Annotated in this window: 103 protein-coding genes and 1 tRNA gene (2 of these 104 running past the window's edge); 52 read left to right on the forward strand and 52 right to left on the reverse strand. The window is 59.2% G+C overall.

Annotation, left to right across the window (positions count from 1 at the left end; all coding sequences use genetic code 11):
- Positions 1 to 1,180 carry the 3' end of a PAS domain-containing protein gene (locus tag CRP02_RS08655; protein WP_097170828.1) on the forward strand. It extends 1,796 nt beyond the left edge of the window, so the window shows 1,180 of its 2,976 coding nt (coding positions 1,797-2,976); its start codon lies off the left edge, out of view; the stop codon is at positions 1,178 to 1,180.
- Positions 1,181 to 1,198: 18 nt separating this feature from the next.
- Here the strand turns inward: CRP02_RS08655 and CRP02_RS08660 are convergent, their stop codons facing one another.
- From CRP02_RS08660 to CRP02_RS08705, 10 genes are all read right to left on the reverse strand, one after another.
- Positions 1,199 to 2,143, reverse strand: coding sequence for a 2-hydroxyacid dehydrogenase (locus CRP02_RS08660; RefSeq protein WP_097171301.1), 945 nt, complete (start codon positions 2,141 to 2,143; stop codon positions 1,199 to 1,201).
- A 133-nt stretch (positions 2,144 to 2,276) separates the two neighbouring features.
- The gene (locus CRP02_RS08665; RefSeq protein WP_179783968.1) at positions 2,277 to 4,625 is read right to left on the reverse strand and encodes a polysaccharide biosynthesis tyrosine autokinase; all 2,349 of its coding nucleotides are present in this window, start codon (positions 4,623 to 4,625) and stop codon (positions 2,277 to 2,279) included.
- 107 nt (positions 4,626 to 4,732) lie between these two features.
- Positions 4,733 to 5,638 (reverse strand): UTP--glucose-1-phosphate uridylyltransferase, encoded by a 906-nt coding sequence (locus CRP02_RS08670; RefSeq protein ID WP_097170829.1) that lies wholly within the window; start codon positions 5,636 to 5,638, stop codon positions 4,733 to 4,735.
- 81 nt (positions 5,639 to 5,719) lie between these two features.
- Complete coding sequence (locus CRP02_RS08675; RefSeq protein ID WP_065658720.1) at positions 5,720 to 6,715, reverse strand: glycosyltransferase family 2 protein; 996 nt, start codon at positions 6,713 to 6,715, stop codon at positions 5,720 to 5,722.
- Positions 6,715 to 7,659: a glycosyltransferase family 2 protein gene (locus CRP02_RS08680; RefSeq protein ID WP_013762054.1), complete on the reverse strand. Its 945-nt coding sequence runs from the start codon at positions 7,657 to 7,659 to the stop codon at positions 6,715 to 6,717. The genes CRP02_RS08675 and CRP02_RS08680 overlap by 1 nt, the downstream gene beginning before the upstream one ends.
- Complete coding sequence (locus tag CRP02_RS08685) at positions 7,656 to 8,654, reverse strand: glycosyltransferase family 2 protein (protein WP_097099733.1); 999 nt, start codon at positions 8,652 to 8,654, stop codon at positions 7,656 to 7,658. The genes CRP02_RS08680 and CRP02_RS08685 overlap by 4 nt, the downstream gene beginning before the upstream one ends.
- A 17-nt stretch (positions 8,655 to 8,671) precedes the next feature.
- Positions 8,672 to 9,853, reverse strand: coding sequence for a glycosyl transferase family 1 (locus CRP02_RS08690; protein WP_097170830.1), 1,182 nt, complete (start codon positions 9,851 to 9,853; stop codon positions 8,672 to 8,674).
- A gap of 60 nt (positions 9,854 to 9,913) precedes the next feature.
- Entirely contained in the window at positions 9,914 to 10,705 is a 792-nt protein-coding gene (locus CRP02_RS08695; protein WP_097170831.1) for a glycoside hydrolase family 16 protein, read from the reverse strand.
- Between the two features lie 4 nt (positions 10,706 to 10,709).
- Positions 10,710 to 11,858, reverse strand: a complete 1,149-nt coding sequence (locus tag CRP02_RS08700; protein ID WP_097171302.1) for an acyltransferase family protein — start codon at positions 11,856 to 11,858, stop codon at positions 10,710 to 10,712.
- A gap of 371 nt (positions 11,859 to 12,229) precedes the next feature.
- On the reverse strand, positions 12,230 to 13,708 hold the full coding sequence (locus CRP02_RS08705) for a lipopolysaccharide biosynthesis protein (protein WP_097170832.1): 1,479 nt from the start codon (positions 13,706 to 13,708) through the stop codon (positions 12,230 to 12,232).
- Positions 13,709 to 13,827: 119 nt separating this feature from the next.
- Here CRP02_RS08705 and CRP02_RS08710 point away from each other — a divergent pair, with 119 nt between their 5' ends.
- Together CRP02_RS08710 and CRP02_RS08715 are read left to right on the forward strand one after the other, a co-directional pair.
- Positions 13,828 to 14,793, forward strand: a complete 966-nt coding sequence (locus tag CRP02_RS08710) for a glycosyltransferase family 2 protein (protein WP_097170833.1) — start codon at positions 13,828 to 13,830, stop codon at positions 14,791 to 14,793.
- 51 nt (positions 14,794 to 14,844) lie between these two features.
- Positions 14,845 to 15,798 carry a polysaccharide pyruvyl transferase family protein gene (locus CRP02_RS08715; RefSeq protein WP_097170834.1) on the forward strand — a complete coding sequence of 318 codons (954 nt, stop codon included), beginning with the start codon at positions 14,845 to 14,847 and terminating at the stop codon, positions 15,796 to 15,798.
- Between the two features lie 196 nt (positions 15,799 to 15,994).
- Here the strand turns inward: CRP02_RS08715 and CRP02_RS08720 are convergent, their stop codons facing one another.
- Both CRP02_RS08720 and CRP02_RS08725 read right to left on the reverse strand, forming a co-directional pair.
- Positions 15,995 to 16,984 carry a glycosyltransferase family 2 protein gene (locus tag CRP02_RS08720; RefSeq protein WP_097170835.1) on the reverse strand — a complete coding sequence of 330 codons (990 nt, stop codon included), beginning with the start codon at positions 16,982 to 16,984 and terminating at the stop codon, positions 15,995 to 15,997.
- A gap of 110 nt (positions 16,985 to 17,094) precedes the next feature.
- A complete protein-coding gene (locus CRP02_RS08725; RefSeq protein ID WP_097099725.1) occupies positions 17,095 to 17,373 on the reverse strand; it encodes an exopolysaccharide production repressor protein in 279 nt (92 codons plus the stop codon).
- A 338-nt stretch (positions 17,374 to 17,711) separates the two neighbouring features.
- Here CRP02_RS08725 and CRP02_RS08730 point away from each other — a divergent pair, with 338 nt between their 5' ends.
- Positions 17,712 to 17,978, forward strand: a complete 267-nt coding sequence (locus CRP02_RS08730) for a DUF6074 family protein (protein WP_004431768.1) — start codon at positions 17,712 to 17,714, stop codon at positions 17,976 to 17,978.
- A gap of 73 nt (positions 17,979 to 18,051) precedes the next feature.
- Here CRP02_RS08730 and CRP02_RS08735 read toward each other — a convergent pair whose 3' ends face one another.
- Both CRP02_RS08735 and rpsU read right to left on the reverse strand, forming a co-directional pair.
- Complete coding sequence (locus CRP02_RS08735; RefSeq protein WP_004431770.1) at positions 18,052 to 18,948, reverse strand: tetratricopeptide repeat protein; 897 nt, start codon at positions 18,946 to 18,948, stop codon at positions 18,052 to 18,054.
- 121 nt (positions 18,949 to 19,069) lie between these two features.
- A complete protein-coding gene (gene rpsU, locus CRP02_RS08740) occupies positions 19,070 to 19,297 on the reverse strand; it encodes a 30S ribosomal protein S21 (protein WP_003498359.1) in 228 nt (75 codons plus the stop codon).
- A 315-nt stretch (positions 19,298 to 19,612) separates the two neighbouring features.
- Here rpsU and CRP02_RS08750 point away from each other — a divergent pair, with 315 nt between their 5' ends.
- From CRP02_RS08750 to CRP02_RS08770, 5 genes are read left to right on the forward strand one after another with little or no spacing between them, the layout of a single operon-like run.
- Positions 19,613 to 20,866, forward strand: coding sequence for a sarcosine oxidase subunit beta family protein (locus tag CRP02_RS08750; RefSeq protein ID WP_004431781.1), 1,254 nt, complete (start codon positions 19,613 to 19,615; stop codon positions 20,864 to 20,866).
- Positions 20,866 to 21,276: a hypothetical protein gene (locus CRP02_RS08755; RefSeq protein WP_179783969.1), complete on the forward strand. Its 411-nt coding sequence runs from the start codon at positions 20,866 to 20,868 to the stop codon at positions 21,274 to 21,276. Before CRP02_RS08750 ends, CRP02_RS08755 begins: the two co-directional genes overlap by 1 nt.
- 13 nt (positions 21,277 to 21,289) lie before the next feature.
- The gene (locus CRP02_RS08760; RefSeq protein WP_004431787.1) at positions 21,290 to 21,604 is read left to right on the forward strand and encodes a sarcosine oxidase subunit delta; all 315 of its coding nucleotides are present in this window, start codon (positions 21,290 to 21,292) and stop codon (positions 21,602 to 21,604) included.
- Entirely contained in the window at positions 21,601 to 24,561 is a 2,961-nt protein-coding gene (locus CRP02_RS08765; protein ID WP_097170836.1) for a sarcosine oxidase subunit alpha, read from the forward strand. Before CRP02_RS08760 ends, CRP02_RS08765 begins: the two co-directional genes overlap by 4 nt.
- Positions 24,554 to 25,108: a sarcosine oxidase subunit gamma gene (locus tag CRP02_RS08770; RefSeq protein ID WP_097170837.1), complete on the forward strand. Its 555-nt coding sequence runs from the start codon at positions 24,554 to 24,556 to the stop codon at positions 25,106 to 25,108. Before CRP02_RS08765 ends, CRP02_RS08770 begins: the two co-directional genes overlap by 8 nt.
- Here CRP02_RS08770 and CRP02_RS08775 read toward each other — a convergent pair.
- The 11 genes from CRP02_RS08775 to CRP02_RS08830 form a co-directional block, all read right to left on the reverse strand.
- A complete protein-coding gene (locus CRP02_RS08775; RefSeq protein ID WP_097170838.1) occupies positions 25,105 to 26,145 on the reverse strand; it encodes a DUF2332 domain-containing protein in 1,041 nt (346 codons plus the stop codon). The genes CRP02_RS08770 and CRP02_RS08775 overlap by 4 nt on opposite strands.
- Before the next feature lie 28 nt (positions 26,146 to 26,173).
- A complete protein-coding gene (locus CRP02_RS08780; RefSeq protein ID WP_323455340.1) occupies positions 26,174 to 26,902 on the reverse strand; it encodes a transporter substrate-binding domain-containing protein in 729 nt (242 codons plus the stop codon).
- Positions 26,903 to 26,932: 30 nt separating this feature from the next.
- The gene (locus CRP02_RS08785; protein WP_004431798.1) at positions 26,933 to 27,421 is read right to left on the reverse strand and encodes a MaoC family dehydratase; all 489 of its coding nucleotides are present in this window, start codon (positions 27,419 to 27,421) and stop codon (positions 26,933 to 26,935) included.
- Between the two features lie 54 nt (positions 27,422 to 27,475).
- Positions 27,476 to 29,431 (reverse strand): glycogen debranching protein GlgX, encoded by a 1,956-nt coding sequence (glgX, locus tag CRP02_RS08790; RefSeq protein ID WP_097170840.1) that lies wholly within the window; start codon positions 29,429 to 29,431, stop codon positions 27,476 to 27,478.
- A 136-nt stretch (positions 29,432 to 29,567) separates the two neighbouring features.
- Positions 29,568 to 31,196: an alpha-D-glucose phosphate-specific phosphoglucomutase gene (locus CRP02_RS08795; protein ID WP_097170841.1), complete on the reverse strand. Its 1,629-nt coding sequence runs from the start codon at positions 31,194 to 31,196 to the stop codon at positions 29,568 to 29,570.
- 4 nt (positions 31,197 to 31,200) lie between these two features.
- Positions 31,201 to 32,643 carry a glycogen synthase GlgA gene (gene glgA / locus CRP02_RS08800; RefSeq protein ID WP_097170842.1) on the reverse strand — a complete coding sequence of 481 codons (1,443 nt, stop codon included), beginning with the start codon at positions 32,641 to 32,643 and terminating at the stop codon, positions 31,201 to 31,203.
- A gap of 5 nt (positions 32,644 to 32,648) precedes the next feature.
- Positions 32,649 to 33,911 carry a glucose-1-phosphate adenylyltransferase gene (gene glgC / locus CRP02_RS08805; protein ID WP_004431809.1) on the reverse strand — a complete coding sequence of 421 codons (1,263 nt, stop codon included), beginning with the start codon at positions 33,909 to 33,911 and terminating at the stop codon, positions 32,649 to 32,651.
- 21 nt (positions 33,912 to 33,932) lie between these two features.
- Positions 33,933 to 36,140, reverse strand: a complete 2,208-nt coding sequence (gene glgB / locus CRP02_RS08810) for a 1,4-alpha-glucan branching protein GlgB (protein WP_019566535.1) — start codon at positions 36,138 to 36,140, stop codon at positions 33,933 to 33,935.
- Entirely contained in the window at positions 36,140 to 38,602 is a 2,463-nt protein-coding gene (locus CRP02_RS08815; RefSeq protein ID WP_097170843.1) for a glycogen/starch/alpha-glucan phosphorylase, read from the reverse strand. Before CRP02_RS08815 ends, glgB begins: the two co-directional genes overlap by 1 nt.
- Positions 38,603 to 39,044: 442 nt before the next feature.
- The gene (locus CRP02_RS08825; RefSeq protein ID WP_097099717.1) at positions 39,045 to 39,815 is read right to left on the reverse strand and encodes a class II glutamine amidotransferase; all 771 of its coding nucleotides are present in this window, start codon (positions 39,813 to 39,815) and stop codon (positions 39,045 to 39,047) included.
- A complete protein-coding gene (locus tag CRP02_RS08830; RefSeq protein ID WP_013762076.1) occupies positions 39,816 to 40,529 on the reverse strand; it encodes an aspartate/glutamate racemase family protein in 714 nt (237 codons plus the stop codon). It lies immediately after the preceding gene.
- Positions 40,530 to 40,697: 168 nt separating this feature from the next.
- On the opposite strand from CRP02_RS08830, the gene CRP02_RS08835 reads away from it, so the two are divergent.
- Positions 40,698 to 41,159 (forward strand): Lrp/AsnC family transcriptional regulator, encoded by a 462-nt coding sequence (locus CRP02_RS08835; RefSeq protein WP_003498392.1) that lies wholly within the window; start codon positions 40,698 to 40,700, stop codon positions 41,157 to 41,159.
- A 20-nt stretch (positions 41,160 to 41,179) separates the two neighbouring features.
- On the opposite strand, the gene CRP02_RS08840 is transcribed toward CRP02_RS08835, so the two are convergent.
- The 3 genes from CRP02_RS08840 to CRP02_RS08850 all read right to left on the reverse strand — a co-directional run bounded on the left by CRP02_RS08840 (position 41,180) and on the right by CRP02_RS08850 (position 44,028).
- On the reverse strand, positions 41,180 to 42,163 hold the full coding sequence (locus tag CRP02_RS08840; protein WP_097171305.1) for an aldose 1-epimerase: 984 nt from the start codon (positions 42,161 to 42,163) through the stop codon (positions 41,180 to 41,182).
- A gap of 172 nt (positions 42,164 to 42,335) precedes the next feature.
- Positions 42,336 to 43,229, reverse strand: a complete 894-nt coding sequence (locus CRP02_RS08845; RefSeq protein WP_097170844.1) for an NAD(P)-dependent oxidoreductase — start codon at positions 43,227 to 43,229, stop codon at positions 42,336 to 42,338.
- Between the two features lie 43 nt (positions 43,230 to 43,272).
- Positions 43,273 to 44,028: an SDR family oxidoreductase gene (locus CRP02_RS08850; protein ID WP_025595224.1), complete on the reverse strand. Its 756-nt coding sequence runs from the start codon at positions 44,026 to 44,028 to the stop codon at positions 43,273 to 43,275.
- A 220-nt stretch (positions 44,029 to 44,248) separates the two neighbouring features.
- Here CRP02_RS08850 and CRP02_RS08855 point away from each other — a divergent pair, with 220 nt between their 5' ends.
- From CRP02_RS08855 to cydX, 7 genes are all read left to right on the forward strand, one after another.
- Positions 44,249 to 45,280 carry an L-idonate 5-dehydrogenase gene (locus CRP02_RS08855; RefSeq protein ID WP_004431840.1) on the forward strand — a complete coding sequence of 344 codons (1,032 nt, stop codon included), beginning with the start codon at positions 44,249 to 44,251 and terminating at the stop codon, positions 45,278 to 45,280.
- Positions 45,281 to 45,571: 291 nt separating this feature from the next.
- Positions 45,572 to 46,147, forward strand: coding sequence for a GbsR/MarR family transcriptional regulator (locus CRP02_RS08860; protein WP_097100414.1), 576 nt, complete (start codon positions 45,572 to 45,574; stop codon positions 46,145 to 46,147).
- Positions 46,148 to 46,164: 17 nt separating this feature from the next.
- The gene (gene cydD, locus CRP02_RS08865; protein ID WP_097170845.1) at positions 46,165 to 47,949 is read left to right on the forward strand and encodes a thiol reductant ABC exporter subunit CydD; all 1,785 of its coding nucleotides are present in this window, start codon (positions 46,165 to 46,167) and stop codon (positions 47,947 to 47,949) included.
- The gene (gene cydC / locus CRP02_RS08870; RefSeq protein ID WP_097170846.1) at positions 47,946 to 49,637 is read left to right on the forward strand and encodes a thiol reductant ABC exporter subunit CydC; all 1,692 of its coding nucleotides are present in this window, start codon (positions 47,946 to 47,948) and stop codon (positions 49,635 to 49,637) included. The genes cydD and cydC overlap by 4 nt, the downstream gene beginning before the upstream one ends.
- A 69-nt stretch (positions 49,638 to 49,706) precedes the next feature.
- Positions 49,707 to 51,284, forward strand: coding sequence for a cytochrome ubiquinol oxidase subunit I (locus CRP02_RS08875; protein WP_013762083.1), 1,578 nt, complete (start codon positions 49,707 to 49,709; stop codon positions 51,282 to 51,284).
- A 6-nt stretch (positions 51,285 to 51,290) separates the two neighbouring features.
- Entirely contained in the window at positions 51,291 to 52,448 is a 1,158-nt protein-coding gene (gene cydB, locus CRP02_RS08880) for a cytochrome d ubiquinol oxidase subunit II (protein WP_097170847.1), read from the forward strand.
- Between the two features lie 27 nt (positions 52,449 to 52,475).
- Positions 52,476 to 52,598, forward strand: coding sequence for a cytochrome bd-I oxidase subunit CydX (gene cydX, locus CRP02_RS08885; protein WP_097099710.1), 123 nt, complete (start codon positions 52,476 to 52,478; stop codon positions 52,596 to 52,598).
- A gap of 86 nt (positions 52,599 to 52,684) precedes the next feature.
- On the opposite strand, the gene CRP02_RS08890 is transcribed toward cydX, so the two are convergent.
- From CRP02_RS08890 to CRP02_RS08920, 7 genes are all read right to left on the reverse strand, one after another.
- A complete protein-coding gene (locus CRP02_RS08890; RefSeq protein WP_004431853.1) occupies positions 52,685 to 52,873 on the reverse strand; it encodes a hypothetical protein in 189 nt (62 codons plus the stop codon).
- Positions 52,874 to 52,895: 22 nt separating this feature from the next.
- A complete protein-coding gene (locus CRP02_RS08895; protein WP_004431862.1) occupies positions 52,896 to 53,315 on the reverse strand; it encodes a DUF3597 domain-containing protein in 420 nt (139 codons plus the stop codon).
- A 12-nt stretch (positions 53,316 to 53,327) separates the two neighbouring features.
- Positions 53,328 to 53,579 carry a GlsB/YeaQ/YmgE family stress response membrane protein gene (locus tag CRP02_RS08900; protein ID WP_004431872.1) on the reverse strand — a complete coding sequence of 84 codons (252 nt, stop codon included), beginning with the start codon at positions 53,577 to 53,579 and terminating at the stop codon, positions 53,328 to 53,330.
- 136 nt (positions 53,580 to 53,715) lie between these two features.
- Positions 53,716 to 54,573, reverse strand: a complete 858-nt coding sequence (nadC, locus tag CRP02_RS08905; protein ID WP_097170848.1) for a carboxylating nicotinate-nucleotide diphosphorylase — start codon at positions 54,571 to 54,573, stop codon at positions 53,716 to 53,718.
- A gap of 1 nt (position 54,574) precedes the next feature.
- A complete protein-coding gene (locus CRP02_RS08910) occupies positions 54,575 to 56,140 on the reverse strand; it encodes an L-aspartate oxidase (protein WP_097170849.1) in 1,566 nt (521 codons plus the stop codon).
- Positions 56,137 to 57,108, reverse strand: a complete 972-nt coding sequence (gene nadA / locus CRP02_RS08915) for a quinolinate synthase NadA (RefSeq protein WP_013762087.1) — start codon at positions 57,106 to 57,108, stop codon at positions 56,137 to 56,139. Before nadA ends, CRP02_RS08910 begins: the two co-directional genes overlap by 4 nt.
- A gap of 69 nt (positions 57,109 to 57,177) precedes the next feature.
- On the reverse strand, positions 57,178 to 58,080 hold the full coding sequence (locus tag CRP02_RS08920) for an NUDIX hydrolase (RefSeq protein WP_097170851.1): 903 nt from the start codon (positions 58,078 to 58,080) through the stop codon (positions 57,178 to 57,180).
- A 207-nt stretch (positions 58,081 to 58,287) separates the two neighbouring features.
- On the opposite strand from CRP02_RS08920, the gene CRP02_RS08925 reads away from it, so the two are divergent.
- Positions 58,288 to 58,662 (forward strand): PAS domain-containing protein, encoded by a 375-nt coding sequence (locus CRP02_RS08925; RefSeq protein ID WP_097099704.1) that lies wholly within the window; start codon positions 58,288 to 58,290, stop codon positions 58,660 to 58,662.
- A gap of 73 nt (positions 58,663 to 58,735) precedes the next feature.
- Positions 58,736 to 59,236, forward strand: coding sequence for a hypothetical protein (locus tag CRP02_RS08930; RefSeq protein WP_097170852.1), 501 nt, complete (start codon positions 58,736 to 58,738; stop codon positions 59,234 to 59,236).
- A gap of 70 nt (positions 59,237 to 59,306) precedes the next feature.
- Here CRP02_RS08930 and CRP02_RS08935 read toward each other — a convergent pair.
- Together CRP02_RS08935 and CRP02_RS08945 are read right to left on the reverse strand one after the other, a co-directional pair.
- Positions 59,307 to 59,382 (reverse strand) — tRNA-Ala (locus CRP02_RS08935).
- Between the two features lie 152 nt (positions 59,383 to 59,534).
- Positions 59,535 to 59,924, reverse strand: coding sequence for a TIGR02300 family protein (locus tag CRP02_RS08945; RefSeq protein WP_004431900.1), 390 nt, complete (start codon positions 59,922 to 59,924; stop codon positions 59,535 to 59,537).
- Positions 59,925 to 60,122: 198 nt separating this feature from the next.
- Here CRP02_RS08945 and cmk point away from each other — a divergent pair, with 198 nt between their 5' ends.
- Positions 60,123 to 60,803: a (d)CMP kinase gene (gene cmk / locus CRP02_RS08950; protein WP_038494660.1), complete on the forward strand. Its 681-nt coding sequence runs from the start codon at positions 60,123 to 60,125 to the stop codon at positions 60,801 to 60,803.
- Positions 60,804 to 60,952: 149 nt separating this feature from the next.
- Entirely contained in the window at positions 60,953 to 62,653 is a 1,701-nt protein-coding gene (gene rpsA / locus CRP02_RS08955) for a 30S ribosomal protein S1 (protein WP_004431908.1), read from the forward strand.
- A gap of 100 nt (positions 62,654 to 62,753) precedes the next feature.
- Here the strand turns inward: rpsA and CRP02_RS08960 are convergent, their stop codons facing one another.
- The 4 genes from CRP02_RS08960 to CRP02_RS08975 all read right to left on the reverse strand — a co-directional run bounded on the left by CRP02_RS08960 (position 62,754) and on the right by CRP02_RS08975 (position 66,873).
- Positions 62,754 to 64,316: a hypothetical protein gene (locus CRP02_RS08960; protein ID WP_097170853.1), complete on the reverse strand. Its 1,563-nt coding sequence runs from the start codon at positions 64,314 to 64,316 to the stop codon at positions 62,754 to 62,756.
- Positions 64,317 to 64,575: 259 nt separating this feature from the next.
- Positions 64,576 to 64,884: a hypothetical protein gene (locus CRP02_RS08965; protein WP_097170854.1), complete on the reverse strand. Its 309-nt coding sequence runs from the start codon at positions 64,882 to 64,884 to the stop codon at positions 64,576 to 64,578.
- Between the two features lie 50 nt (positions 64,885 to 64,934).
- A complete protein-coding gene (locus CRP02_RS08970; RefSeq protein WP_097170855.1) occupies positions 64,935 to 66,167 on the reverse strand; it encodes a hypothetical protein in 1,233 nt (410 codons plus the stop codon).
- A gap of 79 nt (positions 66,168 to 66,246) precedes the next feature.
- A complete protein-coding gene (locus tag CRP02_RS08975) occupies positions 66,247 to 66,873 on the reverse strand; it encodes a ribonuclease D (RefSeq protein WP_004431923.1) in 627 nt (208 codons plus the stop codon).
- A gap of 182 nt (positions 66,874 to 67,055) precedes the next feature.
- Here CRP02_RS08975 and CRP02_RS08980 point away from each other — a divergent pair, with 182 nt between their 5' ends.
- The 8 genes from CRP02_RS08980 to CRP02_RS09020 all read left to right on the forward strand — a co-directional run bounded on the left by CRP02_RS08980 (position 67,056) and on the right by CRP02_RS09020 (position 75,551).
- Positions 67,056 to 67,670, forward strand: a complete 615-nt coding sequence (locus CRP02_RS08980; protein ID WP_097170856.1) for a nucleoside 2-deoxyribosyltransferase — start codon at positions 67,056 to 67,058, stop codon at positions 67,668 to 67,670.
- Positions 67,667 to 68,416 (forward strand): SDR family oxidoreductase, encoded by a 750-nt coding sequence (locus tag CRP02_RS08985; RefSeq protein WP_004431929.1) that lies wholly within the window; start codon positions 67,667 to 67,669, stop codon positions 68,414 to 68,416. Before CRP02_RS08980 ends, CRP02_RS08985 begins: the two co-directional genes overlap by 4 nt.
- 555 nt (positions 68,417 to 68,971) lie before the next feature.
- Positions 68,972 to 70,159, forward strand: a complete 1,188-nt coding sequence (locus CRP02_RS08995) for a M24 family metallopeptidase (RefSeq protein ID WP_097099697.1) — start codon at positions 68,972 to 68,974, stop codon at positions 70,157 to 70,159.
- A 120-nt stretch (positions 70,160 to 70,279) separates the two neighbouring features.
- Positions 70,280 to 71,884: an ABC transporter substrate-binding protein gene (locus tag CRP02_RS09000; protein ID WP_004431933.1), complete on the forward strand. Its 1,605-nt coding sequence runs from the start codon at positions 70,280 to 70,282 to the stop codon at positions 71,882 to 71,884.
- A gap of 63 nt (positions 71,885 to 71,947) precedes the next feature.
- Complete coding sequence (locus CRP02_RS09005) at positions 71,948 to 72,955, forward strand: ABC transporter permease subunit (RefSeq protein ID WP_004431937.1); 1,008 nt, start codon at positions 71,948 to 71,950, stop codon at positions 72,953 to 72,955.
- Positions 72,952 to 73,866 carry an ABC transporter permease subunit gene (locus tag CRP02_RS09010; protein ID WP_097099696.1) on the forward strand — a complete coding sequence of 305 codons (915 nt, stop codon included), beginning with the start codon at positions 72,952 to 72,954 and terminating at the stop codon, positions 73,864 to 73,866. Before CRP02_RS09005 ends, CRP02_RS09010 begins: the two co-directional genes overlap by 4 nt.
- A 3-nt stretch (positions 73,867 to 73,869) precedes the next feature.
- The gene (locus CRP02_RS09015) at positions 73,870 to 74,709 is read left to right on the forward strand and encodes an ABC transporter ATP-binding protein (RefSeq protein ID WP_051489722.1); all 840 of its coding nucleotides are present in this window, start codon (positions 73,870 to 73,872) and stop codon (positions 74,707 to 74,709) included.
- The gene (locus CRP02_RS09020; protein WP_004431943.1) at positions 74,706 to 75,551 is read left to right on the forward strand and encodes an ATP-binding cassette domain-containing protein; all 846 of its coding nucleotides are present in this window, start codon (positions 74,706 to 74,708) and stop codon (positions 75,549 to 75,551) included. Before CRP02_RS09015 ends, CRP02_RS09020 begins: the two co-directional genes overlap by 4 nt.
- Positions 75,552 to 75,639: 88 nt before the next feature.
- Here CRP02_RS09020 and CRP02_RS09025 read toward each other — a convergent pair whose 3' ends face one another.
- The gene (locus CRP02_RS09025; RefSeq protein ID WP_097170857.1) at positions 75,640 to 76,314 is read right to left on the reverse strand and encodes a GntR family transcriptional regulator; all 675 of its coding nucleotides are present in this window, start codon (positions 76,312 to 76,314) and stop codon (positions 75,640 to 75,642) included.
- Between the two features lie 283 nt (positions 76,315 to 76,597).
- Here CRP02_RS09025 and CRP02_RS09030 point away from each other — a divergent pair, with 283 nt between their 5' ends.
- Complete coding sequence (locus CRP02_RS09030; RefSeq protein WP_097170858.1) at positions 76,598 to 77,716, forward strand: mandelate racemase/muconate lactonizing enzyme family protein; 1,119 nt, start codon at positions 76,598 to 76,600, stop codon at positions 77,714 to 77,716.
- Positions 77,717 to 77,862: 146 nt separating this feature from the next.
- On the opposite strand, the gene CRP02_RS09035 is transcribed toward CRP02_RS09030, so the two are convergent.
- Together CRP02_RS09035 and CRP02_RS09040 are read right to left on the reverse strand one after the other, a co-directional pair.
- Positions 77,863 to 78,885, reverse strand: a complete 1,023-nt coding sequence (locus CRP02_RS09035; protein WP_013762100.1) for an LLM class flavin-dependent oxidoreductase — start codon at positions 78,883 to 78,885, stop codon at positions 77,863 to 77,865.
- 135 nt (positions 78,886 to 79,020) lie between these two features.
- Positions 79,021 to 79,938, reverse strand: coding sequence for a LysR family transcriptional regulator (locus CRP02_RS09040; RefSeq protein WP_097171306.1), 918 nt, complete (start codon positions 79,936 to 79,938; stop codon positions 79,021 to 79,023).
- Between the two features lie 232 nt (positions 79,939 to 80,170).
- On the opposite strand from CRP02_RS09040, the gene CRP02_RS09045 reads away from it, so the two are divergent.
- From CRP02_RS09045 to CRP02_RS09105, 12 genes are all read left to right on the forward strand, one after another.
- Positions 80,171 to 81,379 carry an ABC transporter substrate-binding protein gene (locus tag CRP02_RS09045; RefSeq protein ID WP_013762102.1) on the forward strand — a complete coding sequence of 403 codons (1,209 nt, stop codon included), beginning with the start codon at positions 80,171 to 80,173 and terminating at the stop codon, positions 81,377 to 81,379.
- A 14-nt stretch (positions 81,380 to 81,393) separates the two neighbouring features.
- A complete protein-coding gene (locus CRP02_RS09050) occupies positions 81,394 to 82,179 on the forward strand; it encodes an ABC transporter ATP-binding protein (protein ID WP_097170859.1) in 786 nt (261 codons plus the stop codon).
- Position 82,180: 1 nt separating this feature from the next.
- Positions 82,181 to 82,882: an ABC transporter ATP-binding protein gene (locus CRP02_RS09055; protein ID WP_004431956.1), complete on the forward strand. Its 702-nt coding sequence runs from the start codon at positions 82,181 to 82,183 to the stop codon at positions 82,880 to 82,882.
- A 2-nt stretch (positions 82,883 to 82,884) separates the two neighbouring features.
- A complete protein-coding gene (locus CRP02_RS09060) occupies positions 82,885 to 83,772 on the forward strand; it encodes a branched-chain amino acid ABC transporter permease (RefSeq protein ID WP_097099693.1) in 888 nt (295 codons plus the stop codon).
- 1 nt (position 83,773) lies between these two features.
- On the forward strand, positions 83,774 to 84,781 hold the full coding sequence (locus CRP02_RS09065) for a branched-chain amino acid ABC transporter permease (protein WP_019566513.1): 1,008 nt from the start codon (positions 83,774 to 83,776) through the stop codon (positions 84,779 to 84,781).
- A gap of 73 nt (positions 84,782 to 84,854) precedes the next feature.
- Complete coding sequence (locus CRP02_RS09070; protein ID WP_097170860.1) at positions 84,855 to 86,450, forward strand: GMC family oxidoreductase; 1,596 nt, start codon at positions 84,855 to 84,857, stop codon at positions 86,448 to 86,450.
- 13 nt (positions 86,451 to 86,463) lie between these two features.
- A complete protein-coding gene (mmsB, locus tag CRP02_RS09075; protein ID WP_097170861.1) occupies positions 86,464 to 87,348 on the forward strand; it encodes a 3-hydroxyisobutyrate dehydrogenase in 885 nt (294 codons plus the stop codon).
- Positions 87,345 to 89,300, forward strand: coding sequence for an acetoacetate--CoA ligase (locus CRP02_RS09080; RefSeq protein ID WP_097170862.1), 1,956 nt, complete (start codon positions 87,345 to 87,347; stop codon positions 89,298 to 89,300). Before mmsB ends, CRP02_RS09080 begins: the two co-directional genes overlap by 4 nt.
- A gap of 4 nt (positions 89,301 to 89,304) precedes the next feature.
- Positions 89,305 to 90,090, forward strand: coding sequence for a 3-hydroxybutyrate dehydrogenase (locus CRP02_RS09085; RefSeq protein WP_025595201.1), 786 nt, complete (start codon positions 89,305 to 89,307; stop codon positions 90,088 to 90,090).
- Between the two features lie 118 nt (positions 90,091 to 90,208).
- Positions 90,209 to 91,252 carry a helix-turn-helix domain-containing protein gene (locus tag CRP02_RS09090; RefSeq protein WP_097171307.1) on the forward strand — a complete coding sequence of 348 codons (1,044 nt, stop codon included), beginning with the start codon at positions 90,209 to 90,211 and terminating at the stop codon, positions 91,250 to 91,252.
- Positions 91,253 to 91,769: 517 nt separating this feature from the next.
- A complete protein-coding gene (locus tag CRP02_RS09100) occupies positions 91,770 to 92,000 on the forward strand; it encodes a hypothetical protein (RefSeq protein WP_097099688.1) in 231 nt (76 codons plus the stop codon).
- 104 nt (positions 92,001 to 92,104) lie between these two features.
- Entirely contained in the window at positions 92,105 to 94,441 is a 2,337-nt protein-coding gene (locus CRP02_RS09105; protein ID WP_097099687.1) for a glucose/quinate/shikimate family membrane-bound PQQ-dependent dehydrogenase, read from the forward strand.
- Positions 94,442 to 94,520: 79 nt separating this feature from the next.
- Here the strand turns inward: CRP02_RS09105 and CRP02_RS09110 are convergent, their stop codons facing one another.
- From CRP02_RS09110 to CRP02_RS09125, 4 genes are all read right to left on the reverse strand, one after another.
- A complete protein-coding gene (locus CRP02_RS09110; RefSeq protein WP_004431986.1) occupies positions 94,521 to 95,021 on the reverse strand; it encodes a ferritin-like domain-containing protein in 501 nt (166 codons plus the stop codon).
- A gap of 150 nt (positions 95,022 to 95,171) precedes the next feature.
- A complete protein-coding gene (locus CRP02_RS09115) occupies positions 95,172 to 96,398 on the reverse strand; it encodes an NAD(P)/FAD-dependent oxidoreductase (RefSeq protein ID WP_097170863.1) in 1,227 nt (408 codons plus the stop codon).
- Between the two features lie 146 nt (positions 96,399 to 96,544).
- Entirely contained in the window at positions 96,545 to 97,105 is a 561-nt protein-coding gene (locus tag CRP02_RS09120) for a type 1 glutamine amidotransferase domain-containing protein (protein ID WP_025595199.1), read from the reverse strand.
- 17 nt (positions 97,106 to 97,122) lie between these two features.
- Positions 97,123 to 97,350 (reverse strand): hypothetical protein, encoded by a 228-nt coding sequence (locus CRP02_RS09125; protein WP_004431991.1) that lies wholly within the window; start codon positions 97,348 to 97,350, stop codon positions 97,123 to 97,125.
- A 44-nt stretch (positions 97,351 to 97,394) separates the two neighbouring features.
- Between CRP02_RS09125 and CRP02_RS09130 the strand changes: the two genes are divergently transcribed.
- Genes CRP02_RS09130 through CRP02_RS09145 form a run of 4 tightly spaced genes read left to right on the forward strand, consistent with a single transcriptional unit; the run spans position 97,395 to position 101,407 of the window.
- The gene (locus CRP02_RS09130; protein ID WP_097099684.1) at positions 97,395 to 97,658 is read left to right on the forward strand and encodes a hypothetical protein; all 264 of its coding nucleotides are present in this window, start codon (positions 97,395 to 97,397) and stop codon (positions 97,656 to 97,658) included.
- Positions 97,639 to 98,469 carry an N-formylglutamate amidohydrolase gene (locus CRP02_RS09135; protein WP_097170864.1) on the forward strand — a complete coding sequence of 277 codons (831 nt, stop codon included), beginning with the start codon at positions 97,639 to 97,641 and terminating at the stop codon, positions 98,467 to 98,469. The genes CRP02_RS09130 and CRP02_RS09135 overlap by 20 nt, the downstream gene beginning before the upstream one ends.
- Positions 98,466 to 100,343: a flavohemoglobin expression-modulating QEGLA motif protein gene (locus tag CRP02_RS09140; protein ID WP_097170865.1), complete on the forward strand. Its 1,878-nt coding sequence runs from the start codon at positions 98,466 to 98,468 to the stop codon at positions 100,341 to 100,343. Before CRP02_RS09135 ends, CRP02_RS09140 begins: the two co-directional genes overlap by 4 nt.
- 17 nt (positions 100,344 to 100,360) lie before the next feature.
- Positions 100,361 to 101,407: a glutathione synthase gene (locus CRP02_RS09145; protein ID WP_004432010.1), complete on the forward strand. Its 1,047-nt coding sequence runs from the start codon at positions 100,361 to 100,363 to the stop codon at positions 101,405 to 101,407.
- Between the two features lies 1 nt (position 101,408).
- Here the strand turns inward: CRP02_RS09145 and CRP02_RS09150 are convergent, their stop codons facing one another.
- Entirely contained in the window at positions 101,409 to 102,431 is a 1,023-nt protein-coding gene (locus CRP02_RS09150) for an NAD-dependent epimerase (RefSeq protein WP_097170866.1), read from the reverse strand.
- A gap of 86 nt (positions 102,432 to 102,517) precedes the next feature.
- Positions 102,518 to 103,849, reverse strand: a complete 1,332-nt coding sequence (locus tag CRP02_RS09155) for a UDP-glucose dehydrogenase family protein (protein ID WP_097170867.1) — start codon at positions 103,847 to 103,849, stop codon at positions 102,518 to 102,520.
- A gap of 376 nt (positions 103,850 to 104,225) precedes the next feature.
- Here CRP02_RS09155 and CRP02_RS09160 point away from each other — a divergent pair, with 376 nt between their 5' ends.
- Together CRP02_RS09160 and CRP02_RS09165 are read left to right on the forward strand one after the other, a co-directional pair.
- Positions 104,226 to 105,113, forward strand: coding sequence for a DMT family transporter (locus tag CRP02_RS09160; RefSeq protein WP_004432025.1), 888 nt, complete (start codon positions 104,226 to 104,228; stop codon positions 105,111 to 105,113).
- A gap of 105 nt (positions 105,114 to 105,218) precedes the next feature.
- Positions 105,219 to 106,199 (forward strand): glutathione S-transferase family protein, encoded by a 981-nt coding sequence (locus tag CRP02_RS09165; RefSeq protein ID WP_097170868.1) that lies wholly within the window; start codon positions 105,219 to 105,221, stop codon positions 106,197 to 106,199.
- A gap of 4 nt (positions 106,200 to 106,203) precedes the next feature.
- On the opposite strand, the gene CRP02_RS09170 is transcribed toward CRP02_RS09165, so the two are convergent.
- Positions 106,204 to 107,106: a LysR family transcriptional regulator gene (locus CRP02_RS09170; RefSeq protein WP_097170869.1), complete on the reverse strand. Its 903-nt coding sequence runs from the start codon at positions 107,104 to 107,106 to the stop codon at positions 106,204 to 106,206.
- A 214-nt stretch (positions 107,107 to 107,320) separates the two neighbouring features.
- On the opposite strand from CRP02_RS09170, the gene CRP02_RS09180 reads away from it, so the two are divergent.
- The 4 genes from CRP02_RS09180 to CRP02_RS09195 all read left to right on the forward strand — a co-directional run bounded on the left by CRP02_RS09180 (position 107,321) and on the right by CRP02_RS09195 (position 111,700).
- On the forward strand, positions 107,321 to 108,850 hold the full coding sequence (locus tag CRP02_RS09180; RefSeq protein WP_097099678.1) for an aldehyde dehydrogenase family protein: 1,530 nt from the start codon (positions 107,321 to 107,323) through the stop codon (positions 108,848 to 108,850).
- A gap of 257 nt (positions 108,851 to 109,107) precedes the next feature.
- A complete protein-coding gene (locus CRP02_RS09185) occupies positions 109,108 to 110,061 on the forward strand; it encodes an aliphatic sulfonate ABC transporter substrate-binding protein (RefSeq protein ID WP_097170870.1) in 954 nt (317 codons plus the stop codon).
- Positions 110,062 to 110,084: 23 nt separating this feature from the next.
- Entirely contained in the window at positions 110,085 to 110,864 is a 780-nt protein-coding gene (locus CRP02_RS09190) for an ABC transporter permease subunit (protein WP_097170871.1), read from the forward strand.
- 8 nt (positions 110,865 to 110,872) lie between these two features.
- Entirely contained in the window at positions 110,873 to 111,700 is an 828-nt protein-coding gene (locus CRP02_RS09195) for an ABC transporter ATP-binding protein (protein ID WP_097170872.1), read from the forward strand.
- Positions 111,701 to 111,743: 43 nt separating this feature from the next.
- On the opposite strand, the gene putA is transcribed toward CRP02_RS09195, so the two are convergent.
- Positions 111,744 to 114,683 carry the 3' portion of a trifunctional transcriptional regulator/proline dehydrogenase/L-glutamate gamma-semialdehyde dehydrogenase gene (gene putA / locus CRP02_RS09200; protein ID WP_097170873.1) on the reverse strand. It continues 747 nt past the right edge of the window, so only the last 2,940 of its 3,687 coding nucleotides appear in the window; its start codon lies off the right edge, out of view; its stop codon occupies positions 111,744 to 111,746.

Here is a 114,683-nt window from a genome sequence, read left to right on the forward strand (position 1 = left end):
GCACGGCAAGCTGACGATCGAGGTCGGCAATGCGGTTCTCGATCGCGATTACGCCCGCAAGCATTCGGAAGTTTCGCCGGGGCAATATGTCATGCTGGCTGTTACCGATACCGGATCGGGCATGTCGCCGGACATTCTGGAAAAGGTGTTCGAGCCGTTCTTTTCGACGAAACCGGAAGGCAAGGGCACCGGTCTCGGCCTTTCGATGGTCTACGGTTTCGCAAAACAGTCCAGCGGCCATGTCAACATCTATAGCGAGGTGGGACAGGGCACGACGGTGAAGATGTATCTGCCGCGTTCCGCCGCTGACGAGGACAGGGAAGTGGTGATACCGACCGGCCCCGTAGAGGGTGGCACGGAAACGATCCTTGTGGTGGAGGATGACGAGGAGGTGCGCAGCACCGTCGTCGAGACACTGAGCGATCTCGGTTACCGCGTACTCACTGCCCGCGATGCGCAGGCCGGTTTGACGGTGGTCGAAAGCGGCATTCCGATTGACGTCATCTTCACCGATGTGGTGATGCCGGGACCTTTGAAAAGCCGGGAAATGGCGCGCCGTGCGCAGGAACGGTTGCCCAATCTCGCCGTTCTCTTCACATCCGGTTATACGGAAAATTCCATCGTGCATGGCGGCAAGCTGGATGCCGGGGTGGAATTGCTCTCCAAGCCTTACACGCGCGAAGCGCTGGCGCGGCGCATCCGCCATGTCATCGCCAATCGCAAGCAGGTTTCTCTCGCCAAGTCGAGGCCGGGATCATCACCGCGTCATTCCAAAACGCCCGAACCGGCGCAGGCTGTCGAAGACGAGACCAGATCGGTCTGCGTGCTTCTGGTCGAGGATGACGAGTTGATCCGGATGAATTCGACCGAGATGCTGGCCGATAACGGCTTTGCCGTCGTCGAGGCCGGAAATGCGGTGCAGGCGCTGAAGGCGATCGAGACGGAAGAGATCGATGTTCTCGTTACCGACATAGGCCTGCCGGACATGAAGGGCGGCGAGCTGGCGGTTGAGGCCTTGCGCCGGAAACCGGGACTTGCCATCGTGTTTGCCACGGGAGACAGCCAACTGCCGAACGGGGCGCCGGAAACCGCCGTGCTTTTGACCAAGCCCTATGACGAACAGCAGATCGTCTCGGCTGTCGAACTGGCCCATACGGCAAAGACGATGGCGGGCGAATAAACCGCCCGCCATCCTGTCTCAATAACCGCGCGTCATATCGACTGTTTCCGGCAGCGTGCCTGTTTCACGCCATGTCCTGACATTGCCTGCCACGATTTTCGCTGAACTTTCCCGGCTTGTCGGCGCGGAAATATGTGGCAGGACGGTCACTTTCGGGTGCTGCCAGAACGCGGAAGCGACAGGCAGCGGCTCCTGTTCGAAGACATCGAGAACCGCATGCGAAAGCTGGCCGGAATCAAGCGCCGCGATCAGGTCATCGGCGACGACGACGGCTCCGCGGGCGAAATTGATGAGTGCGGCTCCCTTTTTCATGGTGCCGAGACGGTCGGCATTCAGAAGGCCGCGCGTCGCATCGGTCAGTGGCACCAGACAGACGAGAATGTCGCTTTTTTCCAGCAAGCCCTCCAGCCCGTCATCGCCCGTCAGCGTTGCCACTCCCTCGATTGCCTTGGCCGAGCGGCTCCAGCCGGAAACGTTGAAGCCTGCATGAAGCAGGCGTTGCGCCGCAGCCGTGCCGAGTGCGCCGAGGCCGAGGAGGCCGATGGTCATCTCGCCCGGATGCCGATAATCGAGTTCCTGCCAGAGGGCTTTTTGCTGGTTTTCGCGATAGGCCGGCATGTCGCGTTGCAGATAATAGGTCCATGCCAGCACGGCTTCCGCCATCACGCGTGAAAGCTCCGGGTCCTTCAGCCGCACGATCGGTGGCGCCTTGTCTCCCAGTTCCAGCACGAGCCGTTCAACACCCGCCCACAGGCTGTGAATCCACGAAAGACCCGGCAAGGCTGCAATGTCGGCTGGATCGGGATTGGCGACGATGGCGAGGTCCACCGCGCGTTTCTGCTCTCCGCTCAATTCGGAAAAGGAGAGGATTTCCTCTTCCGGCATGGCTTCGCGAAGCGCTTGCTTCCAGATGGCCTCCGCTTGCGCATTCATCCGCGAAACAAGGGCAATGGGTGATGGCATGAAACTGGTCCTGCTTGCTGGCGATTGGTTGGTCGCCATCAATGCGTAATTTTGCGGGCAACGCCATAGGCAGGGTAGCAAAATTTGAGCTGCAAAAAACAACGGCCCGGTTTGCACCGGGCCGCTACACCATTCAGGCATTTTCCTTCACCGGCGGTTTGGCGTCGCCGTAGTAAGCCGCGAATGTCTCGTGATAGTGCTCAGAACCACCGGGGCCTGCATAACGCTGCAATTCCGTCATATCGGTCTTGTTGAGCACGATACCCAACGTCTTGTTGGCAATCTGCGGTTCGTTGGCCATCAGGTTCTGCACCATCTGGATCGGCGTCTTGCCCCATTCCGTCACGAAGACGAAACCATCGACCTGCGGTGCGAAGGCTTTCGCGTCGATGACGGGAACGACGGGTGCAAGGTCGACAATGATGTAGTCGCAGGCTTCACGCGCCGATTCGATGAATTTGCGCATGCCGGAGGAGGCGAGAAGCTCGCTTGAATGGGCAAACTGGTTGCTGGTGGAAACCGGCAGGATGCCCATTTTCGTGCGGGTATCGACCTTCACCGCCTGCGTCCACGGTATCTCGTCAAGCACGACCTCCACCAGACCGGCGGATTGCCGCGTTGTCAGCATGCGGCTGAGGCCGGGGTTGCGGATGTCGGCATCCACCACAAGCGTCCGCTTGCCGGTGGAGGCGATCAGACCGGCGAGATTGAGCGCCACGACCGATTTACCCTCGTTCGGCAGGCACGAGATGACGCCGATTACCCGGCACTGGCGTTCCTGGATAACGACATCAGCCGTCAGCTTCACGTTGCGAAGCGTCTCGGCAAAGCTTGAGCGCGGGCTGTCGACGGCAAGGCGCAGCATTTTCTGGAACGAGACCTGACCGTTTTCGTCGAGGGTCGTGCTCTCGCTGCCAGGGGTAGCGGCAGCGGTGCCCGACTTTGCCGTTTCTGCACCCCTTTCCCCGATAAAGGGCAGGTAGCCCAGAAAACGCATGCGCAGATTGTCGCGCACATCGTTGCCGGTGTGGAAAAAGCGATCCCGGAACTCAAGAAGCGCTGCGATGCCGCCGCCCAGCATAAGGCCGAGAATGACGGAAAGCGCCATGGTCATGGTCTTTTTCGGGCTGGACGGAGCTGTCGGCAGACCCGCTTCGGAGATGATGCGGGCCTTGGCGATCGGCAGCGACTGCTTCTGGGATGCTTCTTCGAAGCGGCCGAGGTAGGACTGGTAGAGTGTGCGCAGCGCCGTTGCCCGCTGCTCCAGTTCACGCAATTGCACCATGGTGATATTGGCCTGCGAATTGCGGCCCGCCACGCGGTCGATATTGTCGCGAAGCGATTGCACACGGGAATTGGAGACGTCGTATTCGTTCTTCAGGCTGCCCGTAACCTGCTGCAGTTCCTGGAAGATCTGCCTTGCAATCTCTTTCTTCTCGCTCTCCAGCGCTACCGCCTGAGGGTGGTCGCCGCCGAATTGCTGGACGACGCCCTGCAATCGGTCAGAGATTGTAATGTAGCGCTTGCGAAGGTCCTGAATGACCGAGTTATCGGCATCCCGTGCGGAAACGACTGCATTGTCAACAGCTGCATCCGGTCCCCGGTCGATGATGGACTTGTATTGGCCATAACGTGCAGCAGCCGTCGCGACATCCGCTTGCGCGGCAATCAGCTGGCCATTGAGATCGGCCAACTGGCCTTCCGACATCAGCTCGCCGCGCGAAGAAACGATATTATTGTCCGTCTTGAATTTTTCGACGGCAAGCTGGGCGGCCTGCGCACGCTGGTTCAGGTCGCTCATGCGCTCCTGCAGCCACACGGAAGCACGCTCGCTGGCGTCGAAATTGGCGTTCAGCTGTTCGGTCAGATAGGCCTGCGCATAGGTCTTGGCGATGAGCGCGGCAAGCTGCCGATCCGTCGAACGGGTGGAAATAGCGATGACCGAACTCCGGCCGACACGCTCCACTATCAGCGATTGTTGCAGCACGGCGGCTGCCTTTTCGCGACGTCCGGCGCGGATTGCCGCTTCGGAGGCCGGCGGATCTCCGGGCAGGATGAGATCGACGATACCGCGCACGGAGGATTTCACGAGATCGACCGGCGACAGCGACGGATTGACGATGGTGTCGTTCTCGTCGAGCTTGGCCTTGTCGACCACGGTCAGCGCCATTTCCTTGGATTTCAGAATTTCCACGGCACTGGCGATACGGTTGTCGACGATCTGGGCGGCAGGCACCGGCGATTCCTCTTCCGCGTAACGGGAAAGGCTTTCATCCAGAAGCACCTGAGTCATCGCGGTGTAAACGGGAGTCGCAAGCACCAGATAAAGGCCGGCCAGAACCACAGCGGCGATGACCGAGGCGGCAATGACATTGGCGCGGCGCACCACGGCTGCCCAGAGGCGATCGAGGTCAATAAATGTGTCGGCATCCTTGCCGGGATCCGGAAAACCGATGCTGGATTTAAAGGTCTTGTGGTGCATGGACCTACCTTGTGAATTAAAAATGGTACGCGGGAAGCCGAGCAACGCTCGGCTTCCCGCCCCCCGTTATTGATGTGCCGACCGCCTCCCCGGCAGCACGATTAAAGTCAGGCCGCCTGAACGCGGCTTTCATGGTTTGCGACGAGTTCCTTGACGGAAGCGAGAACCTGCGCCTCCATGTCGGCACGCATCAGCGAGAAAGCGACATTGGCGGCGATGAAGCCCTGCTTGCTGCCGCAGTCGAATGTGCGACCGCTATACTTCTGCGCATGGAAGGCCTGCTTTTCAGCGAGCCGCTTCATGCCGTCAGTCAGCTGGATTTCGTTGCCCGCGCCACGCTCCTGTTTGGCGAGAATGTCGAAGATTTCCGGCTGCAGAATATAACGGCCGTTCAGGTAATAATTCGAGGGCGCCTTGGATGGTTCCGGCTTCTCGACCATTTCGGTGACCGCAAAGCCGTGATTGACCTTCTGGCCGACACCGACGACGCCATAGGATGACACTTCTTCCGGCAGGCATTCTTCAACACCGAGAATATTGCCGCCCACTTCGTCGTAGAGTTCCATCAACCCGGCAATGCAGCCGCGTGCGCCATAGGAAACCATATCAGGCAAAAGCAGCGCGAAAGGCTCCTTGCCCACCAGTTCGCGCGCGCACCAGACCGCGTGGCCGAGGCCGAGCGGCACCTGCTGGCGCGTGTAGCTGACTGTGCCCGCGACCGGCAGCATCTTTTCGAGCTGCAGCACCTGCACCGTCTTGCCGGAGCGGGTGAGCGTGTTGATAAGCTCGGGCGCGCTGTCGAAATAGTCTTCGATGGCGGTCTTGTTGCGGCTGGTTACGAAAATAATGTGCTCGATGCCGGCCTGCATGGCCTCATCGACGGCATATTGCACGACCGGCCGGTCGACGATCGTCAGCATTTCCTTCGGCATCGCCTTGGTGGCGGGCAAAAACCGCGTGCCGTTGCCGGCTACGGGAATGACGGCTTTTCTGACAGTTTTGTTCAGGTCCATCGCGTTCTCCTTCATCAAGGTTTGATCTGTCCCCAGTCCGCTTGCAGATTTTTCGCGCACAGATTTGTCCGCTCACAAATTTTACGAAATCTGCCTTTTCACCCCAGTATTTGCCGCGGGCGCAAACATCGCGTTCCGCAACCTCTTCAGCCGCACGGCAATGGGCATTCTCAAATGGCCCAGTACGGCGGGATCTCTGATCGTTGTCTTCAGCGCGCCGATAATCGAGCGCCGCTTGATGTCTTCCACCAATGTCAGGAAGTTGCGGGCCAGTTGCAGGCTACGGCTTCTCGCCTGCTGCGCATCCATGGCGGCGGGCAACAGCGCGTAGTGGCTCAGAAACTCCTGGTCCGCCCGCATCATTCCTTCGACGTGGTGGATTTCAAGGACGCGCGAGATCGAACCTTCGCGAATATTATAGATGTAGCCCGGTTTCGGCTCGATGACGCAAAGGCCGCCGGCGGCAAGCGCCGAGGCAAGCAGGATGTAATCCTCGCCGATGCGGATATCCTCGCGAAAACGCAATCCCTCACTATTTAGGAAATCGCGCCGGAACATCGGCTTCATGTAGCCGAAGTTGAAGGTGGAGCGGAAAAGGATGTTGGAGGAAATGAAGTCCTCGAGGGTGAGGACGGGTCTTTCCTCCAGAAACTCTTCCGCGAACATCGTTTCCATCGGCCTGCCGTCCGTATAGGCGACATCGAGATTGTCGACTGCGATCACCGCATTGGCCGCATCTGCCCGGCACATCATGCAGGCGGAACGGTCCGGGCGGATGACGTCGTCCGAATCGAGAACGGCGATAAAGCGTCCGGTTGCTGCGTCGATACCGGCATTGCGCGCGCCTCCCGGTCCGAGGTTCTGTTCAAGCGCAAGCAACCGGACACGCGGATCGTTGGCCGCAATGGCCTCGACGAGCGAGATCGTCTCGTCGGCGGAGCGGTCGTCCACGACGATCACCTCCAGCGTCACGCCCTGCTGGTCAAGCGCACTTTGAATGGCGGCTTCGATCGTCTCTGCGGCATTATAGGCGGCAATGACGAAGCTGATATCGGGCTGAGGGTTAAGGTTCTCCATCAGGTTGCCTCCACCGCGCCGTATTGGCGGATTTCGCGCACTCCGAAGGCGCCGCTTACCGAGCCGAGATGCAAGGCGCCGCGCAGGGCATAGCGGTTGCGGCGCACGGCGTTGAAACCGTTCAGCGCGGCAAAGACGGCGCAATAGAGAACTTTCGATCCTGCCTTCAGCACTTGCATCACGCGTCTTGCGCCGGGTTTCTTTTCCGCAAGCACACGGCCATGGGTCTGGCCGGAGCGGAAGCGACGTTTGGCAAGCCACATGAAACGGGCGCGGTTTTCCGGCACCGGCTCGGAGAGCACGGCCTTTTGCGCAAAGACGATGCGACCGCCCGAAGCATGGAGATGCGAGAAGAAATGCGTGTCCTCACCGCCGCTCTGGCCGAGCGCCAGCGCAAAACGCCGGTCCTTCACCGATGGGGCGTCCATCTTGAGAAGCGTGTTGCAGGTGTAGCCGGTGATGATCTCGCCATTGACCCAGACCGGTACGGTCGAGTGAAAATCGCCACGTTTCATCCAGCCCGGGGCATTTTCGCGGTAAACCGCCGTCACGGGGCCAAGAACGACGTCCGCGCCGGTCTCGCCTGCCTTTTCCAGAAGTGCTGCCAGCCAGTGCGGCGGGGCCGTCTCATCATCGTCGATAAAGGCCAGATAGTCCGCCCGGCATTCAGAGAGGCATGCGTTGCGGGCAATCGAAATATTCGATTTCGGGCAATGGACATAGGCGATCTCAAAAGGCGAAGTTTCGCGCAGCCGATCCACACTTGCCTTGGCACTCGGTTCCTCATCATTGTCGGCAACGATCAGGCGAACTGTCACGCCTTCAGGCACTTCCAGCTCGAAGAGTGACAGAAGTGTGGCGACCAGCGCCGGACGTCTGTAGGTACAGATGCCGATATCGACGGTCTTCGAATTGTGTGGTTCGGTGACGATGAGGTCGGTCATGAGACAGCCTTTTTTCCCCGGAATTTCAGGAGTTCCAGCCAGAAGCCGGTGGACCACGCCAGATGCATCACCATTGCGGAAAAGGCGGCGAGCGGGCCGTATGGGTTTTTCTGACCTATTGCCATCCACAAGCCATAACCCACACATGCGGCGATCCAGAGGCCGAGCGGAATAAGTGCTGCCCAATGCACAAGCGACAGCAGGGCAAGCACGAAGACCGGCAGGACAGCCAGCGGAATCATCTGGCGGATCTTCGGGATCGAGCGATGTTTCAGCAGGTTCTTTGCCCGGCCACGGCCATAGGCAAGATATTGCCTGAACAGCGGCATGACGCTGGCGCGCGGATAATAGGTCATGCGGGTCTTGTCGGTCATCCAGATGCGGAAACCGGATTTGCGCAGCCGGAAATCCAGTTCGGCATCCTCGTTGTGGCTGAAGCTTTCATCGTAACCACCGACCGCGTCGAAGGCGGCGATCCGCATCAGCGCGTGGTGGCCATGGTCGATCCAGTGTCCCTTGGCACCTTCGCGGTGCTTGGAGCCGCCATTGCCGAGTTTGGAATTTTGCGCAATCGCCGTCGCCTTCTGGAACAGGCCGTGCCCGACCGTATCCATGGCGACCACGACGGAATCCGCGCCGGTGCGATCCGCGTCCTCGATCAGCCGCTGGCAATAATCATCGGGATAATCGCCATGGGCGTCGATGCGAATGAGGTAGTCGAAATCCTCGCCGAAAGTGGAAACGGCCAGGTTTATGCCGGCGCTCTGGATGCGCTTGGGATTGGGAAGGAGTGTAACGCGGTCATCCGTTGCGGCGAAGGCGGAAACGATGTCGCGCGTGCCGTCCGTGCTGCCGCCATCGGCAACAACGATGCGGAAAATACGTCCATCCATCGCGCCGGTGAATTTTCGCAGCAAAGCCTCGATCGTCTTTGCCTCGTTGAGGCAGGGAATGACGATTAGAGTTCTGATGCCGGAATGACCAAGACCTTCCATGATTTGCCCCCTACGCACTACACGGGTGAAAACGCAGCTTCACGGGCATGGCCGGAAGCGGATTTTGTAAGAGAGGACAATTGCTGGACCAGCTGACGGCAATCGTCGCGGTCGGTCAGCCATTGTTTCTTATCGAGTGCTGAGAGGGCGCCGAAGGCGTCCGTATAGGCTTGTGGAGTCATACTGTTGAAAAGAGCGGCCAGATCATCTGCGCCGGCATTTTGCAGACCAAAACCGATATTGCGCTTTTCGATGAAACGAGCCGTTTCCGTGCCGGCAAGAGCAATCGGCAGAGTGCCGTAAAGGCATCCCTCATAGAGCCGGTTGGGCAGCAGCCAGCTTGAATTCTGGCCTTCCTCGAAGAAGTCGATCGCCCATGTGAACTGCACTTCATTATAGATGGTGGCCAGATCTTCAGGGTTTTTGTAGGCCCCGTGGAAATGCACATGCGGCGCGGCAGCCACGAAACCATCGAAATCCGCAAATTCCGAATAGGCTGGCCGGCCGCGCAGGATGATTTCGACCTTGCCATCCATGCGCTTTGCAAAATCGGCGAGGATTTCGAGCGATTTGCGGCAGCGAAGCGCCCCAAACCAGCCGATTTTCCACGGTTCGCCAGGGGCAGGTGGGCGCGGTTGTGGGGTGGCTGCTGCAGCGGCATCAAGCGCCAGCACCCTGTTTTCCTGCAACAGCACGGGAAGGTTCAGGCCGGAAACGGGTTTGAAATAATGCTCGACGAAAGCCGGAGAACTCGTCACCAGCAGCTTGGCATCCCGGGCGAAATAGCGCTGGGCCGCATTGAGAAGCTGCCCCGGTTTGCCCTCATTGAGAAGCAGGCGGTGAATGTCGAGACATTCGTAAACCAGTGCCGGCTGGCGGTCGTAAAGCGACATGGCCCGTTTTGCGAGAGCCAGCATTTCCAGGTTTCTGGCAAGAATGACGTCGGGCGTGGAGATGCCGCGTAATGTTTTGCCGAGCGAGAGGCTGGCTTTGGCGACGGCTGCCATGCGCTGAAGAAACTGCCCATCGGCGGTTTCTCCGAGAATGACCGGCACCACGCCCTCGATCTCTGCAAGCCGGTTCTGTCCGCGCCGGAAGCCCGCCAGCGTGACCCGCGCGCCGCCCGCAAGCAAGGTCAGTACCCGCCGGCGAATGGCGGGGTCCGACAGATCATGCGCGAGATAAAGAACATGGATCATGCATGGGTTCCGGTTGGTTTCTTGCGTCAAGGACGCCGAGGCTCAGGTTTAAAAAGGCAATCAGTTAAGGGCGCAGGCGATGGATTCGGGAAACTGGCATTTGTCGCCGAGCGCCGTGAAGGCGAAGCGGTCAACAATCATCTGTGTTGCGCCGGAGTAGGAAAAGGCACCCATCCAGTCCTTCAACGTGTCGGTTCCCCACAGGCTGAAGAAAATCTTCTGGGCATTCTGCGGAATCTTGGTCTCATCCGTGACTTCGTGGACGAGCTTGCCGTTGACGTAGTAACGCAGGCGCTGAGGCTCCCACACGAAGGCGTAATCGTTGAAGCCGGCATCAGCTCCGCCTTCCACCGGCACCAGTTTCTCATTGCCGCCCTTGGCGGAAATATACTGGTTCAGCTGCACCTTGCCCGTATTCTTGCCCAGAACCTCGAAGTCGATTTCATCATGGGGCTTTTTGTCGGTCGGGCCGATATAGGTGAAGAAGGCGGAATTCAACCCGGAGCCGGTAGCGGCTTTCATCCTTGCTTCATAGGTGCCGTAGCGATAACGCCCCTTGGTCTGGATTTCACCGCAGGCGAAGTTGCGGTCGCCGGACTTTGCTTCCTCAAAACCAAGCGTCAGCTGGCCGTTTTCCACCGTCGCCAGTTTCTTCGACCAGGTGCAGTTCTGATGCGCACCGTTGTTCCAGCCGTCGGAGACGTACCAGAACGACCGGTCCATCTGATCGAAATTCTCGATGAAGGATGCACCGTTGCCTTCTTGTGCCTGGCTCGGTGTCGTGAAGGGTGTCGCCAGCAGGGCGGCGGCGAGAAGAATGCGTGTCTGAGCGCGGGTGACAAATGTTGTCATTGGTTCACCTCTGTCGTTGCGAATAAAGTGTTTCGGATGTGGGCGGGCCGATCATGGAGGGCCGTTTTGCACCGAATTCGGACGTTGTCTTGCGTTTGCCGTTCCGGCTTCCGGTCAGCACGGCATAGACGGCCGGCAGGTATTTGCGGGTCTGTGCATTGCTCACCACCAGAATGACAAAGGCGGACAGCGTGGCGATGACATAGAAGGCGGGGTAGAAATCGGGTCCGCCCTTGTTCCAGACCATCCACATGATGACGAGCAACGGATAGTGTGCGCAGAATATCCAGAAGCTGAGGCTTCCGGTTTCGGAAAGCCGCTTGCCAAGCCTGCTCCGGATCAAAAGCGCCGACGATGCCCAAAAACCGAGCGCCCCGAAAACAGCGAGCAAATTGCGCGACATGTTCAGCCAGAAGGTAAACTCCGGGCCGGTGAAATAGAGGCCGGTTGCCAGCATGGCCGCAGCGACAAAGGTCAGCGCCATGATCGGGAAGGCGTAGGGATCGAGTGCCTTGACATCGACGCGATGCAGCGCAAGCGCGATGCCCAGCGAAAAGCTGAACAGGATCGATTTCTTCTGGACGATGAAGATCGTCAGATCAGGCATGGCGGTTATGAAGAGCAGGATAGCGAGCGTCGGCAGCGCAAAGCGGCGCATGAGAAATGCAAGCACTGGCGACAGCAGGATGCAGACGAACAGGTCACGCAGGAAGTAAAGCGGCACGTTTACCGGCAGTTCTTCGAGCGCCGTTCCATGGCTGATGATTTCACGCGGGCTGGCGTTCCAGAGGTCCGGGAAATAACCCACACCAACGTCAAATAGCTGGATAAGCAAAATTGCGGCAAATAACGCGCCATTCCACAGCAGGAAGGGCAGCAGCACCGTTTTCGACTTCGAACGGATCGTCGCCGGATAATCGAACCCGCTCATGCCGCGACGAAACAGCAGATAGCCGGATATCGCGCTGAGACAGGGCACACCGATGCGAAACAGGGCGTCGCCCAGAAAAACACGCAGCCAGTCGAAGAAGCCGTAAAGGCCAAGAAAAGGGCTGGTTTCGGCATCGTGCGGCACATGGACGAACACGATTCCGGAGATCAGCAATATACGCATCAAATTGATACGGGAGGATAGGTTCTGATCGACAGTCACATCAGTCACCCCTATTGGGCGGCGTCCACCCACGCCGCGTTGCAACCAGAGCGAACTTAAGCCCGCACTCGTAAGTCTGGTTTCGACTTTAGGGTAAAATGTGGCGACGCGGGAAAAACACAAGCTTAGATATTGCGGGTGATTGTCTGGCGTTCCGGCATTCCGTGCGACTTTAAAAAATTAAGTAACTGAAAATATTTAATTTTTTCTAGATTTAAGTCGTCGCTAAAAATCGCCAAAGGAAGCGTTATTATCATTGTACGCGATATTGCATCGCAAAAAAATGGTTTTGCCATGCCGTCACGGAACACATATCCGTGACGGGTGAGACCTGTTAACGGCCGAAATGAGGCGCTTTCGGTGACGAGCCGCTAACCTTGGGTTGCGTTTTCACGCATTCGCCGCGATTTGACCATCCCGAGGATTTTTCCAAGCAGGGCGCGTTCGGTCAGCAAAATCAGCACCGCATAGATGACGCCGCCGACTGCGGCGCCAACGAGGACCTGAAGCGTTGCGCTGGGGATGCGTTCGGCAAGGATGTGAAGCAGGTAACGCACCGAAACGGCCATGACTAGCGCTGCAATCATCGGTCTGCTGCTGACATAGAGGCCGCTGAGAAAGGGTGTATCGCTTGCCTTGAACACGGCCCATGAGTAGGCAATCAGCGTCACAGCGTTGACGATGCAGAGCCAAACCATCGCGTCGATCAGGCTGCCGTAGACGGCTGCAGCCCAGACGGCAACCGTGGTGACGATGGCGCGGATCGTGGCCGACCAGAACAGCACACGCCCGTAGCCGGCACCCTTGAGATAGGGGATAAAGGTGCTGCATGGTGTCAGAATGGCTTTCGAGAGGGCAAGTAGACCGAGAACCGGCCAGGCATAGGCCCAGTTCTGCCCGAAAATCACCAGCATGGCCGGTTCGGCCACCGCCCAGAGGCCGAACATCATTGGCGCAAGCAGCACGGTCAGAACCTGCGTGCTGAACATCAGGGCATCACGCCGGCGCTGCGGATCGTCCATCATACGGCTGAAAGCGGGAAACAGCACGCCCATGACGGCCGACAGCACGACCTGATTGGGAATGCTGGCAAAACGGTTGGAGGCGGAATAGGCGCCCGCATCGGCAAGGCCGAGATGCCGCGCGATCACCACCATCGGCGACTGGAAGGTGACGAAATTGGCGATTTCCGATCCCATCAGGCCGGAGCTGAAGCCGAGAAGCGGCACCAGACGGCGCGGTTTCATGACGAAACGCGGGCAATAGCGGGAAACGGCATATAGCCCGACAAGCCTGATGAGTGCGGCGGCGAAAAGCTGGATGATGAGCGCCCACACGCCGAAGCCGAGAAGCGCCATAGCCACGGCGACAACCGCCGCGATGCTTTCAGACGCCATGCTCCACAGCGCGTCCTGGCTGAAGTTCATGCGCCGTGCAAGCAGTGAATAGGCAACATCACCCGCAAGTTGCAACGGAATGAGAAAGGCCATGATGCGCAGCAGATAGGCACTTTCCACCGCACCCAGAAGCCCGCCGAAGAACTCCGCGAAAATGTAGAGCGCGGCGGCCATGGTGCAGGAAATCGCCAGATTTGCCCAGAAAACGGTATGGATTGTATCCATATCCTCTTCTTTCTCGACGATCAGCGCCGAGGTCAGCCCCGCTCCGGCTATCATGGTCAGGAATTGTACAACCGTTAAGCCGACTGCAACCACACCAAATTCTTCCGGTGTCAGCAGTCGTGCAAGAATGGGAACGGTGACAAATTTAAGCCCGAATGTCCCTGTCTTAGACAAGACGCTCCAGCCGACATTCGTGGTGATGGTCTTTACATTTGGAGCTGGGGGCATACAAGCATCCTGTTTCTGGAGGCCGGCGGGGAGGAACGCCGGTGGGGAGTTGCCGATACCATCGGGGCCGCTTTTAGGATCGGGCCCGACACTTCTTGATCAACGCAAGGGGCGAAACAATGGCAAGATTTACTGTCGTCATTCCCTATTACCAAAAGCAGCACGGAATTCTTGGACGTGCGCTCGCATCGGTTTTTGCGCAGACTTACCAGGATTTCGATCTTGTCATCGTCGATGACGAATCGCCATATCCGATAGACAATGAGCTTGCAGAACTTTCGCAAGCGCAGAAAGAGCGGATTCTCGTCATTAAGCAGGCCAATGGCGGGCCGGGTGGTGCGCGCAATACCGGTCTCGACCACGTTCCTGCTGACAGCGATTACGTCGCATTTCTTGACTCGGACGACATCTGGACGCCCGATCATCTCCAGAATGCGGCCTTCGCGCTGAAGACATTTGGCGGCGAGTGCTATTGGGCATCCATGCAGGCAAGTGACGAATTTTATTATCATTTCGCCATTTCCGAGCTGGAAAAGAACGAGGGCGCCGCAAGGCTTTCCGAGCGGCCTCTGGTGATCGAGCTGCCGGATCTGGCGAGCGTGATGCTGCGCAACTGGAGCTTCCTGCATCTCTCCTGCATGGTCATCGGCCGCCCGCTTTTTGAAAAGATACGCTTCGATCCGGCGCTCCGGCTTGCGGCGGAAGATGTGCTGTTTTTCTGCGATTCCATCCTCGCATCCAAGCGCACGCTTCTGTGTGACGATGCCGGTGCCATGCGCGGAATGGGCGTCAATATCTTCCACAGCATCGACAATACCTCGCCGGAATTCCTGCGCCAGCAGTTCAATACCTGGGTGGCGCTCGATACGCTGGAGGGGCGATTTTCGCGGCGGCCAGACGATGTGGCCTCGATCGCTTCCTATAAAAATACGGCGCGCAAACAGGCGCTCTGGAGCCAGGCGGGCAATCTGAAACGGCGCAAGGTGCCCGAATTCGGACTGCTGCTGAAGTGGGCGATGCGCGATCCGGCACTCCTGCGAGCGGCTTTTGAGCTCGGCGCAGGCAAAATAGTGCGGACAAGATGATCGAATTCTTGCCTGCAAGAATTTATATGTTTTTCACCCAGGAGTGACTTCATGAAACCTTACCACTGGGAATCGCATCACGGAAATTTTGGCGACGATCTCAATCTGTGGCTGTGGGACTTTCTGCTGCCCGGGCTGCGGGACGTGCATGACGATGTGATGCTCGTCGGTGTCGGTACGGTTCTCAACGATACATTGTTGCCCGCAAAGCAGCGCAAGCTTGTGATCGGCAGCGGTTATGGCTACGGCGCGGTGCCGGATACAAGCACTGGATTTTGGGACATTCGCTGCGTGCGCGGCGAAAAAACCGCAGCCAAATTGGGACTTTCTCCCGAAAAGGGCATTGTCGATCCCGCCGTGATGGTGACCGAGATGCCAGAGTTCAAAGGCCTGCCGAAACTCTACAAGAAAACCTTCGTTCCCCATTGGGAATCGGCGGAATTCGGCATGTGGGAAACGGTTTGCAAACCGGCGGGACTGACCTATCTCGACCCGCGCGGCGAGGCGATGTCGGTCATCCGCGCCATCGCCCAATCTGAATTCATCGTGGCCGAATCCATGCATGGCGCCATTCTTGCCGATGCGTTCCGCGTGCCATGGGTGGCGGTGAGCACATCTCCCTCGATCAACAGTTTCAAGTGGAGCGATTGGGCAGGCACGGTCGGTGTGGAGTATCAGCCGCGTTACGTGCCAGTCTCCACCCGCGCCGAGGCGGCGAAAAAGGGGTCGCGTTTCTGGGGTATGAGCTTCCCGCCGCCGCCAGCCCCCGTCATTGCCGAGGCTGGATCCGGTCCGGCGCATGAGGGCGATGTGCTGGTGCGGCCGCAGGCAAGCCAATCCCTGTCACTGCGCAAACTGGCCAAGCAAGTGCTGGCAGCACCTTCCACGCTGGCGCTCTGGCAGGCAAGCCGTGCCGAACCGCGTCTCAGCCCGGATGGCAGGCTGGAGGAACGCAAGGAGCGTTTTTCCGCCGTTCTGGAAACGGTCAAACGCGATTATCTCTGAAGGCGGGGGGTTGCCACAGCAATTCCGGACACCGTCACCCCGGCCTGGGTCCGGGGTCAAGCGCGCTCAAGTCCTTGATCGCAAAAGACCCTCTTCATGGCGCCAGACGCGCCATGACAGGATGCCGGATCTGGTCCCGCATGACGAATGGGGGAATATCGAACTTGCCATCATTCTCGCGGCTGGACGTTTTCCCTCAGGAAACCGGCGTGCCGTCCAGCAGATAACGAATATCCCGAACCGGCGCCGGTTTGCGGAAACGGGCGGTCTTGTCGGTCCAGATGCCGCGCGTGATGGCCGGCAGGGCAGGCAGGCGTGCAAGAGCGTGGCTCAACGCGCCGCTCATCCCTTTCTGCTTTTTCGCATCGAGAAAATGGCGAAGCTCGAATTTCGCGCGGATGTGTTTTTCGTGCTCGAGCAGGATCGCCGTCTCACTGGCCGAAAGCTTGCAACTGGTGAGAATGTCCTTGTCCGCCTCGTATAAACGGCGAAGATCTTCCGTGCTGTGACGGCCGCTCAACGAATTGCCGCGGACAATCGCGCCGTAACCGCAATGACGGATGACCTTGTAACGGGCACCGGCGGCAAGCGCGCGGGTATAAAGTTCGTAGTCTTCGCCGAGACGCAGGCGCTCGTCATAACGCAACGCATGCTTGTCCAGAAAGGCGCGGCGGATCACCGGTTTCAGAAAGCCGGTTTCCCCGCGTTCCACGCCGGGTCTGGAAATATTGCCTTCCACGAACTCCGTCAGCGATAGAAACCGGGCGTGCGGTTCGAACCGGGCCGGCTGCATGGACGACGCGCCCGGAACCGATTGCTGGATGAAGGCGATATTGTCGGCCACCAGATCCCAGTCGTCGTCTTCCAGCATGGCGGCAAAACGGCCTCTGAAAAAAAAGTCGTCCGCATCGAGAATGCTGATGAGCGGTGCGGATGAAATCGCGATCGCATGGTTGCGGGCGGCCGAAGGGCCGCGATTGACGTCGAATCGCACGACCCGCAAACGGCCGGTACCGTCATCCGCCGCATGCGCGACGTCGCTGGTCGTATCGGTGGAGCCATCGTCAATCACCATGACCTCGGCGACCTCCGGCTCAACAAGGGCGGAGCGGATGGCGATATCTATCGTATCAGATGCATTTTTCGCAGCGATGATGACGCAAATGGGCTGTGAACCGCTCACCATGTGTTGTCCTTCTGCTGTGACGAACCGTCAGGATTTGGTCAGCAGAAAGTGTCAGGGGTGTGGATGCAAGTGATTTTTTTGCGGCGCAATAAAAGAATGTGTGCGAGAGGTCACATATCGGTCAGTTTCGCGCCATGTGGCGGGGCGCTGCTTACCGTGTCCGGCGTCATAATCTCTGTGCTGCGATCAAGCGCGAAGGTTTCGCGCATCCGGCGTTTTTCCCTGGCGACCAGAACCAGAAGTGCAATAAAATAACCGGTTTGCAGAATGACGGCGCAGATGAGGGTCTGGATGAATGCCGTATAGAACGACCCATGGATGAAATATGTAGCGACCGCAAAGGCAAGCAATGCACCAATCATGCTGAAAAATACACGAGGTGCATACATGGTGCTCTCCTCCCGAGAACGATTTCTCCGTTTTTGGCTGCGCTGCGGCATTTTTTTTCTTTGCAAGAATATACGATGAGACCGGTGTTGTTTCAACACACATATACTTCTTCTATCTCCCACGGCATGAAATTTCGGTAATCTTGATTGGTAAATTCCTTGGTAATCGGCGATTTGCCCGAATCGGTGTCCTCCGGCACCGCAGATTCTTGCGTCTGACAGGCTGCAGAACCCGCCCCTGCAAGGCGTTAGCGGCCTTCTCTCCCACGTAGCAGACTTCGTTAACCATCCAGCCTTTAAAAAGTCGGTATTGATTCCTCGAAGAGCAAGGTGCCCGCGTGACGACGAATTCGGAAGTAATCGCCTTTCCGGCAAAGAACCGTATTGCCAATGTAAAACGGTGCGCAACCATGCTCGACCGGCTGCATGGTGTGGAGGCGAATGATTTCTGGCGCAGGGAGTGCCGTGAACTGGCCGCCTATCTGACGGGCCTCGGCTATGAGGACGCCGCCATGCGGCGCGAGGTCATGGAGTTTCAAAATGCGGTGCAGGCTGAGTTGTGGGCGGGGGATGCGACGCCCGAGGCGCGCCGCGACAGCCATTGAGGCTTTAAACGTTTCCCATAAAAAAGCCGGCAGGTGTCGCACCGCCGGCTTTTCTGTTCGTATCTGTTTTTGATCAGGATGCGCCGGCACCGCGCGTGCGGGCAATGCCGTCGAGCGCGGGCTTATATTTCGGATCAAGCCGTGCCGCATGCGAATAGGACTTCGCGGCTTTCGCCATCTCGCCGCGGCGTTCATAGACCAGTGCCTGGTTGGCCCATGATTCTGCGACGTTGCCATCAAGCGAAATGGCGTGGTTGAAATCGGCGAAAGCGTTTTCGTCGTCGTTCAGCGCGACATAGGAAAGGCCGCGGCCGTTATAGGGTTCCGGCGAGGTTGAGGACAGCGAGATGGCCTTGGAGAAGTCCTCGATGGCCTGGGCATGTTGGTTGCGCAGCTGGTAGATCAGGCCACGATTGTGCCATGCGCGGCCATCGGTGGTTTCGAGTTCGATGGCGCGGGAGAAGTCGTTGAAAGCTTCGTTGACGCGGCCGGACTGGCGGTAAAGATTGCCACGGCCGATCAGGGCTACGTCATAGCTCGCATTGATCTGCAAAGCGGCGTTGTAATCCTGCAAGGCCTGCTGCTGCTGGCCGGAATTGCGATACACGAGCGCGCGGTTGGCATAGGCCTGATAAAAGCGCGGGTTCAGTTGCAGCGCCTTGTTGAAATCCTCGATGGCGCGGCGCGAATCGCCGGCGCGGCCGTAAGCCGAGCCACGGACGTTATAGCCTTCCGGATCCTGCGGATTGGCGTTGATGACAGAGGTGAGCGAGGCAATGTTTTCCTGCGAGCCCTGGGCACGGTCGATCCTGAAGACATCGTCAGTCTGGTTTGACGTAGCGCAGCCGGAAAGACCGGCAAGGACGGTACAGACGACAAGGGAAACACGGAATCTCTTGTTGTTTTTCAGGAGCACCCGGCGCGTGGAGGCATCGGAGTTTTTCACAACACAGGCATCAACAGCGGTCATTCGGTGGGGGTTCCCTCGCAGGCCGGTCTCAAGATCATTCTCCGGCCACAAACACAAAGAGCGGCGGCGAATTGATCGCCCCCGCCCAACAAGCATTCAAAAACGTCCAAAAGACGGCCTATTAACGGCCTGCGCGCGGAGCTGCAACCAGACCTTCGCGCTGTGCGCGCTTGCGTGCCAGCTTGCGAACGCGACGAACAGCTTCAGCCTTTTCGCGGGCGCGCTTCTGGGAAGGCTTTTCGTAATAATCGCGCATTTTCATTTCACGGAAAATGCCTTCGCGCTGCATCTTTTTCTTGAGAGCGCGAAGCGCCTGATCAACGTTATTGTCGCGGACTAGTACCTGCACGTGAAACCCGTTCCTTTTGTTTGGTTGTCTTGCTGTGAGAATAAAGGCATTCGCACGCAAATAAAATCGTTCGTTCGGCCGTCGAGCCTAGCGATTGGTGACGTGCAATATCAGAACATTTGCAGCAAGTCCATACGGTACCGCATATTCAACAGCCAAAATCCAGCTATCCCGGCATTCTGCCTGCAATGTCGAAACAAAAGCATTGCGGCGTCGCAAAATGGATATTGCCTCGGATGCCGATTTGCCATGTGTATAATATGTGCCGGAGCTATGCTTTCGGCTTCTGGCCGGTTCTTGAGGAGCAGACTGCGAATGCGCAAATATTCCGTTTTTGCCGTGGCGCGCGAGGCGTTGCGGGGTCATAAGGGGTGGGATGCGCAATGGGCGTCGCCCGAGCCGCGCAAGGAATATGACGTTATCATCATCGGTGGCGGCGGCCACGGTCTTGGGGCCGCCTATTATCTTGCCAAGGAACACGGCATTACCAATATAGCGGTGCTGGAAAAGGGCTGGCTCGGCGGCGGCAATACCGGCCGTAACACCACCATCATCCGCTCCAATTATCTCTATGAAGAGAGCATGGATATCTACGAGCATTCCCTGAAATTGTGGGAAGGCCTGAGCCAGGATCTCAATTACAACGTCATGTATTCGGCGCGCGGCGTCATGATGCTGTCGCACAATATTCACGACCAGCAGTCCTTCAAGCGCCATATCAATGCCAACCGTCTCTATGGCATCGACAATGAATGGCTGACGCCGGAACAGGCCAAGGCCTATTGCCCGCCGCTCGAAATTTCCGGCAATGCGCGTTATCCGATCAACGGTGCTGCCCTCCAGCGGCGCGGCGGCACGGCGCGTCACGATGCGGTGGCCTGGGGATATGCGCGTGCGGCTTCCGATCGCGGCGTGCACATCATCCAGAATTGCGAAGTCACGGCCATTCGCCGTGGACCTGATGGCGCGGTCACGGGCGTTGAGACCAATCGCGGTTTCATTGGCGCAAAGAAAATCGGCGTTTCCGCCGCCGGCCACTCCTCCGTTCTGATGAAAATGGCGGATGTGCGTGTGCCTCTGCATTCCAACCCGTTGCAGGCGCTGGTATCAGAGCCGCTGAAGCCGATCTTCCCCTGTGTCGTCATGTCCAATACGGTGCATGCCTATATCTCCCAGTCGGACAAGGGCGAGCTGGTCATCGGTGCTGGCACCGACCAGTATAATTCCTACTCCCAGACCGGTGGCCTGCAGATCATCACGCATACGCTTGACGCCATCTGCGAGCTGTTCCCGATTTTCCGTCGCGTCAAGATGATGCGCCAATGGGGCGGCATTACCGACAATACACCCGATCGCTCCGCCATTCAGAGTGTGACGCCGGTGCCAAATCTCTTTGTCAATTGCGGCTGGGGCACAGGTGGTTTCAAGGCGACACCGGGTTCGGCCAATCTGTTTGCGCATCTCATCGCGCGCGGCGAACCGCACCGTCTGGCGGCGGGGCTAACGCTCGATCGTTTCCGCACCGGACGCCTCATCGACGAGGCCGCTGCCGCCGCCGTGGCGCACTGATGCTGGCGGCGGTTATGCTTTCGGCAAACATGGGTGTTGCGGCGGCGGTCGTGCCGGCGGGCAATCTCATCCCCGAGATGGGGGATTTTCGTAGCCAGAAAATCCAGAGAATGCAGGGTGAACGCGACTGGCCTTTCGTGGCTGAAAAAGGCCTTTTGCTCTGCGCGCCGAGTCTCGCGGACAAGCTGGTCTATTTCGTCGGTGAGAAGGAAAATGGCGAGCAAGACGAACCCTTCGCGATCGACACCGACATGATGGCGGTTGCCATCATCAATATGGGTCGGGCCTCGGCGCTGAAACCATTCGATAATTTCGAGCAGCTCTTGAAGCGGCTTTCCCCCTTCGTTGCGATGGGAAAGCGGCTGTGTGACCAACCCGCCGGAAGCGTCCTTCCGGAAAGTTCTCTTTGAAGGTGGAGCCACGATGCTTCTGATCCATTGCCCTTATTGCCGGGAAGACCGTTCCGAACTCGAATTTCGCTGGGCGGGCGAAGCCCATATCGCCCGGCCGGAAAACATTGCCGATATTTCGGACGAGGCCTTTGCCGAATATTTCTTCATTCGCGACAATGACAAAGGTCTCGTTTTCGAGCGCTGGCGCCACATTCACGGTTGCGGCCGCTTTTTCAACGCCGCCCGCGATTCCGTCAGCGACAAATTCCTGATGACCTACAAGGCAGGCGAGCCGAAACCGGATGCCGACGCGGTTCTTTCCGCCCAAAAGGGAGCTGCGCAATGAGCGGCGATTATCGTATCAAGGGCGCCGGTCGCCTGACACCTGCCAGAACGGCACGCTTCACCTTCGATGGCAAGATCTATCAGGCGCTGGAAGGCGACACGGTTACGTCCGCACTTCTGGCGAATGGCGTGCATCTGATTGGCCGTTCGTTCAAATATCACCGGCCGCGCGGGTTCCTTTCCGCCGGCCCGGAGGAGCCGAATGCGCTGATCGACGTATCGCGTGACAGCCTGCGCAAGCAGCCCAATGTGCGCGCCACGGTGCAGGATGTGTTCGACGGCGCCATCATCGCCTCGCAGAACCGCTTTCCGTCGCTGTCCTTCGATATCAGTGCGATCAACGATTTCCTGTCGCCGATGTTTGCGGCTGGTTTCTACTATAAGACCTTCATGTGGCCGAAGGCCGCGTGGCACAAGATTTATGAACCGATCATCCGTCGCGCAGCCGGTCTCGGCAAGGCGCCGACCGAGCCGGATGCGGATCATTATTCCGGCCGTTATGCCCATTGCGACATGCTGGTGGCCGGTGGCGGTGTGGCCGGACTGACAGCGGCGCTCGCCGCTGCAAAAACTGGCGCCAGCGTCATTCTGGTTGATGAGAATGCCGAAGTTGGCGGCGCGCTGCGTTTTGATACCGGTGCGGTCATCGACGGTCTGTCCGGATATGACTGGGCGCAAAAAGTTCTCACTGAACTGAAATCGCTGCCCAATGTGCGTGTTCTGACCCGCACGACAGCGTTCGGTTATTACAACCACAATTTCGTGGCGCTGGCCGAGCGTGTGACCGATCACCTCGCCACGCCGGCCAAACACCAGCCACGTGAAAGACTGTGGCAGGTCCGCGCCAAGAAGGTCGTTCTGGCGGCAGGCGCGATCGAGCGGCACATGGTCTTTGCCAATAATGATCGTCCCGGCATCATGCTGGCTTCTGCTGCGCGCATCTATCTCAACCATTACGGCGTGACCGTCGGCAATAATGTCGGTGTCTACACTGCCCATGATTCTGCCTATGAGACGGCATTCGATCTCAAGAAAGCGGGTGTGAAGATCGCCGCTATCGTGGATTGCCGCGAGAACCCCGATCGGCGGCTGCTGGACGAGGCGCGGGCGCTGGGCATCGAGGTGCTGGCGGGCCACAGTGTTTACGATACGTCAGGGCGGCTGCGCGTTTCTTCCATGAGCGTTGGCCGCAATGGCGGCTCTAACAAGCGCAAGATCGCCATCGACGCGCTCGTCGTTTCGGCGGGCTGGACGCCTTCGGTGCATCTTTTCTCGCAATCGCGCGGCAAGCTGAAGTTTGACGCGGCAAACCAGCGGTTCCTGCCTGACATCCATGTGCAGAATTGTGTGTCAGTCGGCGCCTGCAACGGCACGGACGATCTCGCTGCATTGATCGCCGAGGCTGCTGCCGCAGGTGGCGGTGCAGCGGAATTCTCCGGCGAGAATGCGCGCGCCTGGACCGGCGGCATGATCGGCGCTGCCGAAGGGGCAGGCGAAGGCACCGGCGTCAAGGCCTTCATCGATTTCCAGCACGATGTCTGCGCCAAGGATATTCGCCTAGCCGTGCGTGAAGGCATGCATTCGGTCGAGCATATCAAGCGCTTCACCACCAATGGCATGGCGTCCGATCAGGGCAAGATGTCCAACATGCATGGCCTTGCCATTGCTTCGGAAGCGCTTGGGCGGGATCTGCCGAAGGTCGGTCTCACCACTTTCCGCCAACCCTATACGCCGGTCACCTTCGGCACGCTCATCAACCATTCGCGCGGTGCGCTGTTCGACCCGACCCGCAAGACGCCGATGCATGACGAAGAGGCTGCGGCAGGCGCCCTTTTCGAGGATGTCGGCAACTGGAAGCGCGCATGGTTCTTCCCGCGCGGTGGCGAGGATATGCACGAGGCGCTCAACCGCGAATGCAAGACGGTGCGGACAAGCGTCGGCGTGTTCGATGCCTCCACGCTCGGCAAGATCGAGGTGGTCGGCCCCGATGCGGCTAAGTTCCTGAACCTCATCTACACAAATGCCTGGGACACACTGAAACCCGGCCGTTGCCGCTATGGCATCATGACGCGCGAGGACGGTTTCGTTTACGATGACGGTGTTGTCGGTCGTCTTTCCGAGGACCGTTTCCATGTGACGACGACGACGGGCGGCGCACCGCGCGTTCTCCAGCACATGGAGGATTATCTCCAGACCGAATTCCCCGAGCTGAATGTCTGGCTGACATCGGCGACCGAACAATGGGCGGTGATTGCGGTGCAGGGACCGAAAGCGCGCGAGGTGATCGCGCCTTTCGTCGAGGGTATCGATATTTCGCCCGAAGCCTTCCCGCATATGGCGGTCGCGGAAGGCACCTTCTGCGGCGTGCCCACGCGTCTCTTCCGTGTATCATTCACGGGTGAGCTTGGTTTCGAAATCAACGTTCCGGCCGATTACGGCGCTGCCGTCTGGACCGCGATCCGCGAACGCGCCGAAGCGGTGGGCGGCTGCCTTTATGGCACCGAGACCATGCACATCCTGCGTGCCGAAAAGGGTTACATCATCGTCGGACAGGATACCGACGGCACCGTGACGCCTGACGATGCCGGGCTTGCCTGGGCCGTTTCCAAGAAGAAGACGGATTTCGTCGGTATCCGCGGTCTGAAGCGCCCGGATCTCATGCGCTCCGGTCGAAAGCAGCTTGTGGGCCTCAGGACGAAGGACCGGCTGACCGTTCCCGAAGAGGGTGGCCAGATCGTTGCTGATCCAAACCAACCGAAACCCATGACCATGCTCGGCCATGTCACTTCCGCCTACTGGTCGGAAAATCTCGGCCACTCCATCGCCTTTGCGCTGGTGGCGGATGGCAGGGCGCGCATGGGCGAAACGCTTTACATCCCGCTTGCCGATAAAACAATTGCCGTCGAAGTGACCGACATGGTCTTCCTCGACAAGGAAGGAGCCCGTCTCAATGGCTGACAGACTTCACGCAAAACGCAAATCCGTACTCGAGGATTTCCACGGTGGTTCGCCCTTCGTCTCGCTGAAGCCCGCCGCCTCGGCGTCGCGGCTGTCGCTGCGCGCAAGGGAAAGCGCACTGCCGGCCCTCTCGGATGCACTCGGCCTGTTATTGCCCAACAGCCCGAAAAGCTCTGTCACATCGGGTCTGCGCTCCGCTCTCTGGCTCGGCCCGGACGAATGGCTGGTGATCGATCAGGGCGAAAGCGACCTGATGGCGGCGCTCGCCACCGTTCCCGGCCTGTTTTCGGCGACCGACGTTTCCCACCGCAACACGGCTGTCATCGTTTCCGGCCCCGGCGCGGAGGCAGCCCTGAACGCCGGTTGCCCGCAGGATCTGTCTATCGCACAGTTCCCGATCGGCGCCTGCTCGCGAACGGTTTTCGGCAAGGCGGAAGTGGTGCTGCTGCGCGTGGCTGACGATACGTTCCGGGTAGAGTGCTGGCGCTCCTTCGCCGAATATGTCGGCGGCCTGTTGCAGGAAGCGGCGCAGGACGTGGCGGTCTAGCTTTTCCACCCCTGCCATTCCACCCATCGCCCATGGAAATCGGCGCGGCCGATTTCCTGTTTCTTACCGGTCGGCCAGATTTGCAGGGTGATTGCGGCGCTTCCCGGCGTCGTATCTGCCTCCATCTGCAGGCGGGCAAGCGGAGCCTCAGGGGTGGCACGGCTTCCAGCCTCGGCGATCAGCGTTTCGCCGGCCTCTTTCAGCGCATCGGGCAGATATTGCCAGGCGACGGAATGGTAGACGACATGGGCAGCGCCCGGATGTTGCGCTGCAAGGCGGCGTTGCAGCCAATCGATTGCGTCGGCCTTTTCAACGTGCAAGCCGTTCTCCACCGCAATACGCAGGGCGGCCGCCGTGCGCTCCAGCCTGTCGGTCTGATCGGCCCAGACATATGACATCAGCCGCAACCGGTCCTCAGCAGACAACGGATCGAGTGGGTTAAGATCGCAGCCGGCGCGCTGGATGATCTCTATCCTCTTGTCGGGCGGGGTGTCTCCGCGCCATTCCGGCGACATGGACACTTCGCATTGCCTGCCCCAGGCAAGATCGCCGAGACGATACTGGTAACGGTCAAATTGCAGGTTCAGCCCTGCGCTGGCGCCGACCTCTGAAAGGATCAGCGGCTTGCCGAAAAGCTCCGCAATGGAGAGAAAACCCGGCAGCAGCACAGCGGAACGGCGGACTTCGTTGGTCTGCGGCGGCGATTTCAGCCTTTCGAGGATGAAGCCCGAATGGAAGCGCAAAGCACTTGCGCAAGCCTGCCAGAGCGCATCCTCGTCTTCGGGTGCTATATCGACAAGAGGAGCGATCTTGTCCTCGATGACAAGCGCATGCAGGGCACCGGCAAGCCGCAGTGGGACGGAATCGCCGGACGGGCCGACATCGCCAAGCCAGGATAAAATCCTCTCGCCAACGTCCGTCTGGCGATCCAGCCGCGCCGCCACCGCGCGGCAAAGCCGTGCGGTAAAGGGCGAACCGAGGCTGTCGCAGGCTCTTGCCTGTGCGAGAAACGCGTCTCTTACGGCTTCATCATGCATTGGGCCGTCTCCTTTGCGCAGTCTGGCGTTACTTTGCCAGACTGGCCTCGCCGTTGACGAGGGCTTGATCATCAAAACCAAAATTGCGCATCAGCACACGGTGCTCGTCTGATCCGATATAACAAAGGAGCGCCGCATCGACCGCGCTCTGGAGTTCCCGGTCGGATTGGCGGAAAGCAAATGCGCCTGAGGCTGCTGGTCTCTCTTTCGGTAAAACGGCGACAACTTCCAAATCGAGCTCTGGATTTTGCTGCATAAAACCGACATGGGCCATGGCCACGCTGGCATAGGCGTCGGCACGGCCATCCAATACGGCCTGAGCGGCCTCGTCGTAGGTCTCGCAAATGAGAATGCGGTCATTGGGCACGCCCGCTTCCATAATTGCGCGATGTTGGATCTGATCACGGATCGCGACCAGCGTACATTCCGGATTTTTTGCTGCCGATGCGTATCCGTAGAGATTTCTGAGGTTGCCCTTCCTCACCAAGAGGCCATCAGGCAACGCCCAGATGGGATGGCTGAACGTCACGATCTTTCTGCGTTCAGGGGTATCGAAGAGGCCAGTAGTCATATCCCAAAGGTTTTCGTTCAGCCCAGGCAACAATTGCGAGAATTCGGCTTCGATGAATTCAATGTCATGAATACCGATCATGGCTAGAATGACTCGCGCCAACTCCACATCGCACCCGGTCACATCGCCGCATTCGTTCCTGTAGTTGAACGGAGGTTCTATCAAATATGCGAATCTCACAGACACTCCGATCTCAAATTGGGATTTACTTCGCCATCAGGCGTCTTGCGGCCTGTCCTCGGGGTTGAACTGGGTGATAGTTGTCCAGCGGGCAGTGAGCGCCGGTTTTTTCTCGTTTTCTATCTCCACCGTCACATCATAGGTTGTCACCAGCATGGCGGCGCCGCGAAACCGCGCCTCGGCCAAAGTGAAACGGCCACGCACCCGTGCTCCGCTTTTGACCGGCGTGACGAAGCGGACGGCGTCAAAGCCGTAATTGATGCCCATGGTCGTTTCGCGAATGCGGGGCAGGGCATCGTAATTCAGAGCTGAAAGCAGCGAGAGCGTCAGGAACCCATGCGCGATAGTACCGCCAAAGGGGCTTTCCGCCTTGGCGCGTTCCGGGTCGGTGTGGATGAACTGTTCGTCCAGCGTCGCTTTTGCGAAGGCGTCGATCATTGTCTGGTCGACGGTGATCCAGTCGGAAACGCCCAGCTCCGTGCCGACGAAATTTTTCATTTCCGCCAGCGCTATTTCCTTTGCCATGTTACCTCTTCTCGATTGCCTTTCGGAACTTATAAAGGTGCCGGGGCCAAGCGATCAACCGCGTAGATAAAACACCACCGAGCGGGCAGGCAGGAAGGCCGGATTGCCGAAATCCGTGCCGATCGCTTGCCAGTCGTCGCCCGGCAGGGTGAAAGGCACGATCTCACGGCTGCGGTTGATGAGCACGGCAAGCTCCGCGTCGTTTTGGGTCTCGTGGTCCGGCGTGGCAAGCACCATGGCGAAGGCCGGCATGTCCGGCCTTTCCCATTCCGCGACCGTCATCGGTTCTCCGCTGGGGGCTAGCCATGTCACATCGCCGTTGCCGGAGAAAAACTCGGTTTGCGAAAACACGCCGAAGCGTTTGCGAAGTGCTGCAAGAAATGCCGTGTGGTCAGTCAGCTCCTGGGAGAGCGACGACCAGTCGACCCACGTTATCTCATTATCCTGGCAATAGGCATTGTTATTGCCATGCTGGCTGCGGCCACCCTCATCGCCGGCGGTCAGCATCAATGTGCCGCGACTGACGAAGAGCGTGGAAAGCAGCGCTTTCACATCCGCGTGGCGGGCGGCCACGACGACAGGATCGTCCGTCAATCCCTCGAAACCATTGTTCCAGGAATGATTTTCATTATGCCCGTCACGATTGTTCTCGCCGTTTTTCTCATTGTGCTTGTGTTCGTGGCTGACGAGATCGAACAGGGTGAAACCGTCATGGGCGGCAAGGAAATTGACGCTGCGGCTTTTCGAACGTCCATGGCGGGAAAAGATCGGCGAAGAGCCGGAAAGCGCATTGGCCAGCGCCCCGGTTGTTCCCGCATCGCCGCGCCAGAACCGGCGCATGTCGTCGCGGGCGCGGTCGTTCCATTCCAGAAAGCTCTCGGGAAAATTGCCGAGCTGATAGCCGCCGGGGCCGATATCCCATGGTTCGGCGATCAGCACGCGGTCGTATAGTACCGGGTCAGAGTGCATGGCGGCAAGCGTTTCGCTGGCCATCTCGAAGCCACTAGCCGTTCTTCCCAATATCGGCGCGAGATCGAAACGGAAGCCATCGATACCGGCATTGAGAACGAAATGCCTGAGGGAATCGATAATGAGCTGGCGCACATAGGGATGATCGCAGGCCACCGTGTTGCCGGTGCCGGTGTCATTGACCAGCACGCCCGGCTTTTCTTCCGGGTGACGGAAAGCGGTGAGATTGTCCAGTCCGCGCAAAGACAGGATGGAGCCTTCGCTGTCGCTTTCACCCGTATGGTTGAAGACCAGATCGAGAACGACGCCGATGCCTTGCGCATGCAGGGCTGCAACCGTGTCGCGCAGCTCCCGCACTCCGCCGGGGCAGAGGCGCGGATCGAGCGCCATAAAGCCGACGGGATTGTATCCCCATGCATTGGAAAGGCCAAGCGGCGGCAGGTGGCGCTCGTCGATCCAGGCGGTGATCGGCATCAGCTCCACCGCATCGACACCGATTTTTTTCAAATGCGCGATAATGGCAGGATGAGCCAGCGCTGCCACCGTGCCTCTCAGCTCTTCCGGCACGGCAGGGTGCAATTTGGTGAAGGATTTAACTGCGAGTTCGTAAATCAGCCCGCCTTCGGCAAAGCGTGGCGGCTGGCGCCTGAGCGGCTCATATTGCGACAGGATCGCCTTCGGCACGATCGCGCCTGTGTCTTCGCCATAGGCCAAAAGTGCGGCATCATGCCGGAACGGCCGGTCTATCTCCGTGGCATAGGGGTCGAGCAGCAGTTTTGCGGGGTCGAACCACAGGCCATGTTCGGGGGCATAAATACCGTCGGCGCGGTAGCCATATCGCGTATCGCGGCCGACCTCGGCAACTGTCAGCCGGTGAATGTCATTCTCATCGCGCGTCATTGGCAAACGCGCCGTCTCTTTTTCTCCCGTCGCATCAAAAAGGCAAAGGTAGATTTGTGAGGCGTGCCGGGAATAGACCGCAAATTCCGTTCCGTTTTCCGTCTGGGTTACGCCTTTGGGGAAAACGGCTGGTTTCTGCATGGTCTCTCTCTCCGGAAGATGATGATATCGAGTCTGGCGGTGAGGTTAGTCAGTAACCTCAGGCGGCCTCCTGGCCGCCTGCCAAGCTTTTCGCTATCGAGCCCGTTGCCGGAAACGGTGCGTTCAATGCAAAACCTTACGTGATGACGGTCGGTTCGTTGCGGCCGGTATGGGCCTTGATGCCGGCGATCGTATCGGCAACGGAAATAAGGTCGGCGAGCGCCGCCTGCGTTTCGATGCCGTGACGGGCCGCATCCGGCTCATAGCGCTCGACGTAAAGTCTGAGCGTTGCGCCGGCAGTGCCAGTGCCGGAAAGGCGCAGCACGATGCGCGAACCACCTTCGAACAGGATGCGGATACCCTGGTTCTTGCTGACGGACTGGTCGACCGGGTCGAGATAGGCGAAATCATCCGCAGCGGCGACCTTAAGATTACCGTAGCTGGTACCGGGAAGTGTTGCGAGTTTTTCGCGCAGGATGGCCACCAGCGTGTTTGCGGCGTCCGAATCCACTTCCTCATAATCGTGGCGGGAATAATAGTTGCGGCCATATTCGGCCCAGTGCTTGGTAACGATGTCCTTCACGCTTTCCTTGCGGGCGGCGACAATGTTCAGCCAGTAGAGCACGGCCCACAGGCCATCCTTTTCGCGTACGTGGTTGGAGCCGGTGCCGAAGCTTTCCTCACCGCAGATCGTCACCTTGCCGGCATCCATGAGATTGCCGAAAAATTTCCAGCCGGTTGGCGTCTCGTACATGCCAAGCCCGAGCTTTTCGGCGACACGGTCGGCTGCGGCACTTGTCGGCATGGAACGGGCGATGCCAGAAATACCAGCGGCATAACCGGGCGCGAGCCGCGCATTGGCGGCTATGATCGCCAGGCTGTCGGACGGGGTGACGAACATGCCCTTGCCCACCACCATGTTCCGGTCGCCGTCGCCATCCGACGCCGCGCCGAAATCGGGACCTTCCGGGCTCATGACATCGTCATAAAGCTCCTTGGCGTGCACCAGGTTCGGGTCGGGGTGGTGGCCGCCGAAATCGGGCAGCGGCGTTGCGTTGCGGACCGAGCCCTTCGGCGCGCCGAGACGCTTTTCGATGATTTCCACGGCATAGGGGCCGGTGACCGCACTCATGGAATCGACGACAACCTTGAAGCCGCCGGCAATCAGGGCGCGAATGGCGGCAAAATCGAACAGTTCTTCCATCAAAGCGGCATAATCGGCGACCGGATCGATGACATCGACCGTCAGTTCATCCACCTTGAAGCTGCCCACCTTGTCGAGATCGACGTCGGCAGCGTCGGAAATCTTGTAGCTGTCGATGACCTTCGAGCGGGCATAGATCGCGTCGGTGATCTTTTCCGGCGCTGGGCCGCCATTGCCGATATTGTATTTGATGCCAAAATCTTCGGTCGGGCCACCGGGATTATGGCTGGCGGAAAGCACGATGCCGCCGAAGGCCTTGTATTTGCGGATGATATTGGAGGCGGCGGGGGTGGAGAGAATGCCGCCCTGACCGACCAGCACCTTGCCGAAACCGGCGGCGGCGGCCATCTTGATCGCCTTCTGGATGACTTCGCGGTTGTAATAACGGCCATCGCCGCCGATCACCAGCGTCTGGCCCTCAAAGCCCTCAAGCGAGTCGAAGATCGACTGGATGAAGTTTTCGGCATAATTTTCCTGGGCGAAGACTGGCACCTTCTTGCGCAGGCCGGATGTGCCCGGCTTCTGGTCCTGGAAGGGTGTCGTCTGAACGGTCTTGATCATAGTTTCAATGGCCTCTCGAAATAAGCTGGCTGTAAAGCGCGGCGTAGAGCGCAGCGCTTTTTTCCCAGGAAACATCGGATTTCATTCCGAGTTTCTGCATTTGTGTCCATAGTTTCGGGTCGTTGTAATAACGGATGGTTCGGCGGATCGCCTGTTTCAGACCATCAAGCGTGACGGGTGAAAATTGCACGCCGGTTGCCGCCTTGCTGGCGAGAGCGGCATGGTTGGCGTCGATTACGGTATCGTTGAGACCACCCGTGCGGGCGACGACTGGAATGCAGCCGTAACGCAGCGCATAAAGCTGGGTCAGGCCACAGGGTTCGAAGCGCGAGGGAATGATGATCGCGTCTGAGCCGGCCTGCATGAGATGTGATAGCGGTTCGTTATAACCCACCGCAACGCCAACGCGGCCATGATGACGGGATGCTGCCGCCAGAAGCGCGCCTTCGAGCGCCACATCGCCGGCTCCCAGCACCACGAGACGGCCGCCGAGCGAAACGATCTCGTCCACGGCTTCCGCCATGAGATCGATGCCCTTTTGCCAGGTCAGCCGGGAGATGACGCAGAAAAGCGGGCTGTCATCCTGGTCGATGCGGAAATGTTCTGCGACGGCCTTCTTGTTCAGCGCGCGGTTCTTGAGATTGGCGGCGGAATAGTTGTCGTGGATCAGATGGTCGGTGGCCGGGTTCCAGACATCGGCGTCAATGCCGTTGACGATGCCGTGCAGCACATGGGCGCGGCTGCCGATCACCCCTTCAAGCCCCATGCCGAATTCCGCGGTCAGGATTTCTTCCGCATAGGATGGGCTGACCGTGCTGAGCGCGGTTGCCGTCTGCAAGCCGCCTTTGAGGAAGCTGACATCGTTATAATATTCGATGCCTTCCATGCCGAAGGCGTGGGCGGGCAATTCGAGCTTGCTGAAGATGTTGGCCCCGAACTGACCCTGAAAGGCGATGTTGTGGATGGTGAGAAGGCTCGGAATCTCCGGCGTTTCGGCATAACGCATATACACCGGAGTCATCGCCGCCTGCCAGTCATGGGCGTGCACCATATCCGGCCGCCAGCCGGGAAGCACACCGGCGCCGATTCGTGCAGCTGCCAGCGAGAGCGCCGCAAAGCGCTTCCAGTTATCAGGATAATCCTTGCCGGTCTGGCCGAGATAGGGGCCGCCGGAACGCTCGTAATAGGCGGGCGCGTCGAGGATCAGAAGGTCTAGCCCCTCATGTTGGACTTCGAGCAGATCGGCCTTTTCGCCAAGCAGATCGGTGAACTCAAAACATTTGACGGGGTCCGTCACGGCGGCTTTCACCGCCGGATATCCGGGTATCAATGTACGCGTTCTCACACCATAGGCTTCGAGCGCGATGGGGAGGGCGCCGGTAACGTCGGCGAGCCCTCCGGTCTTGATCAGGGGATAAATTTCGGATGAAACCGAAAGGACATTCATGGGCTCTACAGGTCCAGCTTGTCGATCATCGATTGGGTGATAAGGCAAATGCCGTTTTCCGTGCGGCGGAAACGTTTGGCATCCAGTTCGGGGTCTTCTCCTACAATCAGTCCTTCCGGAATGACCACTCCATGGTCGATGACGACGTTGCTGAGCTGGGCGTGGCGCCCGATCTTCACACTCGGCAGTACTACGGCATTCTCAAGGCGGGAGTATGAATTGGCGCGCACGCCTGTGAACAGAAGGCTGCGGTTGAGGGCGGCGCCGGAAATGATGCAATCGCCTGACACGACCGACGACACGGCAGAACCGCGGCGGTCCTCATCGTCATGCACGAATTTCGCTGGCGGAGTGATTTCCGCATAGGTCCAGATCGGCCAGGACTTGTCGTAGATATCGAGGTCAGGCACCACATCCGTCAGGTCGATATTGGCCTGCCAATAGGCATCGATGGTTCCGACGTCGCGCCAGTATGGTCCGTGCTCGAAATCCGAACGCACGCAGGAGTCAGCGAAACGGTGGGCGACGGCTTTGCCGTGCTGGACAATATAGGGAATGATGTCCTTGCCGAAGTCACGGCTGGAGGTAGGGTCGGCGGCATCGCGGCGCAGCGCTTCCATCAGGAATTTCGTGTGGAAGACGTAGATCCCCATCGAGGCAAGCGCGAAATTCTCATTGCCGGGAATGCCGGGCGGATCGGCCGGCTTTTCGATGAAGTCGATGATCTCGTCTTTTTCGTTCACATGCATCACGCCGAAGCCGGACGCTTCCTTGCGTGGCACTTCAAGGCAACCGATCGTTACATCCGCGCCGGAATCGACATGCTGTTGCAGCATGTATTCGTAGTCCATCTTGTAAATATGGTCGCCGGCCAGAATGACCATATATTCGGGCGCATAGGGCTCGATAATGTCGATGTTCTGGTAAACGGCGTCGGCGGTGCCTTCGTACCATTGCGTTTCGGACACGCGCTGCGAGGCCGGCAGAATGTCGAAGCTTTCGTTACGCTCGGGACGGAAGAAGTCCCAGCCGCGTTGCAGGTGGCGGATGAGGGAGTGAGCCTTGTATTGCGTGGCGACGCCGATGCGGCGAATGCCGGAATTCAGCGCGTTCGAAAGTGCAAAATCGATGATGCGGGCCTTACCGCCAAAATAAACCGCTGGTTTTGCCCGGCGGTCCGTCAATTCCTTCAAACGGCTTCCTCTACCGCCCGCGAGAACATAGGCCATTGCATCACGCGCCAGGGGCTGAACTCTTTTTTCCGACATGGTGTCCTCCCGTTCTGTCTGTCAGTTTTCCGGTTCGAGCATGATCGTTGCCAAGGGCGGCAGGACGAGCATCGCCCCGATTTCCCCACCGGCATTGACCGCCTGAACGCGTCCGCCATTTCCCTTGCCGCTGCCGCCATAAATTTCGGCATCGGTGTTGAGAATCTCCCGCCACCGCCCCGCAACAGGAAGCGGCACATAATAGTTTTCCCGGTAGACCGGGGTCAGATTGCAGATAACCGCAACCGGTTTTTCGCCGGGCGCCGAGCGCAGCCAGGCGAAGACCGAGTTTTCGTGATCATCGACCACCAGCCACTGGAAACCTTCGGGTTCGCAGTCACGGGCGTGCAGAGCGGCTTTCGAACGGTAGGTGAGGTTGAGATCGCGCACGAGGCGGCGCATGCCCTCATGCATCGGATATTGGCGAAGGTTCCAGTCGAGCGATCCCTTTTCGCTCCATTCGCTCCACTGGGCGAACTCCTGCCCCATGAACAGCAGCTTCTTGCCGGGATAACCCCACATGAAGCCGTAATAGGACCGGAGATTGGCGAATTTCTGCCAGTCGTCGCCGGACATCTTGGCGATCAACGATCCCTTGCCGTGCACTACTTCGTCATGGGAAAGTGGCAGCACGAAATTTTCGGTGAAGGCATAGAGCAGCCCGAAGGTCAGTTCCTGATGGTGGAACTTGCGGTGCACCGGCTCACGCGAGAAATAGCTCAGCGTGTCGTGCATGAAACCCATGTTCCATTTGAAGCCGAAACCAAGGCCGCCCTCGTGAACCGGCTGCGACACTTTCGGCCAGGAGGTGGATTCTTCAGCAATGGTCATGACGCCCGGATGGGTGCCATAGACGAGCGAGTTCATCTTCTGCAGGAAGCGGACGGATTCCAGGTTCTCGCGCCCGCCATATTCGTTGGGGATCCACTCGCCTTCCTTGCGGGAATAATCGAGATAGAGCATCGAGGCGACTGCATCGACGCGCAGTCCATCGAGATGGAATTTTTCGGCCCAGTAAAGCGCGTTGTTGACGAGGTAGGACAATACCTCGATGCGGCCGAAATTGTAGATGGCCGTGTTCCAGTCGGGGTGAAAACCCTGACGCGGGTCGGCATGTTCGTAAAGCGCTGTCCCGTCAAACAGGCCCAGGCCGTGCTCATCGGTTGGAAAATGCGCGGGAACCCAGTCGAGGATAACGCCGATGCCGACCTTGTGGGCGCCGTTGACGAAGCGGGCGAAACCTTCCGGATCGCCGAAACGGGCGGTCGGGGCGTAAAGCCCGGTCGTCTGGTAACCCCAGGACGGATCGTAGGGATGTTCGGTGATCGGCAGAAACTCGATATGGGTGAAGCCCATATCCGTGCAATAGGGAATGAGCTGGGTGGCCATTTCATCCCAGCTTAGGAAGGTGCCGTCCTCGCGACGCCGCCAGGAACCGGCGTGCACCTCGTAAATGCTGATCGGCTGCCGGCGCTGGTCCACTTGCGCCCAATGTTCGCGGTGGGCCTGGTCTTCCCATTTCTGCGCCAGTTCCGGTGCGGTGACGGAGGCGTTCTTCGGCCGCAGTTCACCACGCCGCGCATAGGGGTCGGCCTTCAGCGGCAGAAGCTCGCCGTTTGCGCCGAGAATCTCGAATTTATAGGCGCAGCCGGCATAGACGTCCGGTGCGAAAATTTCCCAGATGCCGGTATCCTTGCGGAAGCGCATCACATGCCGTCGACCATCCCAATTGTTGAAATCGCCGACGACGGAGACGCGCCGCGCATTGGGAGCCCAGACGGCGAAGTGGAAACCTTCGACGCCTTCAAGCTTGAGCGGATGAGCGCCCATTTTGTCGAACAGCCGCAGATGCGATCCCTCGCGGACGAAATAATCGTCCATCGGTCCAAGAACCGGGCCAAAGCTGTAGGGGTCAGTCACCGCCCATTCCGCATCGTCACGACAGGCGCGATAACGCACCGGCTGACGCGAGGTGAGATCGACCGGGCCTTCGAAAAAACCTTCCGGATCGAGCTGCTTCAGTTCGCCGACGAAAGATCCGTCCAGTGTGAGGACAGATACTTCTTCAGCCCCCGGAATGAAACACCGTGCAGAAAAACCTCCCGGCGTTTCGTGAACGCCGAGAAGTGCAAAGGGGTTGGAATGCAAACCGCTCTTGATCGCCTCGATTTCAGCCTTCGTGATTTCGCCAGTCTTTTTCTCTTCGGCCGAATTGAGCGGTTTTTTCATCAGGCTCTCCAGATATCGGCGGCGTATTGCCGGATCGTCCTGTCGGACGAGAACCAGCCCATACGCGCCGTGTTACGGACTGTTTTCGTATACCAGCTTTCCGGATCGCTCCAGATCGCATCCACCTTGCGCTGCGCTTCGGCGTAGGCGTCGAAGTCGGCCGCGACCATGAACCAGTCGCTGTTGTAAATGCCGTCGATCAGCCCCGCAAAACGGGAGCGGTCGTCAGGCGAGAACACGCCGGAGGCGATGGATGACAGCGCCTGCGACAGTTCCACCGACTGTTCAATAATCGCGCGGGGGTTGTGGCCCTCGGCACGCGCTTTCGACACCTCTTCCGCCGTCATGCCGAAGATGACAATGTTGTCCTCGCCGACATGTTCGAGCATTTCGACGTTCGCACCATCCAGCGTGCCGATGGTGAGCGCGCCGTTCAGCGCGAACTTCATGTTGCCGGTGCCCGAGGCTTCCATGCCCGCCGTCGAGATCTGTTCGGAAAGGTCTGCGGCCGGAACCATGATTTCCGCAAGCGAGACGTTGTAGTTCGGAATAAACACCACTTTCAGAAGCCCGCGCACGGCCGGGTCATTGTTGATGACCCGGGCAATATCGTTGGCAAGTTTTATGATCAGCTTCGCGTTGTGATAACTCGGCGCTGCCTTGCCTGCGAAGAACTTAACGCGCGGTACCCAATCCAGTTCCGGGTGAGAACGGATCTGGTCGTAAAGCGCCACCGTTTCGATAAGGTTCAGAAGCTGGCGCTTATATTCGTGGATGCGCTTGATCTGGATGTCGAACATGGCCGAGGGATCGACGCGGATGCCCATGCGTTGCGCCACCGTATTGGCAAGCCGCACCTTGTTCAGACGCTTCACCTCGGCAAATTTTTCGCGGAAACCGGCATCGTCGGCGAAGCGGTCGAGCGCTGTCAGCTTTTCCGCATCGTCGAGGAAATCGTCGCCGATCGCTTCCCGGATCAATCCGGTCAGGCCGGGGTTGCACTGCATCAGCCAGCGGCGCGGGGTGATGCCGTTGGTCTTGTTGTTGATGCGCTCGGGATAAAGGCTGTGCAGGTCTGCAAAGACCGTTTCCTTCATTAGCTCGGTATGAAGTGCCGAGACACCGTTGATGGAATGCGAGCCGATGAAGGCGAGATTGCCCATTCGCACGCGGCGCTCACCGTTTTCGTCGATCAGCGAGATGGACCGGATCTGCTGATCCGGCATCTTCTTTTCCTTGCGTGCGTAGACCAGCGTATTGGCATTGATCGCATAGACGATCTGCATGTGCCTCGGCAAAAGCCGCTCGAGCAGCGGGACGGGCCAGCTTTCCAGCGCTTCGGGCAAAAGCGTGTGGTTGGTGTAGGAGAAGGTGCCCTGCGTTATCTTCCAGGCTTCGTCGAATTCAAGGCCGTGGACATCGCAGAGCAGGCGCATCATTTCGCAGATGGAAATGGCCGGATGCGTGTCGTTGAGCTGGATCGAAACCTTGTCGGGCAGCGAGGTAAAGTCGGGATATTGCTGCAGGTGACGGCGCAGAATGTCCTGCAGGGAGGCGGAGGAGAAGAAGAACTCCTGCCGCAGACGCAGTTCCTGGCCGGCCGGGGTCGCATCGGCGGGGTAGAGAACGCGCGTCAGGCTTTCGGCCTTGTTGCTTTCCCGCAGCGCGCCAATGTGGTCGCCGGCATTGAAGGCGGCAAGCAGAATGGGGTCGATAGGCTGCGCCGACCACAGGCGCAAGGTGTTGACGCGGGTGCCGCGCCAGCCGACGACAGGCGTGTCGTAAGCCATGGCAATGACGCGTTCGGCCGGTTTCCAGACGAAGCGCTGCGGCTCCTCATATCCACCGATGGTTTCCACCGATCCGCCAAAGCCGATTTCATAGGAGCTTTCGCGGCGTTCGAATTCCCAGGGATTGCCGTGCGCCAGCCAGGTCTCCGGCAATTCCACCTGCCATCCGTCCGCCATCTGCTGGCGGAAAAGGCCGTGCACATAACGGATGCCGTAGCCATAGGCGGGAATATCGACGGTTGCCATCGATTCCATGAAACAGGCAGCGAGACGGCCAAGACCGCCATTGCCAAGTGCCGCATCCGGTTCCAGCCCGGCAATGACATCGAGATCGACGCCGAGCGAAGAAAGCGCGTCCCTGATTTCGTGCATCAGTCCGATATTGGAGATCGCATCGCGCATCAGGCGGCCGATCAGAAACTCGAGCGACAGGTAATAAACGCGCTTTGAATTGTTGGCATAGGCCTTGCGGGTGGAGGCCATCCACTTGTCGATGATGCGGTCACGGACGACGAGAATGGTCGCGGTCAGCCAGTCATGCGGCTTGGCAACTTTTACGTCCTTGCCGATACGGTAGGTGAGGCGCTCGATGATTTCCGCTGCCATGATTTCCGGGTTGGAACTGCGCGGGGCGGGACGGGGAAGATCGGCGGCGTTTAGATTATTGATCATTGGTCGGTCAGCACCTTGGTGGGAGGAGAGGGTCTGATGAGGTCGATCCGGTTTGCCTTTACTGATGCCAGTTTATGCATCGATGTGGAGGCGTGGCAACAGCATTTTTTGTGGAAATTTGAACAGCTTAGGGTAATGAAAAATAACACTTTTTCTTCAGCGTCCCGAGGATCGCCAAAGGCATTGCCTGCCCATTGTCCGTCATTCATGAACGGGTTTGCATGGTCGTTGCGATGCAGGGCATCGTTCAAGAAAGGGAGAGGGGCTGCAACACTTCTGAAATGGTTCACCGGTCCTGAAATCTGTTTCGGTCTATCGGATCACACACTAGCCTTCGCGGTGGAGATAATTCAATGAAAATAAACACGACGCTGCCGCAGCCGCGCCCACCGGTGGCGGTCAAACTGTAAAAAATGGCCTCGGTCGTCATGAAATGCGACGTTTACGGAAGGCAAAAAGGTTCAGTGGTCATACCGCCGGCGCGGATCGTCACCCGGGTATTTGGCGGCACCGCACACCACGGGGTGCAATCGAAGGAAAAGGGTTCCGAGCTTAGCGCGATGCCCTCTTCAAGCCCGCGCCAATAAAGCGTTGGCGGCTTGTCGTCGCTTGACCAGCGGAAGGCGTGCAGGCAATCGCCATCCATCAGCACGGCGCTGAACCGCAGCGCGGAAGAAACGCCCGCCGCGATCATCTTTTCCAGGCAGAGGCGCAGCGCGGTGGAAATGGCCCGAACCGGGTCCGCATCAAGGCCGTGGCCGGCGGCAATCAGGAAGATGGCTTCGCTGTCGCCGGTGCCGCGCCGGGCGGAATAAATATCATCGGGTATGAGGGAATCAATGTCGCGCCTGATCTGCTCGTAGCCACCGATCTGGCCGTTATGCATGAACAGATATTGACCATGCGCAAAGGGGTGGCAATTGGCGCGGGATACTTCGCCTGATGTGGCGGAGCGGACGTGGGCCATGAACATACCCGAGCGAAGCTGGTGGCAAAGGGCGGCCAGATTGGCGTCGGACCAGGCGGGTCTGGTGTCGCGAAAAACGCCGGGCGTTCCGCGCTCGCCATACCAGCCAAGACCGCAACCGTCGCCATTGACGACGGTTTTAGCTTCTCTTGCGGCCATGGACTGGCTGACCAGCGATGCTTCCGGCTCGATCAGAAGACTGTCGAGCCAGACCGGTTTACCGGAATAGGCAAAAAGGCGGCACATTCATGCAGCTCTGTTCAGGGCCTTGTTTCCGAGCGCGAAGCCGACAGCGGCCTGGGCGTGAATGGCGGTCGAATCGTAACCCGGCAAAGGCAGGGCATCGGGATCGATCAGCAGGGAAATTTCGGTGCAGCCGAGAATGACGGAATCGACGCCGAGCGCACGGGCTTTCTCGATGACCGACATGTAGCGCTCGCGCGAGCACGACTTGATCTCGCCCTGGCACAATTCGCCAAAGATGATGTCGTGGATGGCGGCCCTGTCTTCCTCATCCGGCACGACCACATCGACGCCGTGGCGGCGCATGCGGTCGGTGTAGAAGCCATGTTCCATCGTGTAGCGCGTGGCGAGCAGAAGCGGCTTGCGGCGTCCATCCGCCTTCAATGCGGTGGCAGTTTCATCAATGATGTCGATGAGAGTGACGCCCGACATTTTTTCAACGGTTTCCGCAACGAGGTGCATGGTGTTGGTGCAGATCAGCACACAATCGGCACCCGCATTGGCAAGACGCGCACCCGCAGCGCCCAAAAGCGCGCCGGCCTCATCCCAGCGGTCGGCCTTCTGAAGGGCGACAACCTCGGAAAAATCGAGCGAATGCATGACGATATCGGCCGATACGAGCCCACCGCGGCTGTCACGAACGGCCTCGTTGATCATGCGATAATAGGTTGCGGTGGATTCCCAGCTCATGCCGCCGATCAGACCGATCCGTTTCATAGGAGTTCCCTTATAAAAGTTTGATTGATGACAAGAATGCCATTGCCGCGATGAAAACGGCATGCGTTTTTTCAGGGATTTAGAGGGCAGATTGCAAATTTTGGGCGTACCTGATGCTCAGGGCGCAAATTTCTTGCGCCACTACCTTAACCGGTGCATTCTGAAACGATGATTGACGACCGTGACCGCCGAATCCTTGCGATTCTCCAGGAGAATGCAGAAACACCTCTCGCCGATATTGCGGATGAGGTGTCGTTATCGCTTTCCGCCTGTTCTCGCCGTATCACGCGTCTGCGTGCGGAAGGATATGTGACCGGCACGATGGCGCTGCTCGACCGGCGGAAAATCAATCTGCCGACCACGGTTTTCCTGCTCGTGAGAACCGGCCTGCATGCGGAGGATTGGCTGGACCGGTTCCATGCCGCCGTCAGCACCATACCGGAGATCGTCGAGGTGCACCGGCTGACCGGCAATTTCGATTATATTCTGAAACTCGTGCTGCCGAATGTCGAATATTACGACACCATCTACAAACAGATCCTCCGGCGGGTCGAGCTTTACGACATGTCCGCCTATATCTCCATGGAGACGGTCAAGCTGTCGTCTTCACTCCCGACGACGCATATCTGATCGCAATATTTGGTCGTTTTTCAGCGCCCGGCTTCAAAACGGAAACCAAAGTGGAAACTTCGGGTCTCGCCCGGCTGAAGGGTGATGTCCGCTTCAAGTTGCGGCTGGTTGAACGCGTTTGTCGGTGTTTCCACAGGTTCAAGCGCGATGGATTTTCGCCTGTCGCGGGCAAGCGTATCGCCGGTAAAGACATGCATGTGGCCACGCTCCTGCCAAACGGTCAGGCTCGAATCATCGTTCCGGTTTTCGATCCGAGTCTCGTAAAGCCCGTTTGCGGATGGGATCAGATCGGTAAAGCAGACATCCAGCACATGGCCTGCGAGCGGCGCGGCAGAAAGAAACGCTGCATCGTCCCGTTTGAGAATGCCCGTCTCACTGTCGGTGAATGGTATCAAATTCTCGTCCGTTTCGATCGCTGTTCGCGATGGTAGCGTGAGAAGGAGATCGTCGATGGAGGATATGCCGGGCAGACGGAAATAGGGATGCCAGCCGGCCGCGAAGGGCAAAGGCCGGTCGTCGCCATTGATGCCGCGTATATCGATTGTAACCGCATGGCCTGCAAACCGGTATTCCACCTCGATGGCGAGATGGTAGGGATAGCCCTTGAATTCGGCCGGCAATATCTCGGCGCGGAAGACGATAATGTGGGCGTCGTTTTCCTTGAAAGACCGGTCGAGGGCAAAGGGCAGGGCACGGGCAAATCCGTGGAAGACGAGGTCCTCGTGGGCAAGCATCGGTCCGATACGATGCATCTCACCGCCGAAATTGAATTGGCCCTGAGGAATGCGATTGGTGAAGGGGGCGAGAATGCCATTTCTCACGCCGTTCTGCGACTGCAATTCCTCGAGCGACGAATATCCGTCGACAAGGTTTTCTTCGTTGCCGTCGGAAAGCCTCGGCCGCCAGCTCAGAAGGGTCGCGCCCTCATAAGCGATCTCGGCGCTGAAGCCGTTTCCGGAAACGGTCAGGCTCGCAATCCCCGTGCCTGTTGCGGAAGTGGTCATCGGGAAATTGTCCTTCATGCATGCGTCTGCGGCCGTCGGGCCGATTGCGCCGCCGATTCGCCCGATCATCTTCGCTGCGGAGACATTTCGCAATGGCCATGACGGTGGCACACCTTAATGACCTCGCGTCAGCTCGGCCACTAAGGTGTTATTGCCCTGGCCATGGCGCGAATCATTCCGTGAAGGTGCGTTTCGCGCCGGTGAAAAATTCCATTAGTGCGGCCTGATCCTCGCCGCCCAGTCCTGCCGCTGTCAGCATGCGGTGCACTTCCGCGCAAACCGCCGTCAGCGGCATGGCCGTGTTGGTGCGTCGGGCCAGATCCTGCGCGCCGTTCAGGTCCTTGACCATATTGTCGATGCGGCCAGTGCGGCGGTAATCCTTCGCCACGTAACGTGGCATATATTCCTGAAGGATTGCGCTGTCAGCGCGGCCGCCTTTCAGCGCCTGCGGAATTTTGGCGGCATCGACGCCGGCATCCAGCGCAAGCTGCGTTGCTTCCGCTACGGCAAGGAAGTTCAGCCCGCAAAGAACCTGATTGATGAGCTTCGTCGTCTGGCCGGCGCCGCTTGGACCCATATGGGTGTAGTTGCTGGCCACGTGCCGCAGCACGCGATGGGCCTCGGCTACATCCTTTTCGGTGCCGCCGGCCATCAGGGTCAGTTGCCCGACGAGTGCCTTCGGCGCGCCGCCGGAAAGCGGGCTGTCCACCCAGCGCAGCCCTTTTTCAGCCGCATCCGCCGCCAGTTCTTTTGTCGCTTCCGGATCGATGGAGGACATGTCGATGATCAGCGTGCCGGGCCTGGCCCCCGCCGCCACGCCATCTTTGCCGAAAACGGCGGCGCGGACGATTTTTGGCGAATTGAGGCTGAGGATCACGACATCGGAGACCGAAGCCGCTTGCGCCGCCGTCTCGGAGCTGTGTGCGCCAAGGCTGGTCAAAGCCGCCACCTTTTCCGCGTCCAGATCGAAAACCGTCAGGTGATTGCCGGTCTCGATCAGCCGCGTACCGATCGCGCCGCCCATCGCGCCAGCGCCGATGAGGGCGATCTTGTTCTTCTCGGTCATGGTGCTCACGGTCTCCTCCCAAAGCGTCGTGGTTACGGCTTCTTCAAAGCGAGGCGGTAATGCCGCCGTCGACGTAAAGAATATGTCCGTTCACGAAAGACGAGGCATCGGACGACAGGAAAATGCAGGCGCCGACAAGCTCTTCGACCTTGCCCCAGCGGCCGGCGGGTGTGCGTTTTTCAAGCCATGCCGAAAATGTCTCGTCGGCCACCAGAGCCGCGTTGAGCGGCGTGTCGAAATAGCCCGGCGCAATGGCGTTGCACTGCAGGCCGTATTTGGCCCAGTCCGTCGCCATGCCCTTCGTCAGATTGCCGACGGCACCCTTGGTGGCGGTGTACGGCGCGATACCGGGGCGGGCAAGAGCGGTCTGGACGCTGGCGATGTTGATGATCTTGCCACGTCCACGGCTGATCATATGACGCGCGACGGCTTGCCCTGCGTGGAACACCGAGGCGATGTTGGTCTGTAACAGTCGCTCGAAGGCGTCCGCCGGAAAATCCTCCAGCGGTGTGCGGTGCTGCATGCCGGCATTGTTGACCAGAATATCGATGGGGCCGACTTCCGCCTCGAAACCGTCGATGGCCTTGCGCACCGCGTCATGATCGGTGGCATCGAACGCGAGCGTCTTGGCACCCTTGATGCCTGCGGCAGCTGCTTTCAGCTTCGCTTCGTCGCGGCCGTTCAGCACCACTTCGGCGCCCGCCTCCACCAGGCCCTGCGCCAGTGCAAAGCCAATGCCCTGCGACGAACCGGTGATCAGGGCGCGGCGGCCGGAAAGATCGAACAAATTAAGGCCCACTGTTTCCTCCAGTCTCTCGACATTGCTTTCATGCCGGTTTATGTTATCGATAACATTCATCCCTTTCAGACGTGGATGTCAAGGCTTAAACACCTGTTTCCGGTACGGAACATGCGTGCGGGGAGGCTGCAAGGCGGCGGAGCCGCGGCCGGCGGCAATGATTGGGATAGGGATTATTTTGTTGCGCCGTTTAAGGCGCGATATCGAACGGGAGATATTTATGAGAGCGATTGTCGCCCACGGGGCAAAGGATGTGCGCATCGAGGAGCGGCCGGAGGAGGCGCCCGGGGCAGGAGAAGTGCGTCTTCGTCTGGCTCGGGGCGGAATTTGCGGCAGCGATCTTCACTATTACAATCACGGCGGTTTCGGCGCGGTACGGCTTCGCGAACCAATGGTGCTGGGACATGAGGTCTCCGCCATTGTTGAGGAGCTGGGTGAGGGCGTCGAGGGGCTGAAGGTTGGCGGTCTGGTCGCGGTTTCGCCGTCCCGTCCGTGCAGGACCTGCCGCTTTTGCCAGGAAGGCCTGCACAATCAGTGCCTCAACATGCGCTTTTATGGCAGCGCCATGCCGTTTCCGCATATTCAGGGCGCTTTCCGCGAGGTTCTCATCGCGGATGCCCTGCAATGCGTTCCGGCCGACGGCTTGAGTGCCGGTGAGGCGGCTATGGCGGAACCGCTGGCGGTAACGCTGCATGCCACCCGCCGCGCCGGCGATTTGCTCGGAAAACGCGTGCTCGTCACCGGCTGCGGCCCCATCGGCATTCTCTCCATCCTGTCTGCCCGCCGTGCCGGTGCCGCTGAAATCGTCGCGACCGATCTTTCGGACTTCACGCTTGCCAAGGCGCGGGAAGCGGGCGCGGACCGCGTCATAAACAGCAAGGATGAGCCTGATGCACTGGCGGCTTATGGCGCGAACAAGGGAACCTTCGACGTTCTCTATGAATGCTCGGGTGCCGCCGTTGCACTGGCGGGCGGGATTACGGCGTTGCGTCCGCGCGGCATCATCGTCCAGCTCGGCCTTGGTGGCGATATGAGCCTGCCGATGATGGCGATTACCGCCAAGGAACTCGATCTGCGCGGCTCTTTCCGGTTCCACGAGGAATTCGCGACGGGCGTCGAACTGATGCGCAAGGGCCTGATCGACGTCAAGCCGTTCATCACCCAGACGGTGGACCTCGATGACGCCATCTCGGCCTTCGAATTCGCCTCCGACCGCAGCCGTGCCATGAAGGTGCAGATCGCTTTTTCGTAAGCGCCTGTTGCGCACGCCGGTTTGTCGACGTCTTGATCGGCGGTGGATTAATCCGCCGCCGATTTTTCATGCGCGCGCTTCCATCTACAACACGACGTCTTTGATGTTATCGATATCATTTCGTGCGTCGCGGGCTGTGAAAGTGTGCCAGAGGGCGCAGCCCTGATCCTCGGCAGACGCTGCCTCTTCTGATTTGCACATTTTGACGCAGGTCAAAAAGGTGATTTGCCGATTGCCATTTTTTGCTTTATCGAAATTTCAGAAATTACTGAAAATACAGGAAGCAAAGAAATGCCCACCAATCTTTCTCCGCTCGTTCAGTCCTTCGTGCTGCATTTCGGCGAGATGGGCAGCCGCTGGGGCATCAACCGCACGGTCGGCCAGGTCTATGCCTTGCTTTACATCTCGCCGAAGCCGCTCTGCGCGGACGACATTGTGGAAGCGCTCGGCATTTCCCGTTCCAATGTGTCGATGAGCCTGAAGGAGCTTCAGGCGTGGAACCTTGCAATTCTCAAGCATTTCCCCGGCGACCGGCGCGATTTTTTCACGACGCCGGAGGATGTGTGGCAAATTCTGCGCACCCTTGCCGAGGAGCGCAAGAAGCGCGAGATCGACCCGACACTCAGCGTGCTTCGTGAAATCCTGATGGAGAAACCGGAAAACGAAGAGGAGCGGCATGCGCAGAAGCGCATCGATGAGATGAAAACGCTGATCGAGCAGCTCACCGGCTGGTATGACGATGTGAAGAAGCTGGAGACGGAGCGGTTGGCTTCGCTTCTGGCACTCGGCTCGAAGGTCACGAAGCTTCTGGAGGCCAAGGACAAGATCGTCTCTCTTGCCAGACCCCGTGCCAAGAAGGACAGGTGAGGAGATCGTCCGTGAGCATGTCAGCAGAAATCCGGCAATCCGCCAATGGCGATGATGCAGACTGTCCAGTTCCAGCGACGGTCTCTCCCGATAAGGCACGGCGGCGCTTCTTCGGTAAATCCGCCAATGATAAGGGCGCCGGCACGGCGGAAATGGCGAAGGCACCCGCGGTAGGAAGATCGGTCGCCCTGCTGCACGTCCTGCCGGCTCTGCTCTGGTTGCCCCAGGCGGGTTTGCTTGCATTTTCGGTCGGAAAAATTGCCGACGATGCGCCGATGACGGCAATCCTTCCGGCGGCTGTTTCTGTTCTCATTCTCGGTCTCATCAAGGCATGGCTGGAAAAAGTTGCCGCGAGACTGTCGTTTCGCGCCGCGCGTGCCGCACTTTCGGGGCGGCGGCTGCAAGCGCTGCATGCCGCCGCGAAGGTGTCGCCGCTCGATCTGGCGCGCACGGCCTCCGGCGAGGCGGCAAGCGTTATCGCCGAGGCAGCCGAAGCGCTGGTACCTTATCTTTCCAGGTTCCAGCCGGCGCGGATGAAAGCTACCATTGTCCCCTTGGTTTTCGTGCTGGCAATCCTGCCATTTACCTGGATTGCGGCGCTTGTTCTGCTGCTTTCAATGCCCACTATTCCGCTTTTCATGGCGTTGATCGGCTGGCAGGCGAAGGCTGCCAGTGAAAAGCAGCTGGCCGAGACCGGTAACATGAATGCTTTCCTGCTCGATCGCCTGCGTGGCCTGGAAACGATCCGCGCACTGGAAGCCGTTGATCTGACCGCTGGACGCCTGCGCACGGACGCGGAGCACCTCAAGAAGCGGACGATGGCTGTCCTGCGGATCGCCTTTCTGTCCTCGGCGGTGCTGGAGCTTTTCGCTGCCCTCGGCGTTGCCATGACCGCCGTTTATATCGGTTTCCATCTGCTCGGTTTTCTCGATTTCGGCGCGTGGGGCGAGAAGCTGACACTTGCCGAGGGGCTGTTCATCCTGCTTCTGGCGCCTGCCTTTTTCGAACCGCTGCGGGAGTTGTCCGCCGTCTGGCACGACCGCGCAGCCGGCGAGGCGGCGCTGGGCGCGCTCGACACATTGACGCGGGCTGGCAAAGCCATCGTGGGTGAGGGCAAGGAGGTCGCAATGGCCCCTTTTCCGACGCCCGGTCTGGTGGAGTTGGTCAATATCTCCTTCGCCTATCCGAATGCTCCGCCTGTCATTCGGAATCTAAACCTGACGGTCCAGTCAGGCGAGACAGTTGCGATTCTTGGGCCTTCCGGTTGTGGTAAATCCACTGTACTCTCCTTGATTGCCGGTTTGGCCGAGGCTGACAGCGGTACAATAGGGATCGGGGGCGTAACGCTTGGTGATGCGACTGCCGATGGACTACGCAAGACAATCGGCTGGGTCAGCCAGAAACCGTTCTTTTTTGCCGGTTCCCTGAAGGCGAATATTCGCTTTGGCCGTGCCGATGTCAGCGAAGGCATGGTCGAGGAGACGCTGCGCTGCACTGGGCTGTATACATTGTCGAAAGCACGCCGGCATCTGCCCATAGGAGACGGCGGCTACGGTATTTCGGGCGGGGAGGCGGTACGCCTCGCCATTGCGCGTGCTTTCGCCGATCCTGCGACGCAGCTTGTTCTGGTCGATGAGCCGACAGCGCATCTCGACCGGGAGACGGCTGCGCTCGTTACCGAAAACCTGCTGCAACTCGCAAAGGGCAGGACATTGATCGTCGCAACCCATGATCCTGTGCTCGCCGCGCGTATGGACAGGGTCGTGGATATGACGACGATCCATTCGAGGGGGCAGTCATGATCACGCGTTTTGCCATATTGAAACCTGTCATTTCGCTGTTCTGGTCGGCGCGTCGCGGCATGCTGCTCGTTGGCGCGGTTCTGGCAGCAACCACGGTGCTGGCGGGTATAGGCCTTCTCGGCGTTTCCGGCTGGTTCATTACTGCGACCGCGATTGCCGGTCTGGTCCCGGCGACGGCCTATGCTTTCGACGTCTTTGCGCCGTCGGCGGCCATCCGTCTGCTGGCGTTGTCACGCACCGCTGCCCGTTATGGCGAACGCATGACCACCCATGAGGCGACGCTGTCCGTGCTTGCAGCGCTTCGCGAAAAGCTGTTTCGTGGCTTTGCCGCACCGCAGGCGGCGAAACATCTGGAGGCGAGGCCCGCCCGCCTGCTGAACCGGCTGACTGCGGATATCGACGCGCTGGATTCGCTTTATCTGCGCGTGCTGGTACCCGCCGCCGTCGCAATCCTCGCCGCAATCGCAACAGGCATCGGGCTTGCCTTCCTCAATCCGCTTGCGGGCGTTCTGGCGGCCCCCTTCCTCATTGCGGCGGGTCTTGGCATTTCAGTGCGCTCGGCATTGACGGCGGAAAAATTTGCGCGTCGCCGGGCAATCGGGCTTGAAGCGCTTCGTGCCCGCACGGCGGACTTGGTCAACGGGCAGGTGGAATTGCTCACGACTGCCCGCCTTTCCGCGCAGGTTGCGGCGATTGAACGGGCCGACAATTATCTGCTCGCCTGCGACGACCGCTTGAACCGGATCGAAACCAATGCCGGCTTTTCCTTCGGCATCTCAGCGGCGGTTCTTTTGAGTGCGGCTCTCCTCGGCATGGCCTGGCTTGCGGAGCAGGGCGTTGTGACCGCGCCGACTGCCGCCCTCGGCCTGCTCGTCTGTTTCGCCGCGCTGGAGCCCTTCACGGCGCTGCGCCGTGGTGCAATGGAACTAGGGCGCACGCTTTTTTCGGCAAGACGCATTGCGCCGCGTCTTTCCGCCGAGGCAGCCGCCAACTGTCCGCGCCTGCCTCCCAGGGGCATGGCGGCTGAGCTTGATGGTGTGCGGCTGGAGCGGGATGGGAACGAAAATCCTGTCCTGACGAATATCAACCTTGCAATCGCCGCCGGAGAGACGATTGCGATTATCGGGCCGAGCGGTGCAGGCAAGACCAGCCTCATCCAGCTTCTGGCTGGTGAAGTGCAACCGGCGGCGGGCAGGGTCAGCGTGTTGCCTTGCTCGCTCATGACGCAGAGAAGTCAGCTTTTCCGAGACAGCATCGCTGATAATCTGAGGCTGGCAAAACCTGCCGCGACGGAGCGTGAACTGTGGGATGCCCTGCAATCGGCAGGCCTTGGCGAGCATGTCAAAACCTTGGCCGCCGGGCTGGATACGAGACTTGGCGAGGCGGGGCAGGGTCTCTCCGGCGGTCAGTCAAGACGGCTCGCTCTTGCCCGTTTCCTTCTACGCGACAAACCACTCTGGCTTCTCGACGAAGTGACGGAAGGGCTGGACGGCGAAACCGCCCGTGACGTGCTCGGCCGGCTGTTTGCCAGGGCGGAAGGCAAGACTGTCGTGATGATAACCCATAACCGCCGTGAGGCGGAATTTGCCGATCGCATCATCGTGCTGAGAGAGGGGCGTCAACTTGATCAATGTCAAAGCGGCACCCCGGAATACGACGTAATGCTGCAAACATTGCGTCCGGACTGAGTGATTTTTTCAGGGCCGGCGCCGTTTCGTAACAGAAGGCCGGCCTTTCCTGAAAGGTGGGGTAAAAACATGGAACTCGACATCGTGGCGCTATCGCGCCTGCAATTCGCTGTTACCGCTTTATATCACTTTCTATTCGTTCCCCTGACGATCGGACTGTCCGTGGTGATCGCCATCATGGAAACGGTCTATGTCATGACCGGCCGCACCATTTGGCGGCAGATGACGAAATTCTGGGGTACGTTGTTCGGCATCAACTTCGTGCTTGGTGTTTCCACCGGCATCGTCATGGAATTCCAGTTCGGCATGAACTGGAGTTATTACAGCCACTATGTCGGCGATATCTTCGGTGCGCCGCTGGCGATCGAAGGGATGATGGCTTTCTTTCTGGAGGCCACCTTTGTCGGTCTGTTCTTTTTCGGCTGGGACAAGCTGTCTAAGCTCGGCCATCTCATCGCAACATGGTGCGTGGCGATCGGCTCGAACTTCTCGGCGTTGTGGATATTGATCGCCAATGGCTGGATGCAGAACCCGACGGGATCGGCCTTCAACCCCCAGACCATGCGCATGGAGGTGACGGATTTCTTCGCGGTGCTGATGAACCCGGTCGCCCAGGCGAAGTTCGTGCACACGGTTTCTGCGGGTTATGTCACTGCCTCCATCTTCGTGCTCGGCGTTTCCGCCTGGTACGTTCTGAAAGGCCGCCATGTCGATCTCGCCAAGCGGTCGATGACGGTTGCCGCTTCTTTCGGCCTGGCTGCTGCACTGTCGGTCGTCGTGCTGGGAGATGAAAGCGGTTATCTTTCGACCGAACACCAGAAGATGAAGCTCGCCTCGATCGAAGCCATGTGGGAAACGGAACCGGCACCCGCCCCCTTCACCGCCATCGGTTTTCCTGATCAGGAAGCCCGCGAGACGCATTTCGCCGTGAAAATTCCGTGGGTGATGGGCCTTATCGGCACGCGCTCGCTGGACACTGAAATCCCCGGCATCAACGATCTGGTGGAACTCGCAAAGACCCGCATCCGCGATGGCATCAAGGCCTATGATGCGCTGATGCAGATACGTGCCACCGGCAAGGGCGCGGAACTGCCCGAAGAGGTGCGTGGCACCTTTGCGGAACTCGGCCACGAGCTTGGTTACGCGCTGTTGCTGAAACGTTATGTCGACGATCCGCGTCAGGCGACGGAGGAGCAGATTGCCAAGGCCGCCGCCGATACCATCCCGCATGTGCCGACGCTGTTCTGGGCGTTCCGCATCATGGTCGGTCTCGGCATGTTCTTCATCCTGTTGACGGCGACCTTCTTTTATCTCTCGGCACGGCGCCGGCTGGATCACTATCCGTTCTTGCTGAAGGTGGCCGTCTTCGCCATTCCGCTGCCGTGGATTGCTGCGGAAATGGGCTGGGTGGTCGCGGAATTCGGCCGCCAGCCATGGATCATCGAGGGCGTGCTGCCGACGGCTGCTGCCGTTTCCAGCCTCAGCGCCTCAACGGTTCTGATTACGCTTCTCTGCTTCATCGCCATCTATACGGTGCTGTTCATCGTCGAAATGGGGCTGATGCTGAAGGCGATCCGCAAGGGGCCGGATCCGGATCACGAGCCGGAAGCGCCGCTCGTTCCTGAAAAACTCGTCGCTGCGGAGTAAACGATCATGATATTGCATCAACTCATCGACTACGAAGTCCTCCGCGTCATCTGGTGGCTGCTGCTTGGCGTGGTGCTGATCGGTTTTGCCGTGACCGGCGGTTTCGATCTTGGCACGGGCGCGCTGCTGCCTTTCGTCGCGAAAACGGATCTCGAGCGGCGTGTCGTCATCAATTCCATTGGCCCGGTATGGGAAGGCAATCAGGTCTGGCTCATCCTTGGCGGCGGCGCCATCTTCGCCGCGTGGCCGCCGCTTTATGCGGTGTCGTTTTCTGGTTTTTACCTGGCGATGTTCGCCACCCTGTTTGCGCTGATCCTGCGGCCGGTGGGGTTCAAATACCGCTCCAAGCGCGAGAGCACGACATGGCGCAGTACCTGGGATTGGGCACTGTTTGTCGGTGGCTTTGTTCCCGCCCTGATCTTCGGTGTGGCGATCGGCAATGTGCTGCAGGGTGTACCCTTCCGCTTCAACGATGACCTCAGGATTTTTTACGACGGCACGACGTTGTTCGAGCTTCTCAACCCTTACGCAATCCTTTGCGGCCTTGTTTCCGTTTGCATGCTGGTGATGCATGGTGCGGCCTGGCTGGTGCTGAAGACCGAAGGGCCGGTTGCTGCGCGTGCCCGTAGTTTCGGCAGCATTGCAGCACTTGCCACCACAGTTCTCTTTGCGCTTGGTGGCGTATTGTTGTGGCTCGGTATCGACGGGTATCGCTTCACCTCGGAAGTCGTGACCGACGGTCCGTCCAATCCGTTGTCAAAGACGGTCGAGGTCGCAAGCGGCGTCTGGTTTGCGAATTACGCGGACCATCCGTGGATGATGCTGGCACCAGCGCTCGGTCTTGCCTTCCCGCTCGTCGCCTTCCTGTTGTTAAGGGGCGGGCGTGAGGTGCTGGCGCTGCTTTCCAGTTCGCTTGCCATATTCGGCATCATCTCGACGGTCGGTCTGACGATGTTTCCCTTCATCCTGCCCTCTTCGATCGATCCGAAATCGAGCCTGACGGTCTGGGACGCATCGTCGAGCCATATGACGCTGTTCATCATGCTGGTCGTCGCCCTCATCTTCATCCCCATCATCGTCGCTTACACCTCATGGGTCTATCGCGTGCTGTGGGGCAAGGTGGATGAAAAGGCGATCCGCGAAGACAGCGGCCACGCTTATTAATATCGAACAAACACAAGGAGATCGAACATGTGGTATTTCGCCTGGCTGCTCGGCCTGCCTCTCGCCGCCATTTTCGCCGTCATGAACGCCATGTGGTATGAGCTGATGGAAGAAAACGCCAGAAAGGCCGAGGCCAAGCCGGATAAATAACGCTTCGGGCACGGGGCAAAAAAGGGCGGCGTCCGATCTGGATGCCGCCCCTCTTGTAGAAATCGCCGCAGTTGACACGCGCGGTTTCAGTGGATCGCGATGCCGCGCTTGTCCGCTTCTTCCTTGATGATGTCTTCGACCAGCGCTCTCTTGAGATTTGGGTTTCCCAGAAGATAGTCGTCGGCAATCTCGAAAATCGATTTCGGATTCTCGGTCCTGTGCAGGGTGTCGAGGTCCTGGCCGATCTGCTCTCGCAAGTTTGAATAGTCGTCCATCGCGGTTCTCCCGGTCACTGGTTCAATGCAGAAGTTCTGCCGGAACCTTGCCGCCGTTTTCAGACAGCTTCTTGATGACAGCCTTGTGCAGCCAGATGTTCATTGTGGCTGAGTCCGAGGTATCACCGGTATAGCCGAGTTCGCTTGCCAGTTCCTTGCGAGCGGTTAGGCTGCTGTCCAGATCGAGCGCTTTCAGAAGATCGACGATCGAATGTTTCCAGTCGAGTTTCTGCCCGTTCTGCTTGACCGCCGCATCCAGAATGGAGGCGACATCGACGCTGCCGGTGGATGCCGGAGCAGCGGCTGTCGGTGCGGGTGCTGCTGGCTGAGCCGGAGCGGCCGGGCTTGCGCCTGTCGTGGGCGCGCCAGCCGGAGCCGAAGTCTGCGGTGCAGCCTCGGCCTTGCCAAAAATCGCGTTCTTGATCTTGTCGAAAAAGCTCATTGTGTCCTCCCTCTATCGGCGAAATGCGCGCCCGATGGCAATGAGAATGCATGCGCCGATGAAACCGGCGATGAGGTATCCAATCCAGCCTCCGAGCGAAATGCCCACAAGCCCAAGCAGGAAATTGGCGACGATGGCGCCAACGATGCCGAGAATTATGTTCATGAAAAGACCCATGTTGCTTTTCATGAACTGTTCGGCAAGCCAACCGGCTACGCCGCCGATGATGATTGCTGCAATCCAGCCGATTTGTGCGTCTTCCATAACAGGCCTTTCCTTTGTGAGAGAGGTCCGCAGGCATATGGACAGGCTTTTGCGCGCACTGATCCCCCCGCCTCTTTGACCCCAGGCAGGGGATTAACGGCCAATCGAGGATTTTGTTCCGGTCTCATTGCTTTCGTCAGCTTTGGCTTTGAAAGTCCAGCCCGATATCCAGAACCGGCGCGCTGTGGGTCAGCCAGCCGACGGAGATGAGATCGATGCCGGTTGCTGCAATGGCTGCTGCGGTTTGAGGGGTGATGCGTCCGGAGGCCTCGGTGATGGCGCGTCCGGCGACGATCTGCACCGCCTCGCGCAGCTGTTCGGGCGTCATGTTGTCGAGGAGAACCGCATCGACCCCTTCCTCCATCGCCTCGCGTAATTGCGAGAGCGTATCGACCTCCACCTCGATCTTGACCAGATGTCCGACACCCGCCTTGGCGCTGCGGATAGCGTCACGCACGCCGCCGGCCACGGCGATGTGGTTGTCCTTGATGAGAACAGCATCATAAAGGGCAAAACGGTGGTTCATGCCGCCGCCGGCGCGCACGGCATATTTTTCCAGCGCCCTGAGGCCGGGTGTCGTTTTGCGGGTGCAGGCAACCGAGGCTTTGGTGCCGGAGATGGCTACAGCGATTGTGGCGGTGACGGAAGCGATGCCTGAGAGATGGCCGAGAAAATTAAGGGCGGTGCGCTCCGCCGTCAAAAGACCGCGCGAGGGACCCTCGATTGTCGCGATGATATCGCCGGGAGCGACCGCCGCGCCATCCTGCACCTGCCGCCTCATCACGATTGTCGGGTCCACCAACTGGAAAGCCAGTTCTGCGGCATCAAGACCTGCGATGACACCCGGTTCACGCGCCGCCATGACGACGACTGAGCGATGAGCGGCGGGGATGACGGCGGCGGACGTGATGTCGCCCGCCAGACCCAGGTCTTCCAGAAGGGCGTTGCGGACAAGCGGCTCCACGATAATGCGTGGCAGAGGGGTGAGGGTCATGTCAGGCGCTCCGCGCAATGCTGGAAGAAAAAAGATTGGACGATGAGAGGTCATGGGCAATGGCGATGACATCGGACAGGCAAAGCCTGCGCCTTGTGGCGGTCGCGTCCTTTTCCGGGAAATCGTTACGGAAATGGGCCCCGCGCGATTCTCTTCGCAAGGCTGCGAAGACGGCGATTGCGAGCCCGACGATAGCGGGATCGGATGCCGGGCCGTTCTGTTCGGCCAGTGGGAGAAGTTCGCTGATCGCGCTGATCAACCCCGCTTCATGTCTGGCGATGCCGAGATGGCGGGAGACGATGGGCCGGACGATAGACGGGTCTGCTGCCGAAAGAACAGGCGTTGCGAATGGCGTGACAGCTGTCACCCGTTTTGATGCCGGTCGGGCGGCAATATCTTTTGCCGCACGCATGCCCATGGCAGCCGCCTCCAGCAGGGAGTTGCTGGCCAGCCGATTGGCCCCGTGAAGACCGGTGCAGGCGGTTTCGCCCGCAACCCATAGGCCCGGCACGGAACTACGGCCATTACCATCCGTGGCGACGCCGCCCATGTGGTAATGCACGGCGGGACGGACGGGCACGAGTTCGCGGGCGGGGTCTATACCAGCCTCGCGGCATAGCAGGTCGATTGACGGGAAACGCGCCGAAAAACCGCTGCCGATCGCCTGGCGGGCATCGAGAAAGACTTTGCCGCCGCGTAGGATTTCCCGGTCGATGGCGCGGGCGACAATATCGCGGGAGGCGAGTTCTGCACCCGGAACGGTCGCCATGAAACGTTCGCCGTTTTCATTGAGAAGAACGGCACCTTCGCCCCGCACCGCCTCGCTGACCAGAGCCAGCGGCCGCCGGGTGGAGGAAAGCGCCGTCGGGTGGAACTGGACGAATTCCATATCAGTGAGGATGGCGCCGGCGCGCGCGGCGAGCATGATCCCCTGTCCGAAATTGCCGGAGGGATTGGTGGTGGCCTCGTACAGCCCGCCGAGGCCACCGGTTGCAAGAATGACGTTTGTGGCCGGCAGAACAAAGCTGCCCTTTTGCCCGGCGCATATGAGACCGGTTATGGCCTCGCCCGCTGTCAGCAGCCGGCGCACTTCCGCGCCTTCCAGAACTGCGATGGACGGCGTGTCGAGAACGGCGGCTGCAAGAGCCCTCACAATGGCCGCACCCGAGCCGTCACCTTCGGCATGCAGGATGCGCCGGCGGCCATGGGCGGCTTCCAGCCCGAAAACGAGCCTGCCTTGTGCATCGCGATCGAAGCGAACTCCGGCTCGTTCCAGGGCATCGATGACGGCGGGGGCGGTGGAGACGATATCTGCCGCCATATCCACGTCACAGAGGCCGTCGCCTGCGGCGAGCGTATCGGCAAGATGCAGTGCAGTGCTGTCGTCAGCGCCAAGGCTTGCGGCAATGCCGCCCTGCGCCCAGGCGCTGGACGTTTCGCCACCGAGCGCGCCGCGGGTCAGAAGCAGGACCGGTTGCGGTGCGAGCGTCAATGCTGCCATCAGGCCGGCAATACCGCTACCGACGATGACCGTCCTGCCCGCATATTGCGACAGAGCGTCACTCATACCGCCAGCATCCTTTCCACCGCGCGGCGGGCGGCGACCGCAACAGCCGGATCGATTGTCACCTCGTGGCGGTTTTCCTCAAGCGCTGTGCGGATATTGCCGAGCGTGATGCGTTTCATGTGCGGGCAGAGGTTGCAGGGGCGGATGAATTCGACATCGGGATGATGCACGGCAACATTGTCGCTCATCGAGCATTCCGTCAAAAGCACCACGCGGGCCGGTCTTTCCCGGCCGACGTAATCCGACATGACAGCGGTTGAGCCGGAAAAATCTGCTGCCTCGACGACATCGGGCGGACATTCCGGATGCGCGAGAACGGTGATGCCGGGATGGCTTTCGCGCAATTCCCTGATGTCGTCGGCGGTGAAAAGCTCATGCACCTCGCAATGGCCGCGCCATGCGATGAGTTCGACATTGGTCTCCCGTGCCACATTCTTCGCCAGATATTCGTCCGGCAGCATCAGCACGCGCGGCACGCCGAGCGATTCCACCACCTGGCGGGCATTGCCGGAGGTGCAGCATATGTCGGAAGCCGCCTTCACCGCCGCCGAGGTATTCACGTAGGTGACGACCGGAACGCCGGGATAGGCCTTGCGCAGAAGTGCGATGTCTTCGGGCGTGATGGAATCGGCGAGCGAGCAGCCGGCGGCCATATCCGGAATGAGCACGGTTTTTCCCGGATTGAGCAGCTTTGCCGTCTCGGCCATGAAATGCACGCCGGCGAGAACGATCACATCCGCCTCAACTTCCATTGCCTTGCGCGCAAGGGCGAGGCTGTCGCCAACGATATCGGCAACGCCGTGGAAGATTTCCGGCGTCTGGTAATTATGGGCGAGGATGACGGCGTTGCGCCTGCGCTTCAGATCGAGGATCGCCTCCACATCATCCTGAAAACCCATCCATTCCGCCTTGGGAATGACGCGGCTGACGCGGTCGTAAAGGCTTGCGGCAGATATCTGTTCGTTCACGGCACTCTCCCATTTATACTCTATTTGAGTATATCTATGGCAAAGAGATATTCTCATTGTGAGCATATGTCAATTGCGTGAGAGTGGCAGTTTGGTTCCGGAAAGGGCGCGTTCATCCACAACGGTCTGGCGGAATCGGAAGAGCTTCGCAGGGCGTCCGCCGGTTTCGGTCGCCATGTCGCCAGTTTCTTCCACCAGCTGCTGCTGTTCTATCAGCCGGCGGAAGTTCTGCTTGTGCAGCGTCAGCCCGGCGAGCGCCTCTACCGCGCGCTGCAATTGCAGCAGGGTGAAAGCATCGGCCATCAGTTCGAAAACCACAGGCCGGTATTTGATCTTGGCCCGGAGGCGCGCGATGCCGGTGGCAAGAATGCGGCGGTGATCGGCAAACATCGGCCTGCCGAAATTGATCCGAGGCTCGCTCTGGGCTTCCTCGACCAGTCCGGCCTCATAGAGCAATTCGTAGCGGTGAAGGGTCAGTTCCTCGTTCCAGCCGCCGCCATCGAGGCCGAAGGTGAAGTCGGCCCGTAAATGGCGCTGGTCTTTGCAGGCAGGGTCGGAATCTGCCCAGCAGCGCAGCTTTTCGATGATGGTGTCCAGAACCGCCGGCCGGCCTTGCCGATGGTCTTCCCAGGGAAAATACTCGTACCAGCCATGCCAGAGAGGGCGGCCATTGCCGGGTGGCTCCTGTTCGCGAACCAGCCCGAGATAACCGATCGATATGGTTCTTCCGCCAAGAATGTCATTGTTGCGGTCCCGGTCGGCGAAAGTGTAGAGCTGTTCGAGATAGCCGACGGGATGATGCGTCTGTTCGTGTATCCACTCTCGCAACCCGCTCTGAAGCGTTCTGTGTCCGAATTCAAACGGCCCTGATGGAAGTGCCGCGCCCGCCCGCACGGTCATTACCCGCGGCTCGTCCGTGGTGATGGCGGTGACGACGGCGATGAGTTCGGCGTGGGCAAGCCCAATGGTCACGGCGGCTCCTCTGGTAGATGGCGTCGGTATCGACCTTCTTTGGCACAGGAATGCCTGTTCGCCAACAAGCGGGCGGGGAAACGCGGATGTTGCCGCGCATGTAAAACTTTACGTAGCGATCAGACAAAAGAATAAGTGCTTGTGGTTAGTCGCGTATCGTCCTTTATGTTAGACCCGCGTCAAAAGCATCCATAATGTAGAAGGCCGATGTTAGAGGATATATCTCTCGAAGAAACACTTGTGGGTTATTACACCTGGAACGTGGGGCAGAATCTGGTTTATCTGGATGCTGTGGCGGCTCGCCTGCGCGAGTTTTCCGAAGAGAAAGCCGCCCGCGGCATTCCCGTGGAGGATTTCATAGATCAGATCGAAAGCGGCTCGCGCGCGCGCGTGGCCAAGGCGGTTCACAACTCGCTGACGAACGGCGTGTTCTATGATCAGCAATACCGCATCGAACTCAAATCCGGCGATTTTCGCTGGCTGCGGACAACGGGCAGGGTTATCCTTGATGGTGACCGCATTCCAATCATGGCGATGGGCACGGTGCGAGACATCACCTCGCGCAAGATTTTATTGATGTAATATTTATCGTGTTCGGCCTGTTTTGAAAAAATGCCGATCTATTTCTTGTCGATTGTTTTGATGTTGCGGTGACATGGTTCGGCAGGTTTTCATTTTGCTGTTTCAGATCGTGCTGGTCACGGGGCTTGGTATAGCCGGCATCCGCATCGCCTCGCTCGTGAATGGCGAGGCGGCATATCCAGCGACTGGCCTCTCCGCAAACACGGAAACGCTGTGGACGACCTCTCCGGTCCGGGTCGATCCCCGCCATCAGAATTATGAGCGTATTCCGACCCCGCCTGATCCATACCCCCTGAAAATATACGCGGATCAGCGCCTGCGCGTTGCGTCCAACAACCGCTTTACCTTCAAAGGACAGGAGTTCCACCTCGCCGGCGTGGAAGACATCGACCGCAACCGGGTCTGCGCCGGACCTGACGGCCGCCGTTATGCCTGCGGCCTGAACGCCTTCAAGGCGCTGGAGAACCGCCTGCGCGGCAAATATCTCGAATGCCGCATGCTGGAAGAAGGAGGCGGCGTTCCGTCGGTGGAATGCCGGATCAACGGGCAGGATGTGCGGGCGCTCTTGCAATAGTCAACGCGAAGAGCAGACAATGCCGCACGAAAGCATGTGCCGGAAGATAGGAATTCTATTTTGAAAGGTTTGGTGGAGCTAAGCGGGATCGAACCGCTGACCTCTTGCATGCCATGCAAGCGCTCTCCCAGCTGAGCTATAGCCCCATAAGGGTTCCGGCGTTTCGTCCGGTTCCGGGAACCGAAGCGGCTGTTGTTCCGTTCGGTGGCGGCTTACTACTTCGGCTAATCGAAGAGTGCAAGCACAAAAAACAGCCCGGCTTCATTTTTTTGTCGCCGGGCTGGTTTATCCAATAAGATCAAGCTTCTTCGTCGTCGCCCGGTACGCCGATGATGCCGGACATGTCGTCGTCATCGTCGTCTTCGTCGGCTTCGAGGAAGGTGTCGTCGTCGTCGCCGATTTCCACGTCGTCGTCATCGTCGCCCAGGTCCGGGATATCGTCGCCACTGTTGTCGCCGTCGGCGTCTTCCAGCGATACGAGTTCGACTTCCGTGTTTTCGGCATCGACTTCCGCGACTTCTTCTTCTTCAGCCTGCTCGAGCTTTGCCTGAGCGGTGCTTTCTTCAAAGAAGGAAAGCGGCCAGGACTTGCCGCTATAGGGAGAAACGACCGGGTCGCGGTTCAGATCGTAGAACTTCTTGCCGGTATCGGGGTCTGTGCGCTTGGTACCAAGGTCCGCTTTTGCCACTGTCTAAGCCTCAAATTGTCGAATGAGTTTCGGTGTGTACGCCGTAAAACCGGCATAGACGGTAAAATTTCTAGCCGGTCCCCTTAATCGTTGCGGTCTTTCGTGTCAAAGACAAACTTTGGAGGCCGCCCTCCCATGATGCGACTTGTATGCCAGGTTGCTCATAAAGATTGGAGGCCGGCGCACTCTACTGTATTAATGATGGACGCACAGGCAGAAAGCTTCATGACCTTTACGATTGCCATAGATGGGCCAGCTGCGGCGGGCAAAGGGACCTTGTCACGCAAGATTGCGGAGACCTATGGTTTCCATCATCTCGACACCGGGCTGACCTACAGAGCCACGGCCAAGGCACTTCTTGACGCCGGCCTGCCGCTCGATGACGAGAACGTCGCTGAAAAGGTGGCGCTGCAACTCGACCTTGCCGGCCTCGACCGCGCGGTGCTTTCAAGGCACGATATCGGCGAGGCGGCGTCCAGGATTGCGGTGATGACGCCGGTGAGGCGCGCGCTCGTGACAGCGCAGCAGCGTTTTGCGGCAAAGGAACCGGGCACGGTTCTGGATGGGCGCGACATTGGCACGGTGGTGTGCCCGGAGGCGCCGGTGAAACTCTACGTCACCGCTTCGCCGGACGTGCGGGCGCGCAGGCGTTATGATGAAATCGTCGCCAACGGCAGCGTTGCAGACTACGACGCCATTTTCGCCGAGGTGAAGAAACGCGACGAGCGCGACATGGGACGAGCCGACAGCCCGTTGAAACCGGCTGAAGACGCGCACTTGCTAGATACGTCGGAAATGAGTATAGAGGCGGCGTTTCAGGCCGCGCGGATGATTATCGACGCCGCCCTGAAGAAACAGGTTTTTCGCGGAACCGCTTGAATTGGTCCGCGTTTAGTCCGGAATTGCCTGAAGACATGTCCTTGCGCCGGGAAGCCTTTTGAAAAGGCGGGCATGGGTTCGGGTATCAACAACGCTAGCCCACCGGCGCTTTTGTATTCGCTCTCGCGCGGATGCAATCAGGAGATTTCATGTCAGTATCTACCCCCACGCGCGAAGATTTCGCAGCGCTTCTCGAAGAATCCTTTGCCTCTAACGATCTTGCCGAAGGCTATGTTGCCAAGGGTATCGTAACGGCAATCGAGAAGGACGTTGCCATCGTCGACGTTGGCCTCAAGGTTGAAGGCCGCGTACCGTTGAAGGAATTCGGCGCGAAGTCCAAGGACGGCACGCTGAAGGTCGGCGACGAAGTCGAAGTTTACGTCGAGCGCATCGAAAACGCACTCGGCGAAGCCGTTCTGTCGCGCGAGAAGGCTCGCCGCGAAGAAAGCTGGGTCAAGCTCGAAGCCAAGTTCGAAGCTGGCGAGCGCGTCGAGGGCGTTATCTTCAACCAGGTCAAGGGTGGTTTCACCGTCGATCTGGACGGCGCTGTTGCCTTCCTTCCGCGTTCGCAGGTCGACATCCGTCCGATCCGCGACGTTACCCCGCTGATGCACAACCCGCAGCCCTTCGAAATCCTCAAGATGGACAAGCGTCGCGGCAACATCGTTGTTTCGCGCCGTACGGTTCTCGAAGAGTCGCGCGCCGAGCAGCGTTCTGAAATCGTTCAGAACCTCGAAGAAGGCCAGGTTGTTGACGGCGTCGTCAAGAACATCACCGATTACGGTGCGTTCGTTGACCTCGGCGGCATCGACGGCCTGCTGCACGTTACCGACATGGCATGGCGCCGCGTCAACCATCCTTCGGAAATCCTCAACATTGGCCAGCAGGTCAAGGTTCAGATCATCCGCATCAACCAGGAAACCCACCGTATCTCGCTCGGCATGAAGCAGCTCGAGTCCGATCCGTGGGATGGCATCTCCGCCAAGTACCCGGTTGGCAAGAAGATCTCCGGTACGGTCACGAACATCACCGACTACGGTGCATTCGTAGAGCTGGAGCCGGGCATCGAAGGCCTGATCCACATTTCCGAAATGTCCTGGACCAAGAAGAACGTACATCCCGGCAAGATCCTGTCCACGAGCCAGGAAGTTGACGTTGTCGTTCTCGAAGTCGATCCGTCCAAGCGCCGTATCTCGCTCGGCCTCAAGCAGACGCTGGAAAACCCGTGGCAGGCATTTGCCTTCAGCCATCCGGCCGGCACTGAAGTCGAAGGCGAAGTCAAGAACAAGACCGAATTCGGCCTGTTCATTGGCCTCGAAGGCGATGTCGACGGCATGGTTCACCTGTCGGATCTCGACTGGAACCGTCCGGGCGAACAGGTCATCGAAGAGTTCAACAAGGGTGACGTGGTCAAGGCCGTCGTTCTCGATGTTGACGTCGAGAAGGAACGCATCTCGCTCGGCATCAAGCAGCTCGGCAAGGATGCTGTCGGTGAAGCCGCAACGTCCGGCGACCTGCGCAAGAACGCAGTCGTTTCGTGCGAAGTCATCGCCGTTAACGACGGTGGCGTGGAAGTGAAGCTCGTCAACCACGAGGACATCACCTCCTTCATCCGCCGCAACGACCTCGCACGCGATCGTGACGATCAGCGTCCGGAGCGTTTCGCAGTTGGCCAGGTTTTCGACGCTCGCGTCGTCAACTTCTCGAAGAAGGACCGCAAGGTCATGCTTTCGATCAAGGCTCTGGAAATCGCTGAAGAGAAGGAAGCCGTCGCACAGTTCGGTTCGTCCGACTCTGGCGCTTCGCTCGGCGACATCCTCGGTGCGGCTCTGAAGAACCGCAGCGAATAATCGCTAGAGATCGTTTGATATAAAGAACCCGCCGGAATTTTCCGGCGGGTTTTTTGTTGGCTGCAGTGTTCGTGTCATAGGCCAATGGGCGGCGCGGAATTCAGTGCATGCCACTCATCTTGAGGTAATAATTTTCCGCACTGTCGTCGAAAGCCGCTGTCCGCGGATTTTCCCCATCGCCAATCTCGTCATTGGCGGCCACCCGCTCTTCCATCTCGTCCTGACCGTCGGGATTTTCGCCCTCCGCCTCGCCATTCGCTTCATCCTCGGAAAATGGACCACGCCCGCGATGCGGCGTTTCCGATTCGTGGTCCTCTTCCGCCGGTGGGTATGCGACGAGCGGTAACGGTGTGCCGTCTTTTGCCAGCGCCGCAGCGATCAGCGATTGCGAAGCCGTTTGTTCCAGCATCGCCATTCTTGCTTCCGGGTCGAGAGCGGCGCGCGGCATGGGCTGGGCTTCTGGCCGGTTGGCAATCGTCTCCACATCCTCACCGGTCGGGTGGGTGATGGGCGTTGCGAGGGGAGTTTTTTCGGCAGGCTGCTCTTCGAGTGGTTGCGGTATGGCGCCCGGTGGCGTGGCGGAAAGCTGGCCAGCGGTGGTGGCCTTGGCGGGAAGTTTGCCGGCCACGGCAGCAAGCAGCAGGTTTTCCATATCCTTGACGCCAGCCGTGGACTGGCCGGATGGCGGGTTCAAGGTAGTACGGGTTTCCTTTTGCTCCGGCTTCATGGTGTCCCGGTGCTGGAGCGCAGGGCGCATCTCGGCGTTCTCAGCCCGTGGCGGATTTGCCGGGCGGGCATCTGTCGAAGCTTCTTTTGTTGTGCTGCCCGTTTGCGGCTGAGGCGAGCGTGCGGTGCTTTCGGCGGCTTTCCCTTCCGGTTTTGCCGCATCGTGCGGAGAGTCGGACATGTCGGCAGGTGGGGCGGGAAGATTGACCTGTGGGCCTTGCGGCGCTGCCTGCGCCGCAACCATGGCTTTTATCGCGGCGGCGCTTTGGGCAAGCGGGCCGATAAGCAGAGGCAACAGCCGGCCGGGCGTTGCGGCGGTTGCCGGTTGTGCTGTTGTTGTTGTGGTGGTCGTTGCCGGGTTTGGGCGGACGTCAGTACTCTGGCTCGGGCCGTTCTGCTGTCTTGCTTGCACTGGCTGCGCGGTCACCGGGTTGGCCGAATTGTTCTGCTGATAAGAGGACACCACCGCCTTCGCCGCAAGATCCGTTCCCTTGTAGCGGGAAAGCTCGATCAGCAGCGCAAGCCTTGCGGCATCCGGCCCGGTTGGCTGTTTCAGGATTTCTGCGAGCATCGAAAGGCTCAACCCCTGCAGGATTTTGCTGACCTGTTGTTCCAGCGCCAGGCGCTGCGGTGCGGGCAGGGCGCGCAGCGCATCCGTCAGGCGCACCACATAGGTTTGAATGGCTTCGCCATCGCGCCTTGGCAGGTTCATCAGCTTGCCAAGCGCCTCCGCCAGAACGGCGGTGCTGCGGGAAAGCTGATATTCGCTGGCGAGCGAGGTGACTGCGGCTTTGGCGAAAAGACTGCTGCCATTATCGGGAGCAAGATTGCTTGCCTGCGGCTGTACGGCCTCCTTCGGCTCCCCGCGCTGCGTCTGCGAGGCTGCGGCTCCATAGGCGGCATCGGCTGCCGGAATTTTCGGTACAGGCGGTAACATGCTGCGCTCCGTTCCTATCGATTACCGCCGCTGGCTGCGAAAGGGCCAGTCCCTGGCTCTCTGATCCGCATTTGGCCTATGTTGAAAGATTGCCGCGCCGGTGATGTACAGGTGTCATCTCGCCCGCTCATGCGGGAGCGCCGTGTGTGTCGCTGGCAGGAATGCCAGCTCTTCGCGATGCACACAGAATCATCAACCCTGAGTCTGGGCCGTAGATATTAAGAATTCGCTAACCATAAAAATCGTGTCGATATGGCAATCAGGGAGAGACGCTGATGAACATGCGGTAAAGCCCGTTATCGTCGGAATTGACCGATGAAATATGGTCCGGTTCGCTGTCCGCTGCCTCAAAGGCTTCCGGCGGCATCGCGTCGAGCCAGCTTGCCTTGGGAAAACCTCTCTCGGGGCGATTTTCCACGGGGGCGATGAGGTTGTCTTCCTCGCTTGCGGCAACGAAATTGTCGTCATTCGGCGCAAGCGGCGGAGCGGCGATGGAGAGCAGCGCTTGCGCCGCATTCGGTTCGGCATCGAGGCCGACGCTGCCGGATATGCCGGAAATTTGAGACATTTTTGAACTCACATCATGTTTCGCTCAAGTGACGATCGGTAGCGGCGAGATCATGCCGCCTTCTTCTTCAGCAGTGCATAAATTCCATTGTCGTCTATCGAGATCGGCAAAATGGCGTTGCGGGCGTTATCGACGACTGCCTGAGCATCAAGCAGTTTTTCGGCGTCGTCTTTCTGATCGGCTTCCGTCTTGGTGGCGGCGTCTGTCTCTGCGGTTTCGTTGTCATTTTCAGCCGGGGCCGTTTCGCTTGATGGCGTTGCCGCGAGCACGGAGATCAGGGCGATTTCCGATGAAATATCGACCGGGCCTTGCCCGTCAGTGCCTTGCGCTTTTTCTTCGGCGGCAGCGTCTATGTGTTCCTTCACGACCTCCTGAAGTTTTTGCACATCCTCCAGCTTGCCCTGCGCGTCTCGGGTCTGGATATCCTCTTCCCGCTCGGCCGCAACTTCGGCATCGTTGATTTCGCCCATGCGGTTTTTGCCGCGTTCGGCCTGCAATTCTTCCTTGGTTTTCGGATCGGCAACGTCTTCCAGGCGCTGGATGACCTTCATCGTTTCCCGTGTCATGAATTGGGTGCCCTGCGCCTGCTCGTTCAGCGCATTCTTCACGGCGCGTGCCGCATCGCCAAATAGGTTTGCGATTGCGGCGATCATCTGCTGCGCGGAAATACCAAGTTCCTTGAGGCCAGTCGATTCTTCGAGATCATTGACATTTTTGGGTGCGGTGGCGCGCACTGCCATGATTGCTTTCGACATCTGCACGCCGAAATCTTCTTCCTTGCCCGTCAGGCCTGCATTTTTGGCAATGCGTGCGGCAAGAGCTGCCATTGGGTCGGTCTTGGCGGTTACGCCGTCATTCAGGACTTCCACGACCTGCGCTTCCGAAACGCCGAAGGATTTCAGCGAAATCGTCGTGGCTTTTCCTGTCGCGCCGGTTTTTTCAAAGCCGTCGGTCAGCGTCAGCGCGTCCTGAAGCCTCTGCGCGAAAGCGGCGTTCGATTCATCGTTTTCCTGGGTGATGCCAAGCGCAGACGAGAAACGGGAGACAAGTGAGGCGAAGGCATCGCCATCAGGCTTCATGGCGCCGAACAGATAGGCGCTTATCTTTTCATTGGCAACGCGATGGCTTTGGTCCGGCTGCGGCTGGGTCTTTATCGTCTCGTCTTTTTTGGTGCCGTTCGCTTTTTCCTGCTCTTCGCGATGGCGTTCCTCAATGGTTTCCACCATCGACCGCATGAGGTCGCCGACTGCAATGCTTGCCGTCTGCTGCAATGGAGTAATCATCTGGAAGTCCCCGGCCCAAAGTTGCGGCCGAGAATAGGCAGTTTCGGTAAATCAGTCCTTAAACGAAGCGTGAAACCGCTCAGCTATGGGCGAAGATATCCGTTTCGTCCCAGCCAAGAAGATCGAGCTTGGCGCGGGTCGGCAGAAACGCGAAACAGGCATCGGCATGATCGAGGCGACCATCACGCACGAGGCGGTGGGTCAGCTTGTCTCGCAGCGCATGCAAATGCAGCACATCGGATGCGGCATATTCGAGCTGTGCGGGTGACAGTTTTTCTGCTGCCCAGTCGGACGATTGCTGCGCCTTGGAGATGTCGACCTCAAGCATTTCCTTCAGATTGTCCTTCAGCCCGTGCCGGTCGGTATAGGTGCGGGTCAGGCGGGAGGCGATCTTGGTGCAGAAAACCGGCGTCGTCGTCACACCGAACGTGTGGAACAGGACGGCGATATCGAAACGGCCATAGTGAAAAATCTTCTGCCGTGCAGGGTCTGCAAGCATATGGGTGAGGTTTGGAGCTTCCTTCTGGCCGGCAGCAATGCGGATGACATCCGCCGTGCCGTCTCCGGGAGAAAGCTGAACGACACAGAGACGGTCGCGGCGTGGCACCAGCCCCAGTGTTTCCGTATCGATTGCGATGGCGCCAAGGTAGCGTGCGGCATCTGCGGCGGAAATATCGCCTTCGTGATAACGGATGGTTGCTGCCATTGTCTTGCTCCGGGAATGTCCAGTTCGTTGCTCCGGCTATAACGGAAAGACAGGTTTGACGATACCGTTTTGTAGGTCGCTCCGACGTGCCTTGGCGCATGTCCCCTTGGTACTTGCGTTTGCGAAAGTCTCCGGGTTAGGTTTGCGGAAATCCTGTTTCTCCAAATTGTATGAAATTTCCTATGACAAAGAAAATCTATCTCGCCGGGCCGGAGGTCTTCCTCCCGAATGCCCGTGAAATGCTCGACCTCAAGGCCTCGCTTGCACGCGAGGCCGGTTTTACGCCGCTTTCGCCGGGCGATCTGGAAATTCCGCCCGCGGACACGAAAATCGGCCACGGCTGCAACATCAATGCCATAGACGAGCGGATGATGCTGGAAGCGGATGCGGTCATCGCCAATCTCACGCCGTTTCGCGGCATCGCCGCCGATACGGGAACGAGCTACGAACTGGGGTTCATGTGCGCGCTGGGCAAGCCGGTTTTCGCCTACACCAATGTCGCGGCCAATCACTTCACCCGCATCAAGGCGCAATATAACGGTGTTGCCGCAATCGATGAAACAGGGCGCTATCGCGGCCCGGACGGTTTGTCGATCGAGAATTTCGACATGGTCGACAATCTCATGCTGCACGGCGGAATTTTGCGGCGCGGCGGCGTCGTCATCGTCGGCAACGCCACGGCAGAGGCCCTTTATACGGATCTCGAGGCCTACAAGCGCTGTCTGGCGGCTGCCGCTGAAAGATTATTGAAACAGACTGATCCCGATAGAACGAATTTACTGGAGACATCATCATGAGCGGTACCATCCTCATCACCGGCGCCACGTCCGGCTTCGGACAGGCCACGGCGCGGCGCTTCGTCAAGGAAGGCTGGAAGGTCATCGGCACCGGTCGGCGGGCGGAACGGCTGGAGGCGCTGGCGCAAGAACTAGGCTCCGCCTTTCACGGCGCTGCCTTTGATGTTACCGACGAAGATGCCACTAAAAAGGCACTTGCGGCTTTGCCGGAAGGTTTCCGGGACATAGATATTCTCGTCAACAATGCGGGGCTTGCGCTCGGCACCGCACCTGCACCGCAGGTGCCGCTGAAAGACTGGCAGACCATGGTGAACACCAACATCACCGGTCTTTTGAACATCACCCACCATCTTTTGCCCACGTTGATCGACCGCAAGGGCATTGTCATCAACCTTTCCTCGGTAGCTGCGCACTGGCCCTATGCGGGCGGCAATGTCTATGCCGGAACTAAAGCCTTCCTGCGGCAATTCTCGCTCGGTCTGCGCTCCGACCTGCATGGCAAGGGCGTGCGCGTCACCTCGATCGAACCGGGCATGTGCGAAACGGAATTCACGCTTGTTCGCACCGGCGGCAATCAGGATGCCTCGGACAATCTTTACAAGGGCGTCAATCCGATCACGGCCGAGGATATCGCCAATACGATCCATTGGGTCGCCTCGCAGCCCAAACATATCAACATCAACAGCCTCGAACTCATGCCGGTCAACCAGTCCTTTGCCGGTTTTCAGGTGCATCGGGAAAGTTGATTTCCAACGTTTTCTGCGGGAGTGCTAAAAAACAAAGCAGGAATTTTCGAGCTATGCAAAAATGCAATGCTGCATTGCGAGACTTGCTCTGTTAAAAATCGCGGATACCGCTATATTCAAATCATCGAAGCGACGCACTCCTCCTCCCAGTGTCGCTCGATGCGGATCGGTGGTACTCCTCCTCCCAATCACCGATCAAGTTTGAAGCCTGCCGCACCTCCTCCCGCGGCAGGCTTTTTCCTTTTCTGGGCTTCTTTTTCGGATGCATCTAGCGGTCAGGTTTCTGCGCGTCGTCTGCGCCCGGATGACCGATACTCCGCTTTTCCCCTTAAGTTTCCGGGGGATTTCTGATTTTCCCGTCAAGGCGATGATTGTCGAAATCGGGCGCGTGTCGATCACGATTTCGTTATGTCTAGATGAATATGCACAGTTTTGTGGCGGTGCATGGTGTTGGCCCATTGCTTAGGCCCCGGCCTGTGTTTAAGCATTGGCAAAAGAACGCTTGGGAGTTGCCGACACGCTTGTGTCTGTGCGCCTGAAAGCGGCGGGGAGAGAATGGCAGACTTTCAAGAGGCGCTGAAGCGGTTTCAGCCGATCGCGGTTTCATCGATCGCTGAAGACGAGCTCGGGTTGCGGTTGCGCGGCCTGCAAGCGCAACTAATCCAGCAAAATATCAAGGCGGTCTGGCTCGATGCATCATCGTCGCTGACCTATTATACCGGCCTGTCGCTTGGTCTTTCGGAGCGCATTCATGGCGCGCTGGTGCCGGCAGAAGGCAAGCCGGTCTATGTCAGTCCGGCATTTGAGGAGCCGAAACTACGGACGATGATCCGTATCGAGGGCGAAGTTGCCGTCTGGGAAGAGGATGAAAGTCCTTTCGACCTGATGGCAAAGCGCATCGAAGCGCTCGGCTGTCCCGGCCACCTTGTCGCGATCGATCCTGCCACTCCTTTCGTTTTCGCATCGGCCCTGATGCAGCGTCTGGAAGGCCGCATCATTTCCGCCCAACCGATGATCGTCGCCCAGCGGCAGGTCAAATCCGCAGCCGAGATTGCCATCATCCAGGCGGCGATGGATGCGAGCTACGGCGTGCAGAAGGCCGTGTTCGAGGGGCTGCGTCCCGGCATATCCACCACGGAAGTGGCTGACTTCGTTAACGCCGCACATGTTGCGCTTGGCATGAAGCCGCTTTTCGTGGCGGTTCAGTTCGGCGAGGCGACGGCTTATCCGCATGGCGTGCCCTATGCGCAGACGCTTGATGACGGCGACATGGTGCTGGTCGATCTCGGCGGCATCCTTCACGGCTATCGTTCGGATATCACCCGCACCTATGTGTTCGGCCAGCCGACGGAACGGCAGCGTTTTCTCTGGAACGCCGAGCGGGACGCGCAGGCTGCTGCCTTTGACGCGGCCCGGGTCGGTGCTGCCTGCTCGGACGTGGACAAGGCCGCGCGCGACAGCCTGAAAGCGGCCGGTTTTGGGCCGGATTATCAGGTTCCGGGTCTACCGCATCGCACCGGCCATGGGCTTGGGCTGGATATTCACGAAGAACCCTATATCGTTGCAGGAAATGCCACGGCTCTTCAGCCGGGAATGTGCTTTTCCATCGAGCCGATGCTGTGCGTTTATGGGGAATGCGGCGTCCGTCTCGAGGATATAGCTTATATGACGGAGGCGGGACCACGCTGGTTCTGCCCGCCGGAAAAGAACCTCGACCGGCTGTTCCAGCCGGTCGCCGGGTAATTGGTCGGGAGGCACAGGACCGAACGGCGACACGGGGTTCCGCGTCGTCGCTGACCAGGATAGGTAGGCCCCTTAAAACGGGGTCGCATAAACTCAGAAAAAGAGGGAAAGGACCACCAGATGAAAACGCTGACCCGCAGTTTGCTTATAGCCTCTGCGCTTGCGATGGCTTCCGCCGTGCCCGCCATGGCGAAGACCTTCGTTTATTGCTCCGAGGCATCTCCGGAAGGCTTCGATCCTTCGCCTTATACCGCCGGCGGCACCTTCGATGCCTCCGCGCATCCGGTCTACAACCGTCTGACCGAGTTCAAGAAGGGCACGACCGAAGTTGAGCCAGGCCTTGCCGAAAAGTGGGAAGTTTCGAGCGATGGCCTCGAATACACGTTCCACCTGCGCAAGGGCGTAAAGTGGCACTCCAACGAGAAGTTCACGCCAAGCCGCGATTTTAACGCCGATGATGTGATCTTCAGCTACAACCGCCAGGGTGACACAAAGAACCCGTGGAACCAGTATATCGCAGGCATCACCTACGAATATTACAACTCCATGGAAATGCCGTCGCTGATCAAGGAAATCGTCAAGGTTGACGATTACACCGTGAAGTTCGTGCTGACCCGTCCGGAAGCACCGTTCCTTGCCAATATCGCGATGCCTTTCGCTTCGATCGTTTCGAAGGAATATGCCGATACGCTTGATAAGGCCGGCACCAAGGAAGACTTCAACAACCTGCCGATCGGCACCGGCCCGTTCAAGTTCGTCGCCTATCAGAAGGACGCGGTTATCCGCTACCAGAAGAACGCCGACTACTGGGGCGAAGCTCCGAAGATCGACGATCTGATCTTCGCGATTACGCCGGACGCTGCCGTTCGTCTGCAGAAGCTGAAGGCTGGCGAATGCCACCTGATGCCTTATCCGGCACCGGCCGACCTCGCCACCATTCGTGCCGATTCCAACCTCAAGCTCGATGAACAGCCGGGCCTGAACGTTGCCTACTTCGCCTACAACACCACCGTGGCACCTTTCGACAAGCCGGAAGTCCGCAAGGCGCTGAACATGGCGATGAACAAGCAGGCGATCATCGACGCCGTATTCCAGGGTGCCGGCACGGTTGCCAAGAACCCGATCCCGCCGACGATGTGGTCCTACAACGACAGCATCAAGGACGATCCTTACGATCCGGAAGCTGCCAAGAAGGCTCTCGAAGCCGCTGGCGTCAAGGATCTGACGATGAAGATCTGGGCGATGCCGGTTCAGCGTCCCTACATGCCGAATGCCCGCCGCACCGCCGAGCTGATCCAGTCGGATTTCGCGAAGGTTGGCGTCAAGGCCGAGATCGTCTCCTTCGAATGGGGTGAATACCTCAAGAAGTCGACTGAAGTGAACCGCGACGGTGCCGTCATCCTCGGCTGGACCGGCGACAACGGTGACCCTGATAACTTCATGGGCGTTCTGCTTTCCTGCGCTGCAACCGGCGAAGGCGGTGCAAACCGTGCTCAGTGGTGCAACAAGGAGTTCTCCGAACTGCTTTCCAAGGCAAAACAGACCACTGACGTTGCCGAGCGCACCAAGCTTTATGAGCAGGCGCAGGTGATCTTCAAGGAACAGGCTCCGTGGGCGACGCTTGCGCACTCCACGCAGTTCGTTCCGATGTCCGCCAAGGTTTCCGGCTTCACCATGAGCCCGCTTGGCGACTTCACCTTCGAATCCGTCGATATCGCTGAGTAATCCCAAACAACAGGACGCGCGGAAGAACTCAGGTTCTTTCGCGCGTCTTTTCAGGAAAAAACCATGATCCGGTTCATTTTCGGCAAACTTCTCTATCTCGTTCCGACATTTCTCGGGATTACCATCGTTGCCTTTGCCTTCGTTCGCGTCCTGCCGGGCGATCCCGTGCTGTTGATGGCGGGTGAGCGCGGCATTTCGCCCGAGCGGCATGCACAACTTGCCGAACAGCTCGGCTTCAGCCAGCCTATCTGGCAGCAATATCTCCATTTTCTGGGGCGGCTCCTTCAGGGTGATCTCGGCAATTCGCTGGTCACCAAGAAACCCGTTCTGACCGAGTTCCTGGCGCTCTTTCCCGCGACAGTCGAGCTTGGCCTCGTCGCCATCATCCTCGCCACCCTGATCGGTGTGCCGGTCGGCGTCATCGCCGCCATCCGCCGCGGCTCGTGGTTCGACCAGATTTCCATGACGACGGCGCTGGTTGGCTTCTCCATGCCTATCTTCTGGTGGGGCCTGCTGCTCATCATCATGTTCTCCGGCATCCTGCAATGGACACCGGTATCGGGCCGTATCTCGCTGATGTATTTCTTCCCTTCCGTCACCGGTTTCATGCTGATCGACAGCCTGATTTCGGGGCAGAAGGGTGCTTTCGCTTCGGCTCTGTCACATCTCATCCTGCCTTCTGTGGTGCTTGCCACCATCCCGCTTGCAGTTATTGCGCGCCAGACACGTTCGGCAATGCTCGAAGTCCTCGGTGAGGATTATGTGCGGACAGCGCGTGCAAAGGGCATGTCGCCGTCCCGTGTCGTCGGCGTTCACGCATTGCGCAACGCCATGATCCCGGTCATCACCACCATCGGCCTGCAGATCGGTGTGCTGATGGCGGGTGCAATCCTGACCGAAACCATCTTCTCCTGGCCGGGTATCGGCAAGTGGATGATCGATTCCATCTCGCGCCGTGACTATCCGGTCGTGCAGAGCGGCCTGCTTCTGATCGCGGGTCTGGTGATGATCGTCAACCTGCTTGTCGATCTCACCTATGGCCTCATCAATCCAAGGATCCGTCACAAATGAGCGATGTGACCACAGCTCCCGGCGTCAGGCTTTCCGACGCCGCCATCCGCCGCCGGATGATCGCCGATTTCTGGTTCTACTTCCGCCAGAACCGTGGCGCCGTCATCGGCCTCGCCGTCTTTCTTCTTCTGGTTCTGATCGCGGTTTTTGCAGCCGTGATTGCGCCGCATGACCCGACCCAGCAATATAGAGATGCGTTGCTCGTCCCCCCGGTCTGGCAGGATGGAGGCCGTGCGGCATTCCTGCTCGGCACCGATGCTGTCGGCCGCGACATGCTGTCCCGGCTGATCTATGGTGCGCAATATTCGCTCTTCATCGGCGTCGTCGTCGTTTCCATCGCCCTTGTCGGCGGCATTGTCATCGGTCTCGTCGCCGGCTTCTTCGGCGGCTGGGTGGACACTGTCATCATGCGCGTGATGGACGTCATCCTGGCGTTTCCATCGCTGCTTCTGGCACTGGTGCTGGTCGCGATCCTGGGTCCCGGGTTGACCAACGCCATGATCGCGATTGCCATCGTCTATCAGCCGCATTTCGCGCGTCTGACGCGTGCAGCTGTCATGAGCGAGCTTCGGCGTGAATATGTCACCGCCGCCCGTGTGGCGGGTGCCGGCAATTTCCGGCTGATGTTCAAGACCATTTTGCCGAACTGCCTTGCACCGTTGATCGTGCAGGCGACGCTCTCCTTCTCATCTGCCGTTCTCGATGCGGCGGCTCTCGGCTTCCTCGGCATGGGCGCGCAGCCGCCCGCATCCGAATGGGGCACGATGCTGGCCGAAGCCCGCGAGTTCATCCTGCGCGCCTGGTGGGTCGTTACCCTTCCCGGCCTGACGATTCTCGTATCGGTGCTCGCCATCAACCTGATGGGTGACGGGCTGCGCGATGCGCTCGATCCCAAACTGAAGCGGAGCTAAGCAATGAGCCTGCTGAAAATCAAGAACCTCACCGTCAAGTTCGCCACCGCCACCGGAGCGTTCACGGCCGTCAACGGCATCGACGTCTCCGTGGACAAGCATGAGGTGCTGGCTATCGTCGGCGAGTCCGGTTCCGGCAAGTCGGTCTCCATGCTCGCCGTCATGGGGCTTTTACCCGATACGGCGACGATCACCGCCGACGAGATGATCTTCGACGGTATAAACCTGCTGGCCATGTCGCCGCAGGAGCGCCGCAAGCTGATCGGCCGTGAGATCACCATGATCTTCCAGGAGCCGGTCGCCTCGCTCAACCCGTCCTTTACGGTCGGTTTCCAGATCGAGGAGGTGCTGCGCCTCAATCTCGGCATGAGCCGGTCTGCGGCGCGTGCACGTGCACTGGAGCTCTTCCGGTCCGTCGGCATTCCCGAGCCGGAAACCAAGCTCAATGCCTATCCGCACCAGATGTCCGGCGGTCAATGCCAGCGTGTGATGATCGCCATCGCCATCGCTTCCAAACCGCGTCTCTTGATCGCCGACGAGCCGACCACCGCGCTCGACGTGACGATCCAGAAACAGATCCTCGATCTGTTGATGGATCTGCAGGAAGAATACGGCATGGCGCTGATCCTCATCACCCATGACATGGGTGTCGTGGCCGAAACAGCAGACCGCGTGGTCGTGCAATATAAGGGCCGCAAGATGGAGGAGGCTGATGTGCTGAGCCTGTTTGAGGCCCCGCAGCATCCCTATACCAAGGCATTGCTTTCCGCGCTGCCGGAACATGCGACCGGCGACCGCCTGCCCACGGTTTCCGACTTCTTCGGCAAGGAGGGCGTTCAATGAGCATCGTTGTCGAAGGCAAGGGCATTACCCGCCATTATCACGTTCCGGGCGGCCTATTCGGCGGAGCAAAGACCGTGCAGGCGTTGAAAGGCATCGATTTTGCCGTCGAGCGCGGCAAGACGCTCGCCATCGTCGGCGAGTCCGGTTCTGGCAAATCGACGCTAGCGCGCATCATCGCGCTGATCGACCCGGCATCCGGCGGCGAGTTGAAGATCGACGGCCAGCCGGTCGATATCGCAAAGCGCCGTCCCGGCACGGACATGCGCTCCAAGGTGCAGATGGTGTTCCAGAACCCCTATGGCAGCCTCAATCCGCGCCAGAAGGTGGGCGACGTGCTAATGGAGCCGCTTGTCATCAACACCAAAATGCCGGCGTCCGAGCGTCGTGAGCGGGCTGAAGCCATGCTCGTGAAGGTTGGGCTCGGTCCTGAACACTTCAACCGATATCCGCACATGTTCTCCGGCGGCCAACGGCAGCGCATCGCGATTGCGCGGGCGCTGATGCTCAACCCCGCACTTCTGGTGCTGGACGAGCCGGTCTCGGCACTCGATCTTTCAGTGCAGGCGCAGGTGCTGAACCTGCTGAGAGACCTTCAGGAAGAGTTCGAGCTGACCTACGTCTTCGTCAGCCACGACCTTTCCGTCGTTCGCTATATCGCTGATGACGTCATGGTCATCTCGAAGGGTGTAGCCGTGGAGCAGGGCACGCGCGAGGAACTATTTGCCGATCCGAAGCACGCCTATACGCGCCAGCTTTTTGCCGCCACTCCGGTAACGGATGTAGACGCCATCCGCGCTCGCGTGGAGCGCCGTAAGGCGGCACGGCAGGCCGCTACGGCTTGAGATCGACGATTGACCGATGAATAAATGGAACAGGCCGGATTTCCGGCCTGTTGTTTTTTCAGGACTTCAAAAGATTGCGGGGGTACGCTCAGGCCCCGGCCTCTCTCAGCAGACGCACCTGCCGCAGCGTATTCTGCCGGCTACGCTCCAGATGGCGCCATAGGGCGTCGACGATCTGAGCCTTGCTGCGGGCGGCGATGGCGTCGGCAATATTCTGGTGTTCCTCGACAGAGCGGGCGTAGTCACCAAGGATCGATACGAAAACCGTGTGGGTCTGATCGAGAATGCGCCCATGCGTGCCGGAAATGACCGGAATGCGCGCGGCCGAAACAAGGGCCGTGTGGAAGCTGCGATCGTGAAACAGCGCCTTGGAGAGATCGTCCAGCGTCGCGCTCTTGGCAAATTCGCGGTGTTTTGCAAGGCTTTCCAGAAGCCGCGCATGCAAGGCTTCGTCCAGCTGCCCGGCATCGAAGGCCACTTCCACAGCGCCTTTTTCCAGCAGCATTCTGGCGGCGTAGAGTTCTTCCACATCCTCCACGGTAAAATCGCGCACTACCATGCCGCGCCTTGAGGAATTGACCACCAGTCCGTCTGCCTCAAGTTTCAGGCATGCTTCCTTGACCGGCGTGGGGCTGATGCCGAGATCGGCGGCAAGTTCGTTGGGCAACAGGCGTTCGCCGCCGCGCAATCTGCCGCTGACGATGCGCGCCCGCAGTTCCTGGTGCGCTTGGTCGGCGAGCGTGACTTTGATCAGTGTGTTCATGGCAACACCATCGCCTAACCGCGAATGACAGGCAATGACAGAATATAAAAAATAAAAAATTTTTTATTTTACAATGATCGATTTTGCTTTAGCTGTATCCGGCATCGGAAGCCGGCTGCTGGAGGAGGGTGGCCGGGCAATCCCCTGAGGTTTCATCTCCTGCGGTCAATGATCGCGGGGCAGTGGCGGCATTCCGCCGGTTAATCGGTGGAACTTCGATCAGGACTGGACTTCCGTTTTTTCCTCCCCAAAGGCTGCTCAAGCGTCGAGGAATTGACCGATCATGAAAATAACCGCTGTCGAACCTTTCATCCTGCATCTGCCGCTGACATCGGAATCCATTTCCGATTCCACCCACAGCATCACCCACTGGGGCGTCGTCGGCGCAAAAATTACGACGAGTGACGGTCTTGAGGGTTACGGCTTTACCGGCACCCATGCGCATCTGCCGTCCGACCGGTTGATCACCTCCTGCATCAGCGATTGCTATGCACCTCTGCTGATCGGCGAGGATGCATCCGAACATTCGCGGCTGTGGACAAAACTTGCTCGTTATCCGTCCCTGCAATGGGTCGGCCGCGCGGGCATTACCCATCTGGCGCTGGCCGCGGTCGATGTGGCGCTCTGGGATCTGAAGGCGAAGAAGGCGGGCGTGCCACTCTGGCAATACCTCGGCGGCGCGCACACCGCAGGGGTCGAAGCCTACAATACCGATATAGGCTGGCTTTCCTTCAATCTCGAAAATCTGCTGGCGGGCAGCGCCAGGGCAGTTGAAGAGGATGGCTTTACCCGCCTGAAAATCAAGGTCGGGCACGATGATCCGAATATCGATATCGGACGCCTCGCGGCGGTGCGCAAGCGTCTCGGCTCCTCGATACGCATCGCTATCGATGGCAACGGCAAGTGGGATCTGCCGACATGCCAGCGCTTCTGCGCGGCGGCAAAGGATCTGGATATTTATTGGTTCGAAGAACCGCTCTGGTACGACGATGTGACCAGCCACGCGCGGCTGGCACGCAACACATCCATTCCCATCGCTCTCGGAGAGCAGCTTTATACGGTGGATGCGTTCCGGTCATTCATCGATGCGGGCGCGGTTGCCTATGTCCAGCCGGATGTAACCCGGCTTGGCGGCATCACCGAATATATCCAGGTCGCTGACCTCGCGCTCGCCCATCGCCTGCCCGTCGTTCCGCATGCCGGTGAGATGAGCCAGGTGCATGTGCATCTGAGTTACTGGCATCCGGCATCGACCATCCTCGAATATATTCCGTGGATCAAGGACCATTTCGAAGAGCCGATCAATGTTCGCGATGGTGTTTACAAACGCCCGGAGCATCCCGGCGCCAGCACCACGCCTTTGGCCGAAAGCATCGCCCGCTACGGCAAAGCGGTGAAATGAAACAGAGGCGTTCAGCCCGGATTGCATCCGGCCACGGGGGCGTCGGCGCCGTCAAAGGAATCGTGCGCTATTAAAGACTTGATCGCACCGTCACCTAGGATCTAATCTAGGGTGACGGTGTGGGTATGATGCAGGTTTTGCCTGACTTAGCGCCAGCCGAGTGCAGGAGCCACCTGTTTGAGGATCGTCTCGATAACATGGGCGTTGTAGTCGACGCCCAGCTGGTTCGGCACGGTCAGCAACAGTGTGTCGGCCTCGGCGATGGCTTCGTCGGCTTTTAGCTGCTCGATCAGCGCTTCCGGTTCAGCGGCGTAGCTGCGCCCGAAGATCGCGCGCGTCTTGTCGTCGATGTAACCGATCTTGTCGTCACCCTCGCTGCCGTAACCGAAATAGGACCGGTCGCGATCGTTGACGAGAGCGAAGATGCTGCGGCTGACCGACACGCGTGGCTCGCGGGCGTGTCCAGCCTCTTTCCATGCGGCGCGGTAAGCACGGATCTGTTCGGCCTGCTGCACATGGAAGGGCTCGCCGGTCTCATCCGTTTTCAGGGTGGAGCTTTGCAGATTCATGCCAAGCTTTGCCGCCCAAACCGCTGTCGCATTGGAGCTGGAACCCCACCAGATGCGCTCGCGCAACCCTTCGGAATGCGGCTCCAGCCGCAGCAGGCCGGGCGGGTTGGGAAACATCGGCCGTGGGTTCGGCTCGGCGAAACCTTCGCCCTTCAGAAGCTCGAGGAAGACTTCGGTGTGCTGGCGCGCCATGTCCTCTTCGGTCTGGCCCTCGGCAGGGCGGTAGCCAAAATAGCGCCAGCCGTCGATCACCTGTTCGGGAGAACCGCGACTGATGCCGAGTTGCAGGCGTCCGCCGGCGATGAGATCGGCTGAACTCGCATCCTCCACCATGTAAAAGGGGTTCTCATAACGCATGTCGATGACGCCGGTGCCGATCTCGATGCTTTTCGTTCTGGCGCCAACGGCGGCGAGCAGCGGAAAGGGCGATCCCAGCTGGCGGGCGAAGTGGTGGACACGGAAATAAGCGCCGTCGGCGCCCAGCTCTTCCGCAGCAACGGCGAGGTCTATCGACTGCAGCAAGGTGTCTGCGGCAGAGCGGGTCTGCGACTGGGGCGAGGGCGTCCAGTGTCCGAAGGATAGAAATCCGATCTTTTTCATGATGACCTTCCAAACGTTTAAGGATGCAGCTGACTTGAGCCGGCATCGTTGTTGTCAGTCATATAGGCAGCAGTGCGGATTCTCCAATCCGCTGCGCGTAGACACGGTGTCGCCGAAATGTGAACGACGGTCGTTTCAGGCGATCGTCTTGTGGTCGAGGATGAAGAGATTTTGGTGCGCGCGCGCCGTCGTGAGAATGAAATCCATCAGCGAGCGCACGCGCGGCACATTGGCAAGGTCCTGATGGCTCGTCAGCCAGTAACCCCGCCGCAGTTCCACTTCACCTGCGAGCACCATCTGCAGGTCCGGAAAGCGTGCGGCGATGAAGTTGGGCAATATGCAAAGGCCACGGCCGCTCAGCGTTGCGGTCAACTGCGCAAAAATGCTCGATGACTGGAAGTTGGGCCTGAGGCCGGGCATCACGTCGCGCATGTAATCGAGGCCCGGCGAGAAGATCAGATCCTGCACGTAACCGATAAAGAAATGATCGGGCAAATCTTCGCGCCGGGTGATTTTCGGGTGGCTGGCAAGATAGGAACGCGATGCGTAGATATGCAGCGTGTAATCGACGATCTGTTCGTTGATGTAGGGGCCTGCTTTCGGTGGATCGAGCGTGACCGCCACATCCGCTTCTTTCCTCGACAATGCCATGATCTGCTGGATCGTCACCATCTCCACCATGATGTGCGGATGGGTGGTGGCGAAGTCTTTCAGCCTTTCCACGAAGAAAAAGTTGGAAAAACCTTCAGGCGCACTGAGCCTGACCACGCCGCGCAGCAGGCTGCCGCTTTCGGAAATATCCGATTGCAATCTTTCCGCTTCCGCCTCGATGCGCTCGACGGTATCGACCAGGCGCCGCCCGACCGTCGTCAGTTCGTAACCACGCGGATTTCGCTCGAACAGCTTGGTTTTAAGCGAGAATTCCAGCCGGTCGATGTGGCGGGAGACGGTGGCGTGGCTGGTGCGCAGGCTACGCGCTGCCGATGAAAGTTGTCCGGTGCGGGCCACCGCCAGAAAATATTGCAGGTCGTCCCAGGTAAAAGGCGTGGCCAATTCGGTCTCCATTGCCAGGTCTGTTCAAAAATGAACAGTTCCTGTTCGCAATTTGATGATGCCCCGCTCTTGTGTCAACGACCGAATTCGAGAAGTCTACATAGGGAGGCGCTGCTTTGAGGAGGGTGGCGCGACCGTTGTGATGCAACACCGTGGGACGATCGCCATGCGCCTTCGTTCACCGTTGCACAGACCTATCTGAGGCTCGCAATCATCTCTGGGAGGAGAAGTCATGCGCAAGAGTATCGTTTTATCCACGGCCATGGCACTGGCGGCAGGCACCGCCGCTTACGCTGCCGAGATTTCGGACGGCAAGGTCAAGATTGGCATCTTGAACGACCAGTCGGGCGTCTACGCCAATTTCGGCGGCAAATACTCTTACGAGGCCGCGAAGATGGCGGTCGAGGATTTTGGCGGCAAGGTGCTGGGCGCGCCGGTGGAAGTGGTAACGGCTGACCACCAGAACAAGGCGGATGTCGCCTCCAACATCGCCCGGCAGTGGTATGACACCGAACAGGTCGATTCGATCATGGAACTGACCTCGTCGTCGGTGGGCCTCGCCGTGCAGGCACTCTCGAAGGACAAAAAGAAGATCACCATCAACACGGGCGCGGCAACCACCGAGCTGACGGGCAAGCAGTGCAGCCCCTATGGTTTCCACTGGGCCTACGACACCTATTCGCTGGCAGTCGGCACCGGCGGTGCGCTGGTGAAACAGGGCGGCGACAGCTGGTTCTTTCTGACTGCCGATTACGCTTTCGGTTATTCGCTGGAAGAAAACACGTCCAACTTCGTCAAGGCCAATGGCGGCAAGGTGCTGGGTTCCGTGCGCCATCCGCTGGCCTCAACGGATTATTCCTCCTTCCTGTTGCAGGCGCAGTCATCAGGCGCGAAGGTCATCGGCCTTGCCAATGCCGGTCTCGACACCTCAAATGCCATCAAGCAGGCCGCTGAATTCGGTATCGTTGCGGGCGGGCAGCGGCTGGCGGCCCTTCTCTTTACGCTTGCCGAAGTGCACGGCCTCGGTCTCGAAGCGGCTCAGGGCCTGACGCTGACGGAAGGGTTCTATTGGGACCGCGACGATGAATCGCGCAAATTCGGCGAACGTTTCAAGGAACGCACAGGTGCCATGCCGAACATGGTGCATGCCGGTACCTATTCCGCCGTGCTGCATTATCTGAAGGCCATCGATAAGGCCGGCACCGACGATGCTGACGCCGTGGCAAAGGCCATGAAGGAAATGCCTGTCAACGACGTCTTCTCGAAGGATGGCCATGTGGCCGCCAATGGCCGCATGATCCACGACATGTATCTGATGGAAGTGAAGAAGCCGGATGAGAGCAAGCAGCCGTGGGACTACTACAAGGTGCTTGCCACGATCCCCGGCAAGGAAGCCTTCATGGACCCCGCAAAAAGCGGTTGCCCGCTGGTAACGCAGTAAAAAGGGGGAACTTCATGATGATCGCTCCCGCCCATGCCGGTCAGGCGGAACCCCGCGTCGTGCTTTCGGCGCGCGGTATCTCCAAGACCTTCGGCGCATTCGCGGCCGTGAAAAACGTCGATCTCGACGTCCATCATGCCCGCGTACATGCACTTATTGGTCCGAACGGCGCCGGCAAAACCACGGTCTTCAACCTGTTGACCAAGTTTCTCCAGCCGACAGGCGGGGCGATCACCTTCATGGGGACGGATATAACAAAGACGCCGCCGGACAAGGTGGCGCGGCTCGGTCTCGTCAGATCTTTCCAGATATCGGCGGTGTTTCCGCATCTGACGGTTCTGGAGAACGTGCGGGTGGCGTTGCAGCGGCCGAATAACCTTTCAACGCAATTCTGGCTGCCGCTCTCTTCACTCGACAGGCTCAATGCACGTGCCGAGGAGTTGATCGCAACGGTTGGCCTGACACGGGAAAAAAATGCACTTGCGGCCGATCTTTCCTACGGTCGCAAGCGCGTTCTTGAAATCGCCACCACGCTTGCGCTCGACCCCAAGGTATTGCTTCTCGATGAGCCGATGGCGGGCATGGGGGGCGAGGATGTCGCGCATGTCGCCGATCTCATCCGCGAAGTGGCCAAAACGCGCGCGGTGCTGATGGTCGAACATAATCTGAAGGTCGTGGCAGATATCTGCCATCAGGTCACGGTGCTGCAGCGCGGCGAAATTCTGGCGGAGGGCGATTATGCCACCGTCTCCGCCGATCCGCGCGTGCGCACGGCTTATATGGGCACGGAGGAGGCGTGATATGGCGGCAATGCTCGAAGTCTCCAACCTGAAATCCTGGTACGGCGAAAGCCAGGCGCTGCACGGCGTCGATCTGACCGTCGGCGAAGGCGAAACCATCACCATTCTCGGGCGCAATGGGGTCGGCAAGACCACGACACTGCGCACCATCATGGGCATCATCCGCAACCGCAAGGGCGTGATCAAACTCGGCGGCAAGGATCTGATGCCGGTGCCGTTGCATCGCACGGCGAAATACGGCCTCGGTTTCGTGCCGGAAGAGCGCGGCATCTTCGCGACGCTGAGCGTCGAGGAAAATCTGAAACTTCCGCCCGTCGTCGCATCCGGCGGCATGACGCTCGATGAAATCTACGAGCTGTTTCCCAATCTTTATGAACGTCGGGCGAGCCCCGGCACCAAGCTTTCCGGCGGCGAACAGCAGATGCTGGCCATGGCGCGCATCCTGCGCACAGGGGTTAAGGTTCTCCTGCTCGATGAGCCGACCGAAGGGCTTGCGCCTGTAATCGTGCAGCGCATCGGCGAGGTGCTGAAGACCTTGAAAAGTCGTGGCATGACCGTGGTTCTGGTCGAGCAGAATTTCCGCTTCGCCAGCCGCATCGCGGATCGTTTCTACCTGATGGATCATGGCCAGATGGTCAGCAATTTTCCGGTGGGCGAGCTTTCCGGCCGCATGGGCGAACTCAATAAAGTGCTGGGGGTTTAACGATGACGATGCTCTTCGGCGTTCCGGTTCAGGCCCTGCTCGGGCAATTGCTGATCGGCCTCATCAACGGGTCGTTTTATGCGCTGCTGTCGCTCGGCCTTGCCGTCATTTTCGGCCTGCTGCGCGTTATCAATTTCGCCCATGGTGCCCAATATATGCTTGGCGCTTTCGTGGCCTTTCTCGGCCTGCAATATTTCGGCATCAGCTTCTGGTGGGCACTGGTGGTGACGCCGCTTGTCGTTGCACTTTTCGGCGCGATCATCGAGCGCCTGCTACTGTCGCGGCTTTACGATCTCGATCCGCTGTATGGGCTGCTCTTCACCTTCGGCCTGGCGCTGGTGGTGGAAGGCACGTTCCGCTGGCTTTACGGTGCGGCGGGTCAGCCCTATTCGGTTCCGCGCGAGCTTGCCGGCGGCACCAATCTCGGTTTCATGTTCCTGCCGAACTACCGCGCTTTCGTCGTCGTCATCTCGCTTGTCGCCTGCATCGCCACCTGGGCGTTGATCGAAAAGACGCGGCTCGGCTCCTATCTGCGCGCGGCGACGGAAAATCCGACACTGGTGCAGGCCTTCGGTATCAACGTGCCTGTGCTCCTGACGCTGACCTACGCGCTGGGTGCGGGCCTTGCCGGTTTCACCGGCGTGCTGGCCGCGCCGATCTATCAGGTCTCGCCGCTGATGGGCACCAACCTCATCATCGTCGTCTTCGCCGTCGTCGTGGTCGGCGGCATGGGGTCGATCATGGGCGCCATCGTCACCGGCTACATGCTGGGTATCGCTGAAGGCCTGACCAAGGTGTTCTACCCGGAAGCGTCCAACATCGTCATCTTCGTCATCATGGCCTTTGTGCTGCTCATCCGCCCCGCCGGACTTTTCGGAAAGGACGCCTGATATGTCCAAAGCCACTCACAACCCGACAGCCGGCGCGATGCCGCAGGCGGAGGTTTCCGCAACCGCCGGAACCATCAAGACCGTGCTGATACTGGCAGGATTGGCCGTGCTGATCGCTGCACCGATGTTCGTTTATCCGATCTTTCTGATGAAGCTTCTGTGCTTTGCGCTGTTTGCCTGCGCCTTCAATCTGCTGATCGGTTATACCGGGCTGCTTTCCTTCGGCCATGCGGCATTTTTCGGCGGCGCTGCCTATTTCACCGCCTATTCGGTGAAGGAATGGGGCGTCACGCCCGAGATCGGCCTCCTCATCGGCATGGCGGGTGCCGCCCTTCTTGGCCTCGTCATCGGCTTTTTCGCCATTCGCCGGCAGGGCATCTATTTCGCCATGATCACGCTTGCCTTGTCGCAGATGTTTTATTTCTTCTGCCTTCAAGCACCCTTCACCCATGGTGAGGACGGATTGCAGGGCGTGCCGCGTGGACACCTCTTCGGCCTTCTCGATCTCAACGCGCCGCTGAACATTTACTACACGGTGCTGGCGGCCTTCGTGCTGGCACTTCTCGTCATCTGGCGTTTCGTCAACTCGCCCTTCGGCATGATCCTGAAATCCATCCGCGAAAACGAGCAGCGTGCCATTTCTCTTGGATACAGCGTGCAGCGTTACAAGCTTGGTGCTTTCGTCATGTCGGCGGCGCTTGCCGGTCTTGCGGGCGGCCTGAAAGCGCTGGTGTTCCAGTTCGCAACCTTGACCGATGTGGCCTGGCAGATGTCGGGCGAGGTTATCCTGATGACCCTGCTTGGCGGTATCGGCACCATGATCGGCCCGATCTTCGGTGCGGGGCTTGTCGTCGCGCTGCAGAACTATCTCGCGACATCCGATTTCCCGGTCACCATCATCACCGGCCTCGTTTTCATGGCCTGCGTTCTGGTGTTCCGGCGCGGTCTGATCGGTGAATTTTACGCTTCGCGGCTCGGGCGAAAACTGGGTTTTCAGCACCGGGGATAAGAATTTTTTGAAACAGGGGGAAGGCTCCTCCGCGTCCGGGGCGACGCGGCAAGGGAGCCGCATGGAGAATAGCATGGCGGAATTTGACTATATCGTCATCGGAGCGGGAAGTGCGGGATGCGTTCTCGCCAACCGCCTCTCGAAAGACCCGAACAATCGCGTCCTGCTGCTGGAAGCGGGCGGCAACGATAATTATCACTGGATCCATATTCCGGTTGGTTATCTCTATTGCATCAACAATCCGCGCACCGACTGGTGTTTCAAGACGGCGGAAGAACCTGGGCTTAACGGAAGGTCGTTGATCTATCCTCGCGGCAAGGTTCTCGGCGGCTGTTCATCCATCAACGGCATGATCTATATGCGCGGTCAGGCGCGCGACTACGATGTCTGGCGTCAACTCGGCTGCGAGGGCTGGGGATGGGATGATATCCTGCCCTATTTCCTGAAGTCGGAGGATTTCTATCGCGGGAAGGGCGACATGCATTCCACCGGCGGCGAATGGCGGGTGGAGAAGGCGCGCGTGCGCTGGGATGTGCTTGATGCCTTTCAGCAGGCAGCGGGTGAGGCCGGCATTCCTGCGACCGAAGATTTCAACCGGGGCGACAATGAAGGGGCCGGTTATTTCGATGTGAACCAGCGGTCGGGCTGGCGCTGGAACACGGCCAAGGCCTTTTTGAAACCGGCGCTTGGCCGCCGGAATTTGACAGTCATGACCAAGGCCCATGTCAAGCGTCTCATTGTCGAAGAGGGCCGGGTCACCGGCGTCGAGTTTCACCACGACGGCGTCTTGAAAAAGATGCGTGCACGGCGCGAAACGGTGCTTTCGGCAGGTGCAGTCGGTTCACCGCACATTCTGGAGCTTTCCGGCGTTGGCCGCGGCGACGTGTTGCAGGCCGCCGGTATCGACACAGTGACGGAAGTTCAAGGTGTGGGCGAGAACCTGCAGGACCATCTGCAATTGCGCATGGTCTATAAGGTTTCAGGCGTCCTGACGCTGAATGAGAGGGCCTCTACCCTGTTTGGCAAGGCAAGGATCGGCCTCGAATATGCCCTGACCCGCTCCGGGCCGATGTCGATGGCGCCGAGCCAGCTTGGTGTCTTCACCCGTTCCTCTCCGGAAAAGGAGACGGCGGATCTGGAATATCATGTCCAGCCGGTGTCACTCGACAAGTTTGGTGATCCGGTTCACACTTTTCCGGCCATTACGGCAAGTGTCTGCAATCTGCGGCCGGAAAGCCGAGGCTCAGTGCATGTGAAAGGACCGGATTTCGCCATGCAGCCGGAAATCCGACCGAATTATCTTTCGACGGAAGGCGACCGCCGGGTGGCCATCGATTCCATGCGGCTGACGCGCCGCATCGTCAACCAGCCCGCCTTTTCGCGGTTCAAACCGCAGGAATACCGGCCCGGCCCTTCTTTTGAGAATGACGACGATCTGGCCCGCGCTGCGGGCGATATCGGCACGACCATATTCCACCCCGTCGGCACCCTGCGCATGGGCTCCGATGCCGAAAGCGTTGTCGATACGCGGCTGAAATTCCGCAAGCTTGCAGGGCTGCGTGTGGCGGACGCCTCCATCATGCCGAGGATCACGTCCGGAAATACCAATTCGCCAACGATCATGATTGCCGAAAAGGCTGCCGACATGATCCTTGCGGATAATCGCTAAGAGGAGCGTTCCCATGAAGACCGTCGCTTTTATCGGACTTGGCCATATGGGCCTGCCGATGGCCGCCAATCTCGTCAAGGCGGGTTATGCCGTCAGGGGTTTCGACCTTTCCGAGGCATGCCGCGCGGCGGCGAGGGAGGCCGGAATTCCCGTGGCTTTGGATTCTGCCGAAGCCATTGATGCGGCGGAAGTGATCGTAACCATGCTGCCGAAGGGTGAACATGTTGTTTCGGTATATGGTGATCTGGTGCAGAAAACAGCTGCCGGAACGCTTCTCATCGATTGCTCGACGGTGGATATGGAGAGCGCCCTGAAGGCACACGAGCTTGCCGCTTCCGCCGGCTGCCCTTCGGTCGACGCGCCGGTATCTGGCGGTACGGGCGGTGCCAGTGCCGGCACCTTGACCTTCATGTGTGGCGGAGAGGCCGAGGCTTTCTCGGCGGCCAAGCCGGTGCTGGAAGCCATGGGCAAGAAGATCGTCCATTGCGGCAAGGGCGGCAACGGCCAGGCGGCCAAGATCTGCAACAACATGATCCTCGGAGTTTCCATGATTGCGGTTTCCGAGGCCTTCGTGCTGGGCGAAAAACTCGGCCTTTCGCATCAGGCGCTGTTCGATGTCGCATCCACCTCATCGGGTCAATGCTGGTCGCTCACAACCTATTGCCCGGTGCCGGGACCAGTGCCGACATCACCGGCGAACAATGATTATCAACCCGGTTTCGCTGCGGCGCTGATGCTGAAGGATTTGCTACTCTCGCAGGCGGCCGCGAACGGAGCCGGCGTTGCCACTCCACTCGGCGCCGCAGCATCGGCGCTTTATGAGAACTTCGTCGGTGAGGGCGGTGGGGCGCGTGATTTCTCCGCAATTGTCGAAATGCTACGCGGAGGCGAGGCATGATGGACGCCACGCCGTCGGATATTCTGTGGGTACCGCCAAGGGAAAGGCTGGAGCACTCGGCGCTTTTCGCCTTTGCCACAAGGACCGCGTCGTTGCATGGGCTTGCGGCTGATGATTATTCCGGCCTGCTGCGCTGGTCCATCGAGGCACCGGAGGCCTTTTACAATGCCTTGTGGGACGAGCTGGGGATCATCGGCACGCGCGGCGAAAGGGCCTTCAAGTCCGGCGCGACCATGCGGGAAGCCGAGTTTTATCCCGGTGCGAGGCTCAATTATGCCGAAAACCTCCTGCGCGATGCCGATGAACGGTTGGCGATCATCGCCCATCGCGATGATGGCACGCGGCGTGAAATCAGCCGCAGGCAGCTTTATGCAGATGTCTCCCTCATGGTGCAGGCGCTTGTCCACGCCGGCGTGAAGGAAGGCGATCGCATCGGCGCCATCGTCACCCATGATATCGAGGCGATCGTCGGTTATCTGGCAACGAGCGCCATCGGAGCCATCTGGTCGTCCTGTTCACCGGATTTCGGCCCGGCGGGAGCTTCCGACCGGCTCTCGCAGATCGATCCGAAAATCCTCATCGCCGTGCCGGAATATGGTTATGCCGGCAAGCGGATCGATGTCGGACCGACAATCCGCGCGGTGGTGGAAAGCGCTGCCCCTCAAAAGATAGTGCTGATCGGTGACGTTGTTCCCGCCAGCCTTTCCGATCTCGGCTGCGTGACGTTGCATGATTTCGTTGCGCCCTTTAAGCCGGGTGAAATCGCGTTCAACCGGCTGCCGGTCAAGGCGCCGCTGGCGATCCTCTATTCCTCCGGCACCACCGGCAAGCCGAAGTGCATCACCCATTCCGGCGGTGGCCTGCTTCTTCAGCATATGAAGGAGCAGAAGCTGCTATGCGATATCAGGCAAGGCGAACGTTTCTTCTATTTCACCACCTGCGGCTGGATGATGTGGAACTGGCAGGTGTCCGGCCTGGCGCTTGGCGCCACCCTCGTCACCTATGACGGCAATCCCGGTTATCCGTCGCCCGCGCGGCTGATCGATCTCATTGACGCCGAACGGATCGCGACCTTCGGAACATCGGCCAAATTTATCGACGCATGCCTGAAGGCAGGGTTGAAACCGCGCGAAACCCATGACCTTTCATCCCTTCGGACAATCCTTTCCACCGGCTCGCCGCTCATCCCGCAATCCTTCGATTATATCTATCGCGACTGGAAGGCCGATCTGCATCTCGCCTCCATTTCCGGCGGCACGGATATATGCGCCTGTTTCCTTGGCGGCAATCCGCTGCAACCTGTTCACCGTGGGGAGTTGCAGGGCGCGATGCTCGGTATGGATGTCGATACCCTGGACGATGAAGGCCATCCCGTTCGCGGCGTGGCTGGTGAGCTCGTCTGCCGCAATGCCCATCTTTCCATGCCGGTCAAATTCTGGGGCGATGAGGATGGTTCTCGTTATCAGGCTGCCTATTTCGATCGCTTCCCGGGCATCTGGGCGCATGGCGATTTTGCCGAAATGCGAACCACCGGCGGATATGTCATCCACGGGCGCTCGGATACGACGCTCAATCCCGGTGGGGTTCGCATCGGTACGGCGGAAATCTACCGTCAGGTGGAAGCAGTGCCGGAGGTCGAGGAAGCGATTGCCGTGGGTCAGGACATTGATGGTGACCAGCGGGTTATCCTCTTCGTGCGCCTTAAAGAGGGTGCGGCGCTGACGGAGGAACTCGAAAAGACCATCCGTACCCGCATCCGTTCGGGTGCTACGCCACGGCATGTTCCGGCGAGGATCATTGCCATCACGGCCATTCCCCGTACCCGCTCGGGCAAGATTTCCGAAATCGCGGTTCGCGACACCATTCATGGCAGGCCGGTGAAAAACACCGACGCGCTCGCAAATCCCGAAGCGCTCGAGCTTTTCCGCAACCTGCCGCAACTGAAGGATTAGGATGATGGAGGATCAACCGAAAACCGTTCTGGTCACCGGCTCCACCAGCGGCATTGGCCTTGCCATCGCCAAACGTTTTGCCGAGGCGGGATTTCTCGTCGCCGTCCACGGCATAGAAACCGTGGAGGCGGCGACGCAGGCACTGGAGGCGGTTGCGAAGGTAGCGCGGCACCGGCCGGTCTATTTTTCTGCCAACCTCGCCAATTATGACGAGAGTGCACATCTGCCGGAAACCGTCATTGCCGAATTCGGTCACATCGACGTGCTCGTCAACAATGCCGGTATCCAGAAGGTCGCGCCGATCGACGAATTTGATTTCGCCGATTTCTCCCATATTGTCGCGATCTCGCTAGACAGTGCTTTTCATACGATCCGTGCAGCCCTGCCGGGCATGAAGGAAAGGGGTTGGGGGCGCATCGTCAATATTGCTTCCGCGCATGGGTTGCGCGCCTCACCCTTCAAGGGTCCCTATGTGGCGACGAAACATGCCGTGGTGGGCCTGACGAAAAGCGTGGCGCTGGAAGTGGCCGAACTTGGCATTACCTGCAACGCCATCTGCCCCGGTTACGTCTGGACGCCGCTCGTCGCGGCGCAGGTTGCCGATCAGGCACGCCTGCATGGCATGGGCGAGGATGAGGTGGTGAAGAAGGTGATGCTTGCGCCGCAGCCGACGCGACGTTTCGTGCAGCCGGAGGAAGTGGCGGAGATGGCGCTTTACCTCACCGGCGATATGGCGCGCTCCATCACCGGTACCACCATTTCCATCGATGGCGGCTGGACCGCCAAATAATTTTCTCGCATCCGGCTAAAGCGAACCATCTGCCATCCTTCTGGTATTGTGATGCGATTTCAATACTGTATAGTTTTGCGTGCGGCGGGGGTCAGCGCCGTGTTCACGGAACAGCGGTATTATGAACACAGGGTTTTCGGAAGCTCCGTTAGCGCGCTCGCGTTTCGATACGCGCCACGTGCCGAAGCGCGACGCTGTGGCGCTGTGGCGGGATTCGATCAACGTGCTTTTTGACGCCCGCCTGCGCAGATCGCAGGATGACGGGTTTTTTGCCAGTGTCGATGCCGCCTTCATCGGCAATGTCGCGCTTGGCCGCACCCAGTCCTCGGCGCAGGATTTCGACCGCTCGCGCCACAAGATTGCCCGGGATGGGATGGATGGCTTTCTCCTGCAATTTTACGCCAGCGGCCAAAGCATGTCGCGGCGCGGAGCGGGCGAGACTGCCGGCCCGGGAGATCTCTACATCATCGACATGGCGCAGCCGCTGGCCACAGCCACAACGGATCACGATCATCTGAGCCTTGTCGTGCCGCGCCGGCTGCTGGAAGGCAGGCTCATCGGTTCCGGCAATAATCACGAGCGCGTGCTGCCGGCCGGTTTACCCCTGGTATCTCTGCTGCGGGAAACGATGACGAGCGTTTACCGCCACTTTGACGTCATGAATGCCAATGACGGCGCGGCCACGGTCTCGCCATTGCTGGAGCTTGCCGCCGCTGCCATCAATAATCATGTCCGGGAAGACAATGCGCAGGGTGTTCAGCGGGCGCTGCGTGCATCCATCAGGCGCTATATCGACAATCACCTGCTCGATCCGGCCTTGTCGGTGGAAAAGGTCATGGGCGAGTTCGGCGTATCGCGACGCACCGTCTACCGGCTTTTCGAACCGCTGGGCGGGTTTTCGGCCTGCATCACCCATAGGCGCCTCGAACGGGCAATGGATTTCCTGCGGGCGCCGCAGTCGGCCCATATGACGATAGCTGAGGTGGCGGCGTCCTATGGCTTCACCAACCCGGAAAATTTCAGCCGCGTTTTCAAGAAGACCTTTGGCTTGTCGCCGCGGCAGATGCGGCATTTCGCATCCGAAAACCGTGATACCATGCCGGATATTATCAAACCGGATAGCGCAGAGTGGACACGCTGGATCGTGCAGCTCGGTCGCTGACGCGATTGTTTCGAAGCCGATCTGACACTGTATGACGGAATGTTGGCACAATCCGACCATTCGTTCCGCCTGCACGTCTGCAAGGGTGCGATTGCGCGGCGGGCATGCCACAGTGCGGACGTTGTTTTTAATAGATATTTCGCCTGACAATCATGATGATACGAATTCTCAATTTTCTGGAAATGCTGCCCGTATGGCGGGTGCGTCGCCGCGACACGAATAGATACCTCGAAGCCGCCGGCGACCAATGCGACTTTGAAACTGCGGGACCACCGCTGTGGCTGTCGATTTCTGAAAACCCGCCGGAGGTCCAATGCGAAACGGAAGACGCCAATCGCCGGCCACCATTCTCGTGGCTGGGGATTGGGCAAAGTTTCAGCGCGGTCGATGAGCCCGACGGTGCCGGTTGCGATATATCCAGACTTGCGGTCGCAGAGTACGGCTAAGCTGATTTTGCTGTCTGGAACAAACTGTGTCCCTGTGAATTAAATCAACAGGGTTACAGGGAGTAAGAGACATGGCCAGAGAAAATACCAGCTATCTTGGCGGTCGGCATGATCCGAAAAATGAAACGGCAACGCGGGCGCGGCAAGGGGTAAAAGGACGTCCAGTTCTTGTCATTCTGGTTGTCAGTCTGCTTCTCGCGCTGGTGGTCTGGACGGTCGTCGAATATGCGGTTTTCGAACCCGACGAGAACCGGCCGCAAAACGTTCAGACGGAGACGGCGCCGGCGACACAAAACCCATAACCAGCATGCCGTGAAATTTTTCACGGCGAATGTTGAGTTTGTATGGAACCAGATTGCCCCCAATTCCATTTCACGCAAAGTGACAGGAATCGGGGGTTTCATTCATGGCAGTCACCGTTACTGCGGTCATTCTATCGCTGATCGGCCTTGCGCTGTTCGGTTTCGGCTCTGAGCTCGTCATGTTGGGCGGGAGCTTCTATTACGTCCTTTCCGGTATGGCCTTCCTGTTGACAGCCATTCTGCTGTTCAAGCGTAACCGGGCAGCTCTCCACGTCTATGCCGTCTTCATTGTCGCGACACTCGCCTGGGCAATCTGGGAAGTGGGTTTCGACTGGTGGCAGCTTGGGCCGCGGGGTGGCATCGTCATTCTTATCGGCCTGTGGTTGCTGGTGCCCTGGGTCAGGAAGCCTCTCGGTTTTTCAAGCCCAACAGGGCTGAATTACGGCCCGAATGCCTGGCCACTCGCGCTCTCTGTTCTCGCCTCCATCGTGGTGGCGGGATATTCCATGGCGCAGGATCCGCATGACCAGGCAGGGTCCTTGCCTGAGGAGAAGGTGGCGTCCGCGCCGATCTATGGCGGCGACGTGCCAGATGGCGATTGGCATCAATACGGCCGCACGCCTTATGGCCAGCGCTATTCGCCGCTGACGCAGGTCAATGTCGATAATGTTTCGCAGCTGAAGGAAGCGTGGCGGTACCAGACCGGCGACGTGAAGCTACCGGATGATGTGGGTGAAACCACCTATCAGGTAACGCCGCTCAAGATCGGCAATACGCTTTATATCTGCACACCGCATAATTGGGCGATCGCCATCGATGCCGCCACCGGCAAGGAAAAATGGAAATACGACCCCAATGTCGGTCTTAACCCGGACCGCCAGCACCAGACGTGCCGCGGTGTTTCCTATTATGCCGAACCCAATGCCGCACAGGGCACCGCCTGCGCCGAGCGCGTTTACCTGCCGACCTCGGATGCGCGGCTGATTGCGCTTGATGCAGCGACCGGTCAGATCTGCACATCCTTTGCGGATCAGGGCGTGCTGCATCTGGAACAGGGCATGAAATACAATCCCGCCGGTTATTATTATTCGACCTCGCCGCCCGTGATCGCGGCGGGCAAGATCATCATCGGCGGTGCGGTGAACGATAACTACTCCACGCAGGAGCAGTCCGGCGTCATCCGTGCTTTCGATGTGAACAGCGGCGCACTCATCTGGAACTGGGATTCCGGCAATCCGGAAAAGACCGAGCCGATTGCCGCAGGCGAAACCTACACCACCAACTCGCCGAACAGCTGGTCCGTGTTGAGTTACGACGAGGGGCTTGGCCTCGTTTACGTACCCCTCGGCAATCAGGTGCCGGACCAGCTTGGTATGGGTCGCAGCGAGAATGTGGAGAAATATTCCTCCTCCATCGTGGCGCTCGACATCAATACCGGCAAGGATCGTTGGGTGCGCCAGACGGTTCATCACGACCTCTGGGATATGGATGTGCCGGCCCAGCCGGTGCTGCTCGACATCACCAAGAACGGTCAAAGCGTCCCCGCACTCGTCGGCCCTACAAAGCAGGGCGATATCTACGTTCTGGACCGGCGCACGGGTGAGCCGCTTCTGCCGATTACGGAAGAACCGGCACCGGGCGGTACAATCCCTGAGGACTTCAGCTCCCCGACTCAGCCAACGACGGCGCTGTCGTTCAAGCCGGAGCCGCTGAAGGAAAAGGACATGTGGGGCGTCTCCATGTTCGATCAGCTCGCCTGCCGCATCCGCTTCCATCAGCTGAACTATCAGGGCCGCTACACACCGCCCTCGCTGACCGGCTCCATCATCTATCCCGGCAATTTCGGCACGTTCAACTGGGGCAGCGTCGCGGTCGATCCCGAACGTCAGGTCATGTTCGGCATGCCGACATACCTTGCCTTTACCTCACAGCTCGTGCCGCGCGCCGACATTCCGCCGAAGGGCCAGGACGAGAAGGGTAGTGAGCAGGGGTTGAACCGCAATGACGGTGCGCCCTATGGCGTCTTCATGGGACCGTTCCTTGGTCCGCTGAAAATCCCTTGCCAGGCACCGCCGTGGGGTTATGTCGCGGGTGCCGACCTGCGCACCGGCGATATCGCCTACAAGCACAAGAACGGCACGGTCCATGACATGACGCCGCTGCCGTTGCCCTTCAAGGTGGGCGTACCGGGCATTGGCGGGCCGATGATTACCAAGGGTGGCGTGGCCTTCCTAGGTGCTGCCGTCGACAACTATCTGCGCGCCTACAACCTCACCACAGGCAAACAGCTCTGGGAAGCACGTCTGCCGGCTGGCGGGCAGGCAACGCCCATGACCTATGCGCTGGATGGCGGCAAGCAATATGTTGTGATGGTTGCGGGTGGTCACGGCTCCGTTGGAACCAAGCCGGGCGACTATGTGATCGCCTATACCCTGCCGTAAAACGAGGCGAATTCAAACAAACAAAAAAACCGGAATGGGTGACCATTCCGGTTTTTGCTTGTGCAGTTGGAAAAGGCGATCAGGCCGCCTTTTTCTGGGCTGCGGCATTGATCGATGTCTTGGCAAGCGCGCTCAGCGCATCGTCCGTCTTGGACTCTTCCTTAAGCGTCGCATCCAGCAGGGTAACGGCATTGGCATGCCCAAGCTTTTCGGCCCATGCCTTCAGGGTGCCATAACGGGCGATTTCGTAATGTTCGACCGCCTGGGCCGAGGAAATGAGACCGGCATCGAGAGCTGCGGTGCCCTTGAAATCGTCCATGATCTCTTCACCCTCGGCAATGATGCCCTGGATGGCCTCGCAGGTCTTGCCCTGCGCCCGCTTGCCGATGATCTCGAACACTTCCTGCAGGCGTTCGATCTGGCCCTGCGTTTCTTCCTTGTGCTTTTCGAAGGCCTGTTTCAGCTTCGGGTCAGTCGCTGCCCGCGCCATTTTCGGCAGGGCTTTCAGGATCTGCCTTTCGGCGTAATAGATATCCTTCAGCGTATCGTAAAACAGGTCGTCGAGTTTTTTCTCGGCCATTGGTTCTTCTCCCATGGTGTGAAAGTGCGTGATGTACGCCAATGCGCACGGGAGACAAACCTTTCGGAGCCCCCTATGGTTCCCGCTCTGTTGCGCGCAACGTTTTATATTCCAGCAGACGCTCCGCCGCATACGGGATGACGAGCGGCATCAGTCGAAACGGAAGAGATCGGCGTCGGGGTCCTTGCCACCATTGACGGCGGCGGCGACTATCTCGGCGGCGATCTGGCTGAAGGTGATGCCATTGCCGCCAAAGCCCATGACGGCATAGACGTTCTTCATGCCGGGAACCGCACCGATCAGCGGCAGGCCCGTGGTGGTCGTGCCGAAGCCGGCCGCCCAGCGATATTCGGGTTCGCCGATGTCGACGCCAAGAAGCGTTTCGATCTTGCGTTTGATTGCATCCGCCTTGGAGGCAAGCTTGCTCTCAGACAGGTAGGATGTGGAGTTCTCTTCATCCTCACCGCCGGCAATAAGGCGCCCGTCCCGGTCGGTGCGCAGGTAGAGATAGGGATCTGAAGCCTCCCAGAGGATGTGGCTATTCAGCCAGTCCGGCAGATCGATACCCTTCGCACTCGCCAGCGCCCAGGTGGAGATGATCTGGTGTTTCGGGCTTTCGAGCGATTTCAGGAATTCGTATCCGGTGCAGAAAACGATATTGCGTGCGGAAATGATTTTGCCCTGCGCTGTGGCGACGACCACCTCGTCGCCGAGATTTCGAAGATCGGTGATTTCAAGTTGTGAAACGATCTCCGCGCCAGCGCCTGCTGTGTGGCGCAACAGGCCCGCCGTCAGCTGCGCCGGATTGGCGGAAGCGGAAATATCGCTGAGGATCGCTCCTGTCCGATCAATCGCATAGTCGTTTTTAAGTTCTGCGGTGTCGAGAAAGCGGGCCTCGATCCCGGCCTCTTCGCGCGCTGCCACTTCGGCCTTCAATGCGCGCAAACCCATCTCGTCTCCGGCAAGATAAAGCGCCTGTTTGCGCGCCATGCTGCAGGAAATGCCAAGCGAAGAAACGATTTCCTCCAGCCGCAGCACCGCGCGCGCGGAACGCTGCCACGCCCGATCGGCAGCATCCTTGCCGATCATCTTTCTGAGTTCGATCAGGGGTGTGTCGATCTCGTGCTGTATCATCGCGGTGCTGGCGACACTGCTGCCCATCACCGGATCACGCCGGTCGACGATCAGCATGGATTGCCCCGGTCTCTGCAACGCATGGGCGGCAAGCGCGCCGCTGATGCCGGCGCCGACGACGATCGTATCGTAATGGTCGGAACTCGGGGTGTTTCTGGTGCGGAGGCCTATGCGTGGCGTGTCGGCCCAAATGGGTTTCGATTCCCTGAGGTCGCGTTCCTTCGTCAGTTCCGATGTGGGCATGGAGTTTTCCTGAAAGGTGCAGGGCATTTCCGGTGGAAATGCCTGGCGAGTTTACGTCTGGAAAATGCGAACAAACAAAGACAGAGAGCGCATCGGGCCATTTTGGATAGGCCGGATGCGCTCTGGTTTTTTCAGCTTTACTGCCCTTAGGCAGCGCGGCGCTCGTGGTTGCCTTCTTCGACCTCCTCGATGATTTTGGCAACAAAGGCGTCCAGATCATCGGGGCTGCGAGACGTGATGATGCCCTTATCCGTCACAACCTTTTCGTCCTTCCAGTTGGCGCCGGCATTTTTCAGGTCGGTCTTGATCGACCAATAGGAGGTCGCGTCGCGACCGCGCAGGGCATCCGCTTCAACCAGAAGCCACGGGGCGTGGCAGATGGCAGCCACCACCTTGCCGGATTTGACGAAATCGCGCACCACGCGCATTGCATCCTCATCATGACGCAATACGTCCGGATTGATCTGGCCGCCGGGCAGGACGAGTGCATCGAAATCATTGGCGCTGACGTTCTTCGCGGAAATATCGACAGCGATGCTGTCACCCCAGTTCTTTTCGTCCCAGCTCTTGATCTCACCATCCTTGATCGAGGCGATCTTAACGTCCGCGCCCTTGGCCTTCAGCTGATCATAGGGCACGCGCAGTTCCGAACGCTCATAGCCGTCCGTTGCGAGAATGACGATTTTTGCAGTGTTGATGGCAGTCATGTCTGTTTCCTTCCTGTTTATCTGTTTTCGTCTTTGTCCGAATTCACGGAGGGCAGAAAAAACTCCACATCCTCCCGGCGCTCCGGATCGAGCTTTTCGATATTCGTTTGCCAGAAGGTCTCGGCTTCTGCCGGTTCGTCTTCCCATTGGCGCACGAAGGTCTTGTTGTCGTCGATCATGACCTGACGGGTGCCGCCGAGCCGCAGATATTCTTCTGCAAGTTTACGCGTTTCGGTCTTTTCCATGTCGCGGTTCCTTGTGCGTGGAAAGCGGGGACGGAGGGCGCCGGATGGGTAAGAAGCTCGGCTGCCATTTCGTTGGCCATCGGGAGAAAACGGAAAAATCCCGATGTTCTTCAGCGCCATCGTGTCCGTTTGACACGGCGGCCCTCCTGCCAGAACAACGTGAGCTTTCCGGTATGGTTCCGCATTTTTTCAGGCGGATTCTTGCCGAGGACGAATGTATCGCGCGCAATTTTTATCGGAACAAACCGGCAAGTCGTGCTGTTTTACCCCAGATGCAGGGGAGGCGGCATGACAGCCAGACACAGTGACGGCGAGTATCACGGCAACGACGAAAGCAAGGGTTTCTGGTCGATCGACTTCGGCAATTCACCGGTCATCGGCACGGCCATTCATGATGGTCATCTCATTCGCCCGGACATAGCCTCGCTGATGGCTCTTTCCGCCGAGCAGCGACTGAGGGAGGAAGACCCTTTTACCGGCGAGATGATCGCGGGGATGAGAAACCGCGTTGTCGTTCACCATTCGCGTTTCGAAATCGATCTCAACCGTGCCGCCGATCAGGCAGTTTATCTGAAACCGGAACAATCCTGGGGGCTGGAGGTCTGGAAACAGGAGCCGCCCGAAGAGGCCACCCGGCAATCGCTCGATTTTCATGCCGATTATTACGCGATGCTCGAAGCAGTTCTCTCAACCGTCGAGCGGCGGCACGGTGCTTTTGTCGTGCTGGACATACACAGCTACAATCATCGCCGGCAGGGCGCTACAGCGCCGCCAACGCCACAGGCGGAAGCGCCGGATATCAATATCGGCACATTTTCCATGGATCGCAGCCGCTGGAGTGACGTCGTCAGCGCGGTGGGCCATCATTTCGCGTCAGCCACCATCGGCGGACGCCGCCTTGATGTACGCGAGAACGTCGCCTTTCAGGGCAAGGGAGAGCAGACCCGGTTTATACACGAGCGTTTTAAGCAGAACGGCTGCGCGATTGCGGTGGAGTTCAAGAAATTCTTCATGGACGAGTGGACCGGTAAGCCGGATAAGCGCGTTGTTTCCGATATTCGCGACGCTATCACGGCACTTCAGCCGGTTCTCGAAGAGTGCCTGAGGGCGCGGCGATGAACGTCTCCTCGGCGCGTAGCGAACCGTTACCGGTCATCGAGCTGGTAGACGATGTCGTCGCCTGCCTCGATGCCGGCAAGGCCGTCCGTCGTGATGTCGGAAAGAACGGCCGGCTGCATATCGACCGTCCGCTGCCGTTCCTTTGCCTGCATCTGACCGGTGGCACGAAGGACCTCGCGGCCCGCGATATCGCCTCTGCGCATGCATCCTATCTGATCGCATCGAGCATTCAGGAGGCGGCACCCCTGATTGCAGCCGTCGGCACGGCCATGCGCGAACGTTTCGGCGCCTTCATGGTTCTCGATATCGGCGAACTGGAACACGACATTCTGCTCGCTGACGATTCACCTTTCCTGCCGCATTATGAGGTTTCCGTCTCGGCAACATCTGAGCCGGAAACGCAAAGTGCCCGCCGTGTTTTCATCAAGGCGGTTTGCGATGCCGAAGTGCGTTTCCGTACGCCCCGCGTAACCCGACCGGAACCGGATGCCGATCCGATCCTCAGATTTCAAAATGCCGGGCTTGATTTTCCCTGCATCAGCGTGCGTTTCGCGCCGATCTACCGACAGCCTGAATCCGGCGCCGATTATCCCGGCCTGCGAGAGACGATGATTGCGGATATTTTCGATGCCGGCCTTCAGGCCTTCTCGTCATTTGCTGCCGGTAAAGACGCACTCAAGGTTACCAGCCATCGCGCGCTCGGCCGCAAGGCCTTCGTTGATGCCGTCAGACGCGCCGATCGTTCAATAGACGACATCGTCTCGTCCTTTGATTTTCTTCTGTCCGTCACGCCGATCAATGCCCGCCGGGCCTTCGAGGAATTTCGTGACGGCAGCTTCCAATATCCGCCGCGCCTGCTTTACAGGCCGCTCGGCGTTGACGTCGAGGAGCAGAAACGCAAGCTATATTCCGTCGTTTTCGATCATCTGGAAGACCCGGTGCTTTATCATCTCTACCGGGAGAAACAGCAGGAGATCGATCTGCAACTGACCATGCTCGCCAATCTGCATCGCCGGACTTTTACCGATTTCTCCCGCGCCCTTTACGGTGCCGTCGAACCCGCGCTTCTGACGCTGGCGCTCAAGGTGCTTGCCGATTGCCCGCGCAAGGATGAGAGCGGCGAAATCGCCATGGTCGATTGTTATGCGGTCGCCAAAAAATCGCGCGAGATGATTGAGACCTATCTGGCGGAAGAGCCGGAATTCAAGGCGCGTGTCGAGATCAGGGACGACCTGCCGCCTGGCCTGATGGTGACGGGTGAGAAGCTCCTGATTTCTCGTCACACCGTCATGGAACAGCGCCGGGTCGAGGCGCTGCTGTCGCATGAAATCGGCGTGCATCTCCTCACCTATTTCAACGGTTCGTTTCAGGGTCTCCGGCTCTTCCGCACCGGCCTTTCCGGTTATGAGGGCGTGCAGGAAGGGCTGGCAGTGCTGGCGGAACATCTCGCCGGCGGCATGACGCGCGAGCGCCTGCGGCTGATCGCCGGCCGTGTCGTCGGCTGCGCCGCCATGTTGGACGGCGCGACTTTTGTTGAGACGTTCCGGACTATGACGCGCGATCATGGTTTCGACGAGGCCGGTGCCTTTAACATGGTTTTGCGCATCTATCGTGGCGGCGGTCTTTCCAAGGACGCGATCTATCTGCGTGGGCTTGCGGAGGTGCTGGAGCACCTGCGCAAGGGTGGCGCGCTCGATCCGTTCTGGATGGGCAAGATCGCCGCTGCCCATTTCCCGGTGATGCAGGAGCTTGCCTTGCGCGGCCTCTTGCGTCCGCCGGGCGTACGTCCCGCTTTTCTGCTGCCGGCCAAGGCCAATGAGCGGCTGGAAAAGATACGGGCCGGGTTATCCATCGCCGAACTGGCGACACTGTAATATTAAAGGAGGGGCTTATGCGTATCGCATTTTTCGTCAATTCCATTGAAACCGAGGGGCCGACTTTCGCAACCGGCCTGCTGGCCATGGCGGCGCTCAATCGCGGTCACGAGGTGGTGTATCTGACGCCTGGCGATTTTACCTTGCGCTCGGATGATAGCCTGACCGTACACGCCACCGTTCTACCGAAGGCCAAATACAAGAAAGCCGATGCTTTTCACGCAGCACTTCAGGACAAAGCGCTGGAACGGCGCACCATGGATGTGGAGGAAATCGACGCGCTGATGCTGCGCAACGATCCCTCGCTGGATCAGACGACGCGGCCATGGGCGGTGCATGCCGGCATTCTGTTCGGGCGGTTGGCAGAACAGCGTGGCGTTGTGGTTCTGAACGACCCGGAAGGATTGGCGCTGGCGCAGAACAAGCTCTATTTCCAGAGCTTTCCGGAAATCGTACGCCCGACCACGATCATCTCGCGCAATGTCGATGAAATACGCGCTTTTGCGGATACCCACCCTAAGGGTGTCATCGTCAAGCCGCTGCAGGGTTCAGGCGGCAAGAACGTCTTCAAGATCGGCTCCAGCAAGGAGGCAAATCTCAACCAGATTTTCGAGGCGGTCAGTCTCGAAGGTTACTTGATCGCACAGGCCTATCTGCCGGCTGCCAAGGATGGCGATATTCGGTTCTTCATGATGAATGGCAAGCCACTGATGCGCGACGGACAATATGCGGCTTTGCGCCGCGTTCCGGCAAAAGGCGATCTGCGCTCCAACATTCACGCCAAGGGCACCGCCGAGGCCGTGAAGGTGACGGACGAGATCGTGGCGCTTGCCGAAATGATGCGGCCGAAGCTGGTGGAAGACGGTATGTTCCTGGTCGGGCTTGATATTGTCGGCGACAAGATACTTGAGGTGAACGTGTTTTCGCCGGGCGGCCTCTCCAACATCCGCGACCTCACCGATGTCGATTTCAGCGATACTATCATCGAAGCCGTGGAAACCAAGATCGCCATGCAGAGCGCCTCCGGCGGCATGCTCTCCAATCGTCTGCTGGCGACGCTTTGATTTATTCGCGCAGCTCCGTCGACTGCATGTCACGATACCAGGCGACGAGGGCCTTGATGCCCTCCTCGACCGGGGTTTGCGGCACATAGCCCGTCAAGGCCCTCAAAAGATCGGGTGAAGCGAAGGTGCGGGGGACGTCTCCCTGCTGCATCGGCAACATGTTGCGGATTGCCGGCCTGCCGACTGCCTTTTCGACCGTTTCGACAAAGTGCATCAGCTCCACTGGCTTGCCGCCGCCAATATTGACGATGCGGAACGGTGCGTGGTGCGACAGCGTGTCGGTGACGCCTTCCTCAGTTACCCGGTTCTCCTCGGACGGAATGACCTGGCTCAGCCTGACGATACCTTCAACGAGGTCATCGATATAGGTGAAGTCTCGGCTCATATTGCCTTGGCCGTAAATATCGATCGGCTCGCCGTTCGAGATGGCGTCGACGAATTTGATTGGCGCCATGTCCGGCCGTCCCCACGGTCCGTAAACCGTGAAGAAACGGAAGGCTGTGGTGGGCAATTTGTGAAGATGGGCGTAGCTGTGCGCCATCAATTCCATCGATTTTTTGGTGGCCGCATAAAGCGTCATCGGCTCGTCGGCCTTGTCGCTTTCCGCAAAGGGAATTTTTTCATTGGCGCCGTAGATGGAGGAAGTCGAAGCCAGCATCAGGTGTTTGACACGCAGGTTCTTGGCAAGCTCCAGCATGTTCCACGATCCGATGAGATTGGAATCGATATAGGCGCGTGGATTTTCGAGGCTGTAGCGAACACCCGCCTGCGCGGCGAGGTGAATTATGATTTCCGGTTCGGCAGCCTCTGCCGCGCGCTTCAGTGCATCCGTATCTTCCAGCATGCCGATTTCGGCCCTGAAACCGTTAGAGCGGGAAAGGATGGCATGGCGTTTTTCTTTCAGGCTGACATCGTAATATTTCGTCATGCCGTCGAAACCGGTTACGAAATGGCCGGCATCGAGCAGCCGTTTGGCAACGTAAAAACCGATGAAGCCCGCGGTGCCGGTAACCAGATAACGCATGATGACTATATCCCAAATCCGTTGGTGCGTTTGCGGCCGAACCGAAGCGCAAAAACCATTTTAATGAAACTTCGAAGGCGAAACCGCTATTGGCCCTTGTCGGAACTGCTGTCGTGCGGGCGGCCAATGCCGGCATAAACGAAGCCATGCCCGGTGACCTCGTCCGTGCGGTAGATATTGCGCAGATCCACCAGAACGGGGTTTTTCATGATGGCCTTCAGGCGCGGCAGATCGAGTGCGCGGAACTGGTTCCATTCCGTCACGATCACGACGGCGTCGGCGCCTTCGGCAGCCTCGTAGGGACCGCTGGCATAGTCGATATCCTCGATGACATGGCGGGCATTCACCATACCCTCCGGATCGTAGCCGACCACCTTGGCGCCGCCGTCCTGGAGGGTCTGGATGATGGCAATCGCCGGGCTGTCGCGCATATCGTCGGTATTGGGCTTGAAGGTCAGGCCAAGCACGGCGATCTTCTTGCCGCGCACGTCGCCACCCACCGCGTTGATGACCTTGCGGCCCATGGCGCGCTTGCGGTTGTCGTTGATGGCAATGGTGGTCTCGATCAGCCGCACCGGGGCGTCATAGTCCTGTGCGGTCTTGGCAAGCGCCAGCGTATCCTTGGGGAAACAGGAGCCGCCATAACCGGGGCCGGCATGCAGGAACTTCGCGCCGATGCGGCCATCGAGGCCGATACCGCGCGAAATATCCTGAACATTGGCGCCGACCTTTTCGCACAGATCCGCCATTTCGTTGATGAAGGTGATTTTCATCGCCAGAAAGGCGTTGGCGGCATATTTGATCAGTTCCGAAGTGCGCCTGGTGGTGAAGAGCAAAGGCGACTGGTTGAGATAGAGCGGACGGTAAACCTCCGTCATCACCGGGCGGGCGCGCTCGTCGGAAAGACCGACGACGATGCGGTCCGGTCGCTTGAAATCCTCGATGGCCGCGCCTTCCCGCAGGAATTCCGGGTTGGAAACCACGGCAAAATCGGCCGAGGGATTTTCTTCGCGGATGATGCGTTCCACTTCGTCCCCCGTGCCGACGGGAACGGTGGACTTGGTGACGATGACGGTGAAGCCGTCAAGCGAATGGGCGATTTCTTTCGCCGCCGCATAGACATAACCGAGATCGGCGTGGCCGTCGCCGCGCCGCGAGGGCGTGCCAACCGCGATGAAAACGACATCGGCACTGGCAACCGCGGAGGAGAGATCGGTGGTGAAGCTCAATCGGCCTGCCTTGGCGTTGTTGGCAACGATGACCTCCAGACCAGGTTCGAAGATCGGGATATGGCCGCTTTTCAGCGCTTCGATCTTCTCCGGCATCTTGTCGACGCAGATCACGTCATGGCCGAAATCGGCAAAACACGCACCGGAAACAAGGCCGACATAACCGGCACCGATCATCACTATCCGCATTCTTCTTCCTTTCGGTTCGTGAGGCGATGTTCGCGCAGCAAGCTTCAGGCGAAATCAGCGGGTGCAATCACACCACAATGTTTAGCCGCCTTCACGCTTGCCGCCAAGCGCCACGATCAACACGGGCTAACCTCTTTCCGTGACGGTGATATGATGGCGTCGGCGGGACAAATTTGCCGCACCTTGCGGCCATCTGCATCGATGCGGTCGGATCGGGTGTTTTTGCGGCTTTTGCGGCTTGCACTCATAGGTAGCCGGGTCTAGCCATAGGGTGAGGATCAAATCTGCCAGACTGTCTGTCCCTTAAGGGGCGTCCGGGTTGCTTTAAGCGGCCGGGGTGCGCTTTGCGTTGCGGTCGCTGTTCGGGGAAGTTCAAATGCAAAAGGGTTTTCTGCTCGGTCTGTTCGCTTATGCGACCTTTTCCCTGGGCGATGCCACGATCAAGTCGCTTGGATCACAGATCAGCGTTTTCGAGATCGGCTTCTTCAGCATCCTGTTTTCTGGCATCTTCATCTTCTTCAGCAAGCCGCGTGAGGAAAGGTGGCGTGAATTCTGGCGCATGAGCCGTCCGTTTGCGGTGCACGGGCGGGCGATTTCCGGCCTGTTCGCCGGTATTCTCGGCATCTATGCCTTCACCACCATTCCGCTGGCCGAAGCCTATGCGCTGATCTTTCTCTCACCGCTGTTTGTGACAGTGCTGTCGGCTGTCGTATTGAAGGAAGATATAGGGCCATGGCGCTGGGCGGCCGTTTTGGCCGGCATCGTTGGTGTTTTGCTCGTCGTGCGGCCCGGCTTCAAGGCGCTGGAACTCGGGCACGTCGCAGCCATCGGTGTCGCATTCCTGGCGGCGATGACCATCGTGCTGCTCCGCTCGCTTGCGGGCAAGGAGAAGCGCACCTCGATCATGGGCGTGCTTTTGGTTTACGGCCTCACCTTCAACGGCATTGCCTCGATTCCCGAGTTCGTCATGCCCAATCTGCACCAGTTCGCCGCCTTTGCCTTCATCGGACTTTGCACGGCAACGGGGCAGATAACGCTGCTCGTCGCAACACGTATCGCGCCGGCCAGCCAGATTGCACCCTCGCATTATTCTCAGATCCTCTGGGCCGTGGCGATCGGCATGACTTTCTTCCACGAATATCCGGATGCGATCGCGGTGCTTGGGCTGGGTGTCATCGCCGCATCGGGACTTCTGACGATGATCCGCGAAAGGGTCAGGCTTGGCACGGTTCGCTGGAATCCGTTTTTCCGCAATCGGCTTTGAAGTCATCAATCGATCGGAAACAGTGCGTCAACCGAAGCGCGGCTTGTGGGGTGGGTGCAGACGGCCCCATAAGCTTTTCATCGATAGATGAATGGAGAGCCCAAAATGCTAGTGGATGGAAAGTGGACCGCCGAATGGCACCCGGTACAGGCGACCGACAAGAAGGGTGGTTTCGTTCGCCAGACATCCGGCTTCCGCAACTGGGTAACGCCTGATGGTCTAGCAGGCCCGACGGGAGAGGGCGGTTTCAAGGCCGAGGCCGGCCGTTATCACCTCTACGTCGCGCTGATTTGTCCATGGGCCTCACGCACGCTGATCGGCCGTAAGCTCAAGAAGCTCGAAGATGTCATTTCGGTCTCAATTGTGGAACCGGCGCTCTCCGACGAGGGCTGGAAATTCGGCGATTATCCAGGTTCGGATCGCGACGGGCTGAACGGCTTCGCTTATATGCATGAAGCCTATACCAGCGCCGATCCGCATTATACCGGGCGTGCCACGGTTCCGGTTCTGTGGGACAAGAAGACGAAAACTATCGTCAACAATGAATCGGCCGATATTTTGCGCATGCTGAATTCCGGTTTCGGCGATCTGGCCGATAACGACATCGATCTTTATCCGGAAGATCTGCGGGACGCGATTGATGCGCTCAACGACCATATCTATCCCCGCCTCAACAACGGTGTCTACAGAACCGGTTTTGCCACTACCCAGCTTGCCTATGAGGAAGCCTTCGCCGACGTCTTCGCGACACTGCAGGAACTTGAAACTCGCCTGGCATCAGGCGGTCCCTTCCTCTTCGGCGATCGCCTGACGGAAACGGATGTCAGGCTTTTCGTGACGCTGGTGCGTTTCGATGCCGCCTATTACGGCCTCTTCAAGTGCAACCTTCGCCGCATTGTCGACTATCGGACCCTGCAGGCCTATATGATGCGGGTGCTGAACATTCCGGGCGTGCGTGACACGGTCAACATCGACCACATCAAGCGCGGTTATTATTCGATCAAGGCGCTCAATCCGACCCGGATCGTGCCGGTCGGCCCCGATCTGCCGGGGTTTGACGAGGTTTCCATCGGCGGCACTGTGTGAATATCTAGGCCGGCTTGCCGACCCGATCGAGAAGCCATGCCTGGAAGGCGCGGGCAAGGACATTGTCCTGCCGCCCTTCCGGCAGGGCAACGTAATAGCTCTTGTCGGTTTGCAGAGGGATGTCGAAGACGATTTCGAGGCGGCCGGAGACGAGTTCCGCCTCGATCAGATATTTCGGCAGAAGGGCAAAGCCGATGCCGCTTATGGCTGCTTCAATGATCATCGAAAACTGGTCGAAACGGCTGCCTCTATAGGCATTCTCCGCCGTTACCCCATTCATCTCCAGCCATTCCGTCCACAGTTTCGGCCGTGTGGTTACGTGAAGCAACGGTTGCCGGTTAAAATCCTCGGGCTCTCTCATTCCCGCGCGCTGAAGCAGAGCGGGGCTGGCGACCGGCACTATTACCTCGTTGCATAAAAAGGTGCAGGTGCCGTGCGCCCAGACCGGCTGGCCGTAATGGATAGCGAGGTCGAAACCTTCCTCATCGAAATCGAACGGGTGCGAGCGCGAGCCGATGGTGATGGTCATTTCCGGGTTGGCGTCGATGAAGCGGTGCAGACGCGGCATTAGCCAGCGGCTGCCGAAGGTTGGCAGGGTGGCGACGGAGAGCGATGCATGAGATGTTCCGGCCGAGACCGCGCGCACCATCAGCTGTTCGGATTGCTGCAACAGGCGCCGCACGTCTGGCAGGAATTTGCGACCCGCTTCCGACAGGACGACGCGCCGGCGGATGCGTTCGAAAAGCTGCATTCCGGTCTGCGCCTCGAGTTCGCCGATCTGCCGGCTGACCGCACTTTGCGTGAGGTTGAGTTCTTCCGCCGCACGGGTAAAATTCCCATGCCTTGCGGCACACTCGAATGCTTGCAGGGTTACGATGTCAGGGACCAGTCTTCTGCGCGGATCCATACCATTCTCGCATCAACTTACCCGCTTTCCTCATTGGAAAAGGGTCATTATGGCCATATATGATTACGGGAAAGAATGGAATGGTGTTTTGCCGGCTTCGGCGGAGGCCCGTTTCACAAAATGATAAATTCGGGGAAAGACCAGCGACGGGAGTTGAAAGCGCCGTATCAAAAACGGCCCTTCCTCCCCTTTGAGCCAAAAAGGACAATTGGACATGGATGCGACCACGAAGCTTGACGTGAAACAGGAAGCCGCGGCCCTGCTCGACAGAATGGGCGTCGCCCGCGATCTTTATACCGGCGGCGATATGGCGTCGTTCAGCCCGGTAACGGGTGAACAGATCGCAAGCCTCAAGACCATTTCGGTCGAGGGTGTCGCAGCCGTAGTCGACAAGGCCGATGCCGCCTTCAAGGTTTGGCGCAACGTGCCTGCTCCGCGTCGTGGCGAACTGATCCGGCTTTTGGGCGAAGAACTGCGCACCTTCAAGGCCGATCTCGGCCGTCTCGTCTCGCTGGAAGCGGGCAAGGTCCCATCTGAAGGTCTTGGCGAAGTTCAGGAGATGATCGATATCTGCGATTTCGCGGTCGGTTTGTCCCGCCAGCTTTACGGCCTGACCATCGCCACCGAACGCCCCGGCCACCGCATGATGGAAACCTGGCATCCGCTCGGCGTTGTCGGCGTTATCTCTGCCTTCAACTTCCCCGTTGCCGTCTGGTCGTGGAACGCGGCGCTCGCGCTAGTCTGCGGCAACTCGGTGGTCTGGAAGCCATCTGAAAAGACCCCGCTGACGGCACTTGCGGTTCAGGGCATCTTCGAACGTGCCGTAGCCCGTTTTGGCGATGCGCCGGAAGGGCTGTCGCAGCTTCTGATCGGGGACCGCGCCGTTGGTGAAGCATTGGTGGACAACCCCAAGGTTCCCCTGGTTTCTGCCACCGGTTCCACCCGCATGGGCCGCGATGTCGGTCCGCGCCTCGCGAAGCGCTTCGCCCGCGCCATTCTGGAACTCGGCGGTAACAATGCCGGCATCGTCTGCCCGTCTGCCGATCTCGACATGGCGCTGCGCGCCATTGCCTTCGGCGCCATGGGCACGGCCGGCCAGCGCTGCACCACGCTTCGCCGCCTCTTCGTGCATGACAGTGTTTACGACCAGCTCGTGCCGCGTCTGAAAAAGGCCTACGCCTCCGTTTCCGTCGGCAATCCGCTGGAAACATCGGCGCTTGTCGGACCGCTGGTCGACAAGGCGGCTTTCGACGGCATGCAGAAGGCGCTGGAAGCGGCCAAGGCGCATGACGGCGTGGTGAATGGCGGCGGGCGCGTGGATACGGGTGCGCCGGATGCCTATTATGTAAAGCCGGCACTTGTCGAAATGCCTGAACAGGCGGGGCCGGTGCTGGAAGAGACCTTCGCACCGATCCTTTATGTGATGAAGTACAGCGATCTCGATCAGGCAATCGACGCGCATAACGCCGTCGCCGCTGGTCTGTCGTCGTCGATCTTCACCCGCGACATTCAGGAATCGGAACGTTTCCTGTCTTCGGAAGGCTCGGATTGCGGCATCGCCAACGTCAATATCGGAACATCGGGCGCAGAAATCGGCGGCGCATTCGGTGGTGAAAAGGAAACCGGCGGTGGCCGCGAATCTGGTTCGGACGCGTGGAAGGCCTATATGCGCCGCGCCACCAACACGATCAATTACTCCAAGGCACTGCCTTTGGCGCAGGGCGTTTCCTTCGATATCGAGTAAATCACTCCGCAAGTTTGCGCGTTCGATAGCGATATTGATCCATCATGCCGGTGTGGCCAGTCCGCACCGGCATTCGTCTATTAAGCAGGCTGGGTGATGCCTCCTGCGATGATTTGCGGGAAAGAGGCGTCTCTGCGGAATTTTATTCCCGCAATATCGCTCATATTGAATTATCCTCTCTCTATCGTTTTCATCGAAAACCCTAGCATTGCTCCATATCGCAAACCGGCCCCAGGGGTCGGCGACAAGGAGCTAAAATGCCAGCCATTACCCGTCGTGCCCTCTCCGCCAGTTTTCTTGTTGCCGCTGCATTATCCGTTCTGCCCTTGCAGGCGCAGGCGGCGGAAGAGCTGAAGATCGGTTATCAGAAAACCGGCCTGCCGGTGATCGCGAGGCAACAGGGCGTCATCGAAAAGGCGCTTGAGGCCAAAGGCGTCAAGGTTTCGTGGGTCGAATTCACCGCAGGCCCGCCGCTGGTGGAGGCCTTGAATGTTGGCTCCATCAATGTCGGCTGGACGGGCGATGCGCCGCCAATCTTCGGTCAGGCGGCCGGTTCGGCCATCGTTTACGTTGCGGCCCTTCCCTCGAACGGCAAGGGTGAGGCAATCTTCACCAAGCCCGAGAGCGGTATAAAGTCGGTTGCCGATCTGAAGGGCAAGAAGGTCGGCGTCGGCAAGGGCACCAGCGCCCACAATCTGCTGGTGGCGGCAATTGAGAAGAACGGCCTGAAATTCAGCGATATCGACGTGGTCTATCTCAGCCCGGCTGACGCCGCGGCAGCCTTTGCCAGCGACAAGATCGACGCCTGGGCCGTCTGGGATCCGTTCTATGCAATTGCCGAGACGCGCTATAAGCCCGTCACTCTGGCCCGTACCAGCGAGGTTCTCAACGTGAGCACCTATTTCCTCGCCAATCGCGACTATGCCAAATCCCATGCCGACCCCATCAATATCACGCTCGATGCCCTGGGCGAGGCTGCAAAATGGTCCACCGCCAACCGCGACAAGGTTGCGGCAGCCCTGCATGAGGTGACAGGTGTGCCGCTGGAAGCGCAGACGCTGGCTGCGAACCGTTCGGAATTCGGCATTTCGAAGATCGATGACAAGATCATTGCCAGCCAGCAGGAAACTGCCGACCGCTTTTATCGCCTCGGCCTGATCCCTAAGCAGATCAGCATCAAGGATGCCGTCTGGTCAGGCGCCACCAACTGATCCCGGATACGGAGGGCTTCGCGATGAGCATCAGAAGGCGTATCGAGGCAGGAAGCATCACGGGCTGGCTGCTTCCTGCCATCATTCTTGCCGGCTGGGAGCTTGCTGCCCGCGTCGGCCTCATTTCGGCAAACGTCCTGCCGGCTCCCTCTGCCGTCGCGGAAGCCTTCTGGCGGCTTTTGCTTTCGGGGGAACTCATCGCCAATATCGGTGTCAGCTCCGCTCGCGCTCTGGCCGGTTTCGCCGTTGGCGGCGCGATTGGTTTCATCTTCGGGCTGGCCAACGGACTGTCGCGGTTTTCCCGCAGCTTTACCGACACGACGCTGCAGATGATCCGCAACATCCCGCATCTGGCGCTCATTCCGCTCGTCATCCTCTGGTTCGGGATCGACGAGGAGGCAAAGCTTTTCCTCGTGGCACTCGGGGTGTTTTTTCCGATCTACATCAACACGCTGCTCGGCATTCAGGGGGTCGATCCGCAACTGGTGGAGATGGGCCGAACCTATGGCATGTCGCCCCTCACCCTGTTCCGGCGGGTGATCCTGCCCGGCGCGCTGCCTTCCATTTTCACCGGCCTGCGTTATGCGCTCGGCATCATGTGGCTGACGCTTATCGTGGCGGAAACGATTTCCTCCTCTTCCGGCCTCGGCTACATGGCCATGCAGGCGCGCGAGTTCCTGCTGATCGATGTCGTCGTGCTGTCGATCCTCATTTACGCGCTTCTTGGCAAGCTGGCGGACAGTTTCGCCCGCTTCCTCGAAAGCATCTTCCTGCAGTGGCATCCAGCCTTCAAGAAAGTCTGAGGTAACCCATGTCGACCAGCAATGTTACGACGTTGAGACGCCCCGATGCCCCATCATCCTCCCCCTCCGGGGCGGAGACCAAGGTTGAACACCGCGGCAAGCAGAACGACAGCAAGGTCGCCTTCAGCTTCCGCAATGTGACCAAGACCTTTGGCGATAAACCGGTTCTGCGCGGCATCGATCTCGATGTGCGGGAAGGCGAGTTTCTGGCTATTATCGGCAAGAGTGGATGCGGCAAGAGCACGCTTCTGCGTATCTTGGCCGGTCTTGACGCGCCCACAAGCGGCACCGTTTCGAAAGACGCATCGAGCCGCACTCGCATGATGTTTCAGGAGCCGCGCCTTCTGCCATGGGAGCGCATCGCAAACAATGTGTCCGTGGGCCTGACCGGCATCGCCAAAGGTGAGGCGGCGAACGAGCAGGCGCTCGCCATTCTCGAGGAGGTCGGGCTGAAAGACCGGGCGGGCGAATGGCCCTATGTCCTGTCTGGAGGCCAGAAGCAGCGCGTGGCGCTGGCACGCGCGCTGGTGGCGCATCCGCAAATTCTGGCGCTGGACGAACCCCTCGGGGCGCTCGATGCGCTCACCCGTATCGAAATGCAGCTTCTGCTGGAGCGCATCTGGCGCAAGCAGAAATTCACCGCCGTTCTCGTTACGCACGATGTTTCGGAAGCCGTCGCACTTGCCGACCGCATCGTCGTGATTGATGAGGGGCGCATCGCCCTTGATCTCGATGTGAAACTGCCGCGTCCGCGACGACACGGCACCCCGGAATTCGCGCGGCTTGAAGAACAGGTTCTGAACCAGCTTTTCGGTCGTGGCGAAATCGGTGGGTGATGTGATGGACCGGCAGGGTCGAGACCCTGCCGGAACTAGATAATCAGCCGATGCTCATCAGGCTGGCATTGCCGCCGGCGGCCGTTGTGTTGACGCTGACGGAGACTTCTTCTACCAGCCAGTCGAGATTGTAGGGCTGGGTTTCATGGTCAAGCGCTTCCGTCGTGGCGGCCTGAACCAGAACCAGCGGACCGGGCAGGGCGGCGATCTTCTTGTTGATCGCAACGACACGTTCCGCATCGCCCTCGATCAGCGCGCCGGCAAAGGGGGCGGATTTTTCCCAGCTATCCGCCCAGGTGATGCGCGAGGTAACGGTTGCCGGCAATCCATAGATCGACTTTTCCAGCCCCGACGCATTGTCGATAACGACCGAGTTGCCGGTGGCAAGCGCTGCGGCCAATTGGCGATAGAGCCCTTGCTCGGTGGCCGGGATAAGCAGCACCTTGCCGCGCGGATGCAGCGCATAAACGTTGCGTTCGCCGACAGGGCCTGCGAGTTCGGTTTCGAAACCGAGGCCGGAAAGGGCTGCGGCCTGTCTTGCGGCTTCGGCTGCAACGCTCTGGCCGTTCTCATCCAGCCAGCGGGCGAGATCGACAGCCGCCTGGTCCTGCTGGCTGGCAACGCGGTCGATCTTCGGCGCGGTTTGTGTGACGCGGCCGAGATAGAGCGGTCCGCCCGCCTTGGGACCGGTGCCGGAGAGGCCACGCCCGCCAAAGGGCTGGACGCCGACCACGGCGCCGATGATGTTGCGGTTCACATAGAGATTACCGGCCGCGACGCGCGACAGGACATGCTGGATGGTATCGTCAAGACGCGTATGCAGGCCGAAGGTCAGGCCATAGCCGGTGGCGTTGATCTCGTCGATCAGCCGGTCGAGATTGTCGCGCTTGAACCGGATGACGTGCAGCACCGGCCCGAAGACCTCTTTCTTCAGATCTGCGAGCGATTTCATCTCGATGATTGTCGGTGGCACGAAGGTGCCCTTGCCGGTTTCGCCGGCAAGCGAAATCTGCTCGATCCGGTGGCCGAGTGCGCGCATGCTGTCGACATGTTTTTCGATGATGCCTTTAGCTTCAGCGGTGATGACGGGGCCGACATCGACGGAAAGGCTATCGGTGCGGCCGATGCGCAATTCGTGCAGCGCGCCTTTCAGCATCGTCAGGGTGCGGTCGGCCACATCTTCCTGCAGGCAGAGAATGCGAAGCGCCGAGCAACGCTGGCCGGCACTGTCGAAGGCAGAGGCGATGACGTCGGCGACGACCTGCTCGGCAAGCGCCGAAGAATCGACGATCATCGCGTTCTGGCCGCCGGTCTCGGCAATCAGGGGAACGGGCTGGCCGTTTGCGAGAACCCGGCCTGCGAGTTGACCCTGAATGAGCCGCGCCACTTCCGTGGAGCCCGTGAACATCACACCCGCCGTGAGCGCTGAGCCGACCAGCGCCGCACCGGTCTTGCCGTCACCTGGCAGAAGCTGCACGGCGTCCTGCGGAACGCCTGCCTCATGCAGCAGACGCACACCCTGCGCGGCGATCAGAGGAGTTTCTTCGGCGGGCTTTGCCAGCACCGGATTACCGGCAACCAGTGCTGCGGTTACCTGGCCGATGAAGATGGCAAGCGGGAAGTTCCACGGGCTGATGCAGACGACCGGGCCGAGCGGTGTCTCGTCGGCCTTGAAGGTCTTGCGGGCTTCCGCCGCGTAATAACGCAGGAAGTCAATCGCCTCGCGCGCCTCGGCAATGGCGTTCGGCATGGATTTTCCGGCCTCGCGCATGATGAGGCCAAGCAGGGCCGGCATCTCGGCCTGCATCCGGTCGGCAGCGCGCTCCAGGCAGGCGGCGCGCTCTTCAACCGGCGTGGAAGACCAGTTGGAGGCTGCGGCCCGCTGCATTGCCGCTGCGACATCGGCCTCTGTCGGTTCGGTTACATAACCGACGACATCATTGTGGTCGCCGGGATTGAGGACCGGGCGTGTCTTTCCGCCTGCCTGCGGTGCTGCGGCTTTCCATTCCGTCGTCGCACCTGCCTTGAGGACGTTGTCCAGCGCGGCAAGTGCCGTTTCATTCGAAAGATCGAGACCGGCGGAATTTGCCCGTTCGGGGCCGAAGAGACCAGCGGGTGCAGCAATGCGGTCGTGCCGTGCGCCGGGAACGGGGTAAGCCTTGACCACGGTGACCGGATCTTCCAGCAGGGAAGCCACCGGCACGGCGGGATCCGCGATGCGGTTGACGAAGGAGGAGTTCGCGCCGTTTTCCAGCAGACGGCGGACAAGATATGCAAGCAGCGTCTCGTGGGTGCCAACAGGCGCATAAAAGCGGCAGGGACGATCGAGCTTCTTCTTGCCGACGACTTCGCTGTAAAGCGGTTCGCCCATGCCGTGCAGGCACTGGAACTCATAATCACCGAGTTTGAAGTCCGGACCGGCGAGATGGTAGATGGTCGCCATGGACTGAGCGTTGTGGGTCGCAAATTGCGGGAACACGACGTCACGCGCGGCAAGCAGCTTGCGGGCGCAGGCGATATAGGAGACATCCGTGTGCACTTTGCGGGTGAAGACCGGGAAGTCTTCCAGCCCGTCCACCTGTGCGCGCTTGATCTCCGCATCCCAGTAGGCGCCCTTGACCAGACGCACCATGATGCGGCGACCGGCACGTCGGGCGAGATCGATGATGTAGTCGAGAACAAAGGGGCAGCGGCGGCCATAGGCCTGCACAACGAAGCCTAGGCCGTTCCAGGCGGTGAGATCCTTGTCGAGCGCCAGTTCCTCCAGAAGATCGAGCGACAGTTCCAGCCGGTCAGCTTCCTCGGCGTCAATGTTGAGGCCGATATCGTATTTCTTGCTGAGCAGCATCAGGGATTTCACCCGCGGCAGAAGCTCCGCCATTACCCGCTCTGCCTGCGCACGGGCATAGCGCGGATGCAGGGCCGAAAGCTTGATGGAAATTCCGGGGCCACCATAGATGCCACGCCCGGCGGAGGCCTTGCC

Origin of the sequence: Rhizobium sp. AN5 (genome assembly GCF_900215255.1) — a bacterium.
Classification (GTDB): domain Bacteria; phylum Pseudomonadota; class Alphaproteobacteria; order Rhizobiales; family Rhizobiaceae; genus Agrobacterium; species Agrobacterium tumefaciens.

Coding starts and splice junctions, on each gene's coding strand:
- CRP02_RS08660 (WP_097171301.1), bottom strand. CDS start 2,143: ATGCCATCACCCATTGCCCTTGTTTCGCGGATGAATGCGCAAGCGGAG.
- CRP02_RS08665 (WP_179783968.1), bottom strand. CDS start 4,625: ATGCACCACAAGACCTTTAAATCCAGCATCGGTTTTCCGGATCCCGGC.
- CRP02_RS08670 (WP_097170829.1), bottom strand. CDS start 5,638: ATGGACCTGAACAAAACTGTCAGAAAAGCCGTCATTCCCGTAGCCGGC.
- CRP02_RS08675 (WP_065658720.1), bottom strand. CDS start 6,715: ATGGAGAACCTTAACCCTCAGCCCGATATCAGCTTCGTCATTGCCGCC.
- CRP02_RS08680 (WP_013762054.1), bottom strand. CDS start 7,659: ATGACCGACCTCATCGTCACCGAACCACACAATTCGAAGACCGTCGAT.
- CRP02_RS08685 (WP_097099733.1), bottom strand. CDS start 8,654: ATGGAAGGTCTTGGTCATTCCGGCATCAGAACTCTAATCGTCATTCCC.
- CRP02_RS08690 (WP_097170830.1), bottom strand. CDS start 9,853: ATGATCCATGTTCTTTATCTCGCGCATGATCTGTCGGACCCCGCCATT.
- CRP02_RS08695 (WP_097170831.1), bottom strand. CDS start 10,705: ATGACAACATTTGTCACCCGCGCTCAGACACGCATTCTTCTCGCCGCC.
- CRP02_RS08705 (WP_097170832.1), bottom strand. CDS start 13,708: ATGCCCCCAGCTCCAAATGTAAAGACCATCACCACGAATGTCGGCTGG.
- CRP02_RS08710 (WP_097170833.1), top strand. CDS start 13,828: ATGGCAAGATTTACTGTCGTCATTCCCTATTACCAAAAGCAGCACGGA.
- CRP02_RS08715 (WP_097170834.1), top strand. CDS start 14,845: ATGAAACCTTACCACTGGGAATCGCATCACGGAAATTTTGGCGACGAT.
- CRP02_RS08720 (WP_097170835.1), bottom strand. CDS start 16,984: ATGGTGAGCGGTTCACAGCCCATTTGCGTCATCATCGCTGCGAAAAAT.
- CRP02_RS08725 (WP_097099725.1), bottom strand. CDS start 17,373: ATGTATGCACCTCGTGTATTTTTCAGCATGATTGGTGCATTGCTTGCC.
- CRP02_RS08735 (WP_004431770.1), bottom strand. CDS start 18,948: ATGACCGCTGTTGATGCCTGTGTTGTGAAAAACTCCGATGCCTCCACG.
- CRP02_RS08750 (WP_004431781.1), top strand. CDS start 19,613: ATGCGCAAATATTCCGTTTTTGCCGTGGCGCGCGAGGCGTTGCGGGGT.
- CRP02_RS08755 (WP_179783969.1), top strand. CDS start 20,866: ATGCTGGCGGCGGTTATGCTTTCGGCAAACATGGGTGTTGCGGCGGCG.
- CRP02_RS08760 (WP_004431787.1), top strand. CDS start 21,290: ATGCTTCTGATCCATTGCCCTTATTGCCGGGAAGACCGTTCCGAACTC.
- CRP02_RS08765 (WP_097170836.1), top strand. CDS start 21,601: ATGAGCGGCGATTATCGTATCAAGGGCGCCGGTCGCCTGACACCTGCC.
- CRP02_RS08770 (WP_097170837.1), top strand. CDS start 24,554: ATGGCTGACAGACTTCACGCAAAACGCAAATCCGTACTCGAGGATTTC.
- CRP02_RS08775 (WP_097170838.1), bottom strand. CDS start 26,145: ATGCATGATGAAGCCGTAAGAGACGCGTTTCTCGCACAGGCAAGAGCC.
- CRP02_RS08785 (WP_004431798.1), bottom strand. CDS start 27,421: ATGGCAAAGGAAATAGCGCTGGCGGAAATGAAAAATTTCGTCGGCACG.
- glgX (WP_097170840.1), bottom strand. CDS start 29,431: ATGCAGAAACCAGCCGTTTTCCCCAAAGGCGTAACCCAGACGGAAAAC.
- CRP02_RS08795 (WP_097170841.1), bottom strand. CDS start 31,196: ATGATCAAGACCGTTCAGACGACACCCTTCCAGGACCAGAAGCCGGGC.
- glgA (WP_097170842.1), bottom strand. CDS start 32,643: ATGAATGTCCTTTCGGTTTCATCCGAAATTTATCCCCTGATCAAGACC.
- glgC (WP_004431809.1), bottom strand. CDS start 33,911: ATGTCGGAAAAAAGAGTTCAGCCCCTGGCGCGTGATGCAATGGCCTAT.
- glgB (WP_019566535.1), bottom strand. CDS start 36,140: ATGAAAAAACCGCTCAATTCGGCCGAAGAGAAAAAGACTGGCGAAATC.
- CRP02_RS08815 (WP_097170843.1), bottom strand. CDS start 38,602: ATGATCAATAATCTAAACGCCGCCGATCTTCCCCGTCCCGCCCCGCGC.
- CRP02_RS08825 (WP_097099717.1), bottom strand. CDS start 39,815: ATGTGCCGCCTTTTTGCCTATTCCGGTAAACCGGTCTGGCTCGACAGT.
- CRP02_RS08830 (WP_013762076.1), bottom strand. CDS start 40,529: ATGAAACGGATCGGTCTGATCGGCGGCATGAGCTGGGAATCCACCGCA.
- CRP02_RS08835 (WP_003498392.1), top strand. CDS start 40,698: ATGATTGACGACCGTGACCGCCGAATCCTTGCGATTCTCCAGGAGAAT.
- CRP02_RS08840 (WP_097171305.1), bottom strand. CDS start 42,163: ATGACCACTTCCGCAACAGGCACGGGGATTGCGAGCCTGACCGTTTCC.
- CRP02_RS08845 (WP_097170844.1), bottom strand. CDS start 43,229: ATGACCGAGAAGAACAAGATCGCCCTCATCGGCGCTGGCGCGATGGGC.
- CRP02_RS08855 (WP_004431840.1), top strand. CDS start 44,249: ATGAGAGCGATTGTCGCCCACGGGGCAAAGGATGTGCGCATCGAGGAG.
- CRP02_RS08860 (WP_097100414.1), top strand. CDS start 45,572: ATGCCCACCAATCTTTCTCCGCTCGTTCAGTCCTTCGTGCTGCATTTC.
- cydD (WP_097170845.1), top strand. CDS start 46,165: ATGTCAGCAGAAATCCGGCAATCCGCCAATGGCGATGATGCAGACTGT.
- cydC (WP_097170846.1), top strand. CDS start 47,946: ATGATCACGCGTTTTGCCATATTGAAACCTGTCATTTCGCTGTTCTGG.
- CRP02_RS08875 (WP_013762083.1), top strand. CDS start 49,707: ATGGAACTCGACATCGTGGCGCTATCGCGCCTGCAATTCGCTGTTACC.
- cydB (WP_097170847.1), top strand. CDS start 51,291: ATGATATTGCATCAACTCATCGACTACGAAGTCCTCCGCGTCATCTGG.
- cydX (WP_097099710.1), top strand. CDS start 52,476: ATGTGGTATTTCGCCTGGCTGCTCGGCCTGCCTCTCGCCGCCATTTTC.
- CRP02_RS08890 (WP_004431853.1), bottom strand. CDS start 52,873: ATGGACGACTATTCAAACTTGCGAGAGCAGATCGGCCAGGACCTCGAC.
- CRP02_RS08895 (WP_004431862.1), bottom strand. CDS start 53,315: ATGAGCTTTTTCGACAAGATCAAGAACGCGATTTTTGGCAAGGCCGAG.
- CRP02_RS08900 (WP_004431872.1), bottom strand. CDS start 53,579: ATGGAAGACGCACAAATCGGCTGGATTGCAGCAATCATCATCGGCGGC.
- nadC (WP_097170848.1), bottom strand. CDS start 54,573: ATGACCCTCACCCCTCTGCCACGCATTATCGTGGAGCCGCTTGTCCGC.
- CRP02_RS08910 (WP_097170849.1), bottom strand. CDS start 56,140: ATGAGTGACGCTCTGTCGCAATATGCGGGCAGGACGGTCATCGTCGGT.
- CRP02_RS08925 (WP_097099704.1), top strand. CDS start 58,288: ATGTTAGAGGATATATCTCTCGAAGAAACACTTGTGGGTTATTACACC.
- CRP02_RS08930 (WP_097170852.1), top strand. CDS start 58,736: ATGGTTCGGCAGGTTTTCATTTTGCTGTTTCAGATCGTGCTGGTCACG.
- cmk (WP_038494660.1), top strand. CDS start 60,123: ATGATGGACGCACAGGCAGAAAGCTTCATGACCTTTACGATTGCCATA.
- rpsA (WP_004431908.1), top strand. CDS start 60,953: ATGTCAGTATCTACCCCCACGCGCGAAGATTTCGCAGCGCTTCTCGAA.
- CRP02_RS08960 (WP_097170853.1), bottom strand. CDS start 64,316: ATGTTACCGCCTGTACCGAAAATTCCGGCAGCCGATGCCGCCTATGGA.
- CRP02_RS08965 (WP_097170854.1), bottom strand. CDS start 64,884: ATGTCTCAAATTTCCGGCATATCCGGCAGCGTCGGCCTCGATGCCGAA.
- CRP02_RS08970 (WP_097170855.1), bottom strand. CDS start 66,167: ATGATTACTCCATTGCAGCAGACGGCAAGCATTGCAGTCGGCGACCTC.
- CRP02_RS08975 (WP_004431923.1), bottom strand. CDS start 66,873: ATGGCAGCAACCATCCGTTATCACGAAGGCGATATTTCCGCCGCAGAT.
- CRP02_RS08980 (WP_097170856.1), top strand. CDS start 67,056: ATGACAAAGAAAATCTATCTCGCCGGGCCGGAGGTCTTCCTCCCGAAT.
- CRP02_RS08985 (WP_004431929.1), top strand. CDS start 67,667: ATGAGCGGTACCATCCTCATCACCGGCGCCACGTCCGGCTTCGGACAG.
- CRP02_RS08995 (WP_097099697.1), top strand. CDS start 68,972: ATGGCAGACTTTCAAGAGGCGCTGAAGCGGTTTCAGCCGATCGCGGTT.
- CRP02_RS09000 (WP_004431933.1), top strand. CDS start 70,280: ATGAAAACGCTGACCCGCAGTTTGCTTATAGCCTCTGCGCTTGCGATG.
- CRP02_RS09005 (WP_004431937.1), top strand. CDS start 71,948: ATGATCCGGTTCATTTTCGGCAAACTTCTCTATCTCGTTCCGACATTT.
- CRP02_RS09010 (WP_097099696.1), top strand. CDS start 72,952: ATGAGCGATGTGACCACAGCTCCCGGCGTCAGGCTTTCCGACGCCGCC.
- CRP02_RS09015 (WP_051489722.1), top strand. CDS start 73,870: ATGAGCCTGCTGAAAATCAAGAACCTCACCGTCAAGTTCGCCACCGCC.
- CRP02_RS09020 (WP_004431943.1), top strand. CDS start 74,706: ATGAGCATCGTTGTCGAAGGCAAGGGCATTACCCGCCATTATCACGTT.
- CRP02_RS09025 (WP_097170857.1), bottom strand. CDS start 76,314: ATGAACACACTGATCAAAGTCACGCTCGCCGACCAAGCGCACCAGGAA.
- CRP02_RS09030 (WP_097170858.1), top strand. CDS start 76,598: ATGAAAATAACCGCTGTCGAACCTTTCATCCTGCATCTGCCGCTGACA.
- CRP02_RS09035 (WP_013762100.1), bottom strand. CDS start 78,885: ATGAAAAAGATCGGATTTCTATCCTTCGGACACTGGACGCCCTCGCCC.
- CRP02_RS09045 (WP_013762102.1), top strand. CDS start 80,171: ATGCGCAAGAGTATCGTTTTATCCACGGCCATGGCACTGGCGGCAGGC.
- CRP02_RS09050 (WP_097170859.1), top strand. CDS start 81,394: ATGATGATCGCTCCCGCCCATGCCGGTCAGGCGGAACCCCGCGTCGTG.
- CRP02_RS09055 (WP_004431956.1), top strand. CDS start 82,181: ATGGCGGCAATGCTCGAAGTCTCCAACCTGAAATCCTGGTACGGCGAA.
- CRP02_RS09060 (WP_097099693.1), top strand. CDS start 82,885: ATGACGATGCTCTTCGGCGTTCCGGTTCAGGCCCTGCTCGGGCAATTG.
- CRP02_RS09065 (WP_019566513.1), top strand. CDS start 83,774: ATGTCCAAAGCCACTCACAACCCGACAGCCGGCGCGATGCCGCAGGCG.
- CRP02_RS09070 (WP_097170860.1), top strand. CDS start 84,855: ATGGCGGAATTTGACTATATCGTCATCGGAGCGGGAAGTGCGGGATGC.
- mmsB (WP_097170861.1), top strand. CDS start 86,464: ATGAAGACCGTCGCTTTTATCGGACTTGGCCATATGGGCCTGCCGATG.
- CRP02_RS09080 (WP_097170862.1), top strand. CDS start 87,345: ATGATGGACGCCACGCCGTCGGATATTCTGTGGGTACCGCCAAGGGAA.
- CRP02_RS09085 (WP_025595201.1), top strand. CDS start 89,305: ATGGAGGATCAACCGAAAACCGTTCTGGTCACCGGCTCCACCAGCGGC.
- CRP02_RS09100 (WP_097099688.1), top strand. CDS start 91,770: ATGGCCAGAGAAAATACCAGCTATCTTGGCGGTCGGCATGATCCGAAA.
- CRP02_RS09105 (WP_097099687.1), top strand. CDS start 92,105: ATGGCAGTCACCGTTACTGCGGTCATTCTATCGCTGATCGGCCTTGCG.
- CRP02_RS09110 (WP_004431986.1), bottom strand. CDS start 95,021: ATGGCCGAGAAAAAACTCGACGACCTGTTTTACGATACGCTGAAGGAT.
- CRP02_RS09115 (WP_097170863.1), bottom strand. CDS start 96,398: ATGCCCACATCGGAACTGACGAAGGAACGCGACCTCAGGGAATCGAAA.
- CRP02_RS09120 (WP_025595199.1), bottom strand. CDS start 97,105: ATGACTGCCATCAACACTGCAAAAATCGTCATTCTCGCAACGGACGGC.
- CRP02_RS09125 (WP_004431991.1), bottom strand. CDS start 97,350: ATGGAAAAGACCGAAACGCGTAAACTTGCAGAAGAATATCTGCGGCTC.
- CRP02_RS09130 (WP_097099684.1), top strand. CDS start 97,395: ATGGGTAAGAAGCTCGGCTGCCATTTCGTTGGCCATCGGGAGAAAACG.
- CRP02_RS09135 (WP_097170864.1), top strand. CDS start 97,639: ATGACAGCCAGACACAGTGACGGCGAGTATCACGGCAACGACGAAAGC.
- CRP02_RS09140 (WP_097170865.1), top strand. CDS start 98,466: ATGAACGTCTCCTCGGCGCGTAGCGAACCGTTACCGGTCATCGAGCTG.
- CRP02_RS09145 (WP_004432010.1), top strand. CDS start 100,361: ATGCGTATCGCATTTTTCGTCAATTCCATTGAAACCGAGGGGCCGACT.
- CRP02_RS09150 (WP_097170866.1), bottom strand. CDS start 102,431: ATGCGTTATCTGGTTACCGGCACCGCGGGCTTCATCGGTTTTTACGTT.
- CRP02_RS09155 (WP_097170867.1), bottom strand. CDS start 103,849: ATGCGGATAGTGATGATCGGTGCCGGTTATGTCGGCCTTGTTTCCGGT.
- CRP02_RS09160 (WP_004432025.1), top strand. CDS start 104,226: ATGCAAAAGGGTTTTCTGCTCGGTCTGTTCGCTTATGCGACCTTTTCC.
- CRP02_RS09165 (WP_097170868.1), top strand. CDS start 105,219: ATGCTAGTGGATGGAAAGTGGACCGCCGAATGGCACCCGGTACAGGCG.
- CRP02_RS09170 (WP_097170869.1), bottom strand. CDS start 107,106: ATGGATCCGCGCAGAAGACTGGTCCCTGACATCGTAACCCTGCAAGCA.
- CRP02_RS09180 (WP_097099678.1), top strand. CDS start 107,321: ATGGATGCGACCACGAAGCTTGACGTGAAACAGGAAGCCGCGGCCCTG.
- CRP02_RS09185 (WP_097170870.1), top strand. CDS start 109,108: ATGCCAGCCATTACCCGTCGTGCCCTCTCCGCCAGTTTTCTTGTTGCC.
- CRP02_RS09190 (WP_097170871.1), top strand. CDS start 110,085: ATGAGCATCAGAAGGCGTATCGAGGCAGGAAGCATCACGGGCTGGCTG.
- CRP02_RS09195 (WP_097170872.1), top strand. CDS start 110,873: ATGTCGACCAGCAATGTTACGACGTTGAGACGCCCCGATGCCCCATCA.